Annotated in this window: 89 protein-coding genes and 7 pseudogenes (1 of these 96 only partly in view); 46 read left to right on the top strand and 50 right to left on the bottom strand. The window is 69.6% G+C overall.

Annotation, left to right across the window (positions count from 1 at the left end; genetic code table 11):
- Nucleotides 1-36 precede the first annotated feature (36 nt).
- Nucleotides 37-183: an alcohol dehydrogenase catalytic domain-containing protein gene (locus tag ABZ016_RS23690; protein ID WP_356918652.1), complete on the bottom strand. Its 147-nt coding sequence runs from the start codon at nucleotides 181-183 to the stop codon at nucleotides 37-39.
- 593 nt (nucleotides 184-776) lie between these two features.
- Nucleotides 777-1,142, bottom strand: a complete 366-nt coding sequence (locus ABZ016_RS23685; protein WP_356918644.1) for a hypothetical protein — start codon at nucleotides 1,140-1,142, stop codon at nucleotides 777-779.
- Between the two features lie 566 nt (nucleotides 1,143-1,708).
- Between ABZ016_RS23685 and ABZ016_RS23680 the strand changes: the two genes are divergently transcribed.
- The 11 genes from ABZ016_RS23680 to ABZ016_RS23630 all read left to right on the top strand — a co-directional run bounded on the left by ABZ016_RS23680 (nucleotide 1,709) and on the right by ABZ016_RS23630 (nucleotide 14,621).
- Nucleotides 1,709-1,993, top strand: a complete 285-nt coding sequence (locus ABZ016_RS23680) for an SDR family NAD(P)-dependent oxidoreductase (protein ID WP_356918651.1) — start codon at nucleotides 1,709-1,711, stop codon at nucleotides 1,991-1,993.
- A 223-nt stretch (nucleotides 1,994-2,216) separates the two neighbouring features.
- A complete protein-coding gene (locus ABZ016_RS23675; protein ID WP_356918643.1) occupies nucleotides 2,217-3,329 on the top strand; it encodes a LacI family DNA-binding transcriptional regulator in 1,113 nt (370 codons plus the stop codon).
- A gap of 356 nt (nucleotides 3,330-3,685) precedes the next feature.
- Nucleotides 3,686-5,080: an extracellular solute-binding protein gene (locus ABZ016_RS23670; RefSeq protein WP_356918642.1), complete on the top strand. Its 1,395-nt coding sequence runs from the start codon at nucleotides 3,686-3,688 to the stop codon at nucleotides 5,078-5,080.
- A gap of 194 nt (nucleotides 5,081-5,274) precedes the next feature.
- Complete coding sequence (locus ABZ016_RS23665) at nucleotides 5,275-6,099, top strand: sugar ABC transporter permease (RefSeq protein WP_356918650.1); 825 nt, start codon at nucleotides 5,275-5,277, stop codon at nucleotides 6,097-6,099.
- Nucleotides 6,096-7,028: a carbohydrate ABC transporter permease gene (locus tag ABZ016_RS23660; RefSeq protein WP_356918641.1), complete on the top strand. Its 933-nt coding sequence runs from the start codon at nucleotides 6,096-6,098 to the stop codon at nucleotides 7,026-7,028. The genes ABZ016_RS23665 and ABZ016_RS23660 overlap by 4 nt, the downstream gene beginning before the upstream one ends.
- A 52-nt stretch (nucleotides 7,029-7,080) precedes the next feature.
- Complete coding sequence (locus ABZ016_RS23655) at nucleotides 7,081-9,222, top strand: beta-galactosidase (protein WP_356918640.1); 2,142 nt, start codon at nucleotides 7,081-7,083, stop codon at nucleotides 9,220-9,222.
- Between the two features lie 183 nt (nucleotides 9,223-9,405).
- Nucleotides 9,406-11,142 carry an RICIN domain-containing protein gene (locus ABZ016_RS23650; RefSeq protein ID WP_356918649.1) on the top strand — a complete coding sequence of 579 codons (1,737 nt, stop codon included), beginning with the start codon at nucleotides 9,406-9,408 and terminating at the stop codon, nucleotides 11,140-11,142.
- A gap of 239 nt (nucleotides 11,143-11,381) precedes the next feature.
- Nucleotides 11,382-12,164 carry an alpha/beta hydrolase gene (locus tag ABZ016_RS23645; RefSeq protein WP_356918639.1) on the top strand — a complete coding sequence of 261 codons (783 nt, stop codon included), beginning with the start codon at nucleotides 11,382-11,384 and terminating at the stop codon, nucleotides 12,162-12,164.
- 253 nt (nucleotides 12,165-12,417) lie between these two features.
- The gene (locus ABZ016_RS23640; RefSeq protein ID WP_356918638.1) at nucleotides 12,418-12,813 is read left to right on the top strand and encodes a hypothetical protein; all 396 of its coding nucleotides are present in this window, start codon (nucleotides 12,418-12,420) and stop codon (nucleotides 12,811-12,813) included.
- Between the two features lie 82 nt (nucleotides 12,814-12,895).
- A complete protein-coding gene (locus tag ABZ016_RS23635; protein WP_356918637.1) occupies nucleotides 12,896-13,318 on the top strand; it encodes a hypothetical protein in 423 nt (140 codons plus the stop codon).
- 64 nt (nucleotides 13,319-13,382) lie between these two features.
- Complete coding sequence (locus ABZ016_RS23630; protein ID WP_356918636.1) at nucleotides 13,383-14,621, top strand: sensor histidine kinase; 1,239 nt, start codon at nucleotides 13,383-13,385, stop codon at nucleotides 14,619-14,621.
- Nucleotides 14,622-14,739: 118 nt separating this feature from the next.
- Here the strand turns inward: ABZ016_RS23630 and ABZ016_RS23625 are convergent, their stop codons facing one another.
- The gene (locus ABZ016_RS23625) at nucleotides 14,740-14,913 is read right to left on the bottom strand and encodes a hypothetical protein (protein WP_356918635.1); all 174 of its coding nucleotides are present in this window, start codon (nucleotides 14,911-14,913) and stop codon (nucleotides 14,740-14,742) included.
- Between the two features lie 618 nt (nucleotides 14,914-15,531).
- On the opposite strand from ABZ016_RS23625, the gene ABZ016_RS23620 reads away from it, so the two are divergent.
- From ABZ016_RS23620 to ABZ016_RS23605, 4 genes are all read left to right on the top strand, one after another.
- Nucleotides 15,532-16,773 (top strand): cytochrome P450, encoded by a 1,242-nt coding sequence (locus ABZ016_RS23620; RefSeq protein WP_356918634.1) that lies wholly within the window; start codon nucleotides 15,532-15,534, stop codon nucleotides 16,771-16,773.
- Nucleotides 16,774-16,817: 44 nt separating this feature from the next.
- Nucleotides 16,818-17,015 carry a ferredoxin gene (locus ABZ016_RS23615; RefSeq protein ID WP_356918648.1) on the top strand — a complete coding sequence of 66 codons (198 nt, stop codon included), beginning with the start codon at nucleotides 16,818-16,820 and terminating at the stop codon, nucleotides 17,013-17,015.
- The gene (locus ABZ016_RS23610; RefSeq protein ID WP_356918633.1) at nucleotides 17,012-18,199 is read left to right on the top strand and encodes an FAD-dependent oxidoreductase; all 1,188 of its coding nucleotides are present in this window, start codon (nucleotides 17,012-17,014) and stop codon (nucleotides 18,197-18,199) included. Before ABZ016_RS23615 ends, ABZ016_RS23610 begins: the two co-directional genes overlap by 4 nt.
- 91 nt (nucleotides 18,200-18,290) lie before the next feature.
- On the top strand, nucleotides 18,291-19,130 hold the full coding sequence (locus ABZ016_RS23605) for an SDR family oxidoreductase (RefSeq protein WP_356918632.1): 840 nt from the start codon (nucleotides 18,291-18,293) through the stop codon (nucleotides 19,128-19,130).
- A 185-nt stretch (nucleotides 19,131-19,315) separates the two neighbouring features.
- Here the strand turns inward: ABZ016_RS23605 and ABZ016_RS23600 are convergent, their stop codons facing one another.
- The 4 genes from ABZ016_RS23600 to ABZ016_RS23585 all read right to left on the bottom strand — a co-directional run bounded on the left by ABZ016_RS23600 (nucleotide 19,316) and on the right by ABZ016_RS23585 (nucleotide 24,937).
- Nucleotides 19,316-20,272, bottom strand: a complete 957-nt coding sequence (locus ABZ016_RS23600) for an SGNH/GDSL hydrolase family protein (protein WP_356918631.1) — start codon at nucleotides 20,270-20,272, stop codon at nucleotides 19,316-19,318.
- A complete protein-coding gene (locus ABZ016_RS23595) occupies nucleotides 20,269-21,237 on the bottom strand; it encodes a DMT family transporter (RefSeq protein ID WP_356918630.1) in 969 nt (322 codons plus the stop codon). The genes ABZ016_RS23600 and ABZ016_RS23595 overlap by 4 nt, the downstream gene beginning before the upstream one ends.
- Before the next feature lie 330 nt (nucleotides 21,238-21,567).
- Nucleotides 21,568-23,805, bottom strand: a complete 2,238-nt coding sequence (locus ABZ016_RS23590) for an MMPL family transporter (RefSeq protein ID WP_356918629.1) — start codon at nucleotides 23,803-23,805, stop codon at nucleotides 21,568-21,570.
- A gap of 628 nt (nucleotides 23,806-24,433) precedes the next feature.
- A complete protein-coding gene (locus tag ABZ016_RS23585; protein ID WP_356918628.1) occupies nucleotides 24,434-24,937 on the bottom strand; it encodes a MarR family transcriptional regulator in 504 nt (167 codons plus the stop codon).
- Between the two features lie 353 nt (nucleotides 24,938-25,290).
- On the opposite strand from ABZ016_RS23585, the gene ABZ016_RS23580 reads away from it, so the two are divergent.
- Nucleotides 25,291-26,346, top strand: a complete 1,056-nt coding sequence (locus ABZ016_RS23580; protein WP_356918627.1) for a zinc-binding dehydrogenase — start codon at nucleotides 25,291-25,293, stop codon at nucleotides 26,344-26,346.
- Between the two features lie 182 nt (nucleotides 26,347-26,528).
- A complete protein-coding gene (locus ABZ016_RS23575; RefSeq protein WP_356918626.1) occupies nucleotides 26,529-28,013 on the top strand; it encodes an MFS transporter in 1,485 nt (494 codons plus the stop codon).
- Nucleotides 28,014-28,580: 567 nt separating this feature from the next.
- Here ABZ016_RS23575 and ABZ016_RS23570 read toward each other — a convergent pair.
- The 6 genes from ABZ016_RS23570 to ABZ016_RS23545 form a co-directional block, all read right to left on the bottom strand.
- Nucleotides 28,581-29,552 carry an aldo/keto reductase gene (locus tag ABZ016_RS23570; protein ID WP_356918625.1) on the bottom strand — a complete coding sequence of 324 codons (972 nt, stop codon included), beginning with the start codon at nucleotides 29,550-29,552 and terminating at the stop codon, nucleotides 28,581-28,583.
- A 100-nt stretch (nucleotides 29,553-29,652) separates the two neighbouring features.
- Nucleotides 29,653-30,648, bottom strand: coding sequence for an aldo/keto reductase (locus ABZ016_RS23565; protein ID WP_356918624.1), 996 nt, complete (start codon nucleotides 30,646-30,648; stop codon nucleotides 29,653-29,655).
- Between the two features lie 203 nt (nucleotides 30,649-30,851).
- Nucleotides 30,852-31,619 carry a glucose 1-dehydrogenase gene (locus ABZ016_RS23560; protein WP_356918623.1) on the bottom strand — a complete coding sequence of 256 codons (768 nt, stop codon included), beginning with the start codon at nucleotides 31,617-31,619 and terminating at the stop codon, nucleotides 30,852-30,854.
- A gap of 100 nt (nucleotides 31,620-31,719) precedes the next feature.
- A complete protein-coding gene (locus tag ABZ016_RS23555) occupies nucleotides 31,720-32,736 on the bottom strand; it encodes a zinc-dependent alcohol dehydrogenase family protein (protein ID WP_356918622.1) in 1,017 nt (338 codons plus the stop codon).
- A 71-nt stretch (nucleotides 32,737-32,807) separates the two neighbouring features.
- Nucleotides 32,808-33,200, bottom strand: a complete 393-nt coding sequence (locus tag ABZ016_RS23550) for a cupin domain-containing protein (protein ID WP_356918621.1) — start codon at nucleotides 33,198-33,200, stop codon at nucleotides 32,808-32,810.
- 74 nt (nucleotides 33,201-33,274) lie between these two features.
- The gene (locus ABZ016_RS23545) at nucleotides 33,275-33,601 is read right to left on the bottom strand and encodes a carboxymuconolactone decarboxylase family protein (protein ID WP_356918620.1); all 327 of its coding nucleotides are present in this window, start codon (nucleotides 33,599-33,601) and stop codon (nucleotides 33,275-33,277) included.
- A 225-nt stretch (nucleotides 33,602-33,826) separates the two neighbouring features.
- Here ABZ016_RS23545 and ABZ016_RS23540 point away from each other — a divergent pair, with 225 nt between their 5' ends.
- Nucleotides 33,827-34,720 carry a helix-turn-helix transcriptional regulator gene (locus tag ABZ016_RS23540; RefSeq protein ID WP_356918619.1) on the top strand — a complete coding sequence of 298 codons (894 nt, stop codon included), beginning with the start codon at nucleotides 33,827-33,829 and terminating at the stop codon, nucleotides 34,718-34,720.
- Between the two features lie 189 nt (nucleotides 34,721-34,909).
- Entirely contained in the window at nucleotides 34,910-37,369 is a 2,460-nt protein-coding gene (locus ABZ016_RS23535; protein WP_356918618.1) for a SpoIIE family protein phosphatase, read from the top strand.
- Nucleotides 37,370-37,670: 301 nt separating this feature from the next.
- On the opposite strand, the gene ABZ016_RS23530 is transcribed toward ABZ016_RS23535, so the two are convergent.
- Nucleotides 37,671-40,847, bottom strand: a complete 3,177-nt coding sequence (locus ABZ016_RS23530; protein ID WP_356918617.1) for a S8 family serine peptidase — start codon at nucleotides 40,845-40,847, stop codon at nucleotides 37,671-37,673.
- A 165-nt stretch (nucleotides 40,848-41,012) separates the two neighbouring features.
- Nucleotides 41,013-44,774 carry a hypothetical protein gene (locus tag ABZ016_RS23525; RefSeq protein ID WP_356918616.1) on the bottom strand — a complete coding sequence of 1,254 codons (3,762 nt, stop codon included), beginning with the start codon at nucleotides 44,772-44,774 and terminating at the stop codon, nucleotides 41,013-41,015.
- A gap of 278 nt (nucleotides 44,775-45,052) precedes the next feature.
- Here ABZ016_RS23525 and ABZ016_RS23520 point away from each other — a divergent pair, with 278 nt between their 5' ends.
- On the top strand, nucleotides 45,053-45,820 hold the full coding sequence (locus tag ABZ016_RS23520; RefSeq protein ID WP_356918615.1) for an NPP1 family protein: 768 nt from the start codon (nucleotides 45,053-45,055) through the stop codon (nucleotides 45,818-45,820).
- Between the two features lie 1,670 nt (nucleotides 45,821-47,490).
- On the opposite strand, the gene ABZ016_RS23515 is transcribed toward ABZ016_RS23520, so the two are convergent.
- Nucleotides 47,491-50,130, bottom strand: coding sequence for an AAA family ATPase (locus tag ABZ016_RS23515; RefSeq protein WP_356918614.1), 2,640 nt, complete (start codon nucleotides 50,128-50,130; stop codon nucleotides 47,491-47,493).
- 135 nt (nucleotides 50,131-50,265) lie between these two features.
- Between ABZ016_RS23515 and ABZ016_RS23510 the strand changes: the two genes are divergently transcribed.
- Entirely contained in the window at nucleotides 50,266-52,920 is a 2,655-nt protein-coding gene (locus ABZ016_RS23510; RefSeq protein ID WP_356918613.1) for a LuxR C-terminal-related transcriptional regulator, read from the top strand.
- Between the two features lie 980 nt (nucleotides 52,921-53,900).
- On the opposite strand, the gene ABZ016_RS23505 is transcribed toward ABZ016_RS23510, so the two are convergent.
- A complete protein-coding gene (locus ABZ016_RS23505) occupies nucleotides 53,901-54,494 on the bottom strand; it encodes a TetR/AcrR family transcriptional regulator (protein ID WP_356918612.1) in 594 nt (197 codons plus the stop codon).
- 50 nt (nucleotides 54,495-54,544) lie between these two features.
- Here ABZ016_RS23505 and ABZ016_RS23500 point away from each other — a divergent pair, with 50 nt between their 5' ends.
- From ABZ016_RS23500 to ABZ016_RS23485, 4 genes are read left to right on the top strand one after another with little or no spacing between them, the layout of a single operon-like run.
- Nucleotides 54,545-55,168 (top strand): AMP-binding protein, encoded by a 624-nt coding sequence (locus tag ABZ016_RS23500; protein WP_356918611.1) that lies wholly within the window; start codon nucleotides 54,545-54,547, stop codon nucleotides 55,166-55,168.
- On the top strand, nucleotides 55,147-55,635 hold the full coding sequence (locus ABZ016_RS23495; RefSeq protein WP_356918610.1) for an AMP-binding protein: 489 nt from the start codon (nucleotides 55,147-55,149) through the stop codon (nucleotides 55,633-55,635). Before ABZ016_RS23500 ends, ABZ016_RS23495 begins: the two co-directional genes overlap by 22 nt.
- Nucleotides 55,632-55,823 (top strand): hypothetical protein, encoded by a 192-nt coding sequence (locus tag ABZ016_RS23490; RefSeq protein WP_356918609.1) that lies wholly within the window; start codon nucleotides 55,632-55,634, stop codon nucleotides 55,821-55,823. The genes ABZ016_RS23495 and ABZ016_RS23490 overlap by 4 nt, the downstream gene beginning before the upstream one ends.
- A complete protein-coding gene (locus ABZ016_RS23485; protein WP_356918608.1) occupies nucleotides 55,820-56,602 on the top strand; it encodes a crotonase/enoyl-CoA hydratase family protein in 783 nt (260 codons plus the stop codon). The genes ABZ016_RS23490 and ABZ016_RS23485 overlap by 4 nt, the downstream gene beginning before the upstream one ends.
- 169 nt (nucleotides 56,603-56,771) lie before the next feature.
- Here the strand turns inward: ABZ016_RS23485 and ABZ016_RS23480 are convergent, their stop codons facing one another.
- From ABZ016_RS23480 to ABZ016_RS23455, 6 genes are all read right to left on the bottom strand, one after another.
- Nucleotides 56,772-58,220 carry an MFS transporter gene (locus ABZ016_RS23480; protein ID WP_356918607.1) on the bottom strand — a complete coding sequence of 483 codons (1,449 nt, stop codon included), beginning with the start codon at nucleotides 58,218-58,220 and terminating at the stop codon, nucleotides 56,772-56,774.
- 76 nt (nucleotides 58,221-58,296) lie between these two features.
- The gene (locus ABZ016_RS23475; RefSeq protein ID WP_356918606.1) at nucleotides 58,297-59,580 is read right to left on the bottom strand and encodes a cytochrome P450; all 1,284 of its coding nucleotides are present in this window, start codon (nucleotides 59,578-59,580) and stop codon (nucleotides 58,297-58,299) included.
- Nucleotides 59,581-59,600: 20 nt separating this feature from the next.
- Entirely contained in the window at nucleotides 59,601-60,794 is a 1,194-nt protein-coding gene (locus tag ABZ016_RS23470) for an FAD-dependent oxidoreductase (protein ID WP_356918605.1), read from the bottom strand.
- Nucleotides 60,791-60,991, bottom strand: a complete 201-nt coding sequence (locus ABZ016_RS23465; protein WP_356918604.1) for a ferredoxin — start codon at nucleotides 60,989-60,991, stop codon at nucleotides 60,791-60,793. The genes ABZ016_RS23470 and ABZ016_RS23465 overlap by 4 nt, the downstream gene beginning before the upstream one ends.
- Nucleotides 60,988-61,611: a TetR family transcriptional regulator gene (locus tag ABZ016_RS23460; RefSeq protein WP_356918603.1), complete on the bottom strand. Its 624-nt coding sequence runs from the start codon at nucleotides 61,609-61,611 to the stop codon at nucleotides 60,988-60,990. The genes ABZ016_RS23465 and ABZ016_RS23460 overlap by 4 nt, the downstream gene beginning before the upstream one ends.
- Before the next feature lie 83 nt (nucleotides 61,612-61,694).
- Nucleotides 61,695-62,915 (bottom strand): cytochrome P450, encoded by a 1,221-nt coding sequence (locus tag ABZ016_RS23455; RefSeq protein WP_356918602.1) that lies wholly within the window; start codon nucleotides 62,913-62,915, stop codon nucleotides 61,695-61,697.
- Nucleotides 62,916-63,059: 144 nt separating this feature from the next.
- Between ABZ016_RS23455 and ABZ016_RS23450 the strand changes: the two genes are divergently transcribed.
- Nucleotides 63,060-63,233 (top strand): hypothetical protein, encoded by a 174-nt coding sequence (locus tag ABZ016_RS23450; protein ID WP_356918601.1) that lies wholly within the window; start codon nucleotides 63,060-63,062, stop codon nucleotides 63,231-63,233.
- Between the two features lie 212 nt (nucleotides 63,234-63,445).
- On the opposite strand, the gene ABZ016_RS23445 is transcribed toward ABZ016_RS23450, so the two are convergent.
- Nucleotides 63,446-64,444 carry a winged helix-turn-helix transcriptional regulator gene (locus tag ABZ016_RS23445; protein ID WP_356918600.1) on the bottom strand — a complete coding sequence of 333 codons (999 nt, stop codon included), beginning with the start codon at nucleotides 64,442-64,444 and terminating at the stop codon, nucleotides 63,446-63,448.
- Between the two features lie 185 nt (nucleotides 64,445-64,629).
- Complete coding sequence (locus tag ABZ016_RS23440) at nucleotides 64,630-64,815, bottom strand: hypothetical protein (protein WP_356918599.1); 186 nt, start codon at nucleotides 64,813-64,815, stop codon at nucleotides 64,630-64,632.
- Nucleotides 64,816-65,048: 233 nt separating this feature from the next.
- On the opposite strand from ABZ016_RS23440, the gene ABZ016_RS23435 reads away from it, so the two are divergent.
- From ABZ016_RS23435 to ABZ016_RS23425, 3 genes are read left to right on the top strand one after another with little or no spacing between them, the layout of a single operon-like run.
- Entirely contained in the window at nucleotides 65,049-66,254 is a 1,206-nt protein-coding gene (locus tag ABZ016_RS23435; RefSeq protein WP_356918598.1) for a M20 family metallopeptidase, read from the top strand.
- Nucleotides 66,251-66,772, top strand: coding sequence for an N-acetyltransferase family protein (locus tag ABZ016_RS23430; protein WP_356918597.1), 522 nt, complete (start codon nucleotides 66,251-66,253; stop codon nucleotides 66,770-66,772). The genes ABZ016_RS23435 and ABZ016_RS23430 overlap by 4 nt, the downstream gene beginning before the upstream one ends.
- Complete coding sequence (locus ABZ016_RS23425; protein WP_356918596.1) at nucleotides 66,769-67,743, top strand: LysR family transcriptional regulator; 975 nt, start codon at nucleotides 66,769-66,771, stop codon at nucleotides 67,741-67,743. The genes ABZ016_RS23430 and ABZ016_RS23425 overlap by 4 nt, the downstream gene beginning before the upstream one ends.
- Nucleotides 67,744-67,759: 16 nt before the next feature.
- On the opposite strand, the gene ABZ016_RS23420 is transcribed toward ABZ016_RS23425, so the two are convergent.
- From ABZ016_RS23420 to ABZ016_RS23395, 6 genes are read right to left on the bottom strand one after another with little or no spacing between them, the layout of a single operon-like run.
- Complete coding sequence (locus tag ABZ016_RS23420) at nucleotides 67,760-69,022, bottom strand: MFS transporter (RefSeq protein WP_356918595.1); 1,263 nt, start codon at nucleotides 69,020-69,022, stop codon at nucleotides 67,760-67,762.
- A 12-nt stretch (nucleotides 69,023-69,034) separates the two neighbouring features.
- A complete protein-coding gene (locus ABZ016_RS23415) occupies nucleotides 69,035-70,372 on the bottom strand; it encodes a M20/M25/M40 family metallo-hydrolase (RefSeq protein ID WP_356918594.1) in 1,338 nt (445 codons plus the stop codon).
- On the bottom strand, nucleotides 70,369-71,028 hold the full coding sequence (locus ABZ016_RS23410; RefSeq protein ID WP_356918593.1) for a VOC family protein: 660 nt from the start codon (nucleotides 71,026-71,028) through the stop codon (nucleotides 70,369-70,371). Before ABZ016_RS23410 ends, ABZ016_RS23415 begins: the two co-directional genes overlap by 4 nt.
- Complete coding sequence (locus tag ABZ016_RS23405) at nucleotides 71,025-72,554, bottom strand: class I adenylate-forming enzyme family protein (RefSeq protein WP_356918592.1); 1,530 nt, start codon at nucleotides 72,552-72,554, stop codon at nucleotides 71,025-71,027. Before ABZ016_RS23405 ends, ABZ016_RS23410 begins: the two co-directional genes overlap by 4 nt.
- A gap of 23 nt (nucleotides 72,555-72,577) precedes the next feature.
- Entirely contained in the window at nucleotides 72,578-73,009 is a 432-nt protein-coding gene (locus tag ABZ016_RS23400; RefSeq protein ID WP_356918591.1) for a PaaI family thioesterase, read from the bottom strand.
- Nucleotides 72,994-74,010 carry a zinc-binding dehydrogenase gene (locus ABZ016_RS23395; protein ID WP_356918590.1) on the bottom strand — a complete coding sequence of 339 codons (1,017 nt, stop codon included), beginning with the start codon at nucleotides 74,008-74,010 and terminating at the stop codon, nucleotides 72,994-72,996. Before ABZ016_RS23395 ends, ABZ016_RS23400 begins: the two co-directional genes overlap by 16 nt.
- Here ABZ016_RS23395 and ABZ016_RS23390 point away from each other — a divergent pair.
- Nucleotides 74,009-74,464 carry a hypothetical protein gene (locus tag ABZ016_RS23390; RefSeq protein ID WP_356918589.1) on the top strand — a complete coding sequence of 152 codons (456 nt, stop codon included), beginning with the start codon at nucleotides 74,009-74,011 and terminating at the stop codon, nucleotides 74,462-74,464. The two genes, ABZ016_RS23395 and ABZ016_RS23390, sit on opposite strands and share 2 nt — an antisense overlap.
- A gap of 172 nt (nucleotides 74,465-74,636) precedes the next feature.
- Here ABZ016_RS23390 and ABZ016_RS23385 read toward each other — a convergent pair.
- Nucleotides 74,637-74,799, bottom strand: a pseudogene (locus tag ABZ016_RS23385) (MBL fold metallo-hydrolase); the annotation flags it as partial.
- Nucleotides 74,800-75,325: 526 nt separating this feature from the next.
- Between ABZ016_RS23385 and ABZ016_RS23380 the strand changes: the two are divergent.
- On the top strand, nucleotides 75,326-76,507 hold the full coding sequence (locus tag ABZ016_RS23380; RefSeq protein ID WP_356918588.1) for a sugar-binding domain-containing protein: 1,182 nt from the start codon (nucleotides 75,326-75,328) through the stop codon (nucleotides 76,505-76,507).
- Nucleotides 76,508-76,624: 117 nt separating this feature from the next.
- Here ABZ016_RS23380 and ABZ016_RS23375 read toward each other — a convergent pair whose 3' ends face one another.
- The 6 genes and pseudogenes from ABZ016_RS23375 to ABZ016_RS23350 all read right to left on the bottom strand — a co-directional run.
- Nucleotides 76,625-77,713, bottom strand: a complete 1,089-nt coding sequence (locus ABZ016_RS23375) for an aldo/keto reductase (protein ID WP_356918587.1) — start codon at nucleotides 77,711-77,713, stop codon at nucleotides 76,625-76,627.
- Nucleotides 77,714-77,791: 78 nt separating this feature from the next.
- Entirely contained in the window at nucleotides 77,792-79,036 is a 1,245-nt protein-coding gene (locus ABZ016_RS23370; RefSeq protein WP_356918586.1) for an MFS transporter, read from the bottom strand.
- Between the two features lie 162 nt (nucleotides 79,037-79,198).
- Nucleotides 79,199-80,197, bottom strand: coding sequence for an SMP-30/gluconolactonase/LRE family protein (locus tag ABZ016_RS23365; RefSeq protein WP_356918585.1), 999 nt, complete (start codon nucleotides 80,195-80,197; stop codon nucleotides 79,199-79,201).
- A 266-nt stretch (nucleotides 80,198-80,463) separates the two neighbouring features.
- Nucleotides 80,464-81,348, bottom strand: coding sequence for an aldo/keto reductase (locus ABZ016_RS23360; RefSeq protein ID WP_356918584.1), 885 nt, complete (start codon nucleotides 81,346-81,348; stop codon nucleotides 80,464-80,466).
- Nucleotides 81,349-81,517: 169 nt separating this feature from the next.
- A complete protein-coding gene (locus tag ABZ016_RS23355) occupies nucleotides 81,518-82,405 on the bottom strand; it encodes a helix-turn-helix transcriptional regulator (protein ID WP_356918583.1) in 888 nt (295 codons plus the stop codon).
- 222 nt (nucleotides 82,406-82,627) lie between these two features.
- Nucleotides 82,628-82,813: pseudogene (locus tag ABZ016_RS23350) on the bottom strand (transcriptional regulator); the annotation flags it as partial.
- 279 nt (nucleotides 82,814-83,092) lie between these two features.
- Here ABZ016_RS23350 and ABZ016_RS23345 point away from each other — a divergent pair.
- From ABZ016_RS23345 to ABZ016_RS23330, 4 genes and pseudogenes are all read left to right on the top strand, one after another.
- On the top strand, nucleotides 83,093-83,518 hold the full coding sequence (locus ABZ016_RS23345; RefSeq protein ID WP_356918582.1) for a hypothetical protein: 426 nt from the start codon (nucleotides 83,093-83,095) through the stop codon (nucleotides 83,516-83,518).
- A 218-nt stretch (nucleotides 83,519-83,736) separates the two neighbouring features.
- Nucleotides 83,737-84,990, top strand: a pseudogene (locus ABZ016_RS23340) (acyltransferase domain-containing protein); the annotation flags it as partial.
- Nucleotides 84,991-85,268: 278 nt separating this feature from the next.
- Nucleotides 85,269-85,721, top strand: coding sequence for a phosphopantetheine-binding protein (locus tag ABZ016_RS23335; RefSeq protein WP_356918581.1), 453 nt, complete (start codon nucleotides 85,269-85,271; stop codon nucleotides 85,719-85,721).
- A gap of 148 nt (nucleotides 85,722-85,869) precedes the next feature.
- Nucleotides 85,870-85,989: pseudogene (locus tag ABZ016_RS23330) on the top strand (polyketide synthase docking domain-containing protein); the annotation flags it as partial.
- A 363-nt stretch (nucleotides 85,990-86,352) separates the two neighbouring features.
- Here ABZ016_RS23330 and ABZ016_RS23325 read toward each other — a convergent pair.
- Nucleotides 86,353-86,550 (bottom strand): annotated as a pseudogene (locus tag ABZ016_RS23325) (tetratricopeptide repeat protein); the annotation flags it as partial.
- Nucleotides 86,551-86,956: 406 nt separating this feature from the next.
- Between ABZ016_RS23325 and ABZ016_RS23320 the strand changes: the two are divergent.
- Nucleotides 86,957-87,607: an HAD family hydrolase gene (locus tag ABZ016_RS23320; RefSeq protein ID WP_356918580.1), complete on the top strand. Its 651-nt coding sequence runs from the start codon at nucleotides 86,957-86,959 to the stop codon at nucleotides 87,605-87,607.
- A 103-nt stretch (nucleotides 87,608-87,710) separates the two neighbouring features.
- Here the strand turns inward: ABZ016_RS23320 and ABZ016_RS23315 are convergent.
- Nucleotides 87,711-88,100, bottom strand: a pseudogene (locus ABZ016_RS23315) (ATP-binding protein); the annotation flags it as partial.
- A gap of 66 nt (nucleotides 88,101-88,166) precedes the next feature.
- Between ABZ016_RS23315 and ABZ016_RS23310 the strand changes: the two are divergent.
- From ABZ016_RS23310 to ABZ016_RS23300, 3 genes are all read left to right on the top strand, one after another.
- The gene (locus ABZ016_RS23310; RefSeq protein WP_356918579.1) at nucleotides 88,167-91,709 is read left to right on the top strand and encodes a hypothetical protein; all 3,543 of its coding nucleotides are present in this window, start codon (nucleotides 88,167-88,169) and stop codon (nucleotides 91,707-91,709) included.
- Nucleotides 91,710-91,849: 140 nt separating this feature from the next.
- A complete protein-coding gene (locus ABZ016_RS23305; RefSeq protein WP_356918578.1) occupies nucleotides 91,850-92,221 on the top strand; it encodes a hypothetical protein in 372 nt (123 codons plus the stop codon).
- Nucleotides 92,222-92,723: 502 nt separating this feature from the next.
- Nucleotides 92,724-93,884, top strand: coding sequence for a hypothetical protein (locus tag ABZ016_RS23300; protein ID WP_356918577.1), 1,161 nt, complete (start codon nucleotides 92,724-92,726; stop codon nucleotides 93,882-93,884).
- Between the two features lie 1,097 nt (nucleotides 93,885-94,981).
- Here ABZ016_RS23300 and ABZ016_RS23295 read toward each other — a convergent pair.
- On the bottom strand, nucleotides 94,982-95,947 hold the full coding sequence (locus ABZ016_RS23295) for a pirin family protein (protein ID WP_356918576.1): 966 nt from the start codon (nucleotides 95,945-95,947) through the stop codon (nucleotides 94,982-94,984).
- A gap of 120 nt (nucleotides 95,948-96,067) precedes the next feature.
- Here ABZ016_RS23295 and ABZ016_RS23290 point away from each other — a divergent pair, with 120 nt between their 5' ends.
- The 3 genes from ABZ016_RS23290 (at nucleotide 96,068) to ABZ016_RS23280 (ending at nucleotide 97,436) form a co-directional block, all read left to right on the top strand.
- A complete protein-coding gene (locus ABZ016_RS23290; protein ID WP_356918575.1) occupies nucleotides 96,068-96,550 on the top strand; it encodes a MarR family transcriptional regulator in 483 nt (160 codons plus the stop codon).
- Nucleotides 96,547-97,011, top strand: a complete 465-nt coding sequence (locus ABZ016_RS23285; protein ID WP_356918574.1) for a MarR family transcriptional regulator — start codon at nucleotides 96,547-96,549, stop codon at nucleotides 97,009-97,011. Before ABZ016_RS23290 ends, ABZ016_RS23285 begins: the two co-directional genes overlap by 4 nt.
- 131 nt (nucleotides 97,012-97,142) lie before the next feature.
- Complete coding sequence (locus ABZ016_RS23280) at nucleotides 97,143-97,436, top strand: tetratricopeptide repeat protein (RefSeq protein WP_356918647.1); 294 nt, start codon at nucleotides 97,143-97,145, stop codon at nucleotides 97,434-97,436.
- Nucleotides 97,437-97,499: 63 nt separating this feature from the next.
- On the opposite strand, the gene ABZ016_RS23275 is transcribed toward ABZ016_RS23280, so the two are convergent.
- A complete protein-coding gene (locus ABZ016_RS23275) occupies nucleotides 97,500-98,909 on the bottom strand; it encodes a PepSY-associated TM helix domain-containing protein (RefSeq protein WP_356918573.1) in 1,410 nt (469 codons plus the stop codon).
- Between the two features lie 153 nt (nucleotides 98,910-99,062).
- On the opposite strand from ABZ016_RS23275, the gene ABZ016_RS23270 reads away from it, so the two are divergent.
- Together ABZ016_RS23270 and ABZ016_RS23265 are read left to right on the top strand one after the other, a co-directional pair.
- Nucleotides 99,063-99,707 (top strand): peptide deformylase, encoded by a 645-nt coding sequence (locus tag ABZ016_RS23270; RefSeq protein WP_356918572.1) that lies wholly within the window; start codon nucleotides 99,063-99,065, stop codon nucleotides 99,705-99,707.
- A gap of 148 nt (nucleotides 99,708-99,855) precedes the next feature.
- A pseudogene (locus ABZ016_RS23265) lies at nucleotides 99,856-101,568 on the top strand (ABC-F family ATP-binding cassette domain-containing protein).
- Here ABZ016_RS23265 and ABZ016_RS23260 read toward each other — a convergent pair.
- Nucleotides 101,487-101,960, bottom strand: a complete 474-nt coding sequence (locus ABZ016_RS23260) for a nuclear transport factor 2 family protein (protein ID WP_356918571.1) — start codon at nucleotides 101,958-101,960, stop codon at nucleotides 101,487-101,489. The pseudogene ABZ016_RS23265 and the gene ABZ016_RS23260 overlap by 82 nt on opposite strands.
- Before the next feature lie 143 nt (nucleotides 101,961-102,103).
- Nucleotides 102,104-103,534, bottom strand: a complete 1,431-nt coding sequence (locus tag ABZ016_RS23255; protein ID WP_356918570.1) for an NAD(P)/FAD-dependent oxidoreductase — start codon at nucleotides 103,532-103,534, stop codon at nucleotides 102,104-102,106.
- 119 nt (nucleotides 103,535-103,653) lie between these two features.
- Between ABZ016_RS23255 and trxA the strand changes: the two genes are divergently transcribed.
- The gene (trxA, locus tag ABZ016_RS23250) at nucleotides 103,654-104,040 is read left to right on the top strand and encodes a thioredoxin (protein WP_356918569.1); all 387 of its coding nucleotides are present in this window, start codon (nucleotides 103,654-103,656) and stop codon (nucleotides 104,038-104,040) included.
- A gap of 37 nt (nucleotides 104,041-104,077) precedes the next feature.
- Here the strand turns inward: trxA and ABZ016_RS23245 are convergent, their stop codons facing one another.
- The 3 genes from ABZ016_RS23245 to ABZ016_RS23235 form a co-directional block, all read right to left on the bottom strand.
- Complete coding sequence (locus tag ABZ016_RS23245; protein WP_356918568.1) at nucleotides 104,078-105,514, bottom strand: benzaldehyde dehydrogenase; 1,437 nt, start codon at nucleotides 105,512-105,514, stop codon at nucleotides 104,078-104,080.
- A gap of 276 nt (nucleotides 105,515-105,790) precedes the next feature.
- Nucleotides 105,791-106,828 carry a LacI family DNA-binding transcriptional regulator gene (locus ABZ016_RS23240; protein ID WP_356918567.1) on the bottom strand — a complete coding sequence of 346 codons (1,038 nt, stop codon included), beginning with the start codon at nucleotides 106,826-106,828 and terminating at the stop codon, nucleotides 105,791-105,793.
- 92 nt (nucleotides 106,829-106,920) lie between these two features.
- Entirely contained in the window at nucleotides 106,921-107,589 is a 669-nt protein-coding gene (locus ABZ016_RS23235) for a helix-turn-helix domain-containing protein (protein ID WP_356918566.1), read from the bottom strand.
- 135 nt (nucleotides 107,590-107,724) lie between these two features.
- Between ABZ016_RS23235 and ABZ016_RS23230 the strand changes: the two genes are divergently transcribed.
- Nucleotides 107,725-108,288: an NAD(P)H-dependent oxidoreductase gene (locus ABZ016_RS23230; protein ID WP_356918565.1), complete on the top strand. Its 564-nt coding sequence runs from the start codon at nucleotides 107,725-107,727 to the stop codon at nucleotides 108,286-108,288.
- Between the two features lie 119 nt (nucleotides 108,289-108,407).
- Here ABZ016_RS23230 and ABZ016_RS23225 read toward each other — a convergent pair whose 3' ends face one another.
- The 3 genes in view from ABZ016_RS23225 to ABZ016_RS23215 are tightly spaced (each overlapping or abutting the next) and all read right to left on the bottom strand, a layout consistent with a single transcriptional unit that may run on beyond the window.
- Complete coding sequence (locus ABZ016_RS23225) at nucleotides 108,408-109,544, bottom strand: XdhC/CoxI family protein (protein WP_356918564.1); 1,137 nt, start codon at nucleotides 109,542-109,544, stop codon at nucleotides 108,408-108,410.
- The gene (locus tag ABZ016_RS23220; RefSeq protein ID WP_356918563.1) at nucleotides 109,537-111,651 is read right to left on the bottom strand and encodes a xanthine dehydrogenase family protein molybdopterin-binding subunit; all 2,115 of its coding nucleotides are present in this window, start codon (nucleotides 111,649-111,651) and stop codon (nucleotides 109,537-109,539) included. Before ABZ016_RS23220 ends, ABZ016_RS23225 begins: the two co-directional genes overlap by 8 nt.
- Nucleotides 111,648-111,978 carry the 3' portion of a xanthine dehydrogenase family protein subunit M gene (locus ABZ016_RS23215; protein ID WP_356918562.1) on the bottom strand. It continues 662 nt past the right edge of the window, so only the last 331 of its 993 coding nucleotides appear in the window; its start codon lies beyond the right edge, outside the window — the gene reads right to left on this strand; the stop codon is at nucleotides 111,648-111,650. The genes ABZ016_RS23220 and ABZ016_RS23215 overlap by 4 nt, the downstream gene beginning before the upstream one ends.

The following is a 111,978-nucleotide window of genomic DNA, read 5'->3' as shown; positions in this document are numbered from 1 at the left end:
GCTCCCGCCGGGGCCACGACTCCATCGTTCAGTGCCCTACGGGTTGACCACAACCCGGTCGCCTGCCTTCACCCCCTCGACCTCGGCACCCACCTCGACGACCTCACCGGCCGGCTCGTGCCCCGGCGCCACGGGGGGGGAAGATGCCGCCCCGAGGTGAGCGGGGGCAGGTATGCCGCCCATGTGCAGGAACGACACGTCGGTGCCGCAGATGCCGCAGGCGCGGATCCTCACCACGCGTCGCGCGGACCGGAGGCCGGGCGGTCCACCTCCAGGAGCTCGCCGCTGTTCGGGGTGGTGCCGGTGTAAAGGGACCTCGTGTTGACGGTGAGGCTCCCTTTCGGTGAATGCAGGGGTGGTACGAGACGCAGGTGCCGCGGGTATGCCGCCGCAGGGCTCACCGCCCGTGAATCGCTGTTCGAACGAAGAGACGCACGGTCACTTTCCTGTGGGCACCGGCCACGCACGAGACCGGCACCGGCCCCGAGCATCACGACGAGCCCGCCGTAAGTGACCACGTCCTGCCAGGTGCCCCCGCACACGGCCCCGGCCCCGAACCAGGCGCTGACGCCGGCCGCGAACAGGATCCACAGCGCCAGCGACGCCACGAACGACCTCAACGTTCTTCTCCTTCGCCCGAACGGGAACTGCCGGGCTCCTTCTGAAGAGCTCTCGACCTTCTGGGTTCCACCGTCTCCCGAAGCTTGCGCCCGAGCGAGGGAGCGCACTCCCGACCGAAGGGTGTAGCGAGTTACACCATGAGCCTGGTCCTTTCCCTAGCCGAGTGGTGCGGTGGAACGCAGGATGTTCAGCAGATCCCTCACGAGCGATGAAGGACACTGGTCTCCGGTCCAGGACCAGACGCTCTGGCCGCCGGCGTCGTGGGCCCGCCCGATGCTCTGCTCCAGCAGCCGGGTGAAGTGCAGTGTCGTCCGGTCGCGCCCCCGCAGCACGACGTTGCCGCCATGGACGAACAAGGGGTTGTCCAGGACGTAGCGACCCTTGCCCAGCTTCAGTACGCCCTCGCCGCGCGCTCCCAGGTGGTCCAGCGCCGTCTTCTGCAGGATGCCGCTGACGTCCCGTGACTCACCGGGGGCGAATACCGAGGTCCGCGGCGGAAACGACGCGCGAATGTGCAGCACGAGCGCTCTTGGCACCACGCCGATAACCGGCTCTACGCCAGTCACCGAGAAGGGGATGCGACGACGGGGCCTGCGCCCAGGCGGTGATCACTTCCCGGATTGCCCCCGGCATTCCTGTTCGCTCCGGCTGCGCGGGAACGGTCGCGCGGGGATGCCGCGCCAGCAGGCGCTGGAAGCGCGGCCGTGGCCCCCGCCGCCCCGAACACCGCTCCGACGAGGGCCCGGCGCCTGCCTTGCCGGTGCCACCCCAACCACTCCAACCCGTTCCGTTCCAGGTATCACGGGGCGCGCTTCGTCGGACACGTAGCCTCCCTGAGCGAGGGCTTGGACGGGGCTACAGACATAGCTGAGGGTTCGAAATTTCGAAACATGTTCGAAATGGCGGCGAGACCCGAGTGGCACGTATCGAGCGGCGTCGAGAGACCGTAGCCCCTTGCTACTGGATCCCGCTCCGCATGGTCGAAGCCCCCACATCACATGTTCCGGATATCTGAGGCCTGCGTGATTCACCTTTGCAAGGACACGACATGCGCACATAGCCCTGGTCGCCGGATGCCAACAGAGACATAACTATCGAAACTGCTCGCCTGCTGGGCGAGCGCGGGCTGATCGTCCCGGTCGACCAAGGGGGCGAGACGCTCGGACACAAAGCCGAGCAAGCACTGCGCGACGGCGGCGCCGACGCAACGTTCGTCCACCTCGACGTGACCGACGGCGCCTCCATCGAGCAGGCCGCGGTCCGGGCGAAGACCGCATACGACCGTTTCGACGTCCCGGTCAACAACGCCAGCGTCACCGGCGGCGAGGCCAACACCGTGCCGAGCAGGACCAGCCGGCAGGAAAAACGGTGAGGTGCGCCGTGCATCGGCCCCGGGGCCGACGATGTCGACCTGCGTCCACGCCCCGCCCACCGGCCGTCGGCGATCACGTACTCAGGAGACAGGATGCGGGCCCGCTGTTACGGATGCGTTCCGGACTCTTGACGACAATCGTATGACTGCGTAGACATGACACCGCAGTCAGCAAGTGGGCGCTGACTGGTTCGGCTCTGTCGTTCGGTCATCTGGAGACGCCATGGAGCGAGGTAAGGCAAGGGGCGGGAGCTCTGCTGCGCCGCGCAGCGTTGACGTCGCCCGACTGGCGGGGGTTTCGCAGAAGACGGTGTCGCGAGTCCTCAACGACGAGCCGTACGTCTCCACCGACGTACGCCGACGCGTTCTCGAAGCCGCCGAGGAACTCGGTTACCGGCGCAACAACGCCGCCCGGGCCCTGGCGTCCGGGCGGACCCGCTCGATCGGCGTGGTGACGCTCGGCACGGCCCTGTACGGACCCGCGTCGCTGCTCATGGGTGTCGAGCGCGTCGTCCGTGACACGGGTTATGCACTCCGCGTCGTCAACACGATGGAAGGAGACCCGGCTGGCCTCGCCGGTGCCGTGAGCTCGCTCCTCGACCAGGGCGTGGACGGCATCGTCATATCCGAACCGATCGACGACGAGCAAAGCGGCGACGAAACCCTCCGTGTCGATGTGCCGGTCCTCGTCCTGGGTGCGCCGCCGCCCGTCACCGCGCCCACGGTGCTGACCGCGGGGGACGGTGCCGACCTGATGGCCCGGGCGGCCACCGAACATCTGCTAGAGCTCGGGCATGCGACGGTCCATCATCTCGCCGGTCCGCAGCGGTGGTACGCGGCCCGGGACCGCCAGGAGGGATGGCGAGCAACGCTCACCGACCATGGCAGGGATGTACCCCAAGTTGTCGAGGGCGACTGGTCGGCCGCATCCGGGTACCGGGCCGGCCGCGAGCTGGCCGGGGACGGTGACCTCACCGCGGTCTTCGCCGCCAACGACGACATGGCGATCGGGCTGATCCGCGCGCTGACCGAGGCTGGACGGCGGGTACCGGAGGACGTGAGTGTCGTCGGCTTCGACGACATTCCCGTCGCCGGCTACGTCACTCCTCCCCTCACCACGGTCCGGCAACCGTTCGACTCGGTGGCACAGGAAGGGCTCAAGCGTCTGGTGCATGCCATCGAGAACCCGACCGCGGACGCTTTACCGTCGAGCGGCCCGGTGGTCGACCTCGTCGTCCGCGCCTCGACCGCGCCTCCGGCAATCCGCAAGACCCCGGCTCATCGACGTAGCACTGCCTCCCGATCCCAAGGAGACGCACCCGGTCCACACCTTTAGATCCAAGACCCCGCACCGTCGCTGAACGCGCCCGATCACCCCGGAGAGCGATCCCCCACAGCGGGCGCGCGACCCCGTGACAAGCCGCGCGCGTCGCGCCCCTCACGATTTCCCTTCGCAGAGCGGTACCCGAGTCGATTCCTGATCCGCCTCTGCGTCATCGCCATCCCGTATTTCCGGCAGCGGCCTCTCCACCTTCTCAGCAGGCGGGAGGCCCGCCGCCCACGATCCACGAGGACCCGCATCCGACCGCGTCGGCGTTCGAGCCCCGGTCATCGCGTCCGTCCTTCCTCCATCATGTCCCGGCGCGCCCCGGTGAGGCGTGCCGCCATCTTCGCCATCGGCGGGAGTTCACCATGCGCAGATCCCCTTTCACAGCCAGCTCTTCCTCGATCAGCCGTCGGCTCTTCCTCACCACCACGGGAGCCCTTTCACTGGGAGCCGCGCTCACGGCCTGCGGCGGCGCTTCGGGGGGTTCCTCCGGTTCCGGCTCCGCCAAGCCGGTCAGCCAGGCCGACATCGACAAGGCGATGAAGACGCCCACCGAGCTGACGTTCTGGACCTGGGTCCCGAACATCGACAAGGAAGTGGCGCTCTTCGAGAAGAAGTACCCGGCGATCAAGCTCAAGGTCGTTAACGCTGGCCAGGGCGTCCCGCAGTACACGAAGCTGCGTACGGCGCTCAAGGCGGGCAGCGGCGCCCCGGACATGGTGCAGATCGAATACCAGGCCATCCCCACCTTCACGATCACCGACAGTCTGCTGGACCTGCGGCCGTACGGCGCGTCCGAGCTCAAGGACACGTTCGTCGACTGGACATGGGGCCAGGTCAGCGGCCCGAACGGCGAGGTCTGGGCGATCCCGCAGGACACCGGCCCGATGGGGATGCTGTACCGCAAGGACATCTTCGACAAGCACAGCATCGAAGTGCCTGGCACCTGGGAGGAGTTCGCCGCGGCGGCGCGCAAGCTGCACAAGGCCGACCCAGACGTGTACCTGACCAACCTGGCTGCCAACCAGCCCGCCGCCTGGCACGGCCTGCAGTGGCAGGCGGGCTCCAAGCCCTACGTCACCTCCGGCCAGAGCGACATCACCATCAGCGTCGACGATGCGGCCTCCAAGAAGCTCGGCGAGTACTGGGGCGGGCTCGCGAGGGAGGGTGTCATCGGCACCGAACCCGACTTCACCGACGCCTGGTACGCGGCGCTCAACAAGGGCAAGTACGCCACCTGGCTCACCGCGGCCTGGGGCCCCGCCTTCCTCTCCGGCTCCGCCAAGGCCACCGCCGGCAAGTGGCGGGCCGCCCCGCTGCCGCAGTGGGACGCCGCCAAGCCCAGCTCCGGCAACTGGGGCGGTTCCACCACCGCCGTCATCCGTTCCACCAAGAACCCGATCGCGGCGGCGATGTTCGCGCAGTTCCTCAACAGCGATCCGGACAGCGCCAAGATGTTCGCCACCGAGCAGTTCTTCTTCCCGGCCACCAAGGCCCTGCTCGCGGACGCGAGTTTCACCGGCGACGCGCCTGCCTTCTACGGCGGCCAGAAGGTCAACCAGGTCTTCGCCGACATCAGCACCACGGTTTCCACGTCCTTCCAGTGGCCGCCCTTCCTCGACCAGGCGGCGACCGACTGGACGGAGACCGTCGGCAAGTCGCTCGCCGACCGCACCGACACCGTCCGGGCGCTCGGCACCTGGCAGTCGCGACTGACCACGTACGCCAAGAACCAGGGCTTCACCGTCAAGACCTCGTGACAGTCATGCCAGGTCCCGCGCGGGAGCGTGGGACCCACCGTCCCACCAGCACAGTCCCATCGTCAGAAGGACCGATGATGACCGCAACAACCGCGGCCTCCCGCAAGGGCCGGCGCCGGGACGGGCCGGCACGCCCCCGGCGAGGCGGCACAGGCCACCGCCGGTCGGCAGGGCCGTTGTTCGTCGCACCCTTCATGGTGCTGTTCCTCCTGCTCTTCCTCGCTCCTCTCGGCTACGCCGCCTATCTCAGTCTCTTCCAGGAACGCCTGGTCGGGGGGACGGTCTTCGTCGGCCTCGACAACTACGCCCAGGCTCTGAGCGACCCCCAGTTCCTCCACGGAGTCAGCCGCGTCGCGCTGTTCTTCGTGATCCAGGTCCCCGTGATGCTGCTGCTGGCGTTGCTGTTCGCCCTCGCGCTCGACAGCGGCCTGCTGCGGCTCGCCCGGGTGATCCGCCTCGGCATCTTCGTCCCGTACGCCGTGCCGAGCGTGGTCGCGGCGCTGATGTGGGGCTATCTGTACGGCCCCGACTTCGGTCCGTTCGCCCAGCTGAGCCGGAAGCTGGACCTGCCGGCCCCGGACTTCCTCAGTGAAGGCTGGATGCTCGGCAGCCTGGCGAACATCGTGAGCTGGGAGTTCGTCGGCTACAACATGATCATCCTGTACGCCGCCCTGCGCACGATCCCGCAGGAGCTGTACGAAGCGGCCGCGATGGACGGCGCCGGCGCCTGGCGCATCGCCTGGTCGGTCAAACTGCCGGCGCTCCGGCCTTCCCTCCTGCTCACCCTGCTGTTCTCGGTGATCGGCAGCTTCCAGCTGTTCAACGAGCCGAACCTGCTGATGAAGATCGCCCCGGACGTCATCAGCAGCTCCTACACCGCCAACCTCTACGCCTACTCCCTCGCCTTCACCGGCCAGCAGGTCAACTACGCGGCCACGGTGTCCTTCCTCCTCGGCCTCGTCATCGTCGTCGCCTCCTACGCCGTCCTGCTCACCGCGAGCCGCAGGAGGACTCCATGACGACCACTACTCCCACGGCCCCGGTCACGAAGGCGGCCGAGCCGGCTCCCCCGGCTTCCCCGAAGAGGCGCGGCCCCCGAGCTCGCCGCAGCACCCCGCTGACGATCGCCATGCTGGCCGCCCTGGCCTACTTCCTCCTCCCGCTGTTCTGGCTGCTCGTCGCGTCCACCAAGAGCACTCAGGACCTGTTCAACAGCTTCGGCCTGTGGTTCTCGGACGCTCCGCAACTGCTGACGAACATCAAGGCGACCTTCACCCAGGACGACGGCGTCTTCCTGCGCTGGCTGCTCAACACCGCCGTGTACGCGGGCGTGAGCGCTGTCGGCGCCTCCCTCCTCGCGGCCGCCGGCGGCTACGGGTTCGCCAAGTTCCGATTCCGCGGGGACCGGTTGGCCTTCAACCTGGTGCTGGGCGCCGTCATGGTCCCGGCCACCGCCCTGGCCATCCCGACCTACCTGCTCTTCGCGAAGGCCGGCCTGGTCAACACTCCCTGGGCGATCATCCTGCCCTCCCTCGTCAACCCGTTCGGCCTCTACCTCATGCGCGTCTACGCGCAGGACGCCGTCCCGGACAGCATCCTGGAGGCGGCCCGCATCGACGGCGCCGGCGAGGCGCGGATCTTCTTCCGGATCGTTCTGAGACTGCTGGGCCCCGGCCTGGTGACCGTCCTGCTGTTCACGCTCGTGGCGACCTGGAACAACTACTTCCTGCCGCTGATCATGCTCAACAACCCCGATCTGTATCCGATCACGGTCGGCCTGTCCTCGTGGGCCGCCCAGGCGCAGAACGGCGGGGCCGGCGCCAGCAGCGACATGCTCGCGCTCGTCGTGACCGGCTCCCTGATCTCCATCATCCCGCTCGTCGTCGCCTTCCTCCTGCTCCAGCGCTACTGGCAGAGCGGTCTGGCCAGCGGCAGCGTCAAGCAGTAGCCCGCCTGTCCCTCACCGTTTTCCCGTCTCCCTCTACTGGAGGTTCCCCGTCATGGCGGCCCTGCCTGCCCGTGTCCTCTTCGGCGCCGCGTACTACCACGAGTACACGCCTGCCTACGACCCCGAACTGCGGCCCGAGGAACGGCTGAAGACCGACCTCGACCTCATGGCCGCGGCGAAGTTCACCGTCATCCGGATCGGCGAGTCGGTCTGGTCGACCTGGGAGCCCGAGAACGGCCGCTTCGACCTCGACTGGCTCCAGCCCGTCCTCGACGGCGCCCACGAGCGCGGGATCTCCGTGATCATCGGCACGCCGACGTACGCCGTGCCGCCGTGGCTGGCCCGTCAGTACCCGGAGATCACGGCCGAGCGCCGCACCGGCGAGCCCATCGGCTGGGGCGCCCGCCAGGAGGTCGACTTCACCCACCCCGCCTTCCGGTTCCACGCCGAGCGGATCATCCGCAAGATGGCCGCCCGGTACGCCGACCACCCGGCGGTCATCGGGTGGCAGGTCGATAATGAGCCCGGCCTGCACCTCTTCCACAACCACGGTGTCTTCCAGCGGTTCGTGGACCACCTGCGCGACAAGTACGGCGACGTCGAGACCCTCAACCGCGAGTGGGGCCTGGTCTACTGGTCGCACCGGCTGTCCACCTGGGCCGACCTGTGGACGCCGGACGGCAACGAGCAGCCCCAGTACGACGTCGCCTGGCGGGAGTTCCAGGCGCGCCAGGTCACCGAGTTCATCGGCTGGCAGGCGGACATCGTGCGCGAGTATGCCCGCCCCGAGCACTTCGTCACCACCTGCATCTCCTACACCCGTCAGGGCGTGGCGGACGACGAGCTGTCGGCCCGGCTCGACATCGCCTCCGGCAACCCGTACTACGACATGCAGGACGGCCTCCTGCTCCCCGACCCCACCCCGGACGGCCACGAGCAGATCTGGAAGACCACCGGGGTGTGGTCCATGTACCAGACCGCCGACTGGATGTTCTCTTCCCGCCAGGAACCGTTCCTGGTCACCGAGACCAACGCGAACTCCATCGGCTTCTGCTGGGACAACCGCCCCGGGTACGACGGCCAATGGCGCCAGGCCGCGTGGGCGCACGTTGCGCGCGGCGCCCGGATGATCGAGTACTGGCAGTGGCAGACACTGCGCTTCGGCGCGGAGACCTACTGGGGCGGCGTCCTCCCGCACAGCGGACAGCCCGGCCGCACCTACGCCGAACTGGCCCTTCTGGGAGCCGAGTTCGACAAGGCGGGCCCGCTCGTCGCCGGGATCGAGCCGGACGCCGACATCGCGATGGTCTACTCGATGCCCAGCAAGTGGCTGATGCAGAAGTACCCGCCCCTGGCCACCGCCGACGGCGAACCGGACCCGGCCGCCTACCACCGGATCTTCGACCCGTTCTACCGCGGCGCCTTCGACGCAGGGCGCCAGGTACGCATCGTCCACGCCCGGCAACTGCACGACCCGCGCGGCGAGCGCCAGGGGATGACACCCGAGGAGGCCGTACAGCGCCACCCCGTCCTCGTCGCCCCGGCCCTGTATGTCGTCGACGACTCGCTGCTGGACTGGCTGGAAGCCTATGCCCGTGCGGGCGGCCACCTGGTCCTCGGCCCGCGCACCGGCTACGCGGACCACGAGGCCCGCGCCCGCCACGAGCCGACACCAGGTCGTCTGGCCCCCGCCGCGGGCGTCCGGTACGACGAGTTCAGCAACCTGACGCGGGACGTCCCGGTCCGTGCCGCGCCCGGCGGCTCGCTCGAGGTGCCCGCGGACGCCACGGCGACACAGTGGATCGAGGGCCTCTCGGTCGATGACGCCGACGTCCTCGCCGGCTATGACCACCCGCACTTCGGGCACTGGCCCGCGATCACCACCCGCCGCCACGGCGAAGGGCGCGTCACCTGCGTCGGCACGGTGCCCGGCCGGGGCCTCGCCCGGACGCTGGCCGAGTGGCTGGCCCCGGCCGCGAGCAGCGGATGGCACGACCTCCCCGAGACCGTCACCGCGACGACCGGCACGTCATCCCACGGGCGCCGTGTCCACATCGTCCACAACTGGAGCTGGGAACCCGCCCGGGTGCCGGCGCCGGTGGACCTCTCGGACGTCCTGAACGGCATGCCCATCCCGACCGGCACAGCACTGGACCTCGGCCCCTGGGACGTCCGAGTTCTGGTCTCTGCCTGAACCGAAGCCGGCACCGACCCGACGACGTCGGTCGGTAGCCGACCACCCTTGAGCCCGCCCTCGCGGGCATCGCCATGCAGCATCCCCAGAGGAGGAGCCGTGAAAAGAAGAGCGTTCGGGAAAAGAAGACGGGCAAAGGTGCTGACGGGCATCTTCGCGGCAACCGCGTTCATGGCGATGCCCATGACGGGCGCGCAGGCGTACAACCCGACGGGCGGGACCCTGTACCAGCTTGGCAACGAGCCCTGTCTGAAGGGGCGGGGCAACTGCGCGGTCTACCCGAAGTCGGCGCAGTTGCCGAGCGGACGTCTGGTCGCGTCGTTCGAGAAGTCCACCGTCGTGACGGAGACGGGCAGCGCCGACAAGCAGACCCTCCCGGTCTACAAGAGCGACGACGACGGAACGACATGGCAGCCGCTGTCGGAGGTCAAGGCTCCGGCGTACATCTCCAGCGACCCCAAGTACGCCAAGTACACGAGCAACTGGACCAACCCCTACCTCTACACGCTCCCCCAGGACGTGGGTGATCTGAAGCAGGGCACGCTGCTTCTCGCGAGTGTCGTCTCGGGCGACGACTTCTATTACAAGGAGCACAAGGCGGCCGACCCCAACTGGACGCCGACCAACGACGGTGACCGCAAGGACCTGGCGATCGCCCTGTACTCCAGCACCGACGAAGGCGCCACCTGGAAGATCCTCAACATCGTCGCGACCGGCGGCTGGCAGGGCGGCAGCGCGGGCGCGGTCGGCCAGAACATCGCGAACGCCAACACGAACCAGCAGGTGGACCCCCTCTGGGAGCCGTACCTGATGGTCTACAAGGGCCGGCTCGTCTGCTACTACTCCGACGAGAACGACTACACCGGATTCGACCCCAACACCGGCGTTCCCACCCTGGACCCGGCCAACGACACCGCCACCGACTCCGAGGGGCAGATCCTCGTCCACAAGACCTGGAACGGCCGCAACGCGCAGTGGAGTGACCCCGTCGTCGACATCGCGGGACTGACCCAGGACATGGGCGGCGGCAAGAAGGAGATCGGTGGCGGCCGGCCGGGCATGACGAACGTCGTCCGGACCACGGACGGCAAGTGGATGATCACCTACGAGTACTGGGGCGGCGGGGCCAACACCCGCTTCCGGATCGCCGACAACCCGCTGGAGTTCTTCCGCGGCTCTCCGACCGGTGACGGGGTCAACACACTGCCGGTCGACACCGGTTCCCGCGCTCTCGCGGCGGGCGGCAGCCCGGTGCTCATCAAGCTCCCCGGCGGGCGGCTGGTCTACAACGCGGCCGGCAGCGGCAACGTCTGGGTCAACGACAGCGGACGCAGCGACGGCACATGGAAGGAGTACCAGACGACCTCGCAGGCCGGCTACAGCCGCAACCTGCAGTACGTCGAGGGCACCGGCCGTATCTCGATCCTGAACAATCAGGGCACCTCCACGCTCAGATTCGCCGAAGTCGACCTCGGGCACACCGCCGGCACCTACTACCAGCTCGTCAACCGCAAGACCGACCAGGTCATCGGCACCGGGAACAAGACCAACGACGCCAACATCGGCAACGGCGACGTCCCCGACGTCCGGCTGGAGGCACCGGGGTCGGCGGCCAACGCGGACACCCAGTACTGGCACGTGACGACCGAGCAGAACGGTGGCGTGAGCCTGCTCAACAAGTCGGGCGGTCGCACGGCGGCCATCTGGACGGGCAACGCCACGGCCGGCCAGAAGATCGGCCAGTGGGTCGACAACAGCTCCACCGGCAGCTGGAACCTGGTCAAGACCAGCGACGGCTTCTACCGACTGCAGTCCGTCAAGAACACCAGCCTGTACCTGACCGGAGCGACCGCCGGAGCGCAACTCACTCTGCAGACCGCGACCACGGACGGTTCCCAGGACTGGGAACTCGTTCAGTAAGCCGGGTACCACTGCTGAAGTCGGGTGACCCCAAGGCCTGACGAGCGGACGACAGGCGCACAGGCGACGCCGCTGGGCACGACCCAGTCGGCGTCGCCTGCAGGCCGTGTGGACACCACACCCCGTACCAACAGAGCGCCGGTATGCCCTGCCTGCCAACCTGAGGGTTGGACAGAGCGGACACCGTGACGTGCTTCGGCCGCCCTCAGGTCATGACGGGCGCCTGATTGGATCAGTGCGTGGATGAGGCAATCGAGTGGAGCGACCGCTGCCTCATGGATGGCGGCGCCCTTGAGCAGGGGTTTCGTGTGTCGCGAGAGGCCAGCGTGGTTCCGGGCGTGCTCTGGCTACCGCCTTCCCCTCTCTCTTCGCCACCGCCTCTCGTCCTGCTGGGGCACGGGGGTAGCGGGCACAAGCGAAGCGAACGAATCGGTAGCCTGGCTCGCTGGTTTGCGTCCCATGCCGGCCTTGCCGCCCTCGCGATCGACGGACCGCACCATGGCGATCGAGTGCCCACTCCGCTCTCTGCCGCGGAATACCAAGCCCGCATCGCCGAAGAGGGGATCGACGTCGTCCTCGATCGCATGGCGGACGACTGGCAGGTGACAGTGGACGCGCTGGGGGCCCTGGGCATCGTCGACGCTGGAAACCTCGCTTACCTGGGCATGTCCATGGGGGCACGGTTCGGCATCCCCTTCGCGGCCGCCGTCGGCGGCCGGCTCCGCTGTGCGGTGCTCGGCAAGTTCGGCCTCTGGCAGGGACCGGCCCTGCACAAAGGACTGGAAGCGACAGAGCGCATCGCGATGGACGTCCGCCGGATCACCGCCCCAACCCTGTTTCACGTCCAATGGCACGATGAGATCTTTCCCAGGGACGGCCAGTTGGCCCTCTTCGACGCATTGGGGTCACCGGACAAGCAACTGATCGGCTACACCGGTCCCCACACGGAAACAAAGTCCGTCGCCACGGCTCTTTGGCGCGACTTCGTTTCCCGTCACCTGGCAACTCACTCCAGTCGGTGAGCCGGCGGTAGCAGATAAGGGGGCAGGCGATGCTGGTGAAGGCCAGGAAGTGGTCCGATTTGCGCCCCTGTCCGCCGACCGCCGAGGTCCACCGTGGTGCACGAGCGGGTGAGTCCATGGTGTAGCGGACTACACCATGGGTTCGGGAGGCCGGTACCTCGTGTCAGCGGGCGGGCGACGGGATCGTGGTCTCAGAGATCGCAGCCGATCGTCACCGCAGTGTGTCCCACCTCCCCGACCGAAGGGCAGTCCCGTGAAGTCGTCGTCCGCCACCTTGAGGTCATTCGTCGCCGCCCTGCTGCTCTGGTCACTCTTCGTGGGCGGCCTCGCAGCAAGTTCCGCATCCGGCGCCGTGCTCGACGGCACGGCGAAGGACGTGGCCACCTACGCCGGTATCGCCGTCTCGCTCGTGGCGGGCTCGCGCATCGCGAAGAAGCCGAGGATCAAGGCGTTCCTGTCGATGTCGCCGGTGCTGTGGTTCCTGTTCCTGTTCAACGGCGGTGTGGCCGTCGTCTGTTGCTTCACGATGGACGGAGCGAAGGGCATCACGGCCGCAGTCGGGATGGGCCTGGTCTCACTGGGTGCGGCGGGCGGCCTCGTCTCGAACTACCGGAAGCGGGCCGACGCCGTGGAAGGGCGTGCGGCCTGATCCGTCGATCCGCCGAAGGACGGCACACGGCTTGGCCGTCCCCTCTCTCCAGAACGCCCCCTCGTCAGAAAAGGCTCCCTCCATGACCTCGAACCGCCGCCTCGGCCGGCGTGGCGCCGCCGTTGCCACCGCTGTGGCCGCCGTCGTACTGACCGCCGGACTCGCCACCGGCTGCGACGACGTGAACGGCTCGGATCTGAACAGATCGCTGGACTGCCTCCAGAACGCCGGAAGGATCGCCGACAGTCTCAGGGCGATCCACAAGGCCGGTCTGGACGCGGCGAAAGACCCCGCGCAGACCGAGGAGTCCATCGACACCATCGAGCAGAACCTCGACAAGATCGACGACGAGACGGACGACGACAAGGTCGCAAAGGCCGTCGACGACCTCAGGGACGCGATCGCCGACTACAACGAGGCCATCCTGAACGGCGACACCGACCCGGACTCCAGCGACATCGACGCCGCGGCCGACGCGCTCGGGGACGTCTGCACGCCACAGTGAGGTCGGCGTCATGCGGACACGGGACGCCTGGGGGGCACGCGTTCCTCGCTGTACCGCTGTGCCCATGGACAGGACTGCCACGATGATCACCACTTTGCTGCGGCGATTCCGTGACCACCCTCGCGCTGCCGACGCGGCCGTCGCCGCCGCGGTCTTCGCCTGTTGCGTCCCCGGCAGTGTGATCACTCTGCCGGGGAGCCCCCTGGAAGTCCCGTACTGGCCAGGGATGCTGTTGACCGGCATCTCCTGCACCGCGCTGCTGCTGCGTCGCCGCCGTCCCCGTGTCACGGCGGCGGTGGCCGCCCTCTGCGCCACGATCATGGCCGCGCTCGGTCACGTTCTCACCGTCATGCTGCTGGGACCGCTCATGGTCGCGCTGTACTCGCTGGCCGTGCGTACCGACCGGAAGACGGCCAACACCTTCACCTTCACCGGCATCGCGGTGCTCGTGATCACGGCGCTGCTCTCCGGCCCCGTCGGCGACCCGCTGGTCCTCACAGTGATCGGCCCCGTCGCCTGGCTGTTGCTGCCCACCTCGCTCGGCACCGCGTACCGGCTGCGCACGGCGTATCTGGAGGCCGTCGAGGCACGAGCGGCGCACGCGGAACGCACCCGAGAGCAGGAAGCGCGCGAGCGTGTTACCGAGGAGCGCCTGCGCATCGCCCGTGACCTGCACGACGTCGTCGCCCACCACCTCGTCCTGGCCAACATCCAGGCCGGCGCCGTGGCCCGCTTCCTGAACACCAGTCCCGAGAGGGCCGAGAAGACCGTCACCGAACTCACGGCCACCACCGCCTCGGCCCTGCGCGAACTCAGGGCGACCGTCGGCCTGTTGCGTCACCCGGACGACCCGGACATGCCGCCGCACCCCGCCCCAAGTCTTGATCAACTCCCTGGCCTGACCGCCTCGTTCCGGCCCACCGGGCTCATCGTCAGCCTCACCATCCAGGGAGAGCCACGGGCGCTTTCCGCCGGGGCGGACCTCACGGCGTACCGGATCGTGCAGGAGGCACTCACCAACGTCACCAAGCACGCCACCGCCCGTACGGCCGAGGTACGGCTCAGCTACGCCCACGACCGGCTGGTCATCGCCGTCATCAACGGCGGAGGCACGGCATCGGGCGGCTCGGTCTCTCTGCGCGGCGGCTACGGGCTCATCGGCATGCGAGAACGCGCCCACTCCGCCGGAGGCCGACTCCGCGCGGGTCATCGGCCGGAGGGCGGTTTCGAAGTCGTCGCCGAACTGCCGCTCGGCCCGTTCCCTCTCGAAGACAGTGCGGCGAAGGAGACCACGGCCGGATGACCCGCTGCACCTGCGGCCCACCCGCTGCGGCACGATCACGTCCCCTTCACCCGGCCCGTGGCCTTGTCACCGTGGGCATGCGTCCAGCGGTAGGCAAAGGCGGCCATGCGCCATCTGGTCACGGCCGAGGCACCGGCTTCCGGCCTGTACCGAGTTCAGGGGTGACCTCGAAGATCTCGGTCGGGTAGCCCTGGGAGGCGATGAGGGTGAGCTCGCTGCGCAGCAGCCCGCCGAGGTCGATCTCGTAGCCCTTCTTCTGTACGGCGCCATGACCAGCTGGGCACCCACACACTTGGCGTTTGCCACCACGGTGCTGAAGACCACCGCGACGCCGACATCGTGGAGGTGGATGTCAGTGTCCGGGCCGGGGCCGCCGAGGGCGTTGGCGGCCTGCCCATGCAGCTCGGTCAGGCTGGCTGTGACGTCCTCCTCCGCGGAGTTGACGCCATGCCCCTGTCTTCCGTCGGGAGCCGTCGGCCGTCGGGGCGGGCGGGCGCTCTCGCGGTCCGGCCCGGTGCTGCGGTCGGATCAGCGAGGTCACCGAGGGAAGGGCCTTCGGGGCAGCCAATAGCTATGACTCCCGGCGGCAGTTGGCCGCGGAACGCGGGGCGGATGAGGAGCCGGTCGACTCGTGGTGTAGCAGACTCCACCACGGGTTCGGGAGTCTGCTCCCTCGTGACGGCGAGCCGGTACCGGGATCGTTGACGGCGTAGGGATCACAACTCCCGACTTCGGCCAGCACGCCGTGTGACCTGGTTCACGACAGCTGAACGGCAGCAAACCGACCGGAAGTTGTCAGAGCAATGCGTTTCCCTACTCACGGTCGAGATCTTCGACCGCTGTGTCTCCGGATTCCGGCGTGCCATTTTCCGGCCGGACTCCTCCACCCCCACGTCATCGAGGAGATGCCATGTCCGATGCCCTGTCCTGCCCCGTCACCGGCGCGGCCGAACCGTTGCCGGAGTATCCGCTGCCGCGGGCGGCCGAGTGCCCGCTGGCTCCGGCCCCGGCCGCGCAGCAGCTGCAGGCCGAGAAGCCCCTGACGCGGGTGCGGATCTGGAACGGCACCACACCGTGGCTGGTCACCCGGCACGCCGACCAGCGCGCCCTGCTGCCTGACCCCCGCGTCAGCGACGACGACCTCGACCCCGGTTTCCCCTACGTCAACGCGCACCGTGCGGACATCGCGCCGGTGACCCCGCGGCTGATCACGAACACCGACGCGCCGGAGCACACGCGGCTGCGTCGGACCGTCAACGGGCCGTTCGTGGTCAAGCGGATCGAGACGATGCGGGCGCCGGTCCAGCGAATCGTCGACGACCTCATCGACCGGATGCTGGCCGGACCGAATCCGGCCGATCTGCTCACCGCCTTCGCGTTGCCGGTGCCCTCGCTGGTCATCGCCGAGCTGCTCGGAGTGCCGTACGAGGACCACGACTTCTTCCAGCGCAGCAGCAGCCTGGTGCTGGACAGCACGGTGGCGCCGGAGGAAGCCAGGAAGGCCAGCGGCGCCCTGGCCGCCTACCTGGACAACCTGCTCAAACTGAAGACGGCTGACCCGGGCGAGGACGTGCTGTCGGAGATGGCGGGCCGAGTCCAGGCCGGCGAGATGACGCACACCGAGGCCGTCCACATGGGCGTGGCGATGCTCATCGCCGGCCACGAGACCACGGCGACGATGATCAGCCTCGGTACCCTCGCGCTGCTCCAGCACCCCGACCAGCTCGCCCTGCTGCGGGAGACCGACGACCCGAAGCTCATCGCCAACGCGGTCGACGAGGTGCTGCGCTACCTGACCATCGTCCAGACCGGCGTGCGCAGGGTCGCCAAGGACGACATCGAGATCGGCGACGTCGTCATCCGCAAGGGCGACGGCATCATCTTCGACCTGCACGCCGCGAACTGGGACCCGGAGGTCTTCCCCGAGGCCGAACGGCTCGACATCACCCGCCCGGCCCGTGTCCACCAGGCGTTCGGCTACGGCCCCCACCAGTGCCTGGGCCAGAACCTGGCCCGCCTGGAACTCCAGGTCGTCTACGGCACCCTCTACCGCCGCATCCCCACGCTGCGCCTGGCCGCCGACATCGCAGACCTGGAATTCGACCACACCGGGACCACCTACGGCGTGCACAGCATGCCCGTGGCCTGGTGACCCCCCTCCCCCCCACGAGAACCGAGAAGGACCAAGTGACAACCATGCGTGTGGAACTGGACGTACCGAAGTGCGTGGCCTCGGGGCAGTGTGTGATGGCCGCCCCTGACGTCTTCGACCAGCGGGACGACGACGGCGTCGCGATCCTGCTGGAGGAACACCCCGCCGAGGAACTCCTCGGCGATGTGCGCGAGGCCGTGGCCGTCTGCCCGGCCGCGGCGATCCGGCTGGTGGAGCAGTGAAGCGCATCGTGGTCGTCGGCGCTTCGGCCGCCGGACTCGCGGCGGCCGAGACCCTGCGCCGCGAGGGCTACGACGGCACGCTCACCCTCCTCGGCGATGAGCCGCACGCCCCCTACGACCGTCCTCCACTGTCCAAGCAGATCCTCTCCGGCGAGTGGACCACCCAGCAGCTGCCGCTGCGCCCGTACGCCGACCTCGACGCCCTGCACCTCGACCTGCGACTCGGAGTGGCGGCGACCGGCCTGGACGTGACGGACCGTACGGTGCGTCTGGCCGACGGCTCACAGGTGCCCTACGACGGACTGATCATCGCCACCGGCGTACGCCCCCGGCGAATGCCCGGCGACGGCGGCGCGCACGTCCTGCGCACCCTGGACGACGCCCTCGCCCTGCGCGAGAGGCTGACCCCCGGCAGCCGTCTGGTGGTTGTGGGCGCCGGATTCCTCGGCGCCGAGGCCGCCGCCGTGGCCTGGCGTCTGGGCGCGCACGTGACCCTGCTCGAACCCGCCCCCGTCCCGCTCGCTCATGCGGTCGGCACCGAAGTCGGACGGATGCTCTCCCAGGCCCACCTCGACCGCGAGGTGGATCTGCGCACCGGCGTCACCGTGACCGAGGTGACCGAGGACGGGGTGCGGCTCGCGGACGGCGAAGTGGTCGAGGCCGACGAGGTCCTGGTCGCCATCGGCTCGCTTCCCAACACCGAGTGGCTGGCGGACAGCGGGCTGGCGGTGGGCGACGGAGTGGTGTGCGACGAGTACTGCCAAGCCGCCCGGGGGGTATACGCGGCCGGTGACGTCGCCCGCTGGAACAACCCGCTGTTCGGGACGTGGATGCGGATCGAGCACCGTACGAACGCCGCCGAGCAGGGCATGGCCGCCGCCCGCAACCTGCTAGCCGCGCCGGATGCGCGCAAGCCGTTCGCGCCGGTGCCGTACTTCTGGTCCGACCAGTACGACATGAAGATCCAGGCCTACGGCTACCTGCGCGGCCACGACGAAGTCGCCGTCGTGGACGGCGACTTGGCCGAGCGCCGGTTCGTCGCCGCCTACCGCACCGGCGAGCGGCTGACCGGCGTCCTGGCGGTCGGCATGCCGCCCAAGGCCATCCGCACCTGGCGGCAGGCCATCGCGGGCGGCACGCCCTGGACCGAAGCCGTCACGGCCACCGGCACCGAAGCGGCCTGACCCACACCCGCAGTCGTCCGGCACGGCTCCCCGAATCCCGGAACCGTGCCGGACGACGCGTACGACGTCAATAACAACAAGGAGGTTGCTCATGCACGACCTTACGGACGACGCGCGAGACGTGGTCGTCGTCACCGGAGCAGGCGGTATGGGGTCGGCGGCGGCGCGGCGGCTGGGCAGCGGGCGGGCACTGATCCTCGCCGACGCCTTCCCCGAGCCGCTCGACCGGGCTGTCGACGCGTTGCGCGCCGAGGGATACGACGCGCGGGGCGTGCTGACCGACGTCTCCGACCGCGCGTCGGTCGAGCAGCTCGCCCGGACCGCTGCCGACGCGGGACGGATCACCGCCGTCGTGCACACCGCCGGCGTCTCCGCTGCCACGGCCTCGGTGCGCACGATCCTCGACGTCGATCTGCTCGGCACGGTGTACGTGATCGAGGCGTTCGAGAAGGTGGCCGTCCGCGGCACGTCGCTGGTCTGCGTCGCCAGCGTGGCCGGGCACATGGCCTCCGTCAGCGCCGAGGACGAGGCCGCCCTCGCGACGGCCCCCGCGGAGGAACTGCTCGGCCTGGGCGTGGTCACAGGCCTGGGCGAGGACCCGATCGCCGCGTACATGCTGGCCAAGCGCGCCAACCTCGTGCGGGTGCAAGCCGCAGCGCTCGCCTGGAACCAGCGTGGGGCCCGCATCAACACCCTCAGCCCTGGCGTCATCTCCACCGCCATGTCCAAGGCGGAGGCCGACTCGGCCTCCGGCGGGCACATGCTCAAGATGCTCGACGCATGCGGCGCGGGCCGCCCCGGCACTCCCGGCGAGATCGCCGAGGCCGTGGCGTTCCTCACCGGCCCCCAGGCGCTGTACATCTCTGGCACCGACCTGCTCGTCGACGGCGGGCAGGCGGCGTGGATCCGCCGGCACATGCAGCACGCGTGACGGCGGCACGACGTGAGCCCAGCGCCGGGAGGCGCTGGGTGAAGCGGTGACGGGCACCTGCGTAGACCCCGGCATGGTGCCGACGGGGTGCACATCGGAGCCTGGAACGAAACTCCAGTCTTGCTGTTCAGGGACTTGCGACGGAGTCGTGGCCCCGGCTCTCGCCGAGGCCACGACTCCGTCGTTCAATGTGTGGTGCTCAAGGTGCGCAGAACAGCGTCGGCCATCCCTTGCTCACCGCGTGTGTTGGGGTGAACGGCCGCCGCGGGGCTGCTGGGCACAAGAGGCTCGATCCAGCGGTCTGCCTCGGCCGAGCAGGCGTCATGGCCTTCCGACGGCGTGTAGGTGTCGACGTACGCGGCCCCGTCGGCCTCGGCCCGCTCGCGGAGTTCGGCGTTGAGCTCCCGCTCCTTCTCCCGCAGGTAGGTCATGTCGCCTGGGGCCAGGGACATCTCGCGCTCGCAGTCGGTGCTGTCGGTGGGCAGGATCGCCGGGTAGCCGACGACGTAGACGCGGGCCTGGGGCGCTCGGCGTTCGATGTCCTTCAGGGCGTCCGTCAGACGGCTGCCGACGGCATCGATCTTCTGCTGGACTTGATCGCTGCCGTCCCTGTTATTGAGCCGCTCGCAGGGGGTGTCGCCGGGGACGTACTTGCCACTGCCGAGGGCGTGGTAGACGGCCCCCATGCCGACGCACCGCTTGATCATCGTGCCAAAGCCGATGTCATTTCCGCCGATGCCCAGGGTGACCAGACGGGTCCTTGCGGAAAGCGCCGTGAACTGGGCGGGATTGGTGCCCTCCTTCGTGCGCTGAGGGGCGGTGAGATCGGCTGTGGTCGCGCCGCTGCAGCTCATGTCGCGGAAGTCGGTTGCCCTGATGCCGAGTTGACGGGCGACCAGGGACGGATAGTTGTGGTCGGAGCGGGCGCAGCCGACCGGGGTGCCCGTCTGGCCGGGGATCCTCGGACCGGCGGTGTAGGAGTCGCCGAGCGCCACGTACGGGCCTTGGGGCGCGGTGAGCGCTGCCGTTGCCCTCGGCGGATTGTCGTCACCGTCGTGGCGTGTGACGCCGACGGCGGTGGCCAGGACTCCGGAGGCAAGGAGGACGCCGGCCAGGGCGGTTCGCAACTGAGTGGTCTTCAAGGTGTTCTGCCTTCCGATTCGGGCGTGACCGCGATGTGCGGGTACGGGATGTGGCCGGCTGTCGGGGGCCGAGGTGCCGGAGCGGTGGGTGCGAGGACGGCGTCTGCCGAACCGTTCGCTGTGGGGAAGGCGGCGGGGTGTGCGTCCACTGCATGGGTTTCCGCGCACCGAGCGAGCAGGAGGACGCCGCGGCCCGCGAGCGCGGCACCCGCGACGGCGAGGAGTGCTCCGGGGAGGCCGCCGTTGATCCGCTCGCCGAGGAGCGTCAGGCCGATCACGGCCGCCGTCATGGGGTTGGCCAGGGTGAGCGTGGCCAGGGGCGCGCCGAGACCGCCGGTGTAAGCGAACTGTGACAACAGCAGTCCGACGAGGGCGAGAACGATCGCGGGGAGAGCGATCAGGGCGGTCTGCCAGGAAACCGGGCGGCCTGAGTGCAACACGGTCTGGGTGAGGGCGGAGCCGGTGCCGGAGGCGATGCCCGAAGCGGCGGCGAGCGTGAGGGTGCGCGGTGAGCCGGTGCGGACGGCCAGGGCGAGGGGGACGATGAGGGCTGCGGGCACCGCCACGGCTACGGCGGACGAGGCGTCGAGGACACCGGCGGAACCGGCACCGGTCGTGGTCGTCGTGACCAGAGCGAAGCCGAGGAGGGTGAGGGAGACGCCCCGCCATTCCGTACGGCTGACGCGCCGCCCGGCGCCACGCGCGCCGAGCGGGACGGCGGCGACCACGGTGAGGGCACCGAGGCACTGGACCAAGGTGAGCGGGCCGTACTTGAGGGCGGCCACATGCAATGCGGCGCCCAGGGCGTTGGCGGCGTTCGACGCCCACCAGGCGCCCTTGGTCAGCAGGGAGCGCAGACCGGCGCGCGCGGGGTCGGCCGAGGCAACGCGGTGCTGCATCGTGGCCCCGGTGGCGTAGGCGGTGACGGACGCGAGAGCGAGAGCCACGGCGACCGGGACGTTCATCGCGGGCTCCCATCGGGTTCTCGAAGATCTGCGGTACCTCGGCCGGTCGGCACGGTTTCCGCCCTGGTGGGCGGGGTTGCTGAGGCGCGTTCTCGTGGTCTTCACGATTCCGTCGACGACGGCCCGGAAGGAGGGAGCGCCCTCCCGGAACGGGGGTGGAGCGGGCTACACCATCGGCTCCGGGAGCAGTGCCAGGGGGAACGACTCGGGGCCCGGCGGCGAGCTGGGGGGAGCTCGAACCGCCGGGCCCTGAGCGCGCCGGCCCCCCGTCCCCACGGGGTCCGGCGCGGTCGGGGCCGCCGCCGCTCAGGCGGCCCCGGTCTGTGGGGTTCAGCGGATGGGGACAGGCTCCGTGACCGGCGGCTCGGGCTCGATCTGCGTCGCGTGGTTGGGCGAGGCAATCTTGTGACTGAGCTTTTCGCCCTCGACGTCGATGTTCGGCAGCAGCCGGTTCAGCCAGCGCGGCAGGTACCACGCCTTGTCACCCAGGAGCGACAACACGGCCGGCACGATGGCCATGCGGACGATGAAGGCGTCGAAGAGGACGGCGATCGCGAGCCCGAAGCCGATCATCTTGATCATCGACTCGTCGGCACCGACGAAACCGGAGAACACCGCGATCATGATCAGTGCAGCAGCGACCACGACGCGGGCACTGTGCCGGAACCCGGAGACCACCGCCTGCTTGGCCGCGTCCCCATGGACGTAGGACTCACGGATCCGGGAGACGAGGAAGACTTCGTAGTCCATCGCCAGGCCGAAGACGATGCCCACCAGGAAGATCGGCATCATGCTCATGATCGGCCCGGTGGTCTCGACCCCGAGCAGGCTCGCGCCATGGCCCTGCTGGAAGACCAGGACGACCGCGCCGAGGGCGGCAAGCACCGAGAGCAGGAATCCCAGGGCCGCCTTGACCGGGACCAGCAGGGAGCGGAAGACCAGCAACAGGAGCACGATCGCCAGACCGACCACGACCGCCAGGTACGGGATGAGCGCGGCCTGCACCTTCTCGGCTACGTCGATGTCCACGGCGGTCTTGCCGGTGACCTCGAAGCGCGCGCCACCGGTCTTCGCCTCGATGCCCGACCGCTCGTCGCGGATGGTCTTCACCAGGTCCTTGGTCTTCCCGTCCGTGGGACTGGTGGACGGGGTGACGGACAACACGGCCGTGTCACCAGCCGGGTTGAAGCGCGCCGGGGATACGGACACGACCCCGTCGGTGGCTGCGATGTCCTTGGAGATCGTCGCCGCGGCCGCCTTCGGGTCGGTGGCTCTCTTTGCGTCGACCACGATGGTCAGCGGGCCGTTGAAGCCGGGGCCGAAGCCCTGGGCGAGGTCGTCGTAGGCACGGCGCTCGGTGGTGGAGGTCGGCTTGGCCTCATCACCCGGCATGCCCAGCTCGAGGTTCAGGACCGGGGCTGCCACGGCGCCCAGGCCCACGACGCCGAGCAGCAGGACGGGCAGCGGGTGGCGTACGACGATCCGCGCCCAGCGAGAGCCCCCGTTGTGCTGCTTGCGCTGCTTCCTGCGGTAGCGCTTGGAGTTCCTGCGCGCCCCGCGCGAGAGCACCGCGTTGGGCCAGAACCCCAGCAGGGCGGGTACGAGCGTCAGGCACACCAGCACGGACAGCAGCACAGCACCCGCGGCGGCCAGCCCCATCTTGGTGAGCATCGGGATGCCGACGACGAACAGTCCTGCGAGCGCGATGACGACGGTCAGTCCGGCGAAGACCACCGCCGAGCCGGCGGTTCCCACGGCCAGCCCCGCCGCCTCCCCCGGTGCATGCCCCTTGGCGCGTTCCTCCCGGTAGCGGGAGACCACGAACAGGGCGTAGTCGATGCCGCAGGCCAGGCCGAGCATGGTGGCCAGGGTGCCGGTGCTGTCGGACAGACCGAACGCGCTGGAGAGCGCCAGGATCCCGGTCATGCTGACGGCTACCCCAATGATCGCCGTGAGCAGGGGCAGCCCGGCCGCGGCCATCGACCCGAAGGTGATCAGCAGCACGAGCGCGGCCACGGCGATGCCGATCACCTCGGTCATACCGCCCGCCCCGGGCTTCTCGGCCAGGGCGTTCCCGCCGACCTCGACGGTCAGCCCGGCGTCGCGGGCCTGGTCGATGGCGCGCTCCAAGTGCTCCTTGCTCACGTCGGAGAGGTCGTCGGCGGTGACCTTGAAGCTGACGGTCGCGTACGCCGTCGTACCGTCCTCGCTCACCGCCTTGGCCTGGAACGGGTCCACCGCACCGGCGACCTGCGAACCGTCGGCGGCCGCGTCGACGAGGTGCTCGATGGCCTTCTTGTTCTCTGTCCCGGTCACCTTCTCACCGCCGGGCGCGACGAACACGATCCGGGCGCTCGCGGCGTCGGCGACGGAGCCGGGGAAGCGCTGTTCCAGCAGGTCGAACGCCTTCTGCGACTCGATGCCGGGCGCGGTGAACCCCTCGTCCTTGGCCGTGGACGCCTGCGAGGCGGCGAAGCCGACGCCGCCCAGTACGGCCACCCACAACAAGGCGACGAACCATCGCCACCGGAAGGACACACGGCCCAGGTGATAAAGGACAGTTGCCATGGCGGGAGGAGCCTCCAGATCAGCGGATCGGAACGAAGACAAGCGTTGGAAGAACCGCCTCGCTCGCGCGTCAGGCCGGCTGAAGGTGGGGGGAGGGGGCGTTCTTCGGTGTCCTCCACGATTCCGCGTGACGATCTCCGCCACGAGGGAGAGCTCTCCCCGATCGGTGGTGTAGCCCGCTACACCATTGCTCCCTACGGGCCGCGGCGGGCGTACGGCGGCGTCCACGAGTTCCTTCACGTGTGCTGCGGGCGCGGAGAGGCCCAGGGTCTGGAAGGACCAGCGCTGCGTGTCTTCCTGGCTCAGCCCATCAGGACGTTCCGCCACGTACGGCTGGATGTAGACAGGCGTGCCGGGCTGGCTTGCCGGCCTTCGGACAGGGCGCCGATGTCGAACCGCGTTATAGCCGAGGGCGTCCAGCATCTGGGCCACATGCGCCTTGACGGTTATGTCGTCGCCGGCGATCGGCCGGGCACTGCGGTCGGGTTTCCGGTGGGGCGGGCGCCCAGCGGCTTACGCTTCACGACTGAACGGGACAGGCCGACGGGCTCGGCCCTCTTTCCCCGACTACGCGACGGAGACGACAGCCCACGCGTGATCAGAACGGGCCGCCGGGATCGCCTCACCATCACGCAGACGGTCGGCCTTTAATGTCGACCTCGGCGTGAGCGACGAAGTCATCGACAAGTCGTTGGAACAGCCCGGCGAGCTGCGCCAGGTCCTCGGGCGGCCAGTCCGCCAGAGCCATCTGCATGCCGCGGCGGCGCACATCCTGCATGCGCTCGACCGCGGCCAGACCGGCCTCCGTCAGCTGAACGCGCTGTGCTCGCCGATCATCCGGATCCGGAACGCGAGTGACGTAGCCGGACCTCTCCAGCTGCCGCAGCTGCCGGGTGACGTGGGATGCCTCCACAGACAACCGGACCGCCAGCACTCCGGGGCGCAGCGGCTCGCTCTCGGCGATGTGCCGCAGGATCGCCGCGGCGGCGCGGTCCAGTGACAGGCCGGACTCGGCCATCAGGCGCTCGTGCTGCCGGGCCCGGCCGGCCAGGTAGGCGATGCGGGTGAGGGCGCGCTCGATCTCGATCACGTCCGGCGAGGCCGGTTCCGCCGTGGGGTGTGGTGTGGACACGCACCCAGGCTAGCTCTTCTTGCCTAACTCAAGCAAAATAAGAAATTGCTTGACTTAGGCAAGGTCGATCTGCTTGCCTAAGTCAAGGAAGTCCGAAGTGGCACAGAGCCACCTCCTCCGCCCTGTGCGCGTCAAGGCCCTATGGCTGCCTGCCCAGGGCCTGCAGACCGGGCCGTTTGAGCGGAAACGGCCCCGCCGCGCCCAGCCCCCAGGGGACGGGGAACGGGCGCGGTCCCGGGCCCGGCGGCCGGACATCTCCCCCCGTCCGCCGCCGGGCCCCGAGGACACCCATCGGCACTCCCGGCCCGTCCCCACCTCACACAACCAGCGCTCTCCAGAAAGTGAGTCACTTCATGGCCACGATGAAGTCCGTCCGGACCGGTACCGGTGGACAGAACAAGATCGACGTAGTGGACACTCAGCGTCCCGTCCCGGGGCCAAAGGACGCCCTGCTCCGGATCCGCGCCTGCGGCATCTGCGGTACCGATACCGCCTTCTTGCACATGGGCGGCATGCCTGCCCGGGCCCAGGCGGGCGGAGAGATGGTCTCCATTCCCCTCGGTCACGAGCCGGCGGGCGAGATCGCGGAGGTGGGTGCCGAAGTGGCCGGTCTGAAGGCCGGTGACCGCGTCGTTGTCAATCCTCAGGCCGCTCCTTCGGGCATCATCGGCTGCGGTGGCAGACACGGCGCCATGAGCGAGTACCTCCTCATCGAGAACTGCGTCGTCGGCCAGAGCGTCGCCGTCTTCCCCGACTATGTCCCCTTCGACGTCGCCGCGCTGAACGAGCCCATGGCAGTCGCCCGGCACTGCGTCAACCGCTCCGAGGCCAAGCCGGGCGACAAGGTCGTCATCTTCGGGGCCGGGCCCATCGGACTGGGCGCCACCATCTGGCTCAAGCTGCGCGGCGTCGAGCACGTGGTCGTCGCGGATGTCATCCCCGAGCGGCTTGAGACCGCTCTGGCCGTCGGTGCGGACGCCGTCGTCAACTCGGCAACCGAAGACGTCACCGCCCGGCTGACGGAACTGCACGGACAGGCGGCCAACGCCCTCGGCCAGCCCCGGGCGGGCACCGACATCTACATCGACGCCGCCGGTGCACCCGCCGTCTTCAACGCCACCGTCGCCGCCGCCAAGTGGGGCGCCAAGCTGGTCATGGTCGCCGTACAGAAGAAGGGCGCCGACATCGACCTCGGCGGCATGCTCCGCAGCGAACTCACCCTCATCGCCTCGCAGGGCTACCCCACCGAGATCTTCGAGGTCACCCCCGAACTCGCCGAGCACCACGAGCGGTTCGCCAGGCTCATCAGCCACCGCGTCCCCTTCTCCGAGGCCGACCGCGCCTTCGACCTCGCTCTGACCCCGGGAGCGGCCGAGAAGGTCGTCGTCACCTTCGACGACCAGCCGTAACAGCCGTAGGCGCGGCGGCCCGCTCCCTCGCGAAAGCAGAGTGGCGCCCCTGGCTGCCGCGTGCGCAGCAAATGAGGTCGACAGGACTGGGGTCCGGGAGCACATCAACCCGGTCCGACAGCGGTCAGCCGAATCGTCCCGCCCAACTGGTCACCTACTGATCTCCCAACGGAGGCTCTTCCATGTCCGACGCCCTTGCCCAACGCGCCGCGGCCGGGCCCGCCGCCGCGCCGAGGCCGAACGCCGTGGTGGCGGTTCTGGCCTTCGCCGGGATCGTGGTCTCGCTGATGCAGACCCTCGTCATCCCGATCGTCCCCGAGCTGCCGAAGTACCTGAACGCCTCGGCGTCGAACACCGCCTGGGCGGTCACCGCCACCCTGCTGGCCGCCGCCGTCGCCACCCCGGTCGTCGGACGCCTCGGTGACATGTTCGGCAAGCGCCGCATGCTCCTGGCCAGCCTCGCGCTGCTGGTGTCCGGCTCGGTCGTCTGCGCCCTGAGCTCCTCGCTCGTGCCGATGATCGTCGGCCGGACTCTGCAGGGCCTGTCCGCGGCCGTGGTCCCGCTCGGCATCAGCGTCCTACGCGACGTCCTGCCAGCCGAGCGGCTCGCCGGCTCCACAGCCCTGATGAGCGCCTCGCTCGGGGTCGGCGGCGCGCTGGGGCTGCCCTCGGCCGCGTTCATCGCCGACAACTACGACTGGCACGTGCTGTTCTGGACCTCCGCCATCCTCGGTGTCGTCGCTCTCGCGCTCGTCCTGCTGATCGTGCCCGAGTCGAAGGTCCGCACCGGCGGCAGCTTCGACCTGCTCGGCGCGCTCGGCCTGTCCGCCGCGCTGGTGTCCCTGCTGCTGGCCATCTCCAAGGGCGCCGACTGGGGCTGGACCAGCGGCACCACCCTCGGCCTGTTCGCCACCGCGATCGCGGTCTTCCTGCTGTGGGGCCGGTACGAACTGCGCACGGCCCAGCCGCTGGTGGACCTGCGCACAACCGCCCGCCGCCAGGTGCTGTTCACCAACCTCGCCTCGGTCGCGCTCGGCTTCTCGATGTTCGCCATGTCGCTCGTCCTGCCGCAGGTTCTCCAGCTGCCCGAGCAGACCGGCTACGGCCTCGGCAAGTCCATGCTTGCCGTCGGCCTGATCCTGGCCCCGCAGGGCCTGGTGATGATGGCCATGTCCGCCGTGTCCGCAGGCATCACCAAGGCGAAGGGCCCCAAGACCACCCTGATGATCGGCGCGATCATCGTGGCCGCCGGCTACAGCCTGAGCGTCGTGACGATGTCCGAAATCTGGCACATCATGCTGGTCGCCTGCATCATCGGCGGCGGCATCGGCTTCGCCTATGGCGCCATGCCCGCACTGATCATGGGCGCCGTGCCCGCTTCCGAGACGGCCGCCGCCAACAGCCTCAACACCCTGATGCGCTCTATGGGCACCTCGTTCGCCAGCGCTCTCGCCGGCGTCATCCTGGCCCAGATGACCACCGACTTCGGCGGCTACCCCCTGCCCTCCGAGAACGGCTTCAAGGTGGTCATGGCCATCGGCGCCGGTGCCGCCCTCCTCGCCTTCGCCCTCGCCTCCTTCCTCCCGCGCCACCGGGCCGCCGCCGCACCGGCCCAGGGGGCCGAAGGCGCTGCCGAGCCGGCGGAGGTCTCCGGGGCGAAGTCCTAGCACGCACGAACCATGCGCGTACGTGGCCGGTCTCCGGCCGCGTACGCGCGGTACGACCCATCGGCGGGGCACCAGAAGAGACGAGAGCAGCCATTTCCACGAGGGATTGCCTGCAAAGGGGAGAGCCGTGAACCTCCGCGGTCAACGCCGCCCTCACTCGCTCACGGGCGTGCGCCTGGTCGGGCCGCCTGGCCTGATCACGGTGCGGGAGACAGTCCGGCAGGCGGGACGGGCCACTGTCCACCTGGCCATTGCGGCCGTGCAAGCTGAGGCGCTTCATCTCGTAGACGGTGACGATGACCCGGCAGTGCGGGGCGTGCGCCTTGATGTCCCGTGCGGTCTTCAGCGCCTGCTCGAACTGGGGGCGGAGGTGACCGCGCCGCCGCGCGAGCGGCACGGTGATCCGGGCTGTGCGTCACACTTCGGACAGGCGTGCTGTTCGACATCGTCCACGTCCGACCGGTCGGTTGGGGAGGGCTGAGGGTCCGTCATGGACCGGGATTTCGCACCATGCCAGTCTCAGAAGGGGGGCCGTCCCGCTCTTGAGTGAGTACGGTGCAAGCAGTCTCAGAACCAGGAAGGGCCGGCGTTGACGTAGGGCGCTTCCAGCGTGGCCGCCTCGTCGTCCGACAGCAGGAGGTCGAGGGCTTCGGCGGCCTGCTGGAGGTGGTGGGGCTGGGTTGCGCCGACGATGGGCGCGGAGACGAGCGGATTGTGCAGGACCCAGGCGAGGGCGATCTGGGCCATGGTGACGCCACGGGCCTGGGCGAGGTGCCGCACTGCGTTGATGACCGGCTCGTCGTGGGGGCTGTCGAAGGACTGCACGACGTGGTCGGTGGTGGAGCGGGTGCTCTGCTCGCCGACGGGCCGGGCGAGGCGGCCCTTGCCGTTGGGCGAGTACGGCACCAGTCCTACGCCCATGTCGCCGCACATGGCCATCAGTTCTCGCTCGTCCTGGCGGCGCAGCAGGTTGTACTGGTTCTGCATGGACACGAAGCGGGTCCAGCCGCCGAGGTCGGCGGCGTGCTGGAGCTTGGCGAACTGCCAGGCGTACATCGAGGAGGCGCCGATGTAGCGGACCTTTCCGGCCTTGATGACGTCGTGCAGGGCCTCCATCGTCTCCTCGACGGGGGTGTCGTCGTCGAAGCGGTGGATCTGGTAGAGGTCGATGTAGTCGGTGCCCAGCCGGCTGAGGGACGCATCGACCTGTTCGAGGATCGCCTTGCGGGACAGGCCCTCGCCGCCGGGCCCCTCGTGCATCTTGCCGCGGACCTTGGTGGCCAGAACGATGTCCTCGCGCCGGGCGTATCGGGTGATGGCGCGACCGGTGATCTCCTCTGAGGTGCCGGCCTGGTAGACGTTGGCGGTGTCCCAGAAGGTGATGCCCAGTTCGACGGCCTGCCGGAAGAACGGGAGGGCCTTGTCCTCGGTCAGCGCCCACGGGTGGGCGCCTGGGACGGTCGGGTCGCCGTAGCTCATGCATCCCAGGGCGAGCCTGCTGATACGCAGGCCGGTGGTTCCCAACCGGGTGTACTCCATCGTCGTGTCCTTCTCTTTGGTGCGACGTCGAGCAGCGGGAGAGGGGTCTCGTCCGCGTCGGGAGGTCCCAGGCTGTGGCAGCGCGTCGCGTCGGGTGGTGTCAGAGGTTGGTCTGGGCTTCGAGAAAGTCGGGGTAACGGCCGCCTTGAATGCCGATGCTGTCCGCGGCCTGGGTGAGGGTGTCGAGGTCGGCGGCGGCGAGGGTGAGGTCGGCGGCGGTGATGTTCTCGGCCAGGCGGTGGGGTTTGGTGGTGCCGGGGATCGGGACGATCCACGGCTTCTGCGCGAGCAGCCAGGCCAGGGCGACCTGCCCGGGGGTGGCGTCGTGGGCGGTGGCGACGTCGCGGACGACGTCGACGAGGGCGAGGTTGTGGGCGAGCGCGTCGCCGCTGAACCTCGGGATCTGGGTGCGCAGGTCGTTGCCGTCCTCGAACCGGGTGGCGGTGTCGATCGTGCCGGTGAGGAACCCCTTGCCGAGAGGACTGAACGGGACGAACCCGATGCCGAGGTCCTCGCACGCGTCGAGGACGCCCTGTTCGGGGCGGCGCCACCACAGGGAGTACTCGCTCTGGATCGCGGTGACCGGCTGGACGGCGTGGGCGCGGCGGATGGTGTCGGCGGCCGCTTCGGAGAGGCCGTAGTGCATGACCTTCCCCGCGTCGATGAGGTCTTTCACCGCGCCGGCGAAGTCCTCGATGGGGACGTCGGGGTTGATGCGGTGCTGGTAGTACAGGTCGATCGTCTCGACGCCGAGACGCCGCAGGGAGCCTTCCACGACGCGGGGCAGCTCATCCGGGGTGACCATCCGGCCGCGCGGCGTGCGGGAGGCGGGGTCGATGTCCTGGGCGAACTTCGTGGCGATCACGACACGGTCGCGGAACGGGGCGAGGGCTTCGCCGACGAGTTCCTCGTTGGCGTGGGGGCCGTAAATCTCGGCGGTGTCGAAAAACGTGACTCCGGATTCCACAGCGGTGCGCAGCAACTGGATCATCTGCTGACGATCAGGGCGGCCGCTGTACCCGCCGGTCGTGCTCATGCAGCCGAGCCCGATCGCCGAGACCTGCAGGCCGCTTGCTCCGAGAGTGCGGGTGTCCATAATGCGCTCCTTGCGTTCGGTCAGTCGATGACGGGTGGGGTGAAGATGCGTTGCACGATGGTGATCGCCGCAGCACCCGCGGCCAGCCGAGTCCGGGCCGTCCCCAGTCGTGGGCGGCTGCGCAGGCGTGCGGCTGCGCCTGATCCCGGGTGCTCATGGCCGAAAGGGAACTCCATGGTGAAAAGGGAGGCCCGGGGGTGGACTTAGTGGGTGGTGTAGCCGCCGTCGACGGGCAGGGCGGCGCCGACGATGAAGCTGGCGGCGGAGCTGCACAGCCAGACAGCCGCGGCGGCGACCTCGTCGGCGGTGCCGAGGCGGCCGATGGGCTGCTGCTGCATGATCCCGGCCATGGCTTCGGCCTGGCCTTCGAGCATGTCGGCGACCATGGGGGTCTCGATCACACCGGGGCAGATGGCGTTGATGCGGATGCCGCGCGGGGCGTATTCGACGGCGGCGCTCCTGGTCAGGCCGATCACGCCGTGCTTGGAGGCGTGGTATGCGGCGCGCTCGGGCAGGCCGACCAGGCCGCCGAGGGAGGAGTTGTTGACGATGGCGCCGGAGCCCTGGGTGCGCATCTGGCGTAGTTCGTGCTTCTGGGCGGCCCAGATGCCGCGCAGGTTGACGGCGTTGACGCGGTCGAAGTCCTCGGCCGTCTCGTCGGCGGCGTCGGAGGGCGGGGCTTGAATGCCGGCGTTGTTGAACGCCATGTCGAGGCGGCCGTAGGTGGATACGGCCTGGTCGACCATGGCGGCGGCCTGGGCCTCGTCGGTGACATCGCACACGACGCCGAGGGCCTGGTGGCTGGCATGGTTGAGTTCTGTGGCGGCCGCCTCGACCGCCTCCTTGTTGACGTCGGCCAGGACGACGGCCGCGCCGGCCTGGGCGAAGAGGCGGGCGGCGGCCAGGCCCATGCCGGAGGCGGCACCGGTGACCAGGGCGACCTGGCCCTCGAAGTTGTACTGCGGGTTCACAGGGAGGGGTTCCAATCGTTGCGGTGTCCGGCCGTCAGCTGCGCCGTTTCTGGTCCGGGGCCGTGCGAGACCGCGGAGGGCTGTTCGGCGCGGTGCGGGTTCAGGGGCGCAGGAGGGTCTTGATGGCGCGGCGCTCGTCCATGGCCCGGTAGCCCTCTGCGGCCTGTTCCAGGGGCAGCTCCAGGTCGAAGACCTTGCCCGGGTTGATGCGGCCGTCCAGGACGAGCTGGATGAGGTGCGGCAGGTAGGCGCGGACCGGGGCGGGGCCGCCGCGCAGGGCGACGTGGGAGAAGAACAGTTCCTCGCCGTCGACGGAGACACCGTGGGGAACACCGACGAAGCCGATGTTGCCGCCGGGGCGGGTGGAGTGCAGGGCCTGCTGCAGGGAGTCGGGGGTGCCCACGCACTCCAGGACGGCGTCGGCGCCGATGCCGCCGGTCAGCTCCTTGATCCGGGCTGCACCCTGTTCGCCGCGCTCGGCGACGATGTCGGTGGCGCCGAACTCGCGGGCCAGGTTCTGTCGGGGCTCGTGCCGGGACATGGCGATGATCCGCCCGGCTCCGAGTTCCTTGGCGGCGATGACCGCGCACAGACCGACCGCGCCGTCGCCGACGACGGCGACGGTGTCGCCGGGCTTGACCTCGGCGGCCCGGGCCGCGTACCAGCCGGTGCCCATCACATCCGAGCAGGCCAGCAGGCTGGGGATGTACTCCTCGGTGACATCGCCGGGCACGTGCACGAGGGTGCCGTCTGCGAGAGGCACGCGGACGTACTCGGCCTGGGCGCCGCCGACGAACTCGCGGTGCACACAGGACGTCTGGTAGCCGTTCGCGCAGTTGGGGCACGTGTTGTCGGAGGCGAAGAAGGAGCCGACCACCAGCTGGCCGGGCTTGATGGTGGTCACGTCGCCGCCGGTCTCTTCGACGATGCCGATGTACTCGTGGCCGCCCGGGGTGGGCTCCGCGATGTCGTTGATTCCGCGGTAGTCCCATAGGTCCGAGCCGCACACGCAGGTGGCGACGGTGCGGATCACCGCGTCCGTCGGCTGCTGGATGACGGGCCTGGGCCGGACTTCGACCCGGAGGTCACGGGGAGCGTGAAGCACGGTTTGGCGCATGGTTCTTTCCGTATCTCGCAAAACAAGTAGGGGTGCCGGATGGCCTCCGGCACCAGGGCGGGGACGGGGGTTCAGGAGCTGCGGGGGCCCGCGTACTCGGCGTCGCTGACGTGCTCCAGCCAGTCGACCTCGTCGCCCTCCCACAGGGCGATGTGCGCCATGAACCGGTCCGGGGCAGCGCCGTGCCAGTGCTCCTCGCCCGGCGGGGTCCAGATCACGTCACCGGGGCGGGCTTCGAGGACGTCACCGCCGCGGTTCTGGATCAAGGCGATGCCCTCGACGATGTAGAGGGTCTGGCCCAGCCCGTGGGAGTGCCAGGCGGTGCGGGCACCGGGGGCGAAGCGGACCATGTTCGCCCGCGCGCGCGAGGGGTCCTCTCCTCGGTAGATCACATCCGCCCAGGCGTCTCCGGTGAACATCTCCGCTGGCAGCTTCATGGTCGCCGGAGGCTGCACAATTTCCATGATCAAAATTCCTTCGTTTACATGCTGTAGCCGATGGCGGGATATGAGGACGCCACCGGGACCGGGGTCGAGGATCAGGAGTCAGTGAGGACGGTCCTGGCGACGGCGAGCGCCGACATGGCCTTGGGCCATCCCGCGTAGAAGGCCAGGTGGGTGATCGTCTCGATCAGCTCCTTGTCACTGACCCCGTTCTCCTGCGCCCGCCGCAAATGGAAGGCGAGCTGCTCGGTGCTGCCGCTGGTGATCAAGCTGGCCACGGTGACCAGGCTGCGCTCGCGCGGGGACAGGTCCGGGTTCTCCCACACCTGCCCGAACAGCACGTCCTCGCTGTACCCGGCCAGCGCCGGGGCGAGGTCCCCGAACTGCTGACGCGGCCCGTTGTCCTGCTTGTCCTGCGTCATCACCGGCTCCTCTCCATGGGATGCCCGCAGCGACAGAGGCGGGCATCGGCTTAAGGTTCGGCCCCGCCGCTCCCGTACGTGCGTCCAGAGCAGCAGAGCGGGAGGGCGTACATCTGATGGCCTGACATCGATGAAACGGCAGGCCACAGGTGCGCGGAAGGACCCACTGATACATGTACTGGCAGGGCACCCCTCGCGTTGGGGGATCGTCGTAGCCTCGGAGACATGGACAACCGCAGCGAGATCCGCGAGTTCCTCACCAGCCGCCGCGCCAAGATCACCCCGCAGCAGGCCGGCCTGCCCGACCACGGCCACCGCCGGGTCAAAGGGCTGCGCCGCGAGGAGGTCGCGATGCTCGCCGGCGTGAGCGCCGAGTACTACGCCCGCATGGAACGCGGCAGCCTCTCGGGCACCTCCGAGGCCGTCCTGGACTCCCTCGCCCGCGCCCTCCAGCTCGACGACTCCGAACGCGCCCACCTGATGGACCTCGCCCGCACCGCCAGCACCACCCGGCGCCCCGCCCGCCGCCGCGCCGCCCAACCCATCCGGCCCGCTCTGCAGCAGCTGCTCGACGCGATGACCGACGCGCCCGCCTTCATCCGCAACGGCCGCCTCGACATCCTCGCCACCAACACCTTGGGCAAGGCGCTCTACTGGCCCGTGTTCCAGGACCCCGCCCGTCCGGTCAACCTCGCTCGCTACCAGTTCCTGAACCCCGGTGCCGCCGACTACATGCCCGAGGTGCAGGCCCAGCGCGCCACGGCAGCGGCCCTCCTGCGCACAGAAGCAGGCCGCGACCCCTACAACCGTGAACTCAGCGACCTGATCGGCGAGCTGTCCACCCGCAGCGAGGACTTCCGAGCCCTGTGGGCCGCACACAACGTGCGCCTGCACCACACCGGTATTAAGCGCTTCCACCACCCTGCCGTCGGCGACCTCACCCTCGCCTTCGAAGCCCTGCCCATTCCCACCGACCCCGGCCTGACCCTCACCGCCCTGAGCGCCGAGGCCGGCACCCACGACCAGGACGCCCTCACCCTCCTCGCCACCTGGTACGCCACCCTCGACCACGGCGAACACGACACCTCCGCAACCCGCAGCACCGAGCAGCACTCCTAGCGACTACTCACAAACCCGACAGAAAGCGGCCCTGTGTCGGTCACGCCTCCGGCACAGCCGCCCGCCGCAGGATCTCCGGCCACAGCCGCCTCTCCGACATGAATTGAGCAGGTCGGCTCGAAGGAGCATTGTTGATGGTGGGCCGGGTCCGTTTCCGGCCCACAGGCCCGGAGAGGAAAGCCGGACGACATGAGTCCTGCAGGAGACGCTGCCGCCGTCCCTCGGGGCAGTCTGGACGATGACGCCCTCCCCGCTCATGCCACAGTGGACGAGCGGGGCGTGGTCACGGGCTGGAGCGAGCAGGCCCGGCGGCTGCTGGGCTATGCGCCTGCTGAGGTCGAGGGCCGCCCGGCCGCGGACCTGCTCGCCGAGGACGCCCGCGAGGCCGCAGCCACCCGAGGGCACCGGGTAAGGCAGAGCGGTGGATGGAGTGGCCAGGTCACGGTGCGGCACCGGGACGGCGGCCGCATGGTCGTAGCCCTCAGCGCGGTACCGCTGTCGGGCTCGAAGGGCCGGGGGCAGTGGATTCTGACCGTCTCCGGCACACCGCAGCCTGCTCCTCGCCCCACCGAAGCCGAACTCTTGGAGTGGGTGTTCGACCAGTCTCCGTGCCCCATGGCGGTCTGCGACCGCGAGCGGCGCCTGATTCGAGCGAACAGGGCGATGGAACGGATGACGCGCCAGTCCTCCGACGAGATGCGTGGGCGGCGAGCGGTGGACATAACGCCTGGCTCCCCGCGTGCCCGAGCGGTGGACCAAGACATGGAGCGGGCGATGAGCACCGGGACGACCGTCGAACACGAGTCCATCGTCCAGGCGCCCGACCAGAACCGACCTCGTGTCTGGACCATCACGAGCTCGCCTCTCAAGGACCCGACAGGGCGGACACAGGGCGTATTCGGCCAGATATTCGACGTCACCGGGCATTACATGGTCCGGCAACGGCTCACCGTGCTGAACGAGGCCAGCAAGCGCATAGGCACCAGTCTGGACGTGAATCGCACGGCACAGGAATTGGCCGATACTGCGGTCCCCGGGCTCGCCGATTTCGTCAGCGTCGATCTGGTGGAATCGGTCTCTCGCGGCGAGGAGCCGACGGTCGGCTCGGTCGGAGCGGCCCACTGGGCCGACACCACGATCGCACTGTTCCGCAGTGCCCAGAGTTCGGTCCTCGAAGGCTGTCCCGAATCAGCGGTCGAGCCCGGGCACACGGGGCGTTACCCGGCATACTCGCCCCCGGCTCTGGGCCTGGCCACAGGCCGGCCCGCGCGGTACGGCGTAGAGGACACGGAGATCAGCCGCTGGTTGGACGCCAGCCCGAAGCGTGCCGCCAGTGTCAAGGAGCAGGGCATCCACTCAGTGATGATCGTGCCGCTGCTCGCCCGCGGCATCACGCTGGGAGTGGCCCTCTTCCTGCGCCACCAGCGGCCTTTCCCTTTCGATGACGACGATCTGCTGCTCGCGGAGGAGATCTGCGCACGGGCGGCCGTGTGCATCGACAACGCCCGCCGCTACACCGGTGAGCGCGCCACCGCCCTTGCCCTCCAGCGAAGCCTGCTCCCCCGGAACGTACCCGAGCAGGCAGGGGTCGAGGTGGCCTCCCGCTATCTGCCGACCGACTCCCGGGCCGGTGTGGGTGGCGACTGGTTCGACGTCATCCCCCTGTCCGGTACCCGGGTCGCCCTGGTCGTCGGAGACGTGGTCGGCCACGGGGTGCAGGCCGCGGCCGCCATGGGACGGCTGCGGTCCGCCGTCCGCACGCTGGCCGATGTCGATCTGCCCCCCGATGAGCTGCTCACCCATCTGGACGACCTGGTGGCGCACACCGACTCCGATGAGGATGCCGTTCCGGGCGACAGCGCCACCGGCTTCGGCGCCACCTGTCTGTACGCGGTCTACGACCCGGTCTCCCGGCACTGCACCCTGGCCCGTGCCGGGCATCCCGTGCCCGCGCTCGTCCTCCCCGACGGCACCGCCCGATACCTGGACCTGCCGGCCGGTCCACCACTGGGGCTGGGCGGCATGCCCTTCGAGAGCGTCGAGATCGAACTGGCCGAGGGCAGCCTGCTCGCCCTCTACACCGACGGCCTCATCGAATCGCGTGGACGGGACCCCGACGCCTCACGCGCGCAGCTCCTGCGCATTCTGGCCGCCCCCTCTTCCCAAAGCATCGGACTCACCTGCGACACACTCCTCAAGGCCTTGCTCCCCGAACGGCCCACGGATGACGTCGCCCTGCTCGTCGTCCGCACCCGCTGCCTCAGCGCGGGCCAAGTCGCTTCCTGGGATCTGCCGGCGGATCCCGCCATCGTGGCCGAGGCCCGCAAGGCGGCGTCCGATCAACTGGCTCGGTGGGGGCTGGAGGAGTCCACGTTCGTCACCGAGCTGGTGGTCAGCGAACTCGTCACCAACGCCATCCGCCATGCCGAGCCCCCCATCCGGCTGCGACTGATCAACGACAGGAATCTCATCTGCGAGGTCTCCGACGCCAGCAGCACAGCTCCCCACCTGCGCCGTGCCCGCGTGTTCGACGAAGGAGGGCGTGGCCTGCTGCTCGTCGCCCAGCTCACTCAGGGCTGGGGGGCCCGCCAGACCACCACGGGCAAGACGATCTGGGCCGAGCAGGCACTCCCCGCTCGGCCTCCCTGACCGTCGACGGACCCGTCCTGAGCTTCCGCTTCGACACCGGCTCCGGCCGGCGCCCCATCGCCCCGCCCCTCGACGCTGCCGTGCCGTCCGACGAACACGGCGAGGACATCGAGGCGGGCAGATCCGGGGCATGGGATTCAGCGGTGCGTTCGCCGGCTTGTGGGCTTGGGAGCTGACCGGGCGTGGCTTGCCCGCCGACTTTCTGCTCATACAACGGGCCGGACTGCGAGGCCCGCCCGGCTGCCGCACCACGCCCCGGGCGGACGCCGCAGGGACGTCCGCCAAGGCTGGTCCTCTCGTCCTACGGTGCGACCATGACGGTCAGGGCGGTCCGGCCGACCGCCACGGTGGCGTCGCCGTACTCCACCAGCCCTAGGTAGGCGTTGGACGCCTCACGGGAGCGGTCCGGCCAGGACACCGTCACTGTCGGGGTGTCGCCGACGGTGACCGGCTGGGAGGCGGGGGCGATCGCGGCCGGGCGGTCGGGCTGGACGTCGTCGCCGATGAGCCAGGTGTGCAGGGTGTATGTCTGGCTCCGGATGTCCTCCGGCAGCGCGAGCTGGTTGACGTAGGCCGTGTATGTGCCCGGCTTCAGGTCGACGTGCTCGTTGTTGCCGGCCCGGGGCGTCGAGACCACCTCACCACTGTCCTTGTCGACGACCCACAGGTCCAGGTCGCTCTTGTCCAGGTGTTCGGCGGGCAGGATCGCGACTCGTGCGAACCTGGTCGTGTCGGGGACGTGGATCTCGGTACTGATCGTGGCGGGCGGGAGGTCGGCCGGTGCGTTGTCCGGGTCGAATTCCGGGTTGGTGCCGGTCAGGGTGCCGGTTTTCGTCTCGCCCGCGTAGAGGCTTGTCACCCGTGCGGTGAGCGTGCCGTTCCAGCCGGCTCTGGGGTGGAGGGTCAGCGAACCGGTGCTGCTGCCGGTGGCTTCGGCGGGGGCGGAGAACCGCGCGGCGCGCAGTGCGACGGCGCTGCGGACCGTGTGGCGGGCGCCGGTGTCCGCCCAGGTGACGGAGCCGAAGGACCAGTCCCCGTAGGCCGCGCCTTCGCGGGTGAAGGTGACCTTGTACGTGGCGGAGGCACCCGGCACCACGACCAGCTTCCGCGGCGAGACCGTGGCCTTGAAGCCGCCCGGCGCCTTGACCTTGGCGGTGTACACGCCGGTGGTGGCCGACACGTTGGTGACAGTGCGGGTGACGGTCTGGTGCCCGACGAGGTCGCCGACCGCGATGGTCGGGTAGTTCAGGTCGCTGGGGTCGGTTTTGGTGGCCGTGGCACAGGCGTCGGTGCCGTGGTCGTCGACGAGCCGACCCTCGATGGCGCAGATGTACGAGGTCCAGTCGGCGGAGGTGGAGTCGTAGACCAGCCCTGGGTCGGCGGCGGCAGTCACCACGGGCTGTCCGGCACCGTAGTCGAGCGGCGTGGCGGTGGTGCCGCCGGCGCGCTGGATCGGTTTGCCGGTGTTGTCGGTGGTCGTCGCCGTGGTCATCAGGGCCGACTTGATCTCGGCCGGGGACCAGTCCGGGTGCAGTGCCCGCAGTAGCAGCGCCAGGCCCGCGAGGTGCGGCGTCGACATCGACGTACCGGTCATGAGGCCCTGTGCACCCTTGAATCCAGGGCTGCCCTTGGCCGTACCGGCGACGATGTCGACGCCGGGGGCCGTGATATCGGGCTTGAGCAGGTCGCCGCCGCTGATGGTGTCGGGGCCGCTGGAGGAGAAGCCGCCCACCATCGGGGCCCGCTGGTGGACTGCCTCGGCGGCGCTCAGCCGCGCGGTGGCGCCGGCTCCGGCCCGCTCGACGTAGGACTTGACGGCCTGTCCGTCGGTGCTGCTGAGGTGGACGGTCGGGACGCTGTGCGCGTCGGCGTTCTCCTCATCGGAGGCGCTGGCGTTGGCGAGCACCATGCTCACGCCCCCGGCCTGCTTGACCTCAGCGCTCTTGTCCGTGCGGCCGCTGATACCACGCTTGCACAGCACGATCGCGCCCTTCACCTTCTCGGGGTCGAGGGTGCCGGACAGGCACAGCTCGGCGTCGGCGGCCGTGGACCCGCTCCTCGCCGCATGTGCGGCGTCGACCAGCGGGGCGGAGCCGACGGCGGAGGCGCTGATGCCGGCGCCGGTGTAGGAGTTCCCGTCGCCGAGTGTGACGGTGGTGCGGTAGCCGGTGTCGTGGGTGGAGGCGGCGACGGTGGTGATCCAGGGGAGCTGATTGGAGACCGTGTCCGGTCCGTCGTTGCCCGCCGCGGCCGAGATGAAGACGCCTGCCTTGGTCGCGTTGAGCATGGCGGTCTCGGTGGGCCCGTTGAGGACCCTGGGCCCGCCGAGGGAGTAGTTGATGACGTCCACGCCGTCGGCCACGGCCTTCTCGATGGCGGCGACGAGGTCGATGGTGGAACAGCCGTTGCTCCAGCACACCTTGTAGGCGGCGATGCGGGCGGCGGGCGCGAGCCCGGATATACGGCCCGACAGGCCGGTGTCGGGGACGGTGGCCTCGACGTCCATGTCACCGGCGGCTGTTGTGGCGGTGTGGGTGCCGTGCGAGTCGGCGTCCATCGGGCTCTTCCAGTCGCCCTCGGTGGGATGGGTGAGGCCCTTGTCGAAGTACTGGGCGCCGATCACCTTGTTGTTGCACCGGACTTGGTGCGCGGTGTCCTCGCCCGGGTCGCATTCGCCCTTCCACTTCTTGGCGATGATGCCGGCATCGGGACGAGGTTCGGGCAGCGCCCGCAGTGACGGGTTGTGGGTGTCGATGCCGGTGTCGAGGACGCCCAGGATCGTGCCTGCGCCCGCGTTGCGCTGTCCGCCCGGGAACTTGCTGTACAGCCCCTTCTCGCTCTTCAGCCCCAGAAACGCGGCTACGTCAGGGACCGGGAGGGTTCTGGCAGCCGTGGCGGTCGCCGTTGTGTGTGCTGCGCTGGCCGAGGTGTCGCCAGACTCGGCCGTCCGGGCCAGCGGGATGGTCTCGTTGCGGGACAGCGATGCGACGCCAGGTGTGCGGGCCAGCCGGTTCGCCTGGGCGGCGGTCAGCCTGGCCGCGAAGCCATTGGCAACGATGTCGTACGTGTAGAGCGGTTTGACGCCCGGGACTTCGGCGAGCACGTCGTCACGTTGCTCCCTCAGGTGGTCCTGATAGGCGTCCACCGTGCGGGAGCCGACGTCCAGTCGCCTCCCCTGCACGGGCTTGGTGGCCCTCAGCCCCTCCGTGCCCCCCGTGTAGGCGGCGACGGGTTCGTCGGCCAACTGGACCAAGTAGGTCCCTGCTGGGTAATGGTGCTGCTGCGTCTCGGGGTTGGCGACATGGTCGGCGTGGGATCCGCCTGTCGTCCTGCCCGTGTTCAGGCCGTCCAGTGTGCCGCCCTGCGCGGGCGAGACGGTGGCTAGCGCGATGCTTCCGGCGAGTACCGGAACCGCCAGGACAAGAACTGCCGGTCTGCGACCGGCAGTTCGGCGGTGGTCGGGTTGGTCGTGGGACACGTCGATGTCCTCTTCCCTACGTACTGGTAGTCGTATTCATCCCCGTGTTGATCGACATCTTGTGACTGCTGAGGTTCAGGAGAAAGAGGAATTGGGGAGTTACTGGCGGGTCCTCACCAACCCTCCACGCGGCGCGAGTTTGGGCGTGGGTCGGGAGCGCGGGGATCAGTGTGGGCGGGTTGCGCCGCAGCCCCTGCGGTACGACACCTCAGGGATGTATGTGCGCCATTGGTCCCTCGTCAGATCGGCGCCCGCCCGGGCACAGACCATGGCGAGAGCCCGGGAGGGCTCGATCGTGTACCGCTGGCGCGGCACGTGCCTACTACTGGCGTACAGGGTGCCGCTGTCAGGGCTGAAGGCAAGGGAGGTGATGTTCTCGCCGGGGGTGGTGAGGGGACCACCGAGGGGTTGCTGAGTGGCGATGTCCCACAGTTGGAGGGTGCCTGCGTCGCCGCCGACGGCGAGGGTGCGGCCGTCAGGGCTCAGGGCGAGGGCACTGACGCCTTCCGGAGTGTCACCGAGCGGCGGCGGAAAGACGTTCCGCAGGACGCCGAGACGGTGGCGCACACTCCCGTCCCACAGCGCGACCCGGCCAGACTGATCGCCGGCCGCCAGGCGGGAACCGTCGAGGCTGAACGCGAGCGCGGCGATCTCCTCACCTTGCACGAGGCTTTGACCAGCCACCGGACCGGTGGGCAGCGCGGCGGCGCGGTTGTCGCCGACGAGGAGGCGGCCGTCGGGGCGCAGGGCCAGGTGGGTACTGGCCCATTCCCTGAAGGCGGTGGTCCTGCGGTGGCGCGCCGTGTCCCATACCTCGCCCGTCGGGTCGCCGAGGGTGGGCACCCGGGAGGCGTACAGGGTGCGGCCACCAGGGCCCAGGGCGAGGGACGCGACCTCGGCGGCGGACGGTGTGGTGGCGAGGTCCAGGGTGGTGCGCTTTCGGTCACGCGTTACGTCCCAGACCGTGAACCGCTGAGAGGCGGCGTTGTCGCCGAGGGCCGAAGTGCCGTATGCGAGCGAGGCGCCGTCGGGGCTGAACGCCATCAGGGGCAGGGTGTCCTGCGGAAGGACGGGCAACGCACGGTCTCGGGTGATCGGGAAGGGAGGAGACGGCAGTGTTCGCGCGAGGCGCCCGTCGCGGGTGTCGCGCAGTTGGAAGCGGTAGTGGCTTCCGATGCGTTCGGCGGTGGCGAGGGTATGGCCGTCGGGGCTGAGCAGGACGCCGTCCAGCGGGCGGTCGCGCCATGCGGGGGTGACGGCCGCCGCCAGGTCGAGGGAGTGGACCGTGCCTCCTTCGAGGTAGCGCAGGACGTGACCGGAGGGGTCCCAGGCGAGACCGTCGTAGAGACGCTGGTTGTTCAGGGCGTGCCGGAACACGGGCGTGGCGGGCGCGGCGAGCCGCCAGACTCTGAGCTCGCCGCGACCGACGGTGGCCAGGAAGGCACCGTCGCTGCTGAGGGCCGTGTGCTCCACGTCCCGGTCTTCTATGCCTGCCACCTTGTGTCCCGAGCGGATGTCCCACACGTGGACGCCGGTCTCCGACACGACGGCGAAACGGTCACGGTCGCCGCCCTTCGCTTCCCCGAACGTCACCGTCGTGTGCTCGCCGCAGACGTCGCGGGCGTGTTCCCAGTCGCCGGGTACGGTGCGGTGACGGCCGATGTCCCAGACCTGCGGCGACCGTCCGGAAGGGCAGAGGGCCACCAGCCGGTCATCCGCGTTGGGGGTCGCCACGACCCTGTCGGCCACCTCCCGGTCCTCGAACAGCAACTTCCCGTCCTCGACGGACAGCAGTTGCACCCCGTGGTCGGCGCTGCTCACCAGGTGGCTCCTGCCGCTCGCGCCGAAGCCGAGTTCGTACCAGTCCCTGGGCAGCCGGCCCGGGCCACCGGTCCACTGTCCAGCGGACGTGTCCCACAGCCGGACCCCGTCGTCCCCGTCGAGGGCGAGCACCCGGGCATCGGGACTGGCCACGAGCACGCGGCCGGCCGGCAGACGTCCGGAGGCGATCGGGCGGTGCGTTGCCACGTTCCAGGTCCGCCAGGTGCGACCGTCGACGCTGAACAGCGTACGGCCGGAGTCGGCAAGGAACCTCCAGCGACCAGGGCCGGGCACGGGGTCGATGAAGGTGTCCTGTTCGGGCTGGGCAAGCGAGGCGAGCAGGGCCCTGCGGGTCTCGGGCAGTTCCGCAAGTCGCCAGGCGGTCACGCCGAGTCGCATCGCGGTTCTCGGGTCGGTGGTGCGCAGTGCGTCGGCGACGGCGGCGACGCGACGGGCCGTGTTGTCCCTGCGCTGCCTTTGGTTGTCCCGCTGCTGCTGCCAGGCGGCCAGGCCGGCGATCAGCGCCACCACCAGAACGCCGGAGCATGCGGTGACGAGCAGCCGGGATCTTCGGGCGATCCGGGCGGCAGCCCGGCGCTCCGCCTCCCGCGCCGCGCACGCGGCCGCGAGGAAGGCCCGTTCTGCCTCGGTCAGGGCGCTGTCCCGGGCATGGTCGGGGAATATTTCCTCGGCTCGGGCCAGTCGACTGCCCCGGTACAGGGCACCGGGATCGCGGTCGTGCTCCATCCAGACATGGGCGGCCTCGGTCAGACGCCGGTGGTGAAGCAGTCGCTCCCGTTCCTGCTCGATCCAGCCATGCAGCCGCGGCCAGCAACTGATCAACGCCTCGTGGGCCAGCTGGACGCCGTCGTCGTCCAGGGTCAGCAGTCGGGCGCGGGCCAGCAGTTCGAGCACAGAGGACACCGAAGGATTCGCCCACTCGTCCAGTTCGGCACGAGTGAGCGGGCGCCGGGTGTCCGCGGTGCCCCGTCCCGGCTCGACCAGCCGCAGCAGTAACTGCCGGGCGGCGTCCGCCTGGGCCGCGGACATCTGGCCGTACACCTCCTCGGCGCTCGCCGCGATGGCGCCGCGCACACCACCGGCTGCCTCGTACGCGGCCACGGTCAGCAGTCTGCCCCGGCGCCGCCGCCACGTCTCCAGCAAGGCGTGCGAGAGCATCGGCAGGCCACCGGGCTGGTCGATGACCTCCTTGACGATCCGCGCGGTCAGTTCCCGCTCCACCAACAGGCCGGCCGCCTGCGCCGGTTTGACGACCACTTCCTTCAGCTCGTCCGCAGTCATCGGTCCGATCAGCAGTCCGGCGCGACACAGCGCGTCCGCCAGCTCCCGGTACTCGGCACACCGGGCGTAGAAGTCCGCCCGTACGACGATGAGCACCCGCAGCCGAGCGTCCCGATCCCGGGCGGCAAGCAACAGATCGATGAAGCGCGCCCGCTCCGCCCCGTCCCGGCAGAGGGTGAAGGTCTCCTCGAATTGGTCCACCACCACCCAGCTCTCCGGTTGCCCTGCCGTCGGGGCCAACAGGTGCCCGTACGTCGTGGCCGGCTCCACCCCCGGGGTGAGCACGCGCAGCGCCGCCGGACGTCCAAGACCCGCGATCTCCTTCTCCAGGCGGGGAATCAAACCGGCCCGCACCAACGAGGACTTGCCGCTGCCGGAGGCTCCGATCAGCACCGCGAACCGGTGCATGCCCACCAGCCTCCACAGCTCGTCCACCATCCGGTCCCGGCCGAAGAACAGCGCGTGGTCGTCCGGCTCGAAGCAAGCCAGACCCCGGTACGGCGGTGCTGCGTCGTCCTCCCCCGCGCGAACCTGCCGCGCCGCCTGTTCCTCCGCTTCCTTCCACCTCGACGCCCACTCGCCCGGATCGCCCCCGCACGCCCGCACGTACCCCTGCACGACGGCGAGCGAAGGCAGCCGCTGCCCGGACGCGGCCTGCGACAGGGTCGTCACCGAGAACCCCGCCGACTTGGCCATGGTCCGGTACGACGGGCTGCCGGCGGCTCGCCGCAACTCGCGGAGTTCATGTGCAAGCAACTGAACGGGACCTGCCTCAGGGTCCACAGGTCGTTCGGGACGGCCCACGAACCTCACCTCCCACGCCACGCGCACAACAGACGCGGCATCGCCTACGACTTATACGTTCAGACACCGGTCCGACCTCATCGGTGCCCTACCGATCTGCGTTGGTGACAGCGACGCGACGCTCCACCGAACAACCGGCCGCAAGAACTTAGTTGTTTGCGCTGATGAAGTGGGTGCCAGAACAACATTCCGCTTGCCAGCCTCGGGTCCGCCACGCCGGATTCCCGGCACGACCGAGCTGGGCCCAGGCCCCCCGAGCAAGTGGAGAGAACAACCACATGGCGCAGGCAGTGCAGAGCACAAGGAAGGCCCGCCTCGGCAGGACCGCGCTCGTCGCCGGCAGCGTCGCCGTGCTGACCTTCGGCTTGGCGGGCAGCGCATCCGCCGCCGTCCTGACCCCCCTTCCCGAGAACGCCACCGCGTTCCAGAAGAAGTACCAGCCGCTCTTCGACTACGACGAGGACGGCTGCTATCCCGCAGCGGCTATCGACGCGAACGGGAACCTCAACGGCGGTCTCGCGCCGACCGGTTCGGCCGGTGGCGGGTGCAAGAGCAACCACCTCGGCAAGGCCAACACGTACGCGCAGGCCCTGTGCAAGAACGGCTGGTGCGGGATCGTCTACACCCTGTACTTCGAGAAGGACCAGGCAACCTCCGGCTTCGGGCACCGCCACGACATGGAGTCCGTCGTCGTCTTCGTGAAGCAGAACCCCGACAGGGTCATGTACCTGGCCGCCTCCCGCCACGGTGGCTACAGCACCCACCGGGTCAACGAGGTACCGATGGACGGCAACCGCGTCAAGATCGTCTACCACAAGGACGGCGCGAGCACGCATGCCTTCCGCTTCGCGAAGGCGGGAGAAGTTCCGGAAGCCTGGGGCAACGGAGGATGGGACCGCCCGGCCCTGCTCACCCTGGACAACATGGACCGTGGGCTGCGCGACAAGCTGTCCAACGCCAACTGGGGCAGCGCCAACTTCCCGCTGGCCAGGAATCTCGTGAGCAACCTCAACAAGGCCCGGCCCTCCGAGGTCCCCGCGTTCTGACACCTGAGTGGCCCGCAGACAACCGCCGGTGGGACTCTCCCCTGTCCCACCGGCGGTGCGTTTGCACTGAAGCCGAATGAGGCCCACGGGGAGGAAGCCCACAGAAGAAGCCACAACCCTGGGCTATCACGACCCCTGTCGTGCCCCCAAGGCCAATGACCACAGATCACACAACCTGCGCGACATTTCACCTGCACCCCCAGGGCACTTAACCATCCTTTGCTCATATGGTCGGCTCCGCCGTCGAGAACGACATTCGCCACACCTCCGGCAACTCAATTTGACTATTCTTGACGATCTCCTCGCCAAGCTGACGCTAGGGTGGTTTTCGGCAGGACAAGTCAGGTTGAGTGAACCGGGATTCCGTCTTCCGACCTGCCCAGGTATCTCGGGGAGACTCATCTCATTTACGCGAATTGGACGTCCTCGTGGAACATAACAAGACAGAATCCAGGCGCAGGCGAAGCGCGGGCGCAGCGGTGGCAGTCACAGCGGTGGCTCTGATCGGGATGTGTGTGTCGGCTCAGTCCGCTGCCGCGCTGGACAGAGTGCAGCCCGTTTGCAATCAGGTCTGCCATGTGCCGATCTACTCGGGTGATGGATCAGTCATCGCGCCGCCTCATCACTGAACGGCTGAGCACCCAGAGGCGATCTGCCCTGTGAGGTGACTGCCTGCCGCTGCGGCCATTTTCGCTGTGCTCGACAAGACGCGTCTGCTGACCGAAGTGACGAGACGCCGGCGGAACGGCCGCAGCGGCAATGCGCGGGCCGTTCCGGCCTGCCTGCCGCCCGGAGTGACGGCCGGGCACGCGATAGCGCCGACTCAACGCGGACGACGCCGTGTCCAAGTCGGCCGCAAGGACGCAAAAGCCCTAACGGCACCTCAAAGATGGTCGGCTATACCTGCCAGGCATGTTCGTCAGCCAGCAGTTCACCAAGGGGGCCGACCTGGCCGACCTCGACTTCTTCGTCTTCCCCGAGTCACGCTGGCCGCGCTCAGCGTTCCGAAACAAGAAATGGATGAGCACAGCGATGCTGTGCTCATCCATTTCGGTGGGACCGAACAGGCGCTCCCACGGCCATCAAGGGGCCGCCGTCAGCCGCCCCCGTACCTGTCGGTCAGCAGCCACACCCCGCGTCCGTCATCGCCGGGACTCCAGTCACAGTAGAGGTCCGGCCTGCTTTTCGCCGCAAGGCAGTCTGCTTCGGAGTGGTAGCGACCGAAAATCTCGGCACTAGCGGGAGAAGCCATCCCGACCCCGAAGCCAATAGCCACCGCGATACTCGCGGCAACCAGTGATATTCGTTTACCCATAACGCCCTTCCTTGTCCTTGCTGAGCTACTCACGGCCTTCTGCAGCGAGCTTCAGGAGATGTCCCGCTAGAGAGGAAATCCAGGGCCATAGAGCCTGACCCCATCAGCCTGCGCCGCTTTGGCAGATACACCAACGAGCCCTAGGCGGCCAGTACGGTCACCGGTGTCCTGCGAGCGGCCTGCTGCCCCTCGGTATCCAGTTCTTTGTTGTCCGGCAACCTGACGTATCTCCACGTTCGGCGAGAGTGTCTCACTGCGGAACATCGTGGCGGAGGAAGTACCGCCGTTCAGGAGGCGCGGTCGGCACAGGGGGAAACCCCTCACGAACCCCACGGCCGATCCTCGAGGGAACGTCTCAGCCGGGCGCCTGCGTGGCGAGGCGTCCCTCCATGGCGGCCAGTGTCAGGTCCAGCCGGGACCGGCAGCCGGCTTTCGCGTACACGCGGGTGAGGCTGTTCTCGACGGTCTTCTCACTGATCCGGAGTTTCCCCGCTATCTGCCGGTTGGACAGTCCCTGCCGGACCAGCGCGACGATGCGGGCTTCGAGGTCGGACAGGGCAGCGGGGCTCGTGCGTTCAGGGGGCGGGGCCACACCTGAGTCGCGCATCACCGCCTCGATGCCCGTCTGCTGGAGACCACCGCCGAGGCTTTTCGCGATCTCATGGGCCTCGTGGTACCAGGGGCGTGGTTCGTCGGCGAGGAGCGCGGCTGTCATACATGCCCGCATCAGTTCGCTCCGGCTGCCGTGCTCGCGCAAGATGTCCGCGGCCGTCCTCGCGCTGGGGTAGTCGCGTTCGGCGAGTGCGCGGGCTATGAGTTCAGCTGCCCGCAGGCTGGTCCCACCCAGACGAGCGTGCCATCGTTTCGTCTCGGCGTGCAGGAGTGGCAGTTTCTCGCCATCGCCCCCTGCCCACTCGACGAACACCAGACGGACGAGCAGCCACCCGATGCCGACCCGTCCTCCCTCCGCGACATGGTCACCGAGTTCCTCGTAGCTCGTCCACCCCAGTTTCCGGGCCTGTTCCCACTCTCCGGTCCGGTAGGCGATGCCCATGGCGGCCCAGGCGCGCAGCGCGGGAAACGGGCTGTCCTCGCTCGATCGCTCGAGCCATGCGGTGCTCCGCTCGACATCGCCGAGGGTGGAATGCACCTCTGCGGCGAGCAGACGGACAGCGTGGTGGACCGGGCTGTCGGGCAGGGCGGCCAGCTCCAGCGCCCGGGCCTCGGAGGGGATGCGGGCCCAGTCGCCTCGCAGGTAGTTCCGCCTGATGCGCCCGTAGGCCGCCAGCGGGCCGGTGACCGGTTCACCGTAGCCTCCCCCGACCACCCGTTTGAACCAGGCCACCGGGTCGAACAGGTCGCCCCCGGCCTCGGCCGGGTCGCCAGGCCGGACGGTGCCTAGTGGGCCCTCCCCGGTCAGACCAGTGAAGGCGTACGTCGGCTCGCTCATACGGAGCGGCTCTCCGCAGATGAACCAGCGGCGGGCGAACGCCAGCGGGCCGCGGCTCGCCGGATCGTCGACCAGGGCCTCGTGTTCCGCGGCAGGCATCGGTCGGCCGGTGTGGACGGCAGCCAGCGCCGCATATGCGGCGAGCTCGCCAGGCCGCTGGCCGTCGCAGCCCGCCTGCACCGTCTCGGCTACGACATCGGCCAGGGCCTCGTAGTCGGCCAGCCGCAGCAGCAAGGGCAGTAGCGCTGCGAGGACTCGGGTCCGCGGTACCCCGGGCTCGCAGTGGCGCAGAGCGACCCGGTACCAGCGGGCGGCCAGCGCGGGGCGTGCCTGTAGGGCCCCGGCGGCCTCCCGGCCCAGCAGCGGCCCGAAGGAAGGGGTGGCGGGCAGGGCGGCATCGGCCAACGCGACGTGATAGGCGAGTACCGCCGGTCCCGGCGACAGCGTGTCGTCGGCGCTGAGCAGGTGTTCGGCAATCGCTCGATGCACGGAAGCTGCCTCGTCCGCGCCGGTGCCCGGCAGTACGGCGGTGACCAGCGCCGGACAGGAGATGCGCAGCACGCCGTGGTCGTCGCACTCCAGGGCCCCGGCGGCGACGAGACTGTCCACGGTGCGGCCGCAGGCGGCGATGTCGTGGCCGAAGGCCTCGGCGAAGATCAGCAGGTCGTCCATGCAGAACCGGGTGGCTCCGGCGATCACAGCGAGCAGTCGCCTGCCGAGCTCGCCGTGGAGCGCCACCTGCCGCACCAGCCAGTGGTGCGCCGGCAGCGCCGGCGGTATGGCCGGGTCCCTCAGGCACAGATATCCCTGGAACCGGGTGAAGCGGCCGTCGCGACGCAGCCTTTCCAAGGTGCCCAGTACGCTGCCCGGAATTCCGGCCAGCGTGCCCAGCGCGGCGCGCAGCACGGGCGCCACCGCCTCGTCCAGCAGCTCGCCGACGGCACCGGCCAGCAAGTCGTCGACCTGACGTTCGGACAGCGGGTCGAGGTCGACGACCCGGTCCGCGAGCGTGACGAAGGAGGCCGGTTCGGTGCTGATCCCCGCGTCGCGGGACGCCGCCACAATCGTGCAGCCGGCACGGTTCGCTGCGGCGATCGCGAGTGCCGGGTCCGGGGCGGCATGGACGTCGTCGATCAACACGGCGCCGGGAGCGCTGCGGCAGAGCCGGGTGAACAGCCGCACGAGTTCGGTGAAGAGGGCCGCCCGGGCGCGGTCCGAGCGGTAGGTCGCCGGCAGACAGAGCCTGCCCACCGCGGCCATCGCCTCGGCCAGCCGGGCATCACCGATGTCGGGAAAGGCGTCCCGGAATCCGTCGAGTACGGCCTGCGCGCAGAACAGATCCCAGCGCGGAGTGTCGGAGGAGCAACGAATCAGCACAAGTCCGGGGCCGCGAGTCCGCCACGCGTGACGGACCTCCCTCAGGAGGGTTGTCTTCCCCATGCCGGCGCGTCCCCGGACGAGTAGCAGCACCGCTTGCCCGACCGCCTCGTCAACGGCTGCCAGTTCGGCTGTCCTGCCGATCATGGCGCCGCGCTTCTTCGGCACCCCGTTCTCCCTTCCTTCAGCTCTTACCTGTCTCTCAATGATTCCTGAAACGATCACAGTGGACGCACAGGCGTCCGGCCCGGGCCACACCGTGGCCCGGGCGACGACCAGTCTCACCTGACTCGGCGAGGAGCCGTGCGCACAGACCGATCCGACTGCCACTACGAACACCTCATCCGGGAAGCCGTCGACGCGGTCCGCGCGGCCGAAGGCCCGAACCTGGTCGTGATCAGCGGTCCGGACGGCATCGAACTCCGCTCCGCGCTGGAGGAGTTGCTGGCCCAGGGCATCAGGCTCCGGGCGGGAGCCAGTGGTGCCGAAAGGAAAGTGGTCCACCTCGCGTTCAGCGCCTCGGCGCCCGACGTCCGTATCTCCGAACGGCTGTCTGCCATGGCGGCACTGCTCGACCCCGCCGGTGTGGTCCTGGTCTTCAGAGAACTCAATCATCTGAACCCGGATGCCCTCCTCTCCCTCGAAGCCCTGGTCCGGCAGCTGTCCGGCACCAACACCCTCTGCGTGTGCACCGTCGCTCTGCCCGTGCCCCACGCCTCCCGCGCCGCGTTCTCGGCGGCGCTCGCCCGCCTGCGGAGGGACCGCCTGGTCCATCACGTGGCCCTGCGTCCGCTGCCGCCGCGGCTGCTCGGCGCCCGGACCACCGCCGCGACCGGGGCCAGACCCGAGCCGCGGTTGGTCGCCTGGCTGTGGCGTGTCAGCCGCGGTTGGCCCGCCTCGGCCCGCGTGGCGCTCGACATCGCCCGGGACGAAGGTCTGACCCGGGTGGTGGACCGGCACCTCTACCTCACGGGCGGCATGGATCCGCTCCCTCCGGCCGACCATGACCTCACGCTGACGATCCGCGAGATGGGGAGCGCCGTCTGGAGCGCCGCCAAGGCGATGGCGGTGCTGAGCCCGCTCGGTGAAAGCGCTCCCGCACTGGTCGCCAAAGGCATGAGCCTTTCCGTAGAGGAGGTTCGCGGTCTCCTCGCCCATCTTGAGGAGACCGGCCTGCTGCGATACCGCCGGACGGACGGCGTCTGGCAGTACCGACTGCCGATGGTCGAGGCCGCCCTCAGGTCGTCGCTGGGACCTTTCGAACAGCGTCGGCTGGCTCAGCTCGCTGTCTCCGCGCTGTGGGAAGGCACCGCCCGCTGCCCCGATCCGGATTACCTCCCGCGGCAGCTGGCGAACGCGGGAAAGCTGGTGGATGCGGAGCGGGCGAGGTACGAGCTGCTGGCCCACACCGAGCGAGTGGCGGGGTACGACGGCGATCGCGCCGTCGAGTGGCTGCGAGCCGCCGCCGATCTGACCGCCGACCCCGCGCAGCGGGCCGGCATACTGCTGAGACACGCCCGAGCGTGCCTGGCGTACAGCCGGGCCGATGCGGGCCTGGGTTCCTCGGAGTATCTGCTGCAGACCTACGGTGACCTGCTCCGCCGGGAGGATTTTCTCGATGTGTGCTTCGTCCACCTGGCCTCCCTGTACCGGGTAGGGGAGTTCGCCGCACTCGAGAAGGTCGCCGACGACGGCTGGTGGCCCTGGCCGGGCGGGCCGCTGGAGCGTGCCTTCGCCCAGGCGTTCGCCCTGTCGCTGCTCGGTCGCTGGCGGAAGGCACTCGGTCTGTTGGGCATCGTCCGAAGACACGAGCAGGGCATGCTGACGGGGCGACACGTCAGGTCCATCCTCCCGGCAGCGGAGTTGTGGCTGGGCCGGAGGGACGAGTTCGAGCGGGACATCGCGGCCCTGCCCGCACGCTGCCGGGCGGAAGAGGCGACGACCGACGAAGTGAACCTCCGGGCCGGTGATCTCCTGGCACTGGGCGAGTTCCGCCGTGCCGAACGGCTGCTTGCCGATACCGGGAGGAGCTCCGAACAACTGGGTCTGTCCAGCCGAATGGTCATCGCCCTCTCTCGCGGAGACGCGGAATACGCCCTGGAGCTGGCACGCCGAAGCATCGCCACCGGCCCGAACGGTTGTGAAGCCGTGCAGTGCGCGATGTACCACCACGCCGCCACGCTGCTGCTGCACCGGGGCAGGCTGTCCCGTGCGAACGAGTTGCTGGCTCTGGCCCGCACCAGGCAGCCCGCGCTGCCCCACCTGCTCGCACCCGCCGCGGCGTTGTACGAGCTGGCGTTCGGCGAGGCCGAACGGGCACAGTCACTGCTGTGGGCCGCTGCGCGCCGGGCCGAGTCGGACGGCGTGGTGGCGGGGACTGACGCGCTGTGGGTGCATCTGGCCGATATCGCGAGAAGTCTTGGCCGGTCCGAGCGCTTGCCGGCCTATCTGAAGAAGGTCGACGGGATCGCCCACCGGCTCGGCACTGAATGCGCTGAGATCTCGCGGCTCTCCCTGCACTCCGTGGTGCACTCCGACCGCAGCGCCGCAGACGCCGCACTTCGTCTGGCCCGGCAACGGCAGCAGCCAATAGAAGAGAGCGCCGTGCTGATACGCCTGGTCCACCACGGAGTGGTCGAGCCGACGATGCTGTCGGACGCCTACTCCCTGCTCGGCGAGATAGACGCGCTGATGGCGAGGGCCTGGGTGCGTCTTCTCATGCGCGTACACGGAGTGGCGGTGCCAGGACGACAGGCCACCGTCGGGGAGAACGAGCGGTTGCTCGCGGTGCTCGTCGCACAAAATCTGAGCAACAAACAGATCGCGAAGGCCCTGCGGACCAGCGAGAAAAGTGTCGAAGGGCGGCTTTCGAGGTTGTTCTCGCGCACCGGATGCCGTACCCGGGTGGAACTCGCCATGGCGATGCTCGCCGGCCGCCTCCCATTGGCTGGAGAATAGTCAGGGGCCTCCCTCCGGCGCTCGCCGGAGCAAGTCGTCGTCTGCGAGCTCACGGTACGTCGCGGCGGGGCAGCGGATAACCCAGCAGACAGTCGTCCTCGCTGCTCAGGAACGCCGGCTGGTCAGCGCCGCGACTACGACGCCGGTGAGGTGACGCAAGCGCTCCTTCGCCGGCCGGGCCGAGCCAGATCACGTAGCCGGCGAAGGCGGCAGGCGGAATCCGCGTCCTGGCCGACGCTCTCCACAAGGCTGTCGTTGTGAAGCTCGATGTGCGGGTCGGCAAGGACAGCGGACCGCAGCCACGCGGGGATCGAGCTCCAGGTCTGCGACAACGGCGTTCCCCTGAAATTCATGCGCGAGGCGCCGCTGACCCGGTCGATGGGGCGAGTTGTACGGGGCCAGTCCCGTTGTCAGGCCCGCAGGAACGCGCCGAGCCACCGCTGCGAGGGGCACCGACAGGGTCCCTCACCACCCCGGGCACGTTCCGCCGCCACGAACGCCCGATGGGATTCGACAGCTTCCGGTCATAGGGGCCCTTGCCCGCCTCGATGCGCAGCGCGCCCACAGCGCCTTCGGTGCGATGCGCTCCCAGTCGGCGTGGAACCGCCGCGCAGCAGGGATCAAGGAACACGAACCGAGCCGTGTTCCCCGCGTGGGACGAGTCGGTGTACATCTCCGTACAGGGCACGCCCCAACGGGTTGGCGACCAGCAGTCGGCCGCACGACTGGCCCGCGCAGGCCGGCGCCGGGCCCGAGTCGGCCTCGCACTGGCGCATGTGCCAGGTCGTACAGGTGCGCGCGCTCCGTGTCGTCCAGCCGCAGCGGCTCACCGCCTCACCGCGAAGACGGCCTGCGCCTCCTCGCGGCCTGGGCCGCCCAGGAGACGCACTCGCCCAGGCAACAATCCACAGCAGGTCACAGGCACGTCGAAGTGCACGGACCTGAGATCCCACACCTGGCAGGAACGGACTTGTTCTCGTCTACTCGTGGTCCGCGTTCTGTACCCGCGCCACCCATCGCGTGAGGAGCGCTCGCTGGGCTTCTCCGTCCTCGCGGAGTACACCGGTGATGGCCATGCCTCGGAGAAGTGCGAGGAGGGTCTCCAGATCGTCGCGCTCCAGGCGAAGGCCGGTAGGTCCGCTGAGGTTTTCCCTGAGGGTCGAACGCAGATGCCGGCCGAGGTCACGTTCGGCGGGGACGAGGTGTTGGCGGAGGACGGGATCTGTCCGGGCAGCCATCCAGAGTTCGAGTCCTGCGGCGAACAGGGGCCCGGACATGAACCGGTAGAGCATGCCCGCCAGGCTCCCGATGTCGGTGGGGGTGTTGCTTCCGCTGACCAGCTTGGTGAGTTCACGAAGCTGGCCTTCGGCGACGTGATGCACTGCTGCGACGAGGAGCTCCTGCATCGAGGCAAAGTGATGGGTGAGCGAGCCTCGGGAAACGCCGGCCCGGGCCTGAACCCGCTGCATGGTGGTGTTGGCGTAGCCGTCATCGACCAGAGTCTCCACGGTCGCATCGAGTAGTGCCGCTCGCGTCGCCAGCCACCGTTCCTGCCGCCTCTTGTTCGTTTCCACGCCCTCCAGTCTAATAAGACCGATCAGACGGTCTGTTTTTTGGAGGCGCCGTGGTGACAGCTGCCGAGCTTGAGCGGCGTGGTGCGCGACACCACCCAACACCAACAGCCGTGGTCTTCGGAGATCGTTCCCTCACCTTCGCCGAAGTGGACGAGACGGCCAACCGCTTCGCCAACGTTCTGCTGGGTGCCGGGATGGCGAAAGGTGACCACCTCGGCATGCTGGTCGACAACGGCCTGTGGTCCATGCCGCTCGACTTCGCATGCCTGAAGGCGGGGATCGTCCGCGTGCCACTGAATCCCCGGCTCTCGGTCGCCCAGCACCGCCGGATGCTGGAAGAGACCGGGACGTCCTGGCTCCTGCATCAGAGCGGACTCGGCGATGCGGCCGGCGAACTGGCGGGCGTGGGCGGCGTCCGCACCGTGGGGGTGGGAGGTCCTGGAGCGGCGGACGGGATCGACCTTCTCGCCCAGGCCGACGGCGTCAGCCCTCTCGATCCCTGCGTGACGCTGTGCGAGTCCGACCCGATGCTGCTTCTGCACGCGTCGGGCACCACCGGGGTTCTGAAGGCGGCCACCCACACCCAGGGCTCCTATGCCGCGATCACCGCGAACATCCTCGCGAACGCCTGTCACCCGGACCGGACTCGGTCATGCTCCATGCCGCATCACTGATCCATGTCGGCGGCACCTTCGTGCTGCCCTACTGGATCCGCGGCGCCGCCTCCGTCGTCCTGCCGAGATTCAGCGAGATGGACCACCTCGACCCCGCGCTCACCGGTTCCTGCGGTCGGCCGTCGGTCGCCATGGACCTCCGCCTCGCCGACGAGCAGGGGCAACCGGTCCGCGGCGGAGAGATCGGCGAGGTGCAGGTGAAGTCGCCGAGCCAGATGGCCGGCTATTTCGGGGCGACGGAACTGAACGCCGAGGTGATCACTCCGGACGGCTGGGTCCGGACCCGGGACATGGCCTACGCCGATGACCGGGGCTACCACTTCCTCGTCGACCGGCGCAGCGACATGATCGTCACGGGCGGTTACAACGTCTGTCCACGAGAAGTCGAGGAGGCCATCGCCGGACACCCGTTGGTGGCCGAGTGCGCTTTCGTCGGGGCCCGGACCCGGTCTGGGTCAAGGCCGTGACGGCGTTCGTCAGCTTGAAGAGCGGGCATACAGCCACGGAGGACGACCTCAGGCAGCTGGTGCGCTCCCGGCTGGCCGGCTACAAGGTGCCCAAGCACGTCAAGTTCGTCGACACACTGCCGAAGTCGCCGGTCGGCAAGATCCTCCGCAGAGCGCTGCGTGAGCCGTTGTGGGAGGAACACACGTGACCGACGCGGAGAGGTACGAGTCGATCCGGGTGGAGACCCGCGACCGCGTCACGACCGTCATCCTGGACCGGCCTGAACGGCGGAACGCCGTGGACGGGCCGATGGCCGCAGAGCTCGCCGATGCGTTCAAGACCTTCGACGAGGACCCGAACGCTGACGCAGCGGTCATGTGGGGCGACGGGGGGCACTTCTGCGCCGGCGCCGATTTGAAAGCCGTGGGCACCGAGCGCGGGAACACGGTCGCGGTGCCGGGTGTCGGCCCCATGGGGCCGACACGGCTCCAGTTGACCAAACCGGTGATCGCGGCGGTGGAGGGATATGCGGTCGCCGGCGGACTGGAGCTGGCCATCTGGTGCGACCTCAGGGTCGTGGCCGTCGACGCCACCTTCGGCGTCTTCTGCCGCCGTTGGGGCGTACCGCTCATCGACGGCGGCACCGTCCGACTTCCCCGGCTCATCGGCATGAGCCGGGCCATGGACATGATCCTCACCGGCCGTCCCGTCGACGCCCGGGAGGCTGCCGCCTTCGGACTGGCCAACCGGGTCGTCGCCCCTGGAACCGCGCGGAGCGAGGCTGAAGCACTCGCCCGCCAGATCGCCGGATTCCCCCAGACGTGCCTGCGCAACGACAGGCGGTCAGCGTACGAGCAGAGCGGTCTGTCAGAGGTCGACGCGCTACGTTTCGAAGCAGCTGTCGGACTGGCGTCTCTGCAGGCCGACGGCACCTTCGGGGCTGCTCGGTTCTCCGCCGGGGCCGGCCGGCACGGCTCATTCACCTGAGTCCCCGCCATCACCCTGCGGAGCAACAGGTATGGCCACACTGACTCGGCTCCCCTGCTCCGTGCCCGTCGGTGCCAGACCCACGCCCTCGTCCGTTCACACACATTGCCTGGCGGTGCGGGGCGAGAAAAGGCCGCGACCGTGCTCCGTGCCGTCATGGCCGCCGTCATCATTTCTGGACGAGCATCGCCTTCACGTCTTCGTCGCTCTGCCCGGGGGCGGGCTTGCGCACCGGGATGGTCAGTGCGATGACCGCCGCGACGAGGGCGGCGCCGCAGCCGATGAGCATGCCGGTGCGGAAGCCGTCCTCGGACGGGATGGCGTGGCCGCCCAGACTGACGGTCATGTGAGCGAGGACGACGCCGACGACGGCGGAGGAGACGGAGGTGCCCACCGAGCGCATCAGGGTGTTGAAGCTGTTGGCCGAGGCGGTCTCGGACTGTGGCACGCCGCTCATGATGAGGGCGGGCATGGCCCCGTAGGCCAGCGCGACGCCGCTGTTGATGATGACGGTGACGACCAGCAGACCCCCGGTCGAGCCGGACAGCGCCAGGAACGAGGCGTAGCCGAGGGCGATGACCGTCCCACCGACCGAGAGGGTGACCTTCGGGCTGGTGGCTGCGGACAGCTTGGCGCCCACCGGTGAGACCAGCAGCATCATCAGGCCCGCCGGGGCCATCCACAGGCCGGTGGCCTGCATCGACTGGCCCAGTCCGTAGCCGGTGGTCCTGGGCAGCTGCAGGAGCTGAGGGATGATCAGTGACGAGGAGTACATCGCCAGTCCGATGACAACGGACGCGGCGTTGGTCATCAGTACCTGCGGGCGGGCGGTGACGCGCAGGTCGACCAACGGGGCCGGGTTGCGCAGCTCCCACCAGGCCCAGGCGAGGAAGATGACGGGTGCGGCGATCAGCAGCCCTGGCGTCACACCACTTCCCCAGCCCCAGTCGGCCCCCTTAGAGACGCCGAGCAGCAGGCAGATCAGGCCGGTGCCGAGACCGAGCGCACCGACGTGGTCGAAGCGGCCTTGTGCCAACGGGGGGATGGCGGGGATATAGAGCCAGATCAGCAGCCCGACCAGAGCGCTCAGTCCGGCCGAGATCCAGAACAGCGTTCGCCAGCTGGCGTGTTCGGCGACGGAGGCGGCGATCGGCAGGCCGAGCGCGCCGCCGATGCCGAGCGAGGAGCTGATGAGCGCGACGGAGGAGCCCAGCTTCTCCGGAGGCATCAGGTCGCGCAGCGCGCTGATGCCCAGCGCGATCACACCCATGCCCATGCCCTGCAGACCCCGGCCGGCGATCATCATGCCGGCCGAGGAGGCCACCGCGCACAGCACGGAGCCGACGGTGAGCGGCACGGTGCAGGCGAGCAGCATGAGGCGCTTGCCGTAGAGGTCGCCGAGCCGGCCGATGGCCGGGGTGGTCACGGCCCCGGCCAGCAGGGTCGCGGTCACGGCCCAGGAGGCGTTGGAGGCCGTGGTGTGCAGCAGTACCGGCAGTTCGCCGATCAGCGGCACGACCAGGGTCTGCATGAGCGAGGCGACGATGCCGGCCATGGCCAGCACGCCGATGACGGCGCCGGGTCGGGCGGTGGCCGGACGTGCTCCTGAAGAGGACATGGGGGACTCCTGCAAACGCGCGGAGGGCGGCCAGGCCACAGGTCCTGGCCGCCCGGAAGCTCTCAGAACGCTCCGGTCACCAGGTGACGTGGAGTTCGTGGGCGCCGTAGATCACGGCGTCGTACTTGAACGGGACCTGGTCCAGCTCGGTCGCGAGCTGCAGGGTGGGGATGCGGCGCAGCAGGGCGGGGTAGATCACCTGCAGCTCCATCCGGGCCAGCGGCTGGCCGATGCAGTGGTGGGTGCCGGCGCCGAACGCCTGGTGCCGGCGGGCGTCCCGGGTGATGTCCAGTCGGTCCGGGTCGGGGAAGACGGACGGGTCCCGGTTGGCGAGTTCGCCGAGCATGATGACGCCCTCGCCCTTGCGAATGGTCTGCCCGGCGATCTCGATGTCCTCCAGCGCCGTGCGGCGGCGCCCGAGATGGGCGATGGTGAGGAAGCGCAGCAGCTCCTCGACCGCGTCGACGACGACCTTGGGGTCATCGGTCTCGCGGACGCGTGCGGCCTGCTCCGGGTGCTGGAGCAGCAGCAGGGTGCCCAGGGTGATCATGTTGGCGGTGGTCTCGTGTCCGCCGAGCAGCAGCAGGACGCCCATCACGGCGGCCTCGCGGCGGGTCAGCTCACCGATTTTGACCTTCCCGGCGAGATGGGAAAGCAGGTCCTCGCCAGGGTTGTGGATCTTCTCGCCCACCAACCGGTCCAGGTACTCGGCCAGGCCAGTGTGCGCCGCTTGCCGCTCGGCGGAGGTGGCGGTGAGCGAGACCAGGGTCTTGCTGTTGACCTGGAAGAACTCGTGGTCGTCGTAGGGCACCCCGAGCAGTTCGGAGATCACCAGCGACGGGATCGGCAGCGAGAAGGCCTGGACCAGGTCGACGGGCTTGGGCCCCTCCAGCAGGCGGTCGATGAAGCCGTCCACCATTTCCTGCACGGCAGGGCGCATGGCCTCGACCCGCTTGATGGTGAACGCGCCGCTGACCATCCGGCGCAGCCGGGCGTGCTCCGGATCGTCCATTCCTACGAAGCTCAGGTCGGTGGCACCGTGGCTGTCACCACCCTGCGCTTCTTCGCCGTAGGCCCCGGCCTCGCCCTCCCCGCCGCCGTGGTGGGCGACCGGGCTGGGGAAGTCGGGTGCGGCGAAGTCCACACTCAGGCGACTGTCGGAGAGGAGCGCCTTCTGCTCGGCGTGGCTGGTCACCACCCACGGGGTCTTGCCGTCCCAGTTCCGCACCCGGAACACCGGACCGAACGCGGCCAGGCCACGCATCTCCGGGGACGGGTCGAACGGGCAGCGGGCGGAACGGGGTTCGGGGAAGTCGGGGATGTCGGCCGGTGCCGGGCGGGCCGTGTGTGGGGGGTTCATGTCTTCCTTTTTCAAGGGGCTCAGCGCTGGAGCGCGAGGGAGTGGTCGACCGCATCGACGAGGGTCTGGCGGTGCAGTCGGGTCTGCTTGGGCATGTTCCAGCCGAGGACGCCGATGGGCCTGCCGCTCTTGCGGTAGAGGGCGACGAACCGGCGCTCGCTCTCGGAGCCCGCGACGATCTCGGCATCCGCGTCGGCGGAGAGCGTCCCGTACACCTGGATCTTGACGTTGAATTGGTCGGTCCAGAAGTACGGGATGGGCGTGTAGGGGCGGTCCTCGCCGAGGATGTTTCCGGCGACGGCGCCGGCCTGCTCTGTGGCGTTGGTCCGGTTCTCCAGCCGCAGCATGGCGCCGAGTCCCTCGTGGTGCCAGCGGGCCACGTCGCCGACCGCGTAGATGCCCTCCGCGGAAGTCCGGCAGCGGGAGTCGCACACCACTCCGTTGTCCAGCACCAGGCCGCTGCCTTCCAGCCAGTCGGTCGCCGGCTCGGACCCGATCGCGACCACCACCACGTCCGCGGGCAGTACCTCGTTGGTGTCCAATCGAACACCGGTAACGTGGCCTTGATGCTCCGTCAGCCCTGCGACCGCCGCGCCGAGGAGCAGCCGGACGCCGTGCTCGGCGTGCACCCTGCCGAGCAGCTCAGCCACCCGCGGACCCAACTGGCCCGCCATCGGGGCGGCTTGCGGCCCGACCAGGGTTAAGTCCACCCCCAGTTCACACGCGGTGGCGGCGATCTCGGCGCCGAGCACGCCGTCGCCCACCACCACGGTGCTCGACGCGCCCGCCAGTTCGCCTCGCAGCGCCGCCGCGTCCTCCAGGGTCCGCAGCATATGGACACCGCGCAGCCCCTCGGCGCCGGGGAAGGGACGCGGTCGGACACCGGTGGCCAGCACGACCGCGTCGGCGCGTCGCGTCCGCCCGGAGGCGGCGCTGACGGTGCGGGTCGCGGCGTCCAGTGCGACGGCCGGGTCGCCGAGCACGAACTCCGCGTCCAGGGCGTCGAGCGCGTCCTGCCCGCGCAGCTGTGTCTGCTCGGGCTGCCAGGTGCCGGACAGCACCTGCTTGGACAGCGGCGGCCGGTCATAGGGCAGGTGCCGCTCGGCGCCCAGCACGGTCAGCGCGCCCCGGTATCCCTTGCGCCGCAAGGACTCCGCGGTGGCCAGCCCGGCCGCACCGGCGCCGACGACCAGGACGCTCTCGAGTGCGCTCATGCCTCCTCGCCGAGGTGGATCGCGGCGGCCGGGCAGACGCTCGCGGCCTCGCGCACGGCGGCGTGCTGCTCCGGGGCGGGCTCGGCGTCCAGCAGGATGGCGATGCCGTCCTCGTCGCGCTGGTCGAACACCTCCGGTGCGATGAGCACGCACTGGCCTGCGCCGCAGCACTTGACTTCGTCGATGATGATCTTCATGACGGGTTCTCCTTGGATCCGGTACGGGGTGGGGGTGTGACGGGGGCGAGCAGCAGGCCGGTGATTGCGTCGGTCAGCGACACCGCCGTGTGCCGCCATGCGGGGTGGAGCGCGCTCGTCCCCTCGGCCAGGGCGCGTTCGCGTTCGGCGCAGGTGTGCACGATCAGCAGCCGTGCCATGTCGTCGCGTTCTTGGCGCACGTCCCTCGGCAGTTCCGGCAGCCGGCGGCCCAGTTCGTCCAAGGTCCGCCGCAGCGGCGGCCGGTCGACCGCCGCTGCGCTGACGGCCTCCCGCAGCACGGGGTCGGTCATCACCTGTGCGACGAAGCGTGCGTGCCAGGAGGGCGTGCCAAGCGAGGCGAGGTACTCGGTGACCGGGTACACCAGGCAACCGACCCAGTCCCGGACGTCGTCACTGCCGGCGACCTCGGCCAGCAGCCGCTCCCGGATCTGCTCGATGGGCCCGTCGCTCCTGCTGATCATCGTCCGGATCAGGCCGGTCTTGCTACCGAAGTGGTAGCCCACCGCGGCGTTGTTGCCCTGTCCGGCCGCCTCGCTGATCTGACGGCTCGACACCGCCGCCAGCCCGTGCACGGCGAAGAGCCGCTCCGCAGCGTCCATGATCGCCTCACGGGTCTCGGCAACCCGCTTCGCCCGAGTCGTCCGCTCTGCCTGCTCTGCCCGCTCGCTTGTACCGCCCACAGTCACCACCGCACCGGGAGCTCGCGCAGCGGTGTGGTGATGAGGCCCTCGACACGGCGCAGCTCCGCCGGGTCGATGGCAAGGTCGAGGCTGGGCAGGCGGCGCAGCAGCACGCGGAGCACGGTCTGCATCTCGGTACGGGCGAGCGGCTGCCCGAGGCAGGAATGCGGCCCGGCACCGAAAGCGAGGTGGGGGTTCGGGGTGCGGCCGAGGTCCATGTCCTCGGCCCCGGCGAAGGCGCCGGTGTCGCGGTTGGCCGCGGCCATGCTGCACACCACGGTGGTGCCCTGGCTCAGCACGGCGCCGCTCGGCACCTCGGTGTTCTCGTGGACGTAGCGGAGCATGCCGAAGCCGGTGTAGGGCTCGAAGCGGAGCACCTCCTCCACGGCGGAGCGGATCAGCGAACGGTCCGCCAGCAGCCGCTCCCAGCGGCTGCGGTCGGCCAGCAGTACAGCCGCCATAGTGGTGATGAAGCCGGCGGTGGTCTCGTGGCCGGCCAGCAGCAGCGCCTGGCCGGTGGCGGCTAGGGCCAGGTCGGACATCGGGCGGCCCTCAGTGTCGGTGGCCGTGATCAGCTGACTGATCAGGTCGTCCTGAGGGTCCTGCCGCTTCTCGGCGACCAGGCCGGCCATGTACGCGCCGAAGTCGCGGTGCGCCGCCTCCATCTCAGCGGCGGTGTACTTGGAGAGGTTGAGGAACGTGTCGGACCAGTTCTTGAAGTCGTCCCGGTCGCTCTCCGGAACGCCGAGCATGTCGCAGATGACGTACACCGGCAACGGGAAGGCCAAGTGCCGTACCAGGTCGGCGGGTTGCCCGTGCTCCAGCATGCCGTCGACGAGCTGGTCGGCCATCGTCTCAATCTTGGGCACCAGGGCCTGCATGCGCTTGGCCGTGAACCACTTGCCGACCATGCGCCGCCAGCGATCCTGCCCCTCGGCGATGAGCGCCCTCGCCATCGGGCTGTCGAAGACGCTGCCCGCCTCACTGGCGGTGATCCGGGCCGCGTCCGGCCGGGCCAGACCCTCCCGGCTCAGGCGCGGGTCGGAGAGCGCAAGCTTGACGTCCTCGTAGCGAGTGAGCAGCGTCGCCCGGTCGCCGCTGGGCAGCGTGACGTGGGCCACCGGGCATTTCTGCCGCAACTGCGGCCACTCCGTCGGAGGAACGAGCGCGCCGGGGGCGGAGAGCGGGTAGCGCAACGTGTCGTCCGACTGGGTCTCGGTCATGAACACTCCTCACGGTCCGTGCCTGCTTGTCGCTTCAGGCAACCTCTGACCCGAACTTAAGTCAAGTGACTGACTTAAGAGTGAAGTTGGTGGGGAAGTCCTGCGCAGGAAACAGGGCAATGCCAGCACCAGCCCCGTCGCTCCATGGCCGCACAGAACGACAACGCAACCCCGACCCGCATGAAGGACAGCGTCTACACCTGGGTGATCCGCCCGGCGCTGACCGAGCGTGACGTGGTGCCGCTGTGGGGCTGCTTCCAGGACGCGAGTCTCCCAACCACACCCTGCGGTCGCCCTGGAACGCGGGACACCTCGTGAAAGGCACGGCGCACTCCCCCGAGCGGGGTGCGGCCCCTCTACCCCGTTCGGGGATGCACTCCCTCCTTGCGGACCGGCGATCCCGGAAGAGTTGGCGTCGCAAGGCCCTGACATGCTCGGTCGCTTCGGAGGGAATTCCTCGGCTTCTTGCTCAATCTGTTGGCAGCCTCGGCCACCCCCTCCTCACCAACAGCGCGATGGCTCGCCGGGAATCACAGCAGCGGCACCAGTTCCCCGGTGGCGCGGCCGTCCGGGGTCAGGAGCCTGCCCATGCGTTTCGGGGTGCGGAGGTTGATGCCGATGTCGCGGATGGTCAGCCACGGGAGCGTGGTGCCGAGGCGGTGTTCCAGGTGGATCAGGTCCGTGGTGGTGTGCGTCCACACGGTGAACGCGATGTTGGCGTCACCCGTGGTCGAGGCGCACATGCGCAGTTCAGGGAGGGTGGCGAGGGCGTCGACAGTGCGTTTCTGATCGGCGGGGGCGACGCGGGCCAGCCAGGTGCTGCTTATCGGCCAGGTGGTGACTGACTGGGCCACTTCGCAGCGGAACTGGATCAGCCCGCTGGACAGCAGGCGCGGGAGTTGCCGCCGCACGGTGGCGGGGTTGCGCCCGGTGACGCGTGCGAGGTCCGCGGCGGTGCGGCGGCCGTCCTGGGCAAGCGCGTCGATCAGGGGGCCCGCGTTCGGCGGCGGCGTCACACCTGGAACGGGCCTGATCGCCGCCGCGGCGAAGGCTTGGGCCTGGTAGCGGTTGAGCGCGTCGAGTCGCCAGTTGCTGCCGTCGCGGTGCACGGCAGTGCACACCGCAGTGCGCTGCCGTTCCAGGCCGGGGATGGCGGGCATGTCGTCGAGGACCAACCGGGTCAGATCGGCCAGGTCCCGGGTGAGCACAGTGAGCAGCAGATCGCGTCCCCGGGTGGACTCCTCGACGGTGGCCACGCGCCGGTCGGCACACAGCGCACGGACGACGTCGGCGCGCCGCCGCGGGACACAGTCGACTTCTACCAGCGCGAAGACCATGCCACGGTGGGAACCGCTGCGATGCGCGGTGATCCAGACGAGGCCGGCCGAGTGCAGCCGTTCCCAGCGCTCGGCCAGCGCGGCCGGGGCCGAGCCGAGGATGCGGCCGGCCTCGGCCCAGCTCACCCGCGGCGCGATCTGCAGACCATGCAGCAGCTCCAGATCTCGCTCGCTGACCACCGGGTCTGTCACGAATCATCGCCTCCGGCGCCGATCAATGCACGATTCTTCACTCTTCGCAAGGCGCGCCGCGCGCTGTCGCAGACTACTGGGCAGTGCTCTGCCCAGGAGAGACATCCCAGGAGTTGAACATGTCGCGCGGCGACCTTCTCAGTGTGATGCGACCGCCGGCGAGCGCACGTGAACACGACGCTGATCTACGCGATCGTCAACCGGGCGGCCTGGGCCGGGGTCAGGGCTTTCGACAGCAACTTCAGGGTGTAGGTGGCGTCCAGATCCTCGAACGCCGCCGGCGCGGCGGGAAAGCAATCCCGCGGGGCGTGCCGCAGTCGCTGGGTGCGGCGGGTTCGTTCCCAGATCAGTGTTGTGTGGGTGCGGACCATGTCAGCCGGCACGTGGGCGTCGCCGGCGTCGCATTTTGCTCCCGACGCCCCCGACCGGCGGCGGAACTGGGCGGCCTACAACGGATCGACTGCCATCCCCGTGTAGCCGACCGCGAGCAGCGCGGCCGTCAACAGCCGCAACGCAGTGCTCGTGCCACGCGGACGGGCACTACACCCCGGCCGACACCAGGAGTGTGCCCGATGGCTCACTCCCAGAACTGACGAGGAGCGAGATGTCGGTAGTCGTGGACGCGAAGGCGCTTGGTGGTGACCTCGTCGAATTGCGCCGTGCCCTGCACCGCGAACCCGAGGTGGGACTGAACCTGCCGAGGACGCAGGAGCGGGTCCTGGCGGCGCTGGACGGGCTGCCCTTGGAGATCGGTTTGGGCAAGGGCGCGACCTCGGTCACCGCGGTGCTGCGCGGCTCGGGCGAAGGCAGCGTGCTGCTACGCGCCGACCTGGACGCATTGCCGGTCCAGGAACAGACCGGCCTGGCCTATGCGTCCCATGTGGACGGCGTGATGCACGCGTGCGGCCATGACCTGCACACCGCGATGCTGGTCGGTGCGGCACGGCTGCTCTCCGCCCACCGGGACCGCCTTGCCGGGGACGTGGTGTTCATGTTCCAGCCGGGCGAAGAGGGCTGGGAGGGAGCGCGGCTGATGATCGACGAGGGCGTGCTGGACGCGTCCGGCCGCCGCGTCGACGCGGCCTACGCCCTGCACGTGTTCTCGACGCTCGGTCCACAGGGGATCGTACAGAGCCGTCCTGGTCCCGTGCTCGCCGCTTTGGCCACCCTCGCCGTCACCGTCCGCGGCCAGGGCGGTCACGCCTCCGCCCCGCATCTGGCCCGGGACCCGATCGTCGCCGCCGCGGAGATGATCACGGCGTTGCAGACCATGGTCACTCGGCGGTTCGACGTCTTCGACCCGGTGGTGGTCACCGTCGGGCTCGTGCAGGCAGGCAGCCGCAGCAACGTCATTCCCGGCGAAGCGAGGTTCGAGGCGAGCATCCGCAGCTTCTCGCCGGAGTCGGCCGAGCGCATGCGTGCCGCGGCGACCCGGCTGATCCACGGCATCGCGGACGCGCACGAGGTCGAGGCGGACGTGGGCTATGCCGACGGCAGGCCGGTGACGGTCAACGATTCCGCCGAGACGGCCTTCGCCCGGGGCGTGGTGACCGAGACCTTCGGCCCGGACCGGTATGTGTCGATGACCAATCCCATGACGTGCACGGAGGATTTCTCCCGGGTGCTCGCCGAGGTACCGGGATGCCTGCTCGCGCTCGGTGCGCGCGCGCCCGGTGCCGACCCGGACCGTGCGGCCTTCAACCACAGCCCGTACGCCGAATTCGACGACGCCGTGCTGGCCGACGGCGCGGCTCTGCTCGCCGAACTGGCGATCCACCGGCTCGCCGACCGTCCCGGAGCCGCCTCGTGACTGCCGACCGCATCGCCATCCGCCCTGCCACGACCGCTGACGTGGAGTCGGTCGCCAAGATCTACGCCCACTACGTGGAAAACACCACCGTGACGCTGGAGGAAGAACCGCCGTCCTCTGAGGACTGGCAGCGCCGGCTCGCCGCCCTTGCCGAGGCGCGGCTGCCGTTCCTGGTCGCCGATGCCTGCGGGGAGATAGTCGGGTACGCCTACGCCGCGCCCTGGCGCCCCAAGCCGGCCAACCGGTACACCGTCGAGAACAGCATCTACCTCGCGCCGGAGTACTCGGGCCGGGGGCTGGGCACCACGCTGCTCAACGCGCTGCTCGCCGCGTGCCGCGAGGCTGGGATTCGCCAGGTCATCTCGGTCATCTCCGCAGTCGGCACCGATACCGGTGGCGCCTCGGTGGCGTTGCACCGCCGCTGCGGGTTCACCGACGCAGGCCGGCTCACCGGTACCGGCTACAAGCACGGCTGCTGGGTCGACGTGCTGCTCATGCAATGCGATCTGCTGCGGTGAGCCTGCTCGAGCTGAAGCACTTCCGGCTGCTGATGGCGATCGCCGACGTCGGCTCGCTGTCTGCCGCCGCCAAGCAGCTCGGCTATTCCCAGCCGGCGATCACCCAGCAGGTGCAGCAGCTGGAACGCAGCATCGTCAAGACCCCACTGCTCGTCCGGTCCCACGGCGGGGTGCGGTTCACCGAGGCGGGCGAAGTGCTGTTGCGGCGCGGCCGCGCGATCCTGGACGCGGCCACACTCGCCACGGCGGAGGTCGAGGCGATCGCGGGGCTGCGCATGGGGCAGATCCGCATCGCGAGCTTTCCCAGCGCGGTGTCGACCCTGCTTCCATCTACCTTGGCGGCCATGCGAACCGCCCACCCGGGACTGTCGTTCACGCTGGTCGAGGCCGAGACCGAGCGGGCACTGGAACTGCTGCGCCGGGGCGAGTGCGACATCGCGGTGGTGTACGACTGGATAATCGACGAGTCCGGCCCGGGGCTGGAGGTCGGCACGGGCGAAGTCCGGCACCCGCTGATCGAGGAGATCGTGCATGTCGCCCTGCCTGCGGGCCACGCGCGAGCGACCCGGAATGGGGTGCGCCTCGCGGATCTGGCCGGCGAGGTGTGGATCGCAGGCTGCCCGACCTGCCGGCGCAGCCTGCTGGACCTGGGCGCGCACGTCGGCATCAGCCCGAGGATCGGGTTCGAAACCGACGACTTCGTGGCGGTTCAGCGGCTGGTCGAAGCCGGCTTGGGGGTCGCGATCGTCACCGACCTCATGGTCAGCGCGGCCTCGGAACGCGACCGGCTCGTGCTGCGGCCGATGCAGCCGCTGACCAAACGGGTGGTCAGCGCCGTGGCCTTGAAGGACGTTCTGCCCGTCCCCGGGGTCCGGCAGATTGTCGCGTGCCTGCGCGACATCGCCGCTTCGCAGGTGTTCGGCCCGGAAACCAACAGCCCGCACCCTGCGGCGGTCGTCGGCGGGCACTGAGCCCGGTGCCGTCGGGTCACGAATCCTGCAGCAAGCTCTTGGGCGCCGTCGCAGGCAGGTCGGCGGTGCTCTGCCCTGGCTGCCGGATGAAGCAGCCGGCCACCACACCAAGAGCAGGGCCCACAGCCAGCGCGACGAAGGCGAGCGGGAACGAACCGGTGGCCGCGAAGACCGCGCCGACGACCACCGGCACGATCACACTTCCCAGTTGCCAGACCGCGTTGATCGTGCCGGCGGCCGTGCCGACGAAGTCGAGCTTGGCGAAGGTCTGGGTCAGCGTCGCGAGCAGCGGGCTGTAGGCGTAGGCGCCGATGCCCAACAGCACCGCGAGGAACACCGCCTGGGTGTAGGTGACGGCGAACCCGAACCCGATCAGCGCCGCGGTGAAGAAGGCCAGCGTGACGACGGCGAACCGCGGCAGGTTGATTCTGCGGCGCCGGATGAGCAGGCCGATGGCTGGCTTGACCACCAGTGACATCGCCGCAAAGATGATCATGATGGTGGCGGCGTGCTCGCCGTCGATCTGGAGTCCGTGGATCAGCAGGTTGTTCGCCCAGGTCACGAACCCGTAGTCACCCCAGAGCGCCCCGAAACCGGCCGCGCAGACCAGCAGCAGGTTGCGGTTAGTGACCACGTGGCGCAGGCCTTCGAGCGGCTTCGGGCGGCCGGTCCGTACTGGTCCGGCCCTTTCGGGTCCCGGCCGGATCAGCACCAGTGCCAGGAGCGACAGGGCCACGGTGATCGCTCCGAAGAGCCGGTAGGAGTTCTGCCAACCCCCGCCCTCGACCAGGCGAGGGACGACAGCGTTGGCGATGATGGTGCCCAGGGACAGCGCGGTGAGGAAGAGGCTGACAGCCAACCCGCGTTCCTTTTCATCGAACCATTCCGCGATGCTCTTCATGCCACCCGAGTAGTCCACGCCGGCGAACAGCCCCACGATGGCCTGCAGCGCGAGCCCGAACGCGAACGAGGTGGACGTGCCGAAGAGGATCATCGCGGTGCCTGCGCCGAGGCCGCTGAAACCAAGCACGCGGCGGGGCCCGAACCGGTCGTTGAGAAAGCCGCCTGCGGCGTTCGAGATGACATAGCCGAGGTAGTAGCCGGTAGCGAACACGCCGAGCGCGGCGAGCGGAACCGCGAGCGACTTGCCGACGGCAGGCGAGGCGGGGCCCCAGGCGGAGCGGTCGACGGACGTCATGGTGAAAACAGCCCAGCACATGGCCAGAACAGCCCAGCGATATCCGCTGCCGCGCCGGGTGGTGGCGTTTCTGTCTCGCATGGGACTCCAAGGTCAGCAGTGGACGAGGAACCGGAGGAGCGCCCTGGTGCCGAACCGGATGGCCTCGACCGGGATGCGTTCGTCGATTCCGTGAAAGAGCGAGGCGAACGACATGCCCGCCGGGAGCCGGGTCGGCGCGAATCCGTAGCCGTGGATCCCGAGCCGGTGCAGTGCTTTGTTGTCGGTCGCGCCGGAACTGCAGTAGGGCAGGAATTGTGCGCCAGGCTCCTCGGCGCGAATCGCGGACCGCATGGCGTCGACGAGCGGAACGTCGAGTGGCGCGTCGATCGCAGGTGCCCGCTTTTCGACGACGACGTCGATCCGGTCGCCGGCCAGCTCGCGGATCGTGTCGACGACGAGGGTTTCGTGGCCGGGCAGGAATCGGCAGTCGAGGACGGCTTCGGCGACGCCGGGCACGACATTGGTTTTGCCGCCCGCGTGCAGCCTGGTGATGTTCACGCTGTCGCGTCGGGCGCCGGTCACCTTCAGGTAGGACTCGCCGAGAATCTCCCGGAGCCGGGCATCCTGCTGCTCGGCGGAGCAGTCGCGCAACGAGCGGCCGGTTATCGATTCGATGCCGTCGATCAAGCCCGCCATGGACGGCAGGTGCTCGACGGGCCAGCGGTGATCGCCGATGCGGACCAGTGCCTTCGCGAGCCGGACCACGGCGCTGTCCGGGTGCGGGTAGGAACCGTGACCGGGTTTTCCCCTGGCGCGCAGCCTGATCCAGCACAGCCCCTTTTCCGCGGACCTGAGCAGGTAGGCCTGACGTTGATGCCCGTCACCGGTCGCAAGCGGGATGTTGTACGCGCCGCCTTCGCCGATGGCCTGGTCGCAGCCGTCGAACAGTTCGGGATGGTGGGAGACCAGCCAGTGCGCACCACGGGTGCCGCCGTCTTCCTCGTCGGCGAAGAAGGCGATCACCAGATCACGTGGTGGGCTGATGCGTTCCGCCACGAGATGGCGGACGGCAGCGAGGATCGCACCGTCGGTGCTCTTCATGTCGACGGCACCGCGGCCCCAAAGGACACCGTCCAGGATGTCCCCGCCGAACGGGTCGCGGCTCCACTCGCCCGCATCGGCCGGGACCACGTCGAGATGTCCGTGCACGACCAGGCCCCCTCGGGCGCGGTCTGCGCCGGGCAGCCGGACGACGACGTTGGCACGCCGCGGCTCGCTTTCGTGTATGACCGGACTTAGGCCGACCTCCCGTAGCCGTGCGACGACGTAGTCGGCCGCGTGCCGTTCCCCGCGCGACCGGCCGTCGCCGAAGTTGCTGGTGTCGATCCGGATCAGGTCCTGAGTGAAGGCGACGGCCTCGTCCTGGGCCCGGTCGAGGGCCGCGGTCATCCGCTGATCACCTCAAAACGTCCGGCCGGGCCACTGAAAACGGCCCGGAGCCCGTAGGCGGGCGAGTCGACGACCGGCACCTCCGCGCCCAGCAAGGCGAGGGTGGCACGGGTCCCGGCCGCGGCAGGGCTGCGAACTTCCAGCTCCTCCAGGGTGATTCCGGGTTCGAGCCGGGCAGACGGGTGTGGTGTCCGGCCCCAGTCGATGAGGAACGGCTGGCAGCCGGCGAGCGGCAAGGGCTCGCGCCGTGTCAGCCGCCAGGAGAGCGCGGCACCGGAGGGAGTCGTGCGGGCGGCATCGCACACGATGCCGACCTCGACTCCCCCGGCCCGGGCTTGCCGCACCTGGGCGTCGAAGTCGCCGGGCCGGACGGCCCAGGTGTGCAGCCGCAGACCGGTCACCGTCTGCACGTCCAGGCCGAGCCGGTCCAGGGCCGCCGTGCCCTGCTGCGGGTCCGGGCCGATGATCTCGAGGTACGTCCGGCTTTCGGCGGACCCGGCGACGGACATCCCGACCAGGAGGTTGGCAGTCCCGCGATTCGGGTGGCTGCCGCCGGGAACCGGCCGGATGCCGGACAGTTCGGTGAACCGGCACGCTCCGCCGGCGAGATCGGGACATGCGAGGACCAGGTGGTCCAGGGTCTCCGAAAGTGTCATCGAGTTGCTCCGCATCGCGAGGGCACCACGGATGCTCCGTGCCGGGGGCCGGATGCAGCAGCCGTGCCGAGCCGGTCGAGTGCGTCGGCGGCCAAGCGGGCCCGGTCCGGCTTGTGGGTCGGCGAAAGGGGGAGGTCGGGGACGATCCAGATCCGGCGGGGATGCGCGAACGGCTCCAGCTGGGCGAGGACGTGCTGTTTGAGCGAGTCCTCGCTCACCACCGCATCACCGGACAACGTCACGAAGGCCACCGGCTTGCGACCCTTCGCTTCGTCGGGCACCCCGACGACGACGGCCTGTGCCACGGCAGGATGCGTTTCGAGCACGGACTCGACGGCGCGCGGATAGACGTTCTCGCCGCCGGTCACGAACATGTCGTCCTCCCGGCCCTCGAAGAAGTAAAACCCGTCGTCGTCCACCCGGAAGAGGTCCTTGGTGTGGTGGTAGCCGTCCGCGGTCACCGGTACGGCGAGGTCCGGCCGCTTGCGATATCCCCGCATCAGCGCGGGTGAGCGCACCTCCAGCACCCCGCGCCCGGAAACTGGATTTCCGGCCGCGTCGACCAGCCGCACGTCCACCGCGGGATGCGCGGTGCCGACCGAGCCCAGCGGCGTCGGGCGGCCGTCGGGGTGCCTGCGGAAGACGATCGGGCCGGATTCGGTGGTGCCGTAGCCGAACGCGATCTCGGCGCCGGGGAACCACGTGCCGAGCTGCCGGAACAACGCCGTGGCCGCGGGAGCCGAAGCCATCCCGATCCGCCGGACGGACGACAGGTCGAGGCGGTCGAGGACGTCGGCGTGCGCGGCCAGCATCGCGAACATGGTGGGCACGCCGCTGAGATGGCTGACCCGGTACCGCGCGACGGCCGTCAGGAAGGCGACCGGTTCGAACCGGGGCAGCAGCACGATCGTGCCGCCGGAGGCGAGCAGCCGCTGCGTGTTGGTCAGCGCGTTCATGTGGTAGAGCGGCGCCGAAACCAGGGTGCGGGACCCGGCGCCGGGATTGTCGGCTGTCGACTGGTCGATGGCCCACAGGTGCCCGGCCTGCGTCAACTCGACCCCCTTGGGCTGCCCCGTGGTGCCCGAGGTGTACAGGATCATCGCGAGGTCGTCCGGCTGCGGCTGAACGGACTTGAACGGCCGGGGCGGCAGTACGTGCACGCGTTCCAGGGGAATCGTCTCGACGTGGCGCAGGTGCGCGTGCACGGAATCGGTGAACGCCAGTACCAGGTCGGCGTTACCGGCCACCGCCGACACCCCTTGGGCGGGCAGCCGGTGACTGATCGGCACGGGCACGCCACCGGCCCGCTGCACGGCGTAGAACGCGATGATCCAGGCAGAGCTGTTCTCCCCGAGAATGCCGACCGACTGGCCGGGCTCGGTTCGCTCGCGGACCAACGCAGCTGCCGACTGCACGGCGCTCTCCAACTGCCGGTAGGTCAGGCAGCGTCTGTCCGTGGCCTGGATGATCGCAGGCTGGTCCGGGTTGTCGCGGCAGATCCGGTCCCCCTGGTTGCGCAAAGCCATGCTGTGCCTGCCCTTCTGCCGCCTCAGCCGGCCGCTTTGGTGAACGACGCGTAGGTGCCGCGGCCGACCGCGACAGTTTCTCCGTCAGAGTCAAGGACTTCGGCTTCGGCGAAGGTCACCGACCGGCCCAGCTTCAGCACCCGGCCGACCACGACGAGGTCGCCTGGCTTCGCGGCTCGCAGGTACTGCACGGCGAAGTCCAATGTCGGAGCGGTTTGCCCGCCCGCGCACGCGATCGCCCAGTCTGCGGCGAGATCGAGCAGGGCAGCGACGATGCCGCCGTGTGTCGAATGCCGGCTGTCGCCGTTGGACCACTCTTCACGCCAGGTGGCCCGCAGCCGCAACTGCGACGCGTCCGCCTCGAGCACCCGCAAGTCGAGCCAGGTGTGAAACGGCGAGAGGCGGATCCGGTCCTCGATCGTGCCGGCCGGCGCGGCGTTCACGAGGCCGCCCACGGGTCGATCACGATCTTGCCGATCACTTCGCGGTCCTCGACCCGGCGCAGGCCCTCCGCCGCGCGGTCCAGCGGCAGCACGTCGTCGATGAGCGGCGCCATCGCACCACTGGCCACCATGTCCAGCAGTGCGGTGAAATCCTCGGTGGCGAACCCGTTCGAGCCGATGACCTGCAGCTCGAACGACCAGATGTAGCGCAGGTCCTCGACTGGGTCGAACCCGGCGGTGGCACCACAGGTGAGGATCCGCCCGCCGCGTTTCAGGCAGCGCAACGTCGGCTGCCAAGTGTCCCCACCGGTGAAGTTGACCACCACGTCGACACCGCCATCGGCGCGGAGCCGCCCCGGCTTACCGAACCGTTCCCGAACCCACCGGTCGAATGCGTGCTCGCGGTAATTGACGTATTCGTCGGCACCGATTTCGAGCATCCGCTTGCCCTTCTCCTCGGTGCCGACCGCGGCCACGACGTGAGCGCCGAGGCGCTTGGCCAGCAGCACCGACGCGGTGCCCACCCCGCCGGAAGCCCCGAGAATCAGGACCTTGTCCCCCGGGTGCACGGCCCCCTTCCCCACGATCATGCGGTGTGCGGTGCCGTAGGCGATCGGCAGGGCCGCGGCTTGGACGTCGGTCACCGCGTCTGGCAACGGGATCAGCAGGCCGGCGTCCACAGTGGCGTACTGGGCCATGCCCCCGTCGTACATCTCGCCGATGAGCCCCCTGAGCGGGTCTGTCGGATGAACCATCACCCGCTCACCGCGCCGCCGTCCCGTAACCCCGGCGCCGAGTTCCTCGACCACACCGACGACATCCAGACCGATGATGATCGGGAACGGGATCGTGATCCCGGGCATGCCCCGGATCGTGAAGATGTCGTGGTAGTTGAAGGAACTCGCCGTCACGCGCAGCAGCACCTGCCCGGCCGACGGTTCCGGGCGGGCATAGTCGTCGACGAGCCGCAACGAGTCGATGGTGCCGTGCCCGCCGAGCGTCAGCGCGCGCATGGTTGCCGTCATGGTCAGCTGCCCCACTTCTGTTCTCGCCTGGAATTCGTTCTGCGTAAACAAGATGTTCGGGGAAGGAGCGCAATGCAAGTCACAATTTCTGAGGGAGTCCATAACGCGGCCTTATAGTCAGGCGTCGGCGGCAGGGCAGCCCTACGCTTCGGCTGAGTTCGACACGCAGCAGCTACAGGTACTCGATGAAGGCGGAAGGCTGGAACGGCCGCTGGGCGCTGCGTTGTTCGTGCGGGTGTGCCGGGGGCTGCGGCTGACTGGCGCGGGCGAGGTCCTCGCCCGTAATACCGCGACCATCCTCGATGCAATTTCCGCCACGCAGGAACAAATCACGGCGATGATGAGGGGCCCAGCCTTTCCGGACTGGCGCTTTCTATACAGCCAATTTCAATTTCATGAAAAATCATGGACTTCCGTCGGCGTTTTGATATCCAAGTACTAAAAAGCCGCTTGTCGAGCTTCGTCGCGTGGGCCAAATTTTGTCCACCTCAGCCCCTCGTTCATGGGCGTTGGCATGCGCCATCGAATGCGCTCGTTCCTCGCGATGACGACGGACGTGTGCGGCCCACCCGAGGTCCCGAGCCCGCGGCCAGGGGCATCTCCCCGCAGTGTCAGTGCGTCTCGACGACGTCGGATATCCGCACCAACGCCGCGCCGCCGCGGCCAGCACCTGGTCGATGTCGCGTGGGGGGTCGACGGCCGCTGCTGTGCGCTCGCCGCCTGCGAGGTAGCTGCGGTTGCCGAGAGCCGGCTCTCGATGGTGTCCATGAAGAACACGCTGGACGCGCCCTTCCGTGAAGAATTACCCCCGAGGCGTCGGCACCGCTGCAGGCCGTCGGTGCCGACGCGGGCACCTTCGGCTCGCAGGCACGGAGCGTACGAGACGCGCCCGGTCACCGTTCCGGTGCGCGGGACAGGATCGCGGACTCACTGGCATCGGCACGACCACGAACGGCTACCTGGAGTCCTCCAGCGCGGGCGGCGTGGGGCATCTGGGTGCCGCCCCGGCCGTCTTCGCGGACGGCGACCTGCAGTACGCCGTCCTCGTGCGTCAGGATGACGGTCAGCTCGGTGGCGTGACGGCAGGTCCACAGGCACCGTTGGGCCGCGGCCCAGGACGGTCTCCGGTCCGGCAGGGCCGCCGAAGCCCGCCACGAGATCCGCGAGCGAGGCGGGGTCGCCCGCCGGGGCGGCCGTCCGCGGCGTGCGCGTCTGCGGTGTCCTGTGGGCCGTCGCGCAGGACTCAGTGGCAGCACCACGAGCTCTCCGCCGCCGGAGCCGCCAATTTGGCAGGACGCGGCCTGTGGACCACCAGGGTGGCACCGGTGTCTTCAGGCCGCGCGCGGTCTCAGGAAGGGCGGCGGCCAAGGGCCGTCATGAAAACAGCGGAGCTGCGAGGTCAGAGCCGAGGGGTGAAGCACGTTCCGCCACGTGGCCCGACGATAGTGTGTTCGGCGGCGATGATGTGCAGCCCGGCGCCCAGCCTGGCCGCCAGAACGAGGAGGAGGGAGGCACGGTGGCGGCAGCGTCATCCACTCCCAGCCCTGACCACATGCGGCTACTGGTCAAGGTGGCTCGCATGTACCACGAGCGCGGCGTACGGCAACCCGAGATCGCGGCGCATCTCAGCATGTCCCAGCCCCGGGTCTCGCGTCTGCTGAAGGAGGCGGTCGATCGCGGTGTCGTGCGCACCGTGGTGGTCTCCCCGGACGGTGTACACGCCGAGCTCGAAGAAGCCCTCGCGGAACGGTATGGACTGCGTGACGCGGTGGTGGTGGAGGTGGAGGGCGCCGGTCTGGACGTGATCCCTGCCCTGGCCGCGGCAACCGCCACCTATCTCGACGCCACACTCAAAGGAGGCGACGTCATCGGCGTCTCCTCCTGGAGTGCCACCCTCCTGGAATCCGTCAAGGTCATGCGTGCCAAGACGCCGTCCACGGCACAGGAAGTCGTGCAGATGGTCGGCGGGTCCGGCAGCCCGGAAGTACAGCTGCACGCGACCCGGTTGACCAGCCGTCTGGCGGAACTCACCGGAGCGCGCCCGGTGTTCGCTCCGTCCGCCGCGCTGGTCGGCAGCAAGGAACTGCGGGACCTGCTGTCCCGGGAACCGGCGATGGCGGAGGTCATGCACGCGTGGTCCCGCATCACCCTGGCCGTCCTCGGCATCGGCCCCATCGAGCCCTCCCCGTTGCTGCGCCTTTCAGGCAACGCCATCACCCCAGAGGACCAGCAGCAGCTCAAACGACTGGGTGCCGTCGGTGACGTCTGCGCCCGCTATTTCGATGCTGACGGAGTTGCCGTCGACGCGCCGTTCAACGACCGCATCATCGGCATCGAACCGGACCGGCTGCGTGCGGTGGAACGACGGATAGGGGTCGCCGGCGGGACCAACAAGATCGCAGCGGTCCGGGGGGCAGTCCGTGGCGGGTGGATCAATATTCTGATCACCGATGCCGAGGTGGCGCGGGCCCTCCTGGCGGAGTGACAACAGGTGTGGGGTCCCGTCAGCGATCGTTGACGGGACCCCACACTGCGGAGTCCGGGTGACTCGCGGGTTCACCTTATGCGTGCGGTTGTGGCGGTTGCCGTAGAGACAGGGGGGTCAGAGGCGGCCGAGCGGGTGGTCCGAGCCGCCATCGAGGAGGAGGTTCGGGGCCTGGGTTCCATCCGCGCTGAACCAGCGGTCGCGCTGGGTGGTGCCGAAGGCACCATAGGGGTAGCCGCCGGGCACCGGAGTGCTGACCTTGTCGAGGGCGGCGGTGGCGTCCTCGTCCAGGGTGAGGTCGACGGCGCCGAGGTTGTCGTGGAGCTGCTTCAGGGTGCGGGCGCCGAAGATGGGGGCGGTCACCCCCGGCCGGTCCGCGAGCCAGCTCAAGGCGACCTGGGCCGGGGTGGCGCCGGTCTCCTCGGCGATGCGGACAACCTCGTCGATGGTGGCCCAGTTCCGCTCCGAGGCGGCGTACTCGGCCGACACCCACTGGTAGAGGCCCTTCTCGGAGCCCGCGCGGGTGTCGGACGCCGGGGTGCCGCCGCGCTGGTACTTGCCGGCGAGGAAACCGCCCGCCAGCGGGGACCAGGGCAGCAGACCGATCTTGTTGTGCAGGGCGGCGGGGACGACCTCCCACTCGCTCTCCCGGGACAGCAGGCTGTACTGCTGCTGGAGGGTGAGGGGGACCGGCACGCCCATCGCCTTGGCGGTGGAGACGGTCAGCTGGAGTTGCCAGCCGGTGAAGTTCGACAGACCCGCGTAGTGGATCTTTCCGGCGCGGCGGGCGTCGTCGAGGAAGGACAGCGTCTCCTCGATGGGGGTGTGCGGGTCGGAGGCGTGCATCTGGTACAGGTCGATGGTCTCGACGCCGAGGCGGCGCAGAGAGGCGTCCAGTGCGCGGTGCAGCTGGCGGCGGGAGAGGCCGTGGTCGTTGACGTCGGGGCCGCCGAACCGCCCCTTGGTGGCGAGGACGACGCGGTCGGTGACCTCGCTCGGCCGGGAGGCGAGCCAGCGCCCGACCGTCTCCTCGGCCACGCCGCCGACGTAGACGTTGGCCGTGTCGATCAGGTTGCCGCCGGCCTCCAGGAAGCCGTCGAGGATGGCGAAGGCCTCTTCTTCGGTGTTCTCGCTGCCGAAGTACATCGTGCCCAGTGCCAGCTTGGACACGGCCGTTCCGGAGTTACCGAGAGTGCGGTACTTCATTACTCTATGCACCTTTCTTTGTGGTCGAGCATAGGAAGGGCGCAGGTCGGGCGCGACCCGCGCACTGCGGGAAGGGGGTCAGAGCGTTGCGTGGCGCATGTCGGCCTGCGGGAGCTCTACGCCCGGAGTGGTCGTAGGGGCCTCAGGGGTATGGGTGGCGCGGATCGCGCCGAGGGCGGCCAGCGGGGCCAGGCCCAGGGTGACCATCACCGCGCCGACGAGGGCCGGGCCGGTCAGGCCGAGGGAGGAGTCCAGGGCGCTGCCGGCGATCCAGGAGCCGAGCGCGATGCCGGTGTTGAAGGAGGACACGGCCAGGGCTGCGGCGAGGGTGGGCGCGTTGCCCGCGAAGCGCACGGCCAAGGAGGTGACGACCGGCGGTACGGACATGCCGGCCAAGCCAAGGAGGACCACCAGGACGATGGTCGGCACGGCCATGCGGGACAGCGGGATCAGCAGCAGGAGGATCAGCGCGGCGCTGATCGCGGCGGCGGTGACGGTGGTCAGCGGCTTGCGGTCGCCGAGGCGTCCGCCGAGGTTGGTGCCGGCCAGGGCGCCGACGCCGTAGCCGATCAACACGAGTGGTACGGCTGTTTCGGAGATGCCGGCCCGCTCGGTGAGCAGCGGCGTGATGTAGCTGAACGCGGCCATGGCGCCGCCCGTGATCAGGGCGGTGGCGCTCATCGACAGCCAGAGCCTGCCCTGGCGCAGCGCGGCGAACTCGGAGCGGACCGAGGCCGTGGCGCGCTGTCCGTCGGCCGGGACGAACCGGCCGATCAGCACAGCGGCCAGGACGGCCAGGACGGTCAGGGCCCAGAACGTGCCGCGCCAGCCGACCGCCTGCCCGGCCCAGGTGCCCACCGGCACGCCGACCACGGTGGCCAGGGCCGCGCCGCTGACCATGACGCCCATCGCTCGGGAGCTCGCGGCGGGACCCGCGGCGGCGGTGGCCACGACGGAGGCGACGGCCCAGAACGCGCCGGTCGCCAGCGCGCTCAGCACACGGGCCGCGAACACCACGGTGAAGGAGGAACTGAGCGCGGCGATCACATGGCCTGCGGCGAAGACGCCCAGCGCCAGGACCAGAGTGGAGCGGCGGGGCAGGCGCAGCGTGGCCAGCCCCATCACCGGCGCGCCGACGATCATGCCGATCGCGAACGCCGTGATCAACAGCCCGGCCCGCGCGACACTGACACCGAGGTCCGAGGCGATCTCAGGCAGGATGCCCGCGATGATGAACTCGGTGGTGCCCATCAGGAAGGCGCCGACACCGAGCAGGTAGACGACGAATGGCAGTTTGGCGGATTTCTCGCTCGGAGAAGACATACGTGTGGAACAACCTTCTTCGGTGGGGACGGCCGCAGAAGTGCGGCACTCACCATGCAACCGGAGACCGCGACGACGTGGGAGTCCGTGCTGTGAGGGGTACCGGCAGGGACCCCCAACGGCATCCACGCAGAGGACACCGACGTCCGGCAGGGGACGAGCTCACCGGCCCAGGGGCGAGCTGAACAGGGCACGGAGCTTGATGTCCCCGCGCTGCAGTTTCGCGTCGTGGGGTTTCGTGAGCCCGGCGTTGGTGATGTACAGCTGCCGGCCGCTGACCGCGGTGGCGGTGGGCGAGGCGAGGCCGTCCGAGGCGGTCAGCGCGGTCTTGGTGGTGCCGTTCGGGTAGACCACCGACACTTGGTCCGTCGGGTCGTTCTCCGTGGCGAACACCACGTCGGACCGGTCGTTGAGGAAGCTGAAGTCGTCGACTGCGGTGAGGCTGCTGGTGACGGTGTGAATCCGGGCGGCTGCTCCGGCGGGGGTGACCGGGATTCGCAGCAGCGTGCCCTTGTTGAAGTTGGAGACCCATACGGCGCCGTTGTGGAAGCGGAGCCCGTTCGCACCCAGGGGCAGGGATGCGTACGGGTCGGGTGCCAGGGCCGGATCGGTCAGCCAGGCGGTCGCAGGCCCGCCCTGGACCGGCACGGCCCAGACGGTGCTCTTCAGGCTGTCAGCGACATACAGGGTCTGTTCGCCCGGGTCGATGGCCAGGCCGTTGGGGATCCCGTCAGCGGGCAATGCGGCCATGCGCTGAGGGGTGCCTGACGGGGGGAGCTTCCAGACGCCGTTGCGGGATCGGTGGGAGGACTGCACGTTGTAGTAGATGGTGCCGTCGCTGCCGCGGGTGTTGCCGGTGATCTGGTCGCCCCGCTGTCCGACAGCGAGCACCGTCCGCTGCCCGGACGGCGTGATCCGGACGAGCTCCGGACGCTTGCCCGCCGGGGCGCCGAGCATCGAGAGAGTCGCCGAGTGATCCGGGTTGATGGTGATGTTCTCGGGGGCATCTCCGGCGGTGAAGTCGAAGGTGGCCACGGTCTTCACCTGAGTGATGGCCGGCTGCGAGGATGTCTGCTCGGGTGTGGCAGACACATATGGCGCGGAAGTGAGGACGGCGGCCGTCGCAGCGACGGCGGCACCCAGCTTGAACCGCTTGTTCATGAAGGTCCCTTCTCGGGTCGTTCCACGTGTCTACGGAGGCTGAAATCGCGTCAGCGGCTCCCTGCGGCCGTCCTGGGACCTGGGCAGGGCATTACAAGTTCGGCCAGGTCCGCACGGGACAGTGGGAGGTCGGCCGCACCCTGGGTAGGGGCGGCCAGTGGCGCTGGCGGCGGGTGTTCGGACGGCCTGTTCGTGGCGCGACGGGAGGCCCGAACGACCGTCCCAGGCGGTCGGGGCGGTACGCCCACCGCTGATCAGAAGGCGCGTCAGCTTCCGCTGTGGGAGTCGCGCCGGGCGTCCGGGTCGGGACCGCCGCGCACTCCGGTGTCGATCGCGTCGATCGCGGCTACCTCGCCAGCTGTGAGGGCGAAGTCGAAGATGTCGAAGTTCTCCGCGATGCGGTGGGCCTTGACCGACTTCGGGATCGCGGACAGGCCGTGTTCGAGGTGCCAGCGCAGGATGATCTGGGCCGGAGTCCTGCCGTACCGGGCGGCGATCTCGCCGACGGTCGGGTGCTCCAACGGGTTCTTGGCCTTGTTACGGCCGCCTTCCCAGTAGACGTTCACCCCGCCCAGCGGCGACCAGGACTGCGTGACGATGCCGTACCCGGCATCCGCCTCCCGCACCTCGCGCTGCACGAAATACGGGTGCAGCTCGACCTGGTTCACCGCCGGCACCACCTCCGTCTGCTCCATCAGGGAGCGCAGGTGGCCGGGGTTGTGGTTGCACACGCCGATGGCCCGCACCCGGCCCTCGGCCAGCAGCGTCTCAGCCGCCCGGTATGAGGCTACTGTGGCCTCGAACGTGGAGGGGACCGGCCAGTGCAGCAGGTACAGGTCCAGATAGTCCAGACCGAGCTTGTCCAGACTGGTGTCGAAGGCGCGCAGGGCGGATTCGTAGCCGTAGTCGGACAGCCACAGCTTGGTGGTGACGAACACCTCGGAGCGGTCGATGCCGCTGCGGCGGAGTCCCTCGCCGACCTCTGCCTCGTTGCCGTAGGCGGCAGCCGTATCGATGAGCCGGTAACCGTGCTGGAGCGCGCTCTCGACAGCCGGGACGGTCTCCTCCGGCGTGCTCTGGAAGACGCCCAGACCCAGGGCGGGCATCCGCACACCGTTGTTCAGCGTGATCGTCAGGTTCTCGCCAGTCATGTGTTCCTTGCGTCAGCGGAAAACAGCCGGACCAGGCCACGGAATCGGCCTGGATCCGAGCAGGACGTTCACCAGGCAACCAGGCGCGTAGCTGATGAGGGAGTCTCTGCCGTGAGGGGTACCGGGAGGGACCCCCAGCGGCATCTGGCCTGCCGTACAGAAGGTCGGGTCAGCTTTCGGAATCGACCTCGGCGGACGGCGCGTCCTGCTTCGTGGCACACCAGCTCGCCAGCAGCTTCAGACCGTCCTCCGCCGCGCTGCCGGGGATCGCGCTGTACACCGCCACGGTGATCTGCTCGTCGCTGGCCAGGAGCATCGACTCATGATCGAGGTCCAGCTCGCCGACGACCGGATGCCGGAAGCGCTTCGTCCCATCCCGGAAGACGCGCACGTCGTGGGCGCCCCACATGACGCGGAAGGCGTCACTGCGGGTCGACAGCTCGCCGATCAGGTTCGACAGCTCGCGGTCGTAGGGGTTCTTGGTCGCCTCGACGCGCAGCGCCCCTACGGCGGTCTGGGCGATGCGCTCCCAGTCGACGTAGAACTGCCGCGCCGCCGGGCTGAGAAAGCAGAAGCGGGCCGTGTTCGCGCCGCAGGTGGAATCCTCGAACACGGGCGAGTACAGGGCCCGCCCGAGTGGATTGGCGAGCAGGATGTCGAAGCGGTTGTTCGTCACAAGGGCCGGCAGCGTGGGGATCGCATCGAGCATGCGCCGCACACCCGGCCGGACAGAGCGACGCGCGGGCGCGCTCCGCCGTGCCCGGGCAGGGCGTGCGCCTGCGGCGACACGGGCCAGGTCGTACAGGTGCGTCCGCTCCGTGTCGTCCAGCCGCAGTGCCTGGGCAAGCGCGTCCAGGACACTCTCGGACACGCCACCGAGGCTGCCGCGCTCCAGCCGCGTGTAGTACTCGACGCTCACCCCGGCGAGCATCGCGACCTCGCTCCGGCGCAGCCCTGGAACCCGCCGGTTGCCGTACGCGGGCAGACCGGCCTGCTCGGGCGTGACCCTGTCACGGCGAGATTTGAGAAAAGCGCTGATTTCGGCCCGGTTGTCCATGCAACCAGGCTATGCAGGCGGCGCCGTCGCTGAGAGACCCTGTCAGTACCCCCTTCAGCAGAGTTCACGGGAGCAGGAGATCAAGGAATCCACCGTGAAGCGGCGACAGAGGCAGCGGGCTACGCAGAGTGCCGGTCGGCGGCGGGTGCGCCGTCCGGCTGATCGTCCCGGTCGAGGGAGGCCGCTCAGCTGGCGAGAAGCTTGAAGCTGCCGTGGGCCGCGGTGCCGAAAGCGCTTGACCCCCGTCTGGTGCAGGCGCACATCGTGTGCGGCCCACAGGGTACGGAAGGGGTCGCGTCCGGCCTCAGTGCGCAGGAGGGCAACTGCGGTGGCTGCCTGGGTATCCAGCTCTGGCAGGTAGTCGGCTGCGTTCGGGTTGAGGAACTGGAACCGGGCGAGGTTGACCGGCCGGGCCGGGTCGGCGAAAACCGGGTGGTAGAGGGCGTGTTCCAACTCGCCGGCTGACGACGAGGTGCCTGCGGCGCCCCAGACGGTGATCGTTGAGCGAAAGCCGGAGCGGGCGCGCAAGCGGAAGTAGGAGGCCTGTTCTCCTCGGCGGTGAACGGCGTTCATTCCACGTGTGCCGCGCGATGTCCAGTCGGGCTCAAGGTGCGGTCAAGTCGGCACCGTCAGCATGTTGTCGATCAAGTGCGTGGTGGCGGGTGTGGAAGGACCACCACGTCAGGCATGGCCGACGACGCCAGTGACGAGAAGGCCGACGATATCGTGACGAGCAGACTGCCTTGGCCCGGATCTGACGACGTGGGCGCCAGGATCGTGATCGTCGGTCTGGCGATCCCGGAGGAGGCTCCCGAGGCCGTGCGCCTGGCGGACGGGTCCGGTCCGGTGGGTGTGCGGGTGCGTTGTGCGCCCGACGGGGTCACGGCGTTCTTCGGGGAGTGTGTGCGCGGGGCGTCGCGGCAGCGGCTCGGCGTGCTGCACCTGGTGTGGACCGCGCTGGAGGACGCCGGGATCGTGCCCGGGGCGCTGCGGGACGCCGATGTCGGTGTGTTTCTCGTGCAGGGGCGGACGCGGACGGCGTTGCCGACGGCTCGGACGGGCTCGCGGCGCTCGTCGGGAGCGATCTCCGCTGGTGGCGGGGGCCCCGGGTGACTCTGGAGGCTCGGCTGTCCGCGCGGGCGGCCGTCGAGGAGGCCGCCGAGCACCTGCGTCATGGTAAGTGCGAGGTGGCGGTGGCGGGTTCCGTCACGGGCGGGATAGCGGTCGTACGACGGCACTCCACCGCCGTACGGGCCGGTGAGCGGGTGCTCGCGCCGGTGGAGGCATTCGCCCCCGGCGACCGGACCGCCCCTGGTGGAGTGCCGGCTCCGATGGGTGCACGGCCCGTCCCGCTCGTGCTGTCGGCGGGCAGCGACGCGGCGCTGGCGGCGCTGGCACGGGATCTGCTGGCCCGGGTCGAGGCCGACCCCGGGGTGTCGCCGGCCGATCTGGGGTGGTCGTTGGCGACGCCCCGGACGACCGGCCTCGGACGGCGGGCCGTCCTGCTGGCCGCCGACCGGGCGGAGATGCTCCGCCGGCTGCGGACGGTCGCCGAGGGCGGGTTCACCCCGATGGTTGTCCAAACCGAGCCCGGCCTGAGCGTGCAGGGCACGGAACGGGCGGTCCATGTCTTTCCCGGGCTGGGCTCCCGGTGGCCGGGCATGGCGGTCGACCTGCTGGACGGCTCCGAGGTGTTCCGGTCCCGGATGGAGGACTGCGCGCGGGCTTTCGCGCCGCTGGTGCCCTGGTCGCCGGTCGACGTCCTGCGCGGCGTCCCGGGGGCGCCGTCCCTCGACGACGTGGACGTCGTCCTGCCGGTCCTGTTCGCGGTGAGCGTGTCGCTGTCCGCGCTGTGGAGTTCCTGCGGGGTGGAACCCGCGGTCACGGTCGGCGCCAGTCTGGGCGAGATCGCCGCCGCCCATGGCGCGGGCGCACTGACGCTGGACGAGGCCGCGCGGGTGGCCGTCCTGTGGAGCCGGATGCAGGCGAAGGCCGCCGGCGAGGGCGAGTTGGCCGCCGCGGCCCTCTCCCCCGGCGAGTTCCTGCCGTTGCTCGACGCCGATCACCTGCGCGGGCGGGTCCATCTCGCGGGGACGAACGGTCCGCGCTCTGTGCTGTTCGGCGGTGAGCACGCCGCCGTGACCGAGATCGTCGAGACGCTCGCCGCGCGGGGCGTGCGTGCCAAGCCGCTGCGCCTCGGTCTCGCCGCGCACACCCCGGGTCTGACCGTCGACACCGCCGAGTTCCTCACCGGCACGGCGGCGATCGCCCCGGTCCCCGGCGCCGTGCCCTTCTACTCCTCCCTCACCGGCGGCGAGTGCGAGACGGCCGGTCTGGACAGCGCGTACTGGGTCCGCAACCTCACCTCCGAGATCCGTTTCGAGTCGGCCGTACGGGCCCTGTCGGCGGCGGGTCATCAGACGTTTCTGGAGGTCAGTCCGCATCCTGTGCTGCTCGGTGGCGTGCAGGAGACGCTGGAGGACGTCGGGGCCGGTGCCGGGGCGGTCTCCGGCGTCGTGGGCACCCTCCGCCGGGACCAGGACGGGTTCACGGCCTGGCTGACGGCGGCGGCGCGCCTGCATGTGCGCGGGGTTGCGGTCGACTGGGTCGCCCTGCTCCGGGACACCTTCTTCCAGGGCGGTGACGGACGGCGGATCGCCCTGCCGACGTATCCGTTCGGCGTCGAGAGCCGGGAGGGTTCGGCGGGCGATGACACCGCGATGGGCACGGCTCCGGGCGTCGGCGGCGCCCGGGGGCTGTCCCTCGCCGGTCTCGGCTCGGTGAACGGGCCCACGCCGTCCGGGAGTTCGTACGCGTGCAGGTGGCACAGGCGCTGGGGCACGAGGACGCGGACGCGGTCGCCATGGAGCAGGGTTTCCTCCAGTCCGGCTTCACCTCGCTGCAGGCCGTGGAGCTGCGCAACCGGCTCAGCGAGGCAACCGGGCTGCCGCTGCCCACGACGCTGGCCTTCGATCACCCGACTCCCGCCGCGGTAGCGGAACTTCTGGACGGGCTGCTGGTCGAGGGGGCGGGGAGAGCGCCGGGTCGGCGACCGGACCGGAACCGGGACGCGACACTCCTCGCCCGCCTCGACCACCTGGAAGCCGGGCTCCTCGCCCACGGTCTGCTCGACGCCGACTCCGGCGACGGCAGCGGCTCCGACGACGACCCCCAGCGCGCCGCCGAGCGTCAGCACGTGACGACACGGCTGCGGCATCTGCTGGACCGGCTGACACCGCACTCCGAGGACGAGTTCGGGGACGCCTCGCTGGACGAGCTGCTGGAGATCGCGGACAACGAACTGCGCCTGTCATGACGTAGCGGAGACAGGTGCGCAGGCCTCTGTGAGCCCCCTCCCCCCTCCGCATATCCGGGCGTACGCGCACGCGCGCAGCCGTGGACACGCGCACGGAACCGTACGCCGCCGAAGAGTTTTCCCCGCGCACAGAAAGGGCGACGACACCATGACGAGCGATGTGACGCACGGGACGGTCGGCGCCGTCGTCGGCGAGCGCGAGGGCGTCGACGCCCTGAAGCGGCTCACCGCGGACCTGCGTACCACCCGGCGGCGGCTTCGTGCGGTCGAGGAGGCGGCCCGTGAGCCGATCGCGATCGTCGGCATGGCCTGCCGTCTGCCCGGTGGCAGCCGGGCGCTCCGGCTCCGGCTGACCGGCGCGGACGCTGCGGGTCGCAGGCTGATGACTCTGTCCTCCCGGCTCTGCAGCGCCGGCCGGGAGGTGCCGTGGACGCGCCATGCCACGGGGATCCTCGGCCCGGACGGCGTCCCGGCCCGTCGGACCTCCCGGGCCGGGTCGAGCGTTACTCCGACCCGGCCCGGGAGAGGTGCCACGGGGCCCGCAAAACGGAGGGCCTACCGGACAAGCTTCCAACTCTTCATCCTGTGGCCAGCTCTGCATCAGTTCGTCGCGGCGTCGTGGTGCGGCCACTTCGCCGAGCTCAGTGAGTGTCTGCCGCGCTTCGTCGGGCTGTGCCCGTGTGACGTAGCACTTCACCAGGGCCCAGCGTGCGTCGAGGTTGTGCGGATCCAGACGCAAGAGTGCGATGGCCACGTCTGTGGCCTGTTCCCATTTCTTGGACTTCTCGTAGTTCCTGGCGCGTTGGTAGCCAGGAGCTGCCAATGTCATTAGCTGCGCATCGCGCCAGTATGTCGCGGCCTTTTGCAGGGTGGCGCAGCCTTTTCGAGATCGCCGAGTTGCTGATAGCGCTGCGCCAGTTTCACGGCGATGGTCGGATTCTGGTCCGCGTTGGCGCGCAGAATCGACAGGTCGCCGCCTGCTGTACCGCTGCCATGAGCTGGTCCGGACCTGACGTCGCTGCGCCCCAAGCCCATTGCCAAGCCTCCGCTAGCCCCTGATCCTCGCTGCTGGCGGCCCCGCCTCGTCGATCTGGTGAACAACATGGACCCCAAGCTCGTCGCGGCCGCCTTCGGCATGGACCCGCAGGCCACCCTCATCTACCTCGCCGACCACGTCGACCCTGGACGGGAAACCGACCTGCCCCGAGATCATCGCCCGTGATCTACTGCCGATCATGCCGTTGCTGATGCTGGACCTCGACAACACCCTGGTCGACCGCGACGCCGCCTTCCGTGATGCCGTCACCGCATTCCTCACCGAGTATCGCCTGCCCGACACCGACCTCACGTGGGTGATGGCTCTCGATGCCAGCGGCTATACCGCCCGCCACGATGTCGCCGCGGCCATGACCGACCGGTTTCGGGGCATGGTGCCCACCACGGCCATCCATGCCCTGCTCGACCATGGCGCCGCCGATCGCGTCGTACTGGCCGACCTCTCCCGCGCGGCGCTGGACAAAGCACATGCCGCCGGCTGGACCTGCGTGATCGTCACCAATGGCCACACTGCCCAACAGGAAGCCAAGATCCGTCACACCGGACTCGACCAGCTCGCCCAGGGCTGGGCGATCTCCGAGGCGGTCGGCCACAAGAAACCCGAACCGGAGATCTTCCACGCTGCCGCGGATGCCGTCGGAGTGCCCCTCGCGGGCGCGTGGGTCATCGGCGATTCCCCGCATGCCGACATCGCCGGCGCCAACGCGCTCGGGCTTCGAAGCGTATGGGTGTCGAACAGACAGCCGTGGGCCCAGGACTCCTACCAGCCCACCCATGTCGCCGAGGACGTCGCCACCGCGATCGACTACGTCATCACTGCGGCGAGATAAGGCCCGACCGACTCTCTTCGTCGTCTCCGCAAGGTCGAACCTGTGAAACTTCGCCGCCACCTCGCACGGGTTCGCCGGAACAAGTGCGCTTTTCCAAACGGCAGTTGGAGGCGATGGCGACGCTGCTCTTCTCCTCGCGTTCCGTCAGCACCTGGAACAGCAGCTCAGCGCCATGCCTGTCGAGTTCTATGTAGCCGAGTTCGTCGATGCAGAGAAGGTCGACGCCTCCGTAGCGGGCGATCGTCTTGGTCAATTGCTTCTCGTCCGCAGCCTCGACCAGCTCATTGACGAGCTTCGTCGCCAGGGTGTACTTCACCCGGAACCCGGCCATTGCAGCCTCGGTGCCCAGCGCGATCAGCAGGTGGGACTTGCCGGTGCCCGAGTCGCCGATCAGGCAGAGCGGCTGCCCCTTCTTCACCCACTCGCAGGTAGCAAGGGTGTGGACGACAGCGGCATCGATGTTGGGGTTGGCGTCGAAGTCGAACTCCCGCAGGCACCTCGGTCTCCTCATGCGGCTTTCCATATTCGTAGACCGGGCGCGGTGCGTAGCATGTGGGCTGTGAATCTTCCGGCCCGCGTGCGGCAGGCTCTCAACGGATCTGTCCATCCAGCAGAGTTCGAACGGTGCGCTTGTGCCCTGTTGCAGTCCCGGTATCCGGGGCTGTCGGCGGTCGAGGGCGGTCATGACTTCGGCCGTGACGCAGACATCTACTTTCCCTCCGACAGCAATGATCCTCAGGCGCGGGGGCGCCTTATGGTCACCACTGGTGATCCGATTGCCAATGTGCGCAACGGCCTGGGTCGGATGCAGGAGGAGGGCTTGCAGGTGGATCTCGTTGTCGTGGCCAGCTCGCGTCCCGTCGACGCTCGTACCCGGAGGGCTCTGGACAAGCTGTGCTCGGACCGAGGGCTTCCTCCAGCCCACGTGTACGCCCAGGAGTGGTTCGTTCACCAGTTGGTGCGTGATGCGGCATGGCGGCGGAGCTTGTTGGGTATCGAGGGCCGACTCGGCGCCTTGCTCGACGAGCCTTTGGAGGCACCTCTGGTGGTGAGCCCACCGCCACTGGTGGGCAGAGGGAGTGAGGTTGAGGCCCTGTCTGCTGCGGTGGATGCCTGCCAGGATGTGGTGCTCGTTGGAGTTCCGGGGGTGGGCAAAACTCGGCTCACTGGTCAGCTCGGAGATCAGGTGGTCTACGTAGAGCCCGCTTCGCTGGCTCACCTTCATGACGACCTGCTTCTGGTGCTGCCGAGAGCAGTGGTCGTGGACGATGCTCATGCTCATCCTGATGCGGTGCGTGTCCTGCGACACACCCGTCGACAGACCGGTCTTCTGTTCTCCGCGGTGGTAACGACCTGGCCGGATCGGCTCGATGAGGTGGTTGGCTGGCTGCCCGGGGCGCTGGTCATCAGCGTGGGCCCTCTCGAACGGACGGAGATGAACACGCTGGTCACCACCGCGGGTGTCACCGGTCATCGGTCCCGGGCTGCAGTACTCGACCAAGCGGACGGGCGGCCGGGGTGGGCGGTGACGCTGTGCGAGCTGTTGACCAGTGGGCAGGGCGGGGACGTCTTCAGCGGCAGAGCGCACGTAGCGCACGTCGAGCGGTACCTGAGTGAGGCAACAACATCACATACCGTGCTGGATGCGCTGGCCTGTGTAGCCGCCCTGGGCGGCGCATCGCCGGAAATGCTGTACGCCCTCGCGCCCCTGGTCGGAGTGGCTCCCGCTGAGTTGTCTGGCATGATGGAGGGCCTTGCACACAATGGCCTGGTCGAGTCGGTGAAGGACGTTTGGCGTCTGCAGCCGGCCCTGTGCGCGCCGCTGGTAGCGCGCTGGTTCTTCACCAGTCCGGTGCGGCGGCCGTGGGCCACGCTGGTCGATGCCTTCCCCGACCACTCGCTTAACCTTGCGTCCGCAGTGATGTCCGCAGCCGAGGTATCCCCTTCCTCGCAGGCACGGGCACAAGCAGAGAAGTGGATCCACTCGCTCTCGGCCCCCACGTCCTGGGACGTCAGCACCTTCGCCGTCGTGGCGCAGTATGCCCGCCTAGACCCCCGCGCGGCCCAGTTCGCGGTGAACGGGGCTCTGGCCGTGCTGGCCACTCCTCGCGAACCCGAAGAGCTGTATGGGGTGCTCGTTGACCCTCTCGGTGATGCAGCGAGCCGGCAACTCATCCAGAGCGCACGTCAGTTCTTGCTGCCGGAAGCAATCGGAGGACTGCTGGCCCTGGCGGTAGGAGATAGGCGGCGTCGGAACTCCACTCCGGAACACCCGCTGCGCGTGCTCAGCGATCTGGCCGGCCTGATCGACCCCGACTTCGGTACGTCCCTTGAGATCCGCACCCGACTGCTGCGGGCGGTACTCGACTGGATGCGCCGCCATCGCGCCTCGGACGAGCAATGGAGCGTAGCCACCGAAGCCCTGGCGGGCATCTTCAGCATCGAGGTATCGGGGAACTGGCCGGACCCAGGGGCACCGAACACAGTCACACTCGCCCATGGCGTGGACGCCGCAGACAATCTCTCAAGACTACTCGGTCTGTGGGAGCAGGTAGTGCCGCTTCTGATCTGTGATACGGAAAGCGAGGACAGGGTCCCCTGTCCGCCCGTCGCGCTGGTCGCCCTGCTCGACATGGCGCTGGGATGGGTCCGGCTCGGCTTGGGCGTCGCTCCCCGTGGCCAGACTCCCTCCGCCGAGCAGATGCGGTGGGGGGCCGAGGGCGGACGCCGCATTCTTGCTTCACTCCACCCGTTGCTGCAAAACAGCCCGGGAGCAGCGATGCGCGCTCACCGCGAACTCGCCCGGGTCCAGAGCCGGGCTCAAACAGCTGGCCAGAAGCTGCCCACATTCGACGTCGACTCCGACCTTCAGTCCTTCTGTGAATGGGGAAGCGTCGAATTCACCCATGATTACGAGGCAGCCACCGAGCAAGTGCTCACTCAAGCGCAGACACTCGCAAAGAAACTGACTGCTCTGGGACCTCGCGCCGGAGTGGCCCGATTCGGCGAACTGGCCGAGCAGGCACAGGTCGTCGGTGAATACACCGGCCATCTGACAGCCATCCGCATGGGCGAGCTGATGACCGACCCGGCTGCCTGGTACCAGGCAGCCGCCGAATCAGCTGACGCCCTGCTGCTGGGGGCTGCCCTGACGAAATGGCTCACCACGGCGCCCGACGCTGTGCCGCCGTCCGTGTTGCTCGCGGCCCTCGACGATGCTGCCTCCCGACCCACTGTCATCAGTGCTGTCCTCGCGCGCGGCGTGGTGGATCAGTCGGGAGAGCTGGTGATCGACTCGATGCGGGCCGAGGACGCGGCATTGTTGGAGACGCTGATTCGCCACGAACCAGACGATGTCATGCATCGCCTGCTCATCCACACCGTCCCTGCCATCGCCGCGAGCGCAGCGATCAGTTTCTCGGTTGGAGCACCACACGGCCCCGCCCTGCCAGCAGAATGGCAGGCATCATGGCGCCGCGCGATGCAGAACCTGCGCATCGAACACCTGCCCCCGCACAACCGATGGCGAGCGGGCAAAGTCCTCGCGTACCTCGCGGAGCATGACGCCGACACTTTCGAATCATGGTTCCGCGAGCGGCTGCAGGATATGACCGCCCAGGGCTGGTACGCCTCGCCGCTCCCGCACGACAGCGATCACATCCTCGCTTACCTCCCACGTCCGCACCGGCTACGTCTGGCCATCCACTGCATCGGCCTGCCCTGCGTTGGCCACAGCGCGCTCATCCATCTCGTGGGCTCGGATACCGAGCTGGCCCAGCACTTGCTCGACGAACACGCCGTAAGCCCTGACAAGCTGGTCGACGCCCTCTTTGGGCAGCGCAACGCGGCTGTAGAGAAGATCGGTCCGCTCCTGTTGGAGCGAGGAGCGAGCGCTGGCAGGATCGCGGCGGCTGTCGCCTGGTACGACTCCTGGTCAGGGGACCGCTCGCGGATGCACTCTCAGCTTCTGGACTACTTCACCGCTCTTGCCTACCGAGTACCTGCGCTGCGCCCGGTCGCTGCAGCCGGCCGCGCACAGCAAGAGGAGCTGCTTCATCAGGCTGAAGAGCGCGAACGTGCTGCACGAGTCCGTGGACAGTGACCGCAGATGCCTCTGGTGAGGAATCAACCCCCTGAAGTAACCACGTGAAGGCGAACGCCGTTCTCATCACATAAGCCGATCCAACACAACGTGTTGCACCGCACACACACTCGCGGCGGTGGAGAAGGGATGAGTAAGCCTTGGAAACGGAAGGCAGCGCGGTACTGATCACCGCAGTCTCGGAGATGGCCGTACTGCGTGCACTTCAGCTCGCAGGGAACCGGATCATCGGAGCGCGTGGCCGCTCCGTCCGTGGGCCGATGAAGTCGGTCGAACCTTGGTCGATTCACGTGCACCTCCGGGTCGAAGAGCACGAACTGAGCACCTTCCTCAAGGACGCCTGGCAGATTCCCATCGCAGTCGGCCTCCCCGACGACCTCGTCGATGCACTCGACCTACACACCCGCACCCTGCTGACAGCCGGCATCGAGTTCAACCGCGACGATCTCCTGCGCACCTTGTCTCGGCTTCCCCAGCAGCCTGCTCTGCCATGGGAGTCCGTCGGCTCGTAGTGCGACCATCAAACAAGAAAGCGCACACCTCCCCATCGAGGGGCTACGAGCTGATGCGTCGAGGAAAGCTTCGATGTCTTGTGTTGTGCATCGGCCGCACCACTCGTGTCGTCACTACCCCCTTCCTCTCTTGCTGGGTAAGTCAACAGATTGCAGGCGCCCCAAGGCAGCGCAAAGATCTTCATGAGCTCCCTGGGAGTTCAGTAACTTGACTCCACGTAAACCGGGACGTCTTCGTGCAGTGTTGAGTTTCGAGGGGGCAGGTTGGGCAGCGCTCGCCTGCACTGCTCGGTCATTGTCAGTGGGAGCGTCTAGGGTGCAGCGCATGTCTGCCTCATCACCTTGGCGCAGTGCCGAAACTCCCGTGCCACCGGTATACCCCTTCAACGCACCAGGCGAGTCGATCACCCTCTATAGCGGGCAGGTTGCCGGACCGGCCGGGACTGAGGTACCCGGGGTTGTCCAGTACGACTGCTCTCCGAAACCGGGGATCTCATGGAGGATGCATACCGAGGACTATGACCCCACCTCGACGGGCAGGACCGAACTGAGCCTGGTCGACCTCGGCTTTGAACTGCCAGTTTCCGGCACGGATGCCGTGAGCGGTTGGTCCAATGGCACTTCCTACGGAGACCCCGACGCTGCGCTCGACCGGGTCGTCGCCCACTGGTTCAACCTCCCCCGCTGGCACGGGACTGCCCACCTGGCAGCCCGTGCAGGTGATGGAACGCCGCTACTGGTGGCCGCCGGACGCAGTGCGTACGAGGCAGACGGATGGAAGATCACGCTGGACGTTCGTCCCGACCACAAGGCCGTCTTCTCTGGCGTGCATCAGGCCGACGTCTACGTCATGACGCACGTGATGGAGATCCGCCGACTGAACGGAACCACGTTCACGGCCGCCGAGGTCACCCCTGTTCTCGGTGCCCTGCACGTCGGACTGTCCTTCGCGCTCGGCCGGTGGGTCGCCCCCGCCCTGCCTGTCGGCCAGAACGACCAGGAGCAAACGGTGTGGGGCCAGTGGGCCCCGATGCTCTGCGACCCAGCACGCCGCATCAGCTCCGGCTGGTGGTATCCCGAAGACCAGGCGTCCTTGGCCGATCTGCTGGCCTGCCTCCTGCCCGCCTTCCACGACCCCTGCAAAGGGCAGGCGCTTCGCCTGCAGATGCAGTATGCGATCACTGCCATAGCCGACCGAGGATTCGTCGAACAGCGGATTATAAGCGGAGCTGCCGGACTGGAACACGTGATGTGGCAGAAACTCGTGCTCACCGGTCGACTCACGGAAGCCGAGTTCACATCCCGCGCCTGGCCAGCGCATAGGAAGCTGCGTGCGGTCTTGACGGACGCAGGGGTAGATCTGGAAGTGCACGAAGACCGAATGCCTGCGGCCGCCGTCTTCGCGGCCCGACAGCAACTGGACAGAACCCGGCCGATAGACGGCGCCGACGTCGTCACTCGAGTCCGTAACCGCCTTGTACATCCCAAAGAGGAACAAGAGCCCGTCTATTCGGTCAAAGGGCTGGTCACCGAGACCTGGCTTCTCACCCGTCATTACCTGGCACTGCTGGTACTCCACTCGATCGGCTACCGCGGTTCCTACCAGGACCTCTCCAAAACGAACAGGTGGGTCGGCCAGACTCATCTCGTACCCTGGGCCTGAGATCTCGTACCCTGAGCCTGAGAGCGCACAGGACTTCATGGGCTACGGCGCATCTTCGCGAGGGGCTCCGCGTAATCTTCCTTGCCGCGGCCGGTCAAGTAGCCCTCCCCCCCCAGTCGGGGCTATTTGAATATGCGTTTCCGACGTTCGCATCACGTGGACGCGCAATTTCTCGTTCAACTTTTGCAGGAGCGAATGGCGTGCGCCACAGTCGATCGCAATGAGTTGCCGGGCCGCACGCTGCGACTCGACCGTGGAGTCCTGTTGTCACCGCGTCCCAGCCTCCGTACACCAAGAGGGGAACCCCAGCGAAATGATGCCCATGACAGTCGCAGAAACCGCCCGCTGAATAGCCCCGCCGGACCGCACCTGCGGGGCTTCTCGTCGAACGCCTCTCTCACACACCTGCCACCAACTCCGTCGACTCCCCCGGACCAGAACGCTCTGACCTGGCCTTACACGGTCACCGTGGACTGACATGGACGCCCATGGACGGTCTCTACAACCTGTGCCATGTGGTACCGCGAGGCTCGCTCGCCAGCACCACGGACTACTCACCGAGATCCGGACCAGGCGCGGACCATCTCAGCCTCGCACCAGACGTTTCCACCCTTTGCCGCAGGTCAGAAGCGAGGCCAGACGTGTACCACCAGCAGACCAAGAACCTGCTGGGAACATTGCGACGCAGCCCTCCCTCACGAAGGGGCACCGCAAGTCCACCTCGCGCACTGTCACTTGTCGGCTCTCCACAAAAGATCAAGGTGAGCACTGAGTTTCCGCACCGGAACGTGACTCGGCCCGCCCGCCAGAACAACCCCTTCCCCAGAGGCCCGCCCAACCTGAAGTGCCCCCGCCACGTCGCCGGAGGGTATGACCCGTACACACACCAGACTTGATGACGCGTCAGTAGAGTTAGCAAAGGGTTAGCAAGTGTCCTGTCACAGCCACCCACAGACGGACACGCCGTGGAATGGCGCATCACGGCGGAGCGAGCCTGCACACGTCCAATCGACCGCCCTGCGTGACGGAGCGGCGGGAGGCCATGCACAGCGACGCATCGCCCGCCCCACCACCAACCCATCTGCCGTTTTGGCAGGTCAGCGAACCCTTCCTCGCGGTTTCAAAGGAGTAGGCGGCAATTCGGGGGCCGGAAGTGGAGCCCCGTCGTATCCCTTCACCTCTCCGAATCTTGAACCTTCCATCCAGTCCCGACGAGCCTGTACGATCTCGTCCTGCGACCGTCCGATCCAGTTCCAGAACATGATCAGCTCCTCCTCGAACGGTTCGCCGCCCAGGAGCATCAGGCCCGCGTCCGACTCCGCCCGGAGCGGGAGTTCGGTGCGGCCGCAGCCGAGGTAGAGCATCGAGCCGGGCAGGACCGGGACGCCGTCCACGTGGGCCTCGCCGGACATGGAGAGGACCGCGTACTCGAAGTCCGGTTCCAGGGGCAGGTGTACGTCCGCGCCTCGGGTGAGGGCGAGGTCGGCTCCGATGATCGGGGTGTACGCCGTGCCCGGCGAGGTCGCTCCGTCGAGGTCGCCGAGGATCAGGGTGGCCCTGAGGCCGGGTGCCGTGACGGTCGGCAGGTCGGCGTGGTGTTCGAAGCGCGGCTCGGTGTGGCGGTGACCGTCCGGGAGGGCGACCCACAGTTGCGCGCCGTGCAGGAAACGGGCGTGCGAGCGCGGGCTCTCCTCGGAGTGGCTGATCGCGCGGCCGGAGGTCATCAGGCCCAGTTCGCGCGGGCGGATCGTCTGGAGGCTGCCGGTGGAGTCGCGGTGCAGCACCTCCCCCTCGTGCAGCCAGCTCACCGTCTGCAGACCCATGTGGGGGTGCGGCGGCACCTGCATGCCGGGCTCGTCGGCGATGTCGTCGGGCCCGTAGTGGTCGACGAAGCACCAGGCACCGACCATACGGCGACCCAGGTTGGGCAGCAGCCTGCGGACCTCGCTGGACTCGCCCAGCCTGACCCGGCGAGGACTGAGAAGTTCACGCACGGGCTCCGCCACGACGAAGCCGCGGCCACCGCACAGGGCGGGAGCCGCCTCGCGCTCAAGATTGCTCATGGCGCCCAACCTAGCCCGGAGGACGACCCCGCGTCAGTGCGTCATTCGGGCCGTGCGCAGGTGTTCTGACCCTCGGCAAAACAGTAGCCATGTATATAGTAGCCATGTACTGTATCTGCCATGAGCAGAGGTTTCGAAGGGCCGACGCCCGGTTTCCTGGTGTGGCGGCTGTCGACGAAGTGGCGGGTGGCGGTCGACCGGGCCGTCGCCCCGCTGGGGCTGACCCACGCGCAGTACTCGCTCGTGGCCTCGCTGCACGGCATGCAGCGCTCCGGCGAACGGCCGAGTCAGCGTCGCCTCGCCGACCACACCGGGCTCGAGCCGCTCTACGTGTCGAAACTCGCCCGCACGCTGGAGTCCGCCGGCCTCCTGGAGCGCACCCGGGACCCCCGCGACCCCCGTGCGGTGCAGCTCGCACTGAGCGACCAGGGCCGCGAGGTGACCGAGCGGGCGATCACGGTCGTCCGGGGGCTCCTCCAGCAGCTCATGGAGCCGCTCGGCGGTCTCGACGGCGCTCGGGCCCAGGAGTTCACGCGCGACCTGACGGCCCTGCTCGACGCACCTCTTGATCCTTCCAGCGAGAACGAGACGGAGCAGTCATGACCACCACCACTCCCCTGGTCGACCCCCGCGTCATCGCCCTGGCCCACTACGCCGCCCGGGCGGTCCTGGAGAACGTACTCGCCCGGCACGGCGTCACCTTCCAGCAGTCCGTCACACTGCGGCTCGCCGCCACGGCCGACGGTCCGGTCGAGCGCGAGCGGATCGTCGACGGTGTCGCCGGGGCGCTGAAGAACGACGCGGCCGAGGCGCAGGCGGTGATCGACCAGTTGATCACCGCGGAGCTGCTGGCACCCGTCGAGGGGGCGGGCGTGCGGATCACGGACGCCGGGCGGGAGCTGTACACCCGGACGGCCGGTGAGACGGCGCCCTTCACCGCCCGGATCTACGCCGGCATCCCGGAGGAGGACCTGGCCGTCGCCGGACGGGTGCTGGGCCTGATCACCGAGCGGGCGAACGCCGAGCTGAACACCCTCACCCAGCAGACCGCCCTCACCAAGTAGTGGAATATTGAACCAACGGGTTCGGTTGTCGGCCTCGAAGGAGGCCCCGAGTGAACACGACTCACGACACGACCCGAGACACGGACTACTACGCGCACGGCACACCGGCGGAGCGCTGGGAGCGCGCGCGGATGTTCTTCGACGCCAAGGACTACGCCGCCGCCGCGCGCGTCCTGGTCGCGCTGGTCGAGGAGGTGCCGGAGCAGACCGGGCCGCGGCTGCTGCTGGCCCGTTCCTACTACCACTCGGCTCAACTGCGACGCGCGGAGACCGAGTTGCGGACGATCGTCGAACGGGATCCCGTAGAGCACTACGCCCGGCTGATGCTGGGACGCACGCTCCAGCGGCAAAGCCGGCACGAGGAGGCCGAATCGCATCTGCGGATCGCCTCCGCGCTCGCGGGTGACTTCGACGAGCAGCGCTGACCGCCGTGGCAGACGGGTGCCCGGCTCCATGTGGAGCCGGGCACCTTCATGTCGGCGGGTCCGCTACCCGGCCGGAGTCCCGGCTCCGTACGACCGCTTCCCCCGCCGGTAGGCGATCTCGCCCAGCAGGATGTCCACCGCGAGGAACGCCGCCAACGGGATTCCGAACAGCGGCAGGAAGTAACCGAGCACCGCGACGCCCGCCAGCAGCGGTACCAGGATCTGCGGCGGCACCTGCTGCCAGGCACCGCGCGGGATCGGCCGGCCGAAGGCGCTGCCCCGGCCGCGCTGCCACCACATGCGGTAGCCCCACACGATCAGCAGCACGAGACTCGCCGCGAGCAGCATCAGGGCGATCTGGTTGGCCAGGCCGAACAGGACGCCGGTGTGCAGGTCGATGCCCCAGCGGGTGAGCTTCGCGAGCACCGGGTAGTCGGCGAACCGCAGCACGTCGGTGACCTCGCCGTCGGCCGGGTCGACGGCGACGGCGTCCTGCTTCTCGGGCCAGCTGCGCTGCACCTGCTTGACGACGTACGCGGAGTTCGCGTCGGCGGGCGGCACGATCTCCACCGGGTCGCCGAGGCCCTCCGCGCGTGCCGCCGCCAGGACCTTGTCGAGGCCCACACCGTGCGTGGCGTCTCCCGCCTGCCCGGCTGCGGAGCCGTGTCCGGCGTGCTCACCGCCCGCCGACGCCGACACCGACGGGGTGGCCTGGCCCAGCGAGGTCCGCAGCCCGTCGATGTTGGCCCCGGCGTAGGCCGACCAGGTCAGACCGGTCGCCGAGAGGAAGAGGAACCCGGCCGCCGTCCACACCCCGACCGTGCCGTGCAGTCCGAGCGTGCGGCGACGCCCGCTCGTCCCCCGCACCTTGCGCAGCGCACGGCGGCGGGAGAACCACAGCACCAGGCCACCGGCCGAGATCACCCCCAGCCAGCTGGCCGCCAGTTCGCTGTACAACCGCCCCGATTCGCCCAGGTGCAGGTCCCGGTGGAACTCGTCGATCCAGGTGCGCAGCGGCAGCGCGCCGGTTGAGCCGTACTGTTCGAGGGAACCGCGCACCTTCGCGGTGTACGGATCGACGAAGACCGCGAGCGTGTGGCCTTCGCCGACACCGGGGACGCCGGACAGCATCACGCGCGTCGTGGCGTCGGCCTCGGGTGAGGGGCGTACGGCCGAGACGGTGCCCTCGGGGTGGGCCTTGCGGGCGGCGGCCACCTGCTCACTGATCGGCAGCTTCCGCTCGCCTGCGGGGACGGTCAGTTCGTGGTCGTATACGACCTTCTCGGCCTGGAAGGAAGCCGCGTACAGCAGGCCGGTGACCGCGGCGACGAGGAGGAACGGCGCCACCAGCACCCCGGCGTAGAAGTGCAGGCGGAGGACCAGCTGACGCAGCGGGGCCCAGCTGTTCCTCGACGGTGCCGGGGCGGGTTCTTGCGGGGCCTCGTCCGTCGTGGTCGAGGGAGCGGTGGTCATCGGCGGGCTTCTCCGGGGGACGTCTCCTGGGCCGCCGCACTGCGGTGGCGGCCGTTGCGGTGCAGTAGTCGGGCCAGTGGGGCGTTCAGTTCCCGGCACACCCGTGTGATGTGCGTCACTCGACGGGTGGGGGGCTCGTGTCATCCTGACGCGATGGGAAATCCGAGCGATCGCGCACCCCTGGCCGAGCGGGTCGAGCAACTGCTGGCCGCCGGCGGCCCGTTGCCCATCGTCGCGGCCGGCGATCCGGTGCTGCGGCGCGGCACCGAGCCCTACGACGGTCAGCTGACGCCCGCACTGCTGGCCCGGTTCGTCGAGGCCCTGCGGGTCACCATGCGCGCGGCGCCCGGCGTGGGGCTGGCGGCGCCCCAGGTCGGTGTGCCGCTCAGGATTGCGGTGATCGAGGACCCGGCCCCCGTGCCGGAGGAGGTGCGGATCGCGCGCGGACGGGTGCCGCTGCCGTTCCGCGTGCTGGTCAACCCGGTGTACGAGCCCGTCGGCGGCGCGCGGGCCGCGTTCTTCGAGGGCTGTCTCAGCGTGCCGGGCTGGCAGGCGGTGGTGGCACGGCCTGCCGAGGTGCGGCTGACCGGGCAGGACGAGCACGGGCGGGAGCTGGACGAGGTGTTCACGGGCTGGCCGGCACGGATCGTGCAGCACGAGACGGATCACCTCGACGGCGTCCTGTATCTGGACCGGGCCGAGTCGCGTTCGTTCTCGTCCAACCAGGCGGTGATGGAGCGCTGGGCCCAGCCGACGCCGGAGGAGGCCGCGCGGGCACTCGGCTTCGAGCTGCCCTGAGGCACGGAAAAAAGACCGGAGGCGCCCGGTGCGGCGCCTCCGTTACCGTGACCTCCATGTCTATGCCCCGAATTTCCTAGCCGAGGACCCGCTTCCACGCCACCCGTGTGTCCTCTTGCTGGTTCTTGCTTCTTCGGAGCGTTTTCTCATGATCACCGTTCGTGATGTCGACGTGCGCGCCGGCGCCCGTCTGCTGCTGTCCGGCGTGTCCTTCCACGTCTCCCCCGGCGACCGGATCGGCCTGGTCGGCCTCCCCCAAGCTCCCGGCTTCGCTCGAGCAGGGAGGTGCCCCCATCGGCGCGGGAAAGACGACCCTGTTGCACACCCTTGCGGGTGCCCTGCGGCCCGCCGCCGGCACCGTCGCCCGCACCGGCGACGTCGGCCATCTCCCGCAGGACTCCCGCGCCGCCGACCAGTCGGTCACCGTCATCGACCGGATCCTGTCCGCACGCGGCCTGGACCGTGCCGTACGGGCGCTGCGCCGCGCGGAGGCCGCGATGGCCGACGGCACGGAGCGGTCGATGAACGCCTACGTGCGGGCCGAGGCCGAGTTCCAGGCAGGCGGCGGCTACGGGGCTGAGGCGGAGGCCGCCCGGGTCGCCGCCGGGCTCGGTCTGCCGGCCAGGCTGACGGACCGGCCGCTGAGCGCGCTCTCCGGCGGTCAGCGCCGCCGCGTGGAGCTGGCCCGCATCCTGTTCGCCGGGCACGGCACACTGCTGCTGGACGAGTCGACGAACCATCTGGACGCGGCCTCGATCGCCTGGCTGCGCGGCTTCCTCACGAGCCATCAGGGCGGGCTGGTGATGATCAGCCACGACACGTCCCTGCTCGTCGGCACCGTGAACCGGGTCTTCCACCTGGACCCGGGCCGGGCAGCGCTCGACGTCCACAACACCGGGTGGGACGCCTACCTGGCCCAGCGGGACGCCGACGAGCGGCGACGGACGCGCGAGCGGGCGAACACCGAGCGCAAAGCGGCGGCATTGCACGCCCAGGCCGACAAGATGCGGGCCCGGGTGTCGACCGCGGTGGCCGCGCGGAACATGGCCCGCCGCGCCGACCGTATGCTCGCGGACCTCGAACCGGCCCGGCGCGCCGAGAAGACGGCCAGGATCCGGCTGCCCGAGCCGGCGCCCTGCGGCCGGATCCCGCTCGGCGCCGTCAGCCTGACCAGGTCGTACGGCGAGCGGCAGGTCCTGCGCGGCATCGATCTCGCCGTCGACCGGGGCAGCCGCCTGGTGGTGCTCGGACCCAACGGCGCCGGAAAGACGACCCTGTTGCGCCTCCTCGCCGGGCAGGACACGCCGGACGGCGGCCGGGTGGTCCACGGACACGGGCTGCGCCTCGGCTACTTCGCCCAGGAGCACGACACCCTGGACCCGGAGTCGACGGTCCGTGAGCACCTGGCCGGTGCCGCGCCGCACCTCACCGACGGCGAGGTCCGCCAGGTCCTCGGCGCGTTCCTCTTCTCCGGGGGCGACACCGGCAAGCGCGTCGGCGTCCTCTCCGGCGGTGAGAAGACCCTCCCCCATAGCCTTAAAGGCATGGGGGGACCCCCACGGCCCTGGCGGGCCTGGTCCACTCCGGGGCCAATGTCCTGCTCCTCGACGAGCCCACCAACAACCTCGACCCGGCCTCCCGCGCCGAGGTCCTGGCCGCGGTGGGCACGTACCCGGGCGCGATCGTCATGGTCACCCACGACGAGGGCGCCGTCGACGCGCTGCGGCCGGACCGGGTGCTGCTGCTGCCGGAGGCGGAAGAGGACCTGTGGAGCGAGGACTACCGGGAGTTGGTGGTGCCCGCGCACGACTGGGTTGCCGACACGGCGCAGGCGTCGGCGATGGCCCGCGTGTCCCAGTAGAACGGACGGACCTCGGTGATCCGCCCGTCCTTGACCGTGATCGTTTGCAGAATCGGGAAGCTGAGTTCACGGCCGGTCGCACGAGCGCGAGCACGAACCTGTGTGAGCACGACCGCAGTCTCACCGGTGGCAAGAAACTCCTGCTCCACCATGTCGAACGACTCCCACACCTCTCCCATCACGAGGAAGAACTGCGCCATACCGTTGTGCCCACGCCAAGTACCCCCGTAGGGCAGGGCTTCTGCTTGATGCAGTTCGACATCCGGCGCGAAGAAGGGGGCGAGCAGGTCGAACGAGGCTTCGCCAGGGCCTCCGCCCGCCAAGTACTCCGCCTCGGCCGCATACATGCCGGAGAGGACTGTCACTGAGTCCGTAGGGGATGACATCGTCATGCCGCCAGCATGATCACCACAGCAGGATCTTGCTGGCGGCGATCAGACATCGTTGTGCGGCACGGTCGGCACTTCCACAACGCGCCCCGGGCCCGCACCGCGCGTGGCGGGGACAGGCCCGGGGTGGCTGACGACGCCCGGCGTCACGCGTCCCGGTACGCCTCCAGCAGCCGCAGCCACACCTCGCTGATCGTCGGGTACGAGGGGACCGCGTGCCACAGGCGGCTGACGGGGACCTGGCCGGCGACGGCGATGGTGGCGGAGTGGATGAGTTCGCCCACGCCCGGTCCGACAAGGGTGACGCCGCGCAGGATCTCGTCCTCCAGGTCGACGACCATACGGGCGCGGCCCTTGTAGCCGTCGGCATACAGACCGGCCCCGGCGACGGTGGACAGGTCGACGTCGACGGCACGCACCCGGTGCCCCGCCTGTTCCGCTTCGGCCAGGGACAGGCCCACCGCGGCCGCCTCGGGATCGGTGAAGACGACCTGGGGGACGGCGGCGTGGTCGGCGGTGGCGGCGTGGGCGCCCCACGGCTCGGCCAGGAGGGTCTCCCCGGTGGCCCGGGCGGCGATGGCGGCGCCCGCGATGCGGGCCTGGTACTTGCCCTGGTGGGTGAGCAGGGCGCGGTGGTTGGCGTCGCCGACGGCGTAGAGCCAGTCGTGGCCGATGACGCGGAGGCTGTCGTCGACGGGCAGCCAGGAGCCGGGGTCGAGGCCGATCGTCTCCAGGCCGATGTCGTCGGTGCGTGGCGCGCGGCCGGTGGCGAAGAGGATCTCGTCGGCCTCGACGCGGTCGCCCTTGTCGGTGACGGCGACGACCGTGCCGTTCTCGCGGGACACCGACTCCACCGAGGTTCCGGTACGGACGTCCGTGCCCGCCTCGGTGAGCGCCTCGGCGACGAGTTCTCCGGCGAAGGGCTCCATCCTGGGCAGCAGGCCCTTGCCGCGGACCAGCATGGTGACCTGGGAGCCGAGGGCCTGCCAGACCGTGGCCATCTCGGTGGCGACGACACCGCCGCCCACCACGATGAGGCGGCCGGGCACGGTCTTCGAGCTGGTGGCCTCCCGGCTGGTCCACGGCCCGACGCTGTCGAGCCCGGGCAGGCCGGGCAGAGCCGCGCGGCTGCCGGTGCAGACGGCGACGGCGTGCCGGGCGGTCAGGACGTGCTCGTCCCCGTCCGGGCCGGTCACCGTCACCGTGCGGGGGCCGGTGAGCCGTCCGTGGCCGCGGTACAGGTCGGCGCCGATGGAGTCGAGCCACCCGACCTGGCCGTCGTCCTTCCAGTGGGAGGTGTAGTAGTCGCGGTGGGCGAGGACCGCGGAGGCGTCGAGGGGGCCCTGCGCCGACTGGCTCAGGCCGGGCACGCGGCGGGCGTCGGCGCGGGCGATGACCGGCCGCAGCAGGGCTTTGCTGGGCATGCACGCCCAGTAGGAGCACTCGCCGCCGACCAGCTCGCTCTCCACGACCGCTGTGGTCAGGCCGGCCGCGCGGGTGCGGTCGGCGACGTTCTCCCCCACGGGCCCGGCCCCGAGCACCACGACGTCGTACGTGTTGGTTTCCGTTTCCGTCATGAGGTCAGTCTGGTGGGTGGTGTGCGCTCTGGCCACACGGGTAGGGGCGCGGAATACGTACCAGGTCGGCCGTGTTGTGCCGACGGTTTGCCCCCACACCAGGAAGAGGGATTTACGCCATGAGCAGCACCGTGGAGCTCACCAAGGAGAACTTCGACCAGACGGTCACGGACAACGAGTTCGTCCTGATCGACTTCTGGGCCGACTGGTGCGGGCCGTGCAAGCAGTTCGCCCCGGTGTACGAGAAGGCGGCGGAGGAGAACCCGGACCTGGTGTTCGGCAAGGTGGACACCGAGGCGCAACCCGAGCTGGCCGCGGCCTTCGGTATCCAGTCGATTCCCACGTTGATGATCGTCCGCGACCAGGTCGCCGTGTTCGCCCAGCCGGGCGCCCTGCCCGAGGCCGCCCTGACGGACGTCATCGGGCAGGCCCGGAATCTGGACATGGAAGACGTTCGCAAGGCGATCGCCGAGCAGCAGGCCCAGCAGCCGCAGAACAGCGAGTGATCCGCCGAGGGGCACCGGGTGCCCCTGCGGTGAACCCTTAGAAGGGATAGGGAGCCACGTCTCCGCGTACCGTCGTCCAGCGCAGTTCGGTGAAGGCCTCCAGGTTGGCCTCGCCGCCGAAGCGGGCGCCGGTGCCGGAGGCGGCCACTCCGCCGAAGGGCGCCACGGCCTCGTCGTTCACGGTCTGGTCGTTGATGTGGACGATGCCGGTGGGGATACGTTCGGCGAGGTCCAGGCCGCGAGCCGGGTCCCGGGTGATGATGCCCAGGGAGAGGCCGTAGGGGCTCCGCGCGGCCAGGGCCGCCGCCTCGTCCGCGGTGCTGAAGGGGCGTACGGGGGCCACGGGGCCGAAGACCTCCTCCGTGTACGCGGGGGTGTGGTCGCCGACGTGGGCGAGGACCGTGGGCCGGTAGAAGAGCCGGTCGTGCGTGCCGCCCGCGGCGAGCTTGGCGCCCGCGGCCCTGCTGGACTCGACCAGGCCGCTGATCTTGGCGAGCTGGCCGGAGTCGATGATCGGGCCGAGGTGGACGTGGTCGCGGTACGGGTCGCCGACGGCGAGCGAGTCGGCCTTGGCGGCCAGCCGCTCGACGTACTCGTCGTACAGGGACTGGTGCACCAGGTGGCGTCCGGTCGTCATGCAGATCTGGCCCTGGTGGAAGAAGGAGCCCCAGGCGGCCGTCGAGATCACCGCGTCGAGGTCGGCGTCCTCCAGCACGATCATGGCCGAGTTGCCGCCCAGTTCCAGGTGGGCGCGCTTGAGGTGACGGCCGGCCGCCTCGCCCACGGCCCGTCCCGCGACGGTGGAGCCGGTGAAGGAGATGACCGGTACACGCGGATCGGCGACCAGGGCCTGTCCGGCGTCCGGTCCGCCGGGGAGCACGTGCAGCAGGTCCTGCGGCAGGCCGGCGGCGGCGAAGACCGCGGCGAGCGACAGTCCTCCGCAGACGGCGGTGCGCGGATCGGGCTTCAGGAGGACGGCGTTGCCCAGCGCCAGGGCGGGGGCGACGGAGCGTACGGACAGGATCAGCGGGGCGTTGAACGGGGAGATCACGCCCACCACGCCGGCCGGTACACGACGCGTGTACGACAGGCGCGGCGCCTCGCTGGGCAGGACCTGCCCGGCCGGGCGGGAGGCGAGCGCTGCGGCCTCGTAGCACTCCTGGGCGGCGACGTGCAGTTCGAAGTCGGCCTTGCCGGGGACGGAGCCGGACTCGCGGACGAGCCATTCGCGCAGTTCGGCGGCGTGCGCCGTGAACAGGTCGCCCGCCTTGCGCAGGACGGCCGCGCGGGCGGAGTGCGGAGCGCGCGCCCACTCACGCTGTGCGGTGGCGGCGCTGCCGGCGGCGGCCGCGACGTCGTCGGGCGTGGCGAGGGTGAGGGGGCCGAGGGCTTGGCCGGTGGCGGGCTCGGTGACGGTGTACCCGGGCCCCGTGAGGGTGCGGGGCTGCCAGGTCCTGGTGTCGAGCAACGGCATGACGGCTCTCCGATCGATCGGTCACCGGCTGACGGGGTGAGCGCAAGTCCCGTGTGTGCGCGGCCGGTTCGGCGGTCACATGGCGGGACGCGCCGACCGGGCGCAGCGGTGTGTGCCGCGACCCGTGTTCTGACGCGTCCCCAGATTGTTGAGCATGCAACATCCTAGCCGGGTCACGGGGCGCCGATCGGGCGGCCCGCCGCTCACTGGCGTACGGATCCGGTCGTCCGCCGGGGAGTTGTGCCGTGCCGGCTCATCCGCCCCGCCGCGGCCGGGTCAACTGGACTCGCGCTGCAGCACCGTGGCGCCCATCACCTTGTGCGTCTCGGGCTCGGTGCCGGGTTTGCGTACCGCGCGGTCGACCAGTTCGGCGAGTTCGCGGCCGGAGGGCAGTCGCAGACGGACCGTGCTCAGCCGGGGGCGCAGCAGCCGGCCGAGCATCAGGTCGTCGGCGCCGATCACGGCCGTCTCCTCGGGGATGCGGATCCCCTCGTCCTGCAGGGCCCGCATCAGCAGCATCGCGTACTCGTCGTTGTAGGTGAACACGGCGTCGAGCCCGAGGGTCCGCCAGCGTGCGGCGAGGCGGGCGGCGTCCTCCTCGTCGTAGGCGAGGGGCAGTTCGGTCACGGTGGCGTCGGTGCCCCGCACGGACTGGCGCACCCCGTCCAGGCGGGGTGCGGAGAACGCCTCCAGACCGGGTTCCTGCGGGACGACGACGCCGATCCGGCGCCTGCCGCGGTCGTAGAGGTGGGCGCCCGCGCTGTGGCCGACGACGTCGTGGTCCATGAGCAGGGCGTGTGCGCCCTCGATGGTCTCCGGGCCGAGGGTGACCACCACCCGTGCCCCGGAGCGCTTGAGCACCGCGACCCCGCGCGGGCCGAGGCCGGACCCGGGCACGAGTACGGCCACGGGCCGCAACTCGGCCCAGGCGCGGGCGGCTTCGTCGCCGTGTGGGCCGCCGGTGCCGTACTGCACGACCGTGTAGTCCATGCTGCCGAGCGCGCCCTGCAGGTCGGTGAGGAACCGGCTGTAGAGCGGGCCGACGGGGAAGGTCGGCGCGGGGATCAGCACCATCCGGCTGTGCCCGGCGCGCAGGCTGCGGGCCGCCGCGTGCGGGACGTACCCGAGTTCCTTCGCGGCGTCGTGGACCCGACGGCGGGTGGGCTCGCTGATCCGTACGGCGGTGGCGTTGTTGAGGACGTAGGAGACGGTCGCGCGCGAGACGCCGGCCAGGCGGGCCACATCGGCGCTCGTGGGTACGGAGCGCGACGGTGCGGGGGACGGGGGCGCGGGCGTTTTCGGTATCTGCACCATGACGTACGGCATCTTGGCAGAAGCCTCAATGCGCCCTTCGAGCGGGGGAGTTGTGAGGATGCCGTGAGCGGTCACGGCGATCCGCGGTCTCCTCAGCCGGCCGGACCCTCGCCCGTCACCCGGTCGACCAGGTCGACCCAAGCGCCTTCCAGACGAGCCAGGGGCATTCCGCACTGCTCGGTCAGGTGGTGGATCAGCGCCGGGTCGAGCTGGCCCATCAGGGTGTGCGAGAGGAGTTCGCAGTCCGCTTCGGGGACGACCTGCCGCAGCAGCATGGCCAGGTGGTGGCGCAGCACGCGGCGGGCCGGGGCGGTGAAGCGGCGGCTCGCGCCCGGCTCGGCCGCCAGCTGGAGCTCCAGCTCGTCGTGCGACCGGCGCAGCATCGCACGGCCGAAGGCCCGCAGCCGCTCCTCCGGCGGCGCTCCGGGGCCGAGCGGCGGCGGCCCGGCGAGGAAGGCGGCCTGGAACTTCTTCTCGGAGTGGTCGAGCAGCGCCGTCAGCAGGCCGGTACGGTCGCCGAACCGGCGGAAGACCGTGCCCTTGCCGACACAGGCCGCGGCGGCCACCGCCTCCATCGTGACGGCGTCCGCGCCGCGCTCCGCCACCAGCCGTGCGGCGGCCTCCAGCAGGCGGGCCCGGTTGCGGGCGGCGTCGGCCCGCAGGCACGGCTCGTCGGCCTCCAGGGCGCTGCCGAGCTGGATCAGCTCGGGCTGGTCGACGGGCTCCTGGGGCGTCGGGAAGGGCGGCGGGGCGGCGGACATGAAGCCAGCGTAAAGCATCGGGAAGAGAACTGGACCGCGGTCCGGTTAGAGTGCTAGAAAGATTAAGCGGACCCCGGTCCGGATCGTTACGGCAGTGTTTCGAAGCCGTACTTCACTACGTACGTGGGAGTCACCATGTCTGTTCGTATCCTCGCCCTCGTCGGCAGCCTCCGCGCCGGTTCGCACAACCGCCAGCTGGCCGAGGCCTCCGTCAAGCTCGCCCCCGAGGGCGCCGACGTGGAGCTCTTCGAGGGTCTGGCCGAGATCCCCTTCTACAACGAGGACATCGACGTCGAGGGCAGCGTCCCGGCCGCCGCGGCGCGGCTGCGTGAGGCGGCGAACGCCGCCGACGGCCTGATCCTCTTCACGCCCGAGTACAACGGCACCATCCCGGCCGTCCTGAAGAACGCCATCGACTGGCTGTCCCGCCCGTACGGTGCCGGAGCCCTCAGCGGCAAGCCGGTCGCCGTGGTCGGCACCGCGTTCGGCCAGTACGGCGGTGTCTGGGCGCACGACGAGACCCGCAAGTCCGTGGGCGTGGCCGGCGGCAAGGTGCTGGAGGACGTCAAGCTGTCCATCCCCGGCTCCATGACGCGCTTCGCCGAGACGCACCCGGCCGACGACGCCGAGGTCGCCGGACAGCTCACCGAGGTCATCGCCCGTCTGCACGGCTTCGCCACCGAGCCGGCCGCGGCCTGACCCGGCCGCGCCCGGCACCCGGAGGACCGCAGCCGGACGGCTCGCGGCCCGGTGCCGAGGAGGGGCCGCAGCCCGAAACGGCTCCGGCCCCTCCGGCGTGCCGTCGGCACGCTCGCCGCTCAGACCGCCTGGGGCAGCTGGCCGGCCTCCCGTCCGGCACGGTGGATCGGTGCGCCCGAGCCGGTGAGCGGATGCCCCGTACCGCCGTGCCGCGCCGCGATGATCTCCGCCGCGATGGACACCGCCGTCTCCTCGGGCGTACGGGCACCCAGATCGAGGCCGATCGGTGACCGCAGCCGGGCCAGCTCGCGCTCGCTCACACCCGCTTCCCGCAACCGCCGGTTGCGGTCCTCGTGGGTGCGACGCGAGCCCATGGCACCGACGTAGGCGACCGGCAGCCGCAGTGCCTCGGTCAGCAGGGGCACGTCGAACTTGGCGTCGTGGGTGAGCACGCACAGCACCGTGCGCCGGTCGGTCTCCGTCCCCCGCAGGTAGCGGTGCGGCCAGTCGACGACGATGTCGTCGGCCTCGGGGAAGCGGGCCCGGGTGGCGAAGACGGACCGGGCGTCGCACACGGTCACGTGGTAGCCGAGGAACTTGCCCACCCGGACGAGCGCGGCGGCGAAGTCGATCGCGCCGAAGACGATCATGCGCGGCGGAGGGACGGCCGACTCGACCAGCAGGGTGAGACCGCCCGGGCAGTGCGAGCCGTCCTCGGAGAGCTCCACCGTACGGGTGCGGCCGGTGTCCAGCAGTGCGCGGGCCTGGTCGGCCGCCGTGCGGTCCAGGTCCCGGTGACCGCCGAGACCGCCCTCGTGGGAGCCGTCGGGACGGACGAGGACCGCCCGGCCCAGGAGGTCGGCGGGCCCCCGGACCACCCGGGCGAGCGCCACCGGCTCGCCGTGGGCGGCGGCCGACAGCGCGGCCGCCTGGGAGGTCTGCGAGGCGTCGTACGGGGCGACCATGACGTCGATGGTTCCCCCGCAGGTCAGTCCGACCGCGAAGGCGTCCTCGTCGCTGTAGCCGAACCGCTCGACCAGCGGCTCGCCGTCCTGGAGTGCCTGGCGGCAGAGGTCGTAGACGGCTCCTTCCACGCAGCCTCCGGAGACCGATCCGATCACCGTGCCCTCGCTGTCGACGGCCAGCGCGGCGCCGGGCGGGCGCGGGGCGCTGCCGCCGACGGCGACGACCGTGGCGACCGCGAACTCCCGGCCCTCCTCGATCCACGCGTGCAGCTGTCCGGCGAGGTCAAGCATCGCCGCCCGCCAGCAGCACACGGTCGGGCCGGATCGGCAGGTTCCGGTGCCGTACGCCAGTCGCGTGCCACACCGCGTTGGCGACCGCCGCCGCCGCGCCCACGATGCCGACCTCGCCGATGCCCTTGATGCCGACCGGGTCGTCCGGGTCCGGGTCGTCGACCCAGTCGGCCTCGATGTGCGGGATGTCGGCGTGCGCGGCCACGTGGTAACCCGCCAGGTCGGCGCCGTAGAGGCCGCCGGAGGTGCGGTCGCGGACGGCTTCCTCGTGCAGGGCCATGGAGATGCCCCAGATCATGCCGCCGACGAGCTGGTTGCGGGCGGTGAGGGGGTTCACGATCCGGCCGGCCGCGAAGATGCCCAGCATGCGGCGCACCCGGACCTCGCCGGTGGCCGGGTCGACGGCGACCTCGGCGAACTGGGCTCCGAAGGAGTGTCGTTCCTTCTGGGCGAGGGCGCCGACGGCCTCGGCCGTGTTCGACCGTACGGTGATGCCCTCCGCCGGGATGTCGGCGCCCGGCGCGAGGCTCTGGCGCAGCTCGGCGGCGGCGGTCGTGACGGCCCACGCCCAGGAGCGGGTGCCCATCGAGCCGCCGGCGATCATCGCGGGGCCGAGGTCGCTGTCCCCGATCCGCACCTGCACCCGGTCCGTCGGCACCTCCAGCGCGTCGGCGGCGACCACGGTGAGTGCCGTCCTGGCCCCGGTGCCGATGTCCGCGGCGTTGATCCGCACCGTGAAGGTGCCGTCCGCCTCGGCGGTGACGGCCGCCGTGGAGGGCATGGCTCCCGCGGGGAAGGAGGCGGCGGCGGTGCCCGTACCGAGCAGCCAGCGCCCTTCCCGGCGCACTCCGGGACGCGGGTCCCGGTCCGCCCAGCCGAACCTGCGGGCGCCCTCCTCGAAGCAGGCGGCCAGGTTGCGGCTGCTGAACGGCAGCCCGGACACCGGACCCACGTCGGGCTCGTTCCGCAGCCGCAGCTCGATCGGGTCGATGCCGCACCGCTCGGCGAGTTCGTCGAACGCCGACTCCAGCGCGAACGAGCCGGGCGCCTCCCCCGGCGCGCGCATCCACGTCGGGGTCGGTACGTCGAGCCGTACGATCCGGCTGGCCGTGTGGTGGGCTTCGGCGCCGTACATCGACCGTCCCGCCGCGGCGCTCGGCTCCACGAACTCGTGCACGGACGAGGTCTGGTTCAGCGAACGGTGCTCCAGAGCGCGCAGCCGCCCGTCCGCGTCGGCGCCGAGCCGGACCCGCTGGGCCGTGGGGCTGCGGTAGCCGGCGAGCGAGAACATCTGCCGGCGGGTCATCACGACCCGGACCGGGCGCTGCAGAACCGTCGCGGCCATCACGGCGGCCACCTGGTGCGCACGGGCGCCCTTGCTGCCGAAGCCGCCGCCGACGTGCTCGGACCGCACCCGCACGGAGGCCGGGTCGAGGGAGAACAGGTTGGCGAGCTCGCCGGCGACCCAGGTGGTGCCCTGGTTGGAGTCGACGACCTCGAGCCGGCCGCCCTCCCACAGGGCGGTCGCCGCGTGCGGCTCCATCGGGTTGTGGTGCTCTTCCGGAGTGGTGTACTCCGCGTCCAGTACGACGGCGGACGCCGCGAGCCGGTCCTCCAGATCGCCCTTCTCGACCACGCCCGGCATGTGGCCGTCCAGCGCGTACGCCTCGGACTGCCGCTCGGCGGAGAACGCGACGTCGTGCGGCTCCTGGTCGTAGTGCACCACGAGGGACTCGGCGGCCTCCCGGGCCTGTTCGGACGTCTCGGCGACGACCAGCGCCACCGGCCAGCCCATGTGGGCCACCCGGTCCTGCTGGAAGAGGGCGACGCTCGGGTCCGGCGGGGTACCCAGCAGGCCGACGTAGTCGGTGTCGACGCGCGGGGCGTTGTGGTGGTGGAGCACGGTGAGGACACCGGGCATCGCGAGCACGGCATCGGCCTCGACGGACCGGATGCGCCCGCGGGCGACGGTGGACAGCACCAGCCAGCCGTGGGCGAGTTCGGCGAACGGGATCTCGGCCGCGTACCGGGCCGCGCCGGTGACCTTGTCCCGGCCCTCGACCCGGGTGTGGGCGGTGCCGACGGAGCCTCGGGTGGCGGTGGTCATCGGGCGGCCTCCTCGGCGAGTTCGCTGAGCACGGCCACGACGAGGTTGCGCATCAGGTTCACCTTGTATCCGTTGTGGGGCAGAGGCCTGGCGGCGGCCAGTTCGGCGTCCGCGGCGGCCGCGAAGGTCTCGGCGTCGGCCGGGGCACCGGTCAGGACGCTCTCGGCCGTACGGGCCCGCCAGGGGCGGGAGGCGACCGCTCCGAAGGCCAGGCGTACGTCCTGCACGACGCCGTCCCGGACGTGGAGCGCGGCGGCGATCGAGCCGATGGCGAAGGCGTACGAGGCCCGCTCGCGCACCTTGCGGTAGCGGGAGTCGGCCGCGACC

The sequence above is a fragment of the Streptomyces sp. NPDC006372 genome (genome assembly GCF_040612515.1).
Lineage (GTDB): Bacteria > Actinomycetota > Actinomycetes > Streptomycetales > Streptomycetaceae > Streptomyces.
Note: the sequence above shows the minus strand (reverse complement) of the source record. Positions and strands in the feature narration are given on the sequence as shown.

Coding starts and splice junctions, on each gene's coding strand:
- ABZ016_RS23690 (WP_356918652.1), bottom strand. CDS start 183: ATGGGCGGCATACCTGCCCCCGCTCACCTCGGGGCGGCATCTTCCCCC.
- ABZ016_RS23675 (WP_356918643.1), top strand. CDS start 2,217: ATGGAGCGAGGTAAGGCAAGGGGCGGGAGCTCTGCTGCGCCGCGCAGC.
- ABZ016_RS23670 (WP_356918642.1), top strand. CDS start 3,686: ATGCGCAGATCCCCTTTCACAGCCAGCTCTTCCTCGATCAGCCGTCGG.
- ABZ016_RS23665 (WP_356918650.1), top strand. CDS start 5,275: ATGGTGCTGTTCCTCCTGCTCTTCCTCGCTCCTCTCGGCTACGCCGCC.
- ABZ016_RS23660 (WP_356918641.1), top strand. CDS start 6,096: ATGACGACCACTACTCCCACGGCCCCGGTCACGAAGGCGGCCGAGCCG.
- ABZ016_RS23655 (WP_356918640.1), top strand. CDS start 7,081: ATGGCGGCCCTGCCTGCCCGTGTCCTCTTCGGCGCCGCGTACTACCAC.
- ABZ016_RS23650 (WP_356918649.1), top strand. CDS start 9,406: ATGACGGGCGCGCAGGCGTACAACCCGACGGGCGGGACCCTGTACCAG.
- ABZ016_RS23635 (WP_356918637.1), top strand. CDS start 12,896: ATGACCTCGAACCGCCGCCTCGGCCGGCGTGGCGCCGCCGTTGCCACC.
- ABZ016_RS23630 (WP_356918636.1), top strand. CDS start 13,383: ATGGACAGGACTGCCACGATGATCACCACTTTGCTGCGGCGATTCCGT.
- ABZ016_RS23620 (WP_356918634.1), top strand. CDS start 15,532: ATGTCCGATGCCCTGTCCTGCCCCGTCACCGGCGCGGCCGAACCGTTG.
- ABZ016_RS23615 (WP_356918648.1), top strand. CDS start 16,818: ATGCGTGTGGAACTGGACGTACCGAAGTGCGTGGCCTCGGGGCAGTGT.
- ABZ016_RS23605 (WP_356918632.1), top strand. CDS start 18,291: ATGCACGACCTTACGGACGACGCGCGAGACGTGGTCGTCGTCACCGGA.
- ABZ016_RS23595 (WP_356918630.1), bottom strand. CDS start 21,237: ATGAACGTCCCGGTCGCCGTGGCTCTCGCTCTCGCGTCCGTCACCGCC.
- ABZ016_RS23590 (WP_356918629.1), bottom strand. CDS start 23,805: ATGGCAACTGTCCTTTATCACCTGGGCCGTGTGTCCTTCCGGTGGCGA.
- ABZ016_RS23580 (WP_356918627.1), top strand. CDS start 25,291: ATGGCCACGATGAAGTCCGTCCGGACCGGTACCGGTGGACAGAACAAG.
- ABZ016_RS23575 (WP_356918626.1), top strand. CDS start 26,529: ATGTCCGACGCCCTTGCCCAACGCGCCGCGGCCGGGCCCGCCGCCGCG.
- ABZ016_RS23570 (WP_356918625.1), bottom strand. CDS start 29,552: ATGGAGTACACCCGGTTGGGAACCACCGGCCTGCGTATCAGCAGGCTC.
- ABZ016_RS23565 (WP_356918624.1), bottom strand. CDS start 30,648: ATGGACACCCGCACTCTCGGAGCAAGCGGCCTGCAGGTCTCGGCGATC.
- ABZ016_RS23555 (WP_356918622.1), bottom strand. CDS start 32,736: ATGCGCCAAACCGTGCTTCACGCTCCCCGTGACCTCCGGGTCGAAGTC.
- ABZ016_RS23550 (WP_356918621.1), bottom strand. CDS start 33,200: ATGGAAATTGTGCAGCCTCCGGCGACCATGAAGCTGCCAGCGGAGATG.
- ABZ016_RS23545 (WP_356918620.1), bottom strand. CDS start 33,601: ATGACGCAGGACAAGCAGGACAACGGGCCGCGTCAGCAGTTCGGGGAC.
- ABZ016_RS23540 (WP_356918619.1), top strand. CDS start 33,827: ATGGACAACCGCAGCGAGATCCGCGAGTTCCTCACCAGCCGCCGCGCC.
- ABZ016_RS23535 (WP_356918618.1), top strand. CDS start 34,910: ATGAGTCCTGCAGGAGACGCTGCCGCCGTCCCTCGGGGCAGTCTGGAC.
- ABZ016_RS23520 (WP_356918615.1), top strand. CDS start 45,053: ATGGCGCAGGCAGTGCAGAGCACAAGGAAGGCCCGCCTCGGCAGGACC.
- ABZ016_RS23495 (WP_356918610.1), top strand. CDS start 55,147: ATGCTCCATGCCGCATCACTGATCCATGTCGGCGGCACCTTCGTGCTG.
- ABZ016_RS23480 (WP_356918607.1), bottom strand. CDS start 58,220: ATGTCCTCTTCAGGAGCACGTCCGGCCACCGCCCGACCCGGCGCCGTC.
- ABZ016_RS23475 (WP_356918606.1), bottom strand. CDS start 59,580: ATGAACCCCCCACACACGGCCCGCCCGGCACCGGCCGACATCCCCGAC.
- ABZ016_RS23470 (WP_356918605.1), bottom strand. CDS start 60,794: ATGAGCGCACTCGAGAGCGTCCTGGTCGTCGGCGCCGGTGCGGCCGGG.
- ABZ016_RS23465 (WP_356918604.1), bottom strand. CDS start 60,991: ATGAAGATCATCATCGACGAAGTCAAGTGCTGCGGCGCAGGCCAGTGC.
- ABZ016_RS23460 (WP_356918603.1), bottom strand. CDS start 61,611: ATGGACGCTGCGGAGCGGCTCTTCGCCGTGCACGGGCTGGCGGCGGTG.
- ABZ016_RS23455 (WP_356918602.1), bottom strand. CDS start 62,915: ATGACCGAGACCCAGTCGGACGACACGTTGCGCTACCCGCTCTCCGCC.
- ABZ016_RS23450 (WP_356918601.1), top strand. CDS start 63,060: ATGGCCGCACAGAACGACAACGCAACCCCGACCCGCATGAAGGACAGC.
- ABZ016_RS23440 (WP_356918599.1), bottom strand. CDS start 64,815: ATGGTCCGCACCCACACAACACTGATCTGGGAACGAACCCGCCGCACC.
- ABZ016_RS23435 (WP_356918598.1), top strand. CDS start 65,049: ATGTCGGTAGTCGTGGACGCGAAGGCGCTTGGTGGTGACCTCGTCGAA.
- ABZ016_RS23420 (WP_356918595.1), bottom strand. CDS start 69,022: ATGCGAGACAGAAACGCCACCACCCGGCGCGGCAGCGGATATCGCTGG.
- ABZ016_RS23415 (WP_356918594.1), bottom strand. CDS start 70,372: ATGACCGCGGCCCTCGACCGGGCCCAGGACGAGGCCGTCGCCTTCACT.
- ABZ016_RS23410 (WP_356918593.1), bottom strand. CDS start 71,028: ATGACACTTTCGGAGACCCTGGACCACCTGGTCCTCGCATGTCCCGAT.
- ABZ016_RS23405 (WP_356918592.1), bottom strand. CDS start 72,554: ATGGCTTTGCGCAACCAGGGGGACCGGATCTGCCGCGACAACCCGGAC.
- ABZ016_RS23390 (WP_356918589.1), top strand. CDS start 74,009: ATGGTTGCCGTCATGGTCAGCTGCCCCACTTCTGTTCTCGCCTGGAAT.
- ABZ016_RS23395 (WP_356918590.1), bottom strand. CDS start 74,010: ATGCGCGCGCTGACGCTCGGCGGGCACGGCACCATCGACTCGTTGCGG.
- ABZ016_RS23375 (WP_356918587.1), bottom strand. CDS start 77,713: ATGAAGTACCGCACTCTCGGTAACTCCGGAACGGCCGTGTCCAAGCTG.
- ABZ016_RS23370 (WP_356918586.1), bottom strand. CDS start 79,036: ATGTCTTCTCCGAGCGAGAAATCCGCCAAACTGCCATTCGTCGTCTAC.
- ABZ016_RS23365 (WP_356918585.1), bottom strand. CDS start 80,197: ATGAACAAGCGGTTCAAGCTGGGTGCCGCCGTCGCTGCGACGGCCGCC.
- ABZ016_RS23360 (WP_356918584.1), bottom strand. CDS start 81,348: ATGACTGGCGAGAACCTGACGATCACGCTGAACAACGGTGTGCGGATG.
- ABZ016_RS23355 (WP_356918583.1), bottom strand. CDS start 82,405: ATGGACAACCGGGCCGAAATCAGCGCTTTTCTCAAATCTCGCCGTGAC.
- ABZ016_RS23345 (WP_356918582.1), top strand. CDS start 83,093: ATGGCCGACGACGCCAGTGACGAGAAGGCCGACGATATCGTGACGAGC.
- ABZ016_RS23335 (WP_356918581.1), top strand. CDS start 85,269: ATGGAGCAGGGTTTCCTCCAGTCCGGCTTCACCTCGCTGCAGGCCGTG.
- ABZ016_RS23320 (WP_356918580.1), top strand. CDS start 86,957: ATGCCGTTGCTGATGCTGGACCTCGACAACACCCTGGTCGACCGCGAC.
- ABZ016_RS23300 (WP_356918577.1), top strand. CDS start 92,724: ATGCATACCGAGGACTATGACCCCACCTCGACGGGCAGGACCGAACTG.
- ABZ016_RS23295 (WP_356918576.1), bottom strand. CDS start 95,947: ATGAGCAATCTTGAGCGCGAGGCGGCTCCCGCCCTGTGCGGTGGCCGC.
- ABZ016_RS23290 (WP_356918575.1), top strand. CDS start 96,068: ATGAGCAGAGGTTTCGAAGGGCCGACGCCCGGTTTCCTGGTGTGGCGG.
- ABZ016_RS23285 (WP_356918574.1), top strand. CDS start 96,547: ATGACCACCACCACTCCCCTGGTCGACCCCCGCGTCATCGCCCTGGCC.
- ABZ016_RS23280 (WP_356918647.1), top strand. CDS start 97,143: ATGTTCTTCGACGCCAAGGACTACGCCGCCGCCGCGCGCGTCCTGGTC.
- ABZ016_RS23275 (WP_356918573.1), bottom strand. CDS start 98,909: ATGACCACCGCTCCCTCGACCACGACGGACGAGGCCCCGCAAGAACCC.
- ABZ016_RS23270 (WP_356918572.1), top strand. CDS start 99,063: ATGGGAAATCCGAGCGATCGCGCACCCCTGGCCGAGCGGGTCGAGCAA.
- ABZ016_RS23260 (WP_356918571.1), bottom strand. CDS start 101,960: ATGACGATGTCATCCCCTACGGACTCAGTGACAGTCCTCTCCGGCATG.
- ABZ016_RS23255 (WP_356918570.1), bottom strand. CDS start 103,534: ATGACGGAAACGGAAACCAACACGTACGACGTCGTGGTGCTCGGGGCC.
- trxA (WP_356918569.1), top strand. CDS start 103,654: ATGAGCAGCACCGTGGAGCTCACCAAGGAGAACTTCGACCAGACGGTC.
- ABZ016_RS23245 (WP_356918568.1), bottom strand. CDS start 105,514: ATGCCGTTGCTCGACACCAGGACCTGGCAGCCCCGCACCCTCACGGGG.
- ABZ016_RS23240 (WP_356918567.1), bottom strand. CDS start 106,828: ATGGTGCAGATACCGAAAACGCCCGCGCCCCCGTCCCCCGCACCGTCG.
- ABZ016_RS23235 (WP_356918566.1), bottom strand. CDS start 107,589: ATGTCCGCCGCCCCGCCGCCCTTCCCGACGCCCCAGGAGCCCGTCGAC.
- ABZ016_RS23230 (WP_356918565.1), top strand. CDS start 107,725: ATGTCTGTTCGTATCCTCGCCCTCGTCGGCAGCCTCCGCGCCGGTTCG.
- ABZ016_RS23225 (WP_356918564.1), bottom strand. CDS start 109,544: ATGCTTGACCTCGCCGGACAGCTGCACGCGTGGATCGAGGAGGGCCGG.
- ABZ016_RS23220 (WP_356918563.1), bottom strand. CDS start 111,651: ATGACCACCGCCACCCGAGGCTCCGTCGGCACCGCCCACACCCGGGTC.